We start from the raw sequence: 113,352 nt of genomic DNA, 5'->3' as shown, positions 1-113,352 counted from the left end.
CACGGCCGAGCTCGCCGAGGCGGTGCGCCGCGTGTCGCTCGTGCTGGACCGTTCGGCCCCGCTGCGGTTCACGTTCACGGCCGACAGCGTGTCGATGGATGCCTCGGGCACCGAGCAGGCCCGTGCGACGGAGTCGGTCGACGCCACGCTGCAGGGCGGCGACGACGTGACGCTCGGCCTCAACCCCCAGTACCTGCTGGAGTCGCTCGGCGCGGTCAAGAGCGAGTTCGTCCGCATCACGTTCACGTCGAGCGAGAACGCGAACAAGCTCAGCCCCGTGCTGATCACGCCGCAGACCTCGGTCGACCGGGCAGGCTCGGACTCGTTCCGCTATCTGCTGCAGCCGAACCTGCTCCTGCGGTGACCCGGCGGCCGCCGGGCGGCCGGGGACCGGGCGTCGGCGGCGCTCACTAGGCTTGTCCGGTGATCGTGGAGCACCTGAGTCTGGTCGACTTCCGCAACTATGCGGCAGCCGACGTCGAGCTCGGGCCGGGTCCGAACGTCTTCGTCGGCCGCAACGGCCAGGGCAAGACGAACCTCGCCGAAGCGATCGGGTTCTTCGCGACGCTGGGCTCGCATCGCGTCTCGAACGACGCGCCCATGGTGCGCGACGGCGCGGATGCCGCGATCATCCGCGCCCGGCTGGCTCACGGCGATCGGCGCGTGCAGCTGGAGGCGCAGATCAACCGGCAGGGCTCCAACAAGGCTCGGGTCAACGGCTCGACGGTGAAGCCGGCCGAGCTCCCGCGCTACGCGCAGGTCGTGCTGTTCGCGCCCGAGGATCTGCAGATCGTCCGCGGCGACCCGTCGGCCCGGCGTCGCTTCGCCGACCAGCTCCTCGTGCAGCGCGCGCCGCGCATGGCCGGCGTGATCTCGGACTACGACCGGGTCCTCAAGCAGCGCACGGCGCTGCTCAAGTCCGCCAGAGCGCGCGGAATCCGCGGCGACGCCCTGTCCACGCTCGACGTGTGGGACGACAAGCTCGTCTCCCTCGGCACTCAACTGATCGCCGCGCGGCTGGCGCTGGCCGCCGACCTCGCGACGCCCCTCGCGGCCGCGTACACCGCGATCGCCGGCGCCGACCACAACCCCGAGATCGAATGGGCGCTGTCGGTCGCGGGCGCCGACACGGGTGAGGACGCCGACGGATCGCCCGCACCGGCGTCGGGCGCCTCCGGCGCAGGACCGGCTCCGGATGCCTCGACCGCACGCATCGCCGAGCTCTTCCGGCTGGCGCTCGCGGCCCGGCGAACGTCCGAGCTCGAGCGCGGGCTCACGCTCGTCGGCCCGCATCGTGACGACCTGCTGCTGCGGATCCGCGGCCTGCCGGTGAAGGGCTACGCGTCGCACGGCGAGTCCTGGTCGGTGGCGCTGTCGCTGCGCCTCGCCTCGGCCGAGCTCCTGCGAGCGGACTCGCAGCTCGGCGACCCGGTGCTCATCCTCGACGACGTGTTCGCCGAGCTCGACGCCGATCGCCGCGCGCGTCTGGCCCACCTGGCCGCCGGATACGAGCAGGTCGTCGTCACCGCGGCCGTCGAAGGAGACGTCCCCGAGAACCTCCGCGCCCGGATGGTGCGCGTGGAGGCGGGCCGGATCATCGGGCGCGTGGACGAGGAGCGGGCCGATGCCTGACCCGTCGACGGGCCCGGAATCCGGCGCGGGGGCCGACCGCGCGGCGCTGCCCGAGACCATCGCGACCTACCTGCGCCTGCGCGGCCTCGAGCCGTCGGCGCGTTCGTACCGCAAGCGCCGCCGGCGCACCGAGGACGACGAGAACCTGCCGTTCGCTCCCGGCCGCGACCCGCGCGGAGTGGGCGACGTGCTCTCCGATCTCACGCGCGAAGCGGGGTGGGATGCCCAGCTCGCCCGTGAGGACGTGGTGCGCGCCTGGGCCGAGGTCGCCGGTGAGGACACTGCTCGGCACACCCGCCCGGTCGCATTCTCGGGGGGAACGCTGACGGTCCAGGCGGACTCGACGGCGTGGGCGAAGCAGCTCCAGCTGATGCGCGCGCACATCCTCTCGGAGATCGTCCGGCGGTTCCCCGAGGCCGGGGTCGACGCAGTCCGCTTCATCGGGCCGGACGTCCCCTCCTGGAAATGGGGTCCCAGAACGATTCCAGGGCGGGGTCCGCGCGATACCTACGGCTGAACCACGTCAGGAGCCGTCCGGAAGGATTTCATGCGCTCATACGGGCGTAGAGCGTCGTGATCGAGGCGTTACCCGATAGACTGTCGGGGTCCCCTCCGAAGGATTTGGAGCCATCGCGAAGATGACGTCTGACAACCCCGACAACGTTTCCGAGGAACCCGAAACGCCCGACCGGGCTCCCAGCGAATACGGGGCAGATGCCATCCAGGTCCTGGAGGGCCTCGAAGCCGTCCGCAAGCGACCCGGCATGTACATCGGGTCCACCGGCGAACGCGGTCTGCACCACCTGGTCTACGAGATCGTCGACAACTCGGTCGACGAGGCGCTCGCCGGCTACTGCGACGCGATCAGCGTCACGATCCTCGAGGACGGCGCCGTCCGCGTCATCGACAACGGCCGCGGCATCCCGGTCGGCATGCACCGCACCGAGGGCAAGTCGACCGTCGAGGTGGTCCTCACCGTCCTCCACGCCGGCGGCAAGTTCGGCGGCGGCGGCTACGCGGTCTCGGGCGGCCTCCACGGCGTGGGCTCCTCCGTCGTCAACGCGCTGTCGACCCGCCTCGAGGTCGAGGTCAGGCGCGAGGGCCACGTGTGGCGGCAGTCGTACCGCGACGGCGGGCAGCCGCAGGCGCCGCTGGAGAGAGGCGAGGAGAGCACCGAGACCGGGACGATCATCACGTTCTGGCCCGACCCCGGCATCTTCGACACCGTCGAGTTCGACTACGACACCCTGCGCACGCGCTTCCAGCAGATGGCGTTCCTCAACAAGGGACTGCGGATCAGCCTGCGCGACGAGCGGCCGCAGGCGCTCATGCCCGACGACGACCCGGCCGACGGGATGAGCGAGCCGCAGCCCCGCCACGACGACTTCCTCTACGAGCGGGGTCTCGTGGACTACGTGGAGCACCTCAACAAGGTGCGCCACGCGGACGTCGTCAACGACGAGATCATCGAGGTCGAGTCCGAGGACACCGTGCGCCACATCTCGATCGAGCTGGCCATGCAGTGGACGACGAGCTACACCGAGAACGTGTTCACCTTCGCCAACACGATCAACACGCACGAGGGCGGAACCCACGAGGAGGGGTTCCGCGCCGCCCTCACGACGCTGGTCAACCGATACGCCCGCGGGCAGAACATGCTCAAGGAGAAGGACGAGAACCTCACCGGCGAGGACATCCGCGAGGGGCTCACGGCCGTCATCTCGGTGAAGCTCTCCGAGCCGCAGTTCGAAGGGCAGACCAAGACGAAGCTCGGCAACACCGAGGCGAAGGCGTTCGTCCAGAAGGTCGTCGGCGACAAGCTCGGCGACTGGTTCGACCGCAACCCGACGCAGGCCAAGAACGTCATCCGCAAGGCGATCGACGCGGCCTCCGCCCGCCTCGCCGCACGCAAGGCGCGCGAGACCGCCCGCCGCAAGAGCGTGTTCGAGTCGGCCGCGATGCCCGACAAGCTCAAGGACTGCACCAGCAAGGACCCGTCGATCAGCGAGATCTTCCTCGTCGAGGGAGACTCGGCGGGCGGCTCGGCGGTGCAGGGCCGCGACCCGCACACGCAGGCGATCCTGGCGCTGCGCGGCAAGATCCTCAACGTCGAGCGGGCCCGCCTCGACAAGGCGCTGTCCAACAAAGAGGTCCAGGCGATGATCCAGGCCTTCGGCACGGGCATCGGCGAGGACTTCGACATCGGCAAGGCGCGGTATCACAAGATCGTGCTGATGGCGGATGCCGACGTCGACGGCCAGCACATCACCACGCTGCTGCTCACGCTGCTGTTCCGGTACATGCGCGGACTCATCGAGGCCGGCTTCGTCTACCTCGCCATGCCCCCGCTGTACCGCCTGAAGTGGTCGAACTCCGCGCATGAGTACGTGTACTCCGACAAGGAGCGCGACGCGCTGCTGGAGGACGGACTGGCAGGCGGCAAGCGGATCCCCAAGGATTCCGGCATCCAGCGCTACAAGGGCCTCGGCGAGATGAACGCCAAGGAGCTGTGGGAGACGACGATGGACCACCGCACGCGGACGCTCCGCCAGGTGACCATCGACGACGCGGCGGCCGCCGACGAGATCTTCTCGGTGCTGATGGGCGAGGACGTCGAATCCCGCCGCACGTTCATCCAGCGCAACGCCAAGGACGTCCGCTTCCTCGACATCTGAGCCGCGGACAGGTCCACGCACCGGTTCACGGAGAACACGAAAGACACACATGGCAGACGAAGAGCGTCCCGACCCGAACGCCGAACACGAGCACGGCCGTATCGACCAGGTCGACCTGCAGCTGGAGATGCAGCGCAGCTACCTCGACTACGCGATGGCGGTCATCATCGGCCGCGCGCTGCCCGACGTGCGCGACGGCCTCAAGCCCGTGCACCGGCGCGTCCTGTACGGCATGTACGACGGCGGCTTCCGCCCCGACAAGTCGTTCTCGAAGTGCGCGCGCGTCGTCGGCGAGGTGATGGGCCAGTACCACCCGCACGGCGACACGGCGATCTACGACGCGCTCGTACGCCTCGTGCAGCCATGGTCGATGCGCTACCCGCTGGCCCAGGGCCAGGGCAACTTCGGCTCGCCCGGCAACATGGGCGCCGCGGCCCCGCGGTACACCGAGACGAAGATGGCTCAGCTCGCGCTCGAGATGGTGCGCGACATCGAAGAAGAGACCGTCGACTTCCAGGACAACTACGACGGCCAGACCCAGGAGCCGTCCGTCCTGCCGGCGCGCTTCCCCAACCTGCTGGTCAACGGCTCGGTCGGCATCGCGGTCGGCATGGCGACCAACATCCCGCCGCACAATCTCCGCGAGGTGTCGGCGGGTGCGCTGTGGGCGCTGGACAACCCGGAGGCCAAGCGCGAGGAGCTGCTCGAGGCGCTCATGGAGCGCATCCCCGGCCCCGACTTCCCGACGGGTGCGCAGATCCTCGGCACGAAGGGCATCCGCGAGGCCTACCGCACCGGGCGCGGCTCGATCACCATGCGTGCGGTCGTCTCCATCGAGGAGATCCAGGGTCGCACCTGCCTCGTCATCACCGAGCTGCCGTACCAGGTCAACCCCGACAACCTCGCGGTGAAGATCGGCGATCTGGCCCGCGAGGGCAAGATCACCGGGATCGCCGACATCCGCGATGAGACCAGTGACCGCACCGGGCAGCGCCTCGTGGTGGTGCTCAAGCGGGATGCGGTCGCCAAGGTCGTGCTGAACAACCTGTACAAGCACACGCAGCTGCAGGAGAACTTCGGCGCGAACATGCTCGCGATCGTCGACGGCGTGCCGCGTACTCTCCCGCTCGACGGCTTCGTGTCGTACTGGATCGAGCACCAGATCGACGTCATCGTGCGTCGCACGACCTACCGGCTCCGCGAGGCCGAGAAGCGCATGCACATCCTGCGCGGCTACCTCAAGGCGCTCGACGCCCTCGACGAGGTCATCGCGCTCATCCGCCGGTCGCCGACCGTGGACGACGCGCGCGAGGGACTGAAGTCGCTGCTGGAGATCGACGACATCCAGGCCGACGCGATCCTGCAGATGCAGCTGCGCCGCCTGGCAGCCCTCGAGCGTCAGAAGATCGTCGACGAGGCGACCGACCTCGAGGCGAAGATCGCCGATCTCAACGACATCCTCGTCAAGCCGGCGCGCCAGCGCTCGATCGTGCGCGACGAGCTGACCAGCATCGTGGAGAAGTTCGGCGACGAGCGCCGCACCCACATCCTGCCCGGCTACGACGGCGACATGTCGGTGGAGGACCTCATCCCCGAAGAGGAGATGGTGGTCACCGTCACGCGCGACGGCTACATCAAGCGCACTCGCAGCGACAACTACCGGTCGCAGCACCGCGGCGGCAAGGGCGTCAAGGGCGCCCAGTTGCGCGCCGACGACGTCGTCGAGCACTTCTTCGTCACGACGACCCACCACTGGCTGCTGTTCTTCACGAACAAAGGTCGCGTGTACCGGTCGAAGGCGTACGAGGTGCCGGAGGCCGGTCGCGACGCGAAGGGCCAGCACGTCGCCAACCTCCTCGCGCTGCAGCCCGACGAGGAGATCGCGCAGATCCTCGACATCCGCGACTACTCGGTGGCGACCTACCTCGTGCTCGCGACCCGCAACGGCCTGGTGAAGAAGACGCGCCTCAGCGAGTACGACACCAACCGCCAGGGCGGCATCATCGCGATCAGGCTCCGCGGTCAGGTGCCCGACGAGACCGGCGACGCCGACGCGGGTCCCGACGACGAGGTCGTCAGCGCGCTGCTGGTCGACGAGGGCGACGACATCCTCCTCATCAGCCGGCACGGCATGTCGCTGCGCTTCTCCGCCACCGACTCGGCGCTGCGGCCCATGGGCCGCTCGACCTCGGGCGTGAAGGGCATGGACTTCCGGGCGGGCGACAGCCTGCTGTCGGCATCCGTCGCCAGCGACGAGGGATTCGTCTTCGTGGTCACCGAGGGCGGCTACGCGAAGCGGACCTCGGTGGACCAGTATCGGGTGCAGAACCGGGGCGGACTGGGCATCAAGGTGGCCAAGCTGAGCGAGGATCGCGGCGATCTCGCGGGCGGTCTGATCGTCTCGGAGGACGACGAGGTCTTGGTGGTTCTTGCCAGCGGCAAGGTGGTACGCTCTGCCGTGGCCGAGGTCCCCGCCAAGGGTCGAGACACGATGGGAGTCGTGTTCGCCCGCTCCGACGAAGCCGATCGCATCCTCGCGATCGCACGCAACGGCGAACGGGGCCTGGCCGAAGAACCAGACGACGCAGCCGCCGACGGCGCCGAAGAGGCCCCGTCACCCGAGGTCCCCGCCGGGACGGATGCCTCGCCCGAGACCCCCGAAGAGAGCACCGACTCATGAGCACAGTAGCCGACAAGCTCGCCAAGAAATCCAGCCACAAGACGAGCGCCAAGCAGGTCCGCCTGCGCCTGGTGTACATCGACTTCTGGTCGGCCGTGAAGCTGTCCTTCCTCGCCGCCATCGCGATCGCCGTGGTCACCGTCGTGGCGTTCGTGATGGTGTTCCTGGTGGTGCAGACCACCGGCCTCATCGCGAAGGCGGACGAGTTCTTCTCGAGCTTCTCCGACGGCAGCATCCTGCTGTCGCACTTCGTGAGCTTCCCGCAGGTGCTGGCCTTCTCGGCCGTCGTGGCGATCCTCAACCTCGTCGTCGTCACCGTCCTCGGCGCCGTCATCGCGGGCATCTACAACCTCGCGGTCAAGGTGACCGGCGGCCTGCTGGTCGGGTTCACCTCCAACTGACCGTTACGTCCGAGCGCCGGCATCCGATCCGGGTGCCGGCGCTTCGCGTTCGCGGGTCAGACGACGGCCGTGCCCAGCAGTGTGCCGATGATCCACGTCACCGCGAGCGCCAGCGCGCCGCCGATGACGAGCCGGGCGGCCGCGCGCAGGCGCGGCGCGCCGCCCAGGACCGCCGACAGCGTGCCCGTGGCGGCGAGGGCGAGCAGCACCGCGACGAAGGTCACGGGCACCCGCCATTCCGGCGGCGGAAGCAGGATCGCCAAGAGCGGCAGCAGAGCGCCGAGCGTGAACGCGATCGCCGACGAGATCGCGGCGTGCCACGGGTTGGCGAGGTCCTCCTGGTCGATGTGCAGCTCGACCTCCAGGTGTGCCGACAGCGCGTCGTGCGCGGTGAGCTCCTCGGCGACCTGGCGGGCGGTCGCGTCCGAGAGGCCGCGGGCCCGGTACAGCCCGGTCAGCTCGTCCAGCTCGGCCTCGGGCATGTCGCGCAGTTCACCGCGCTCCTTGGCGATGAGGGCGCGCTCGGAGTCCCGTTGACTGCTGACCGACACGTACTCGCCGAGCGCCATCGAGATCGCGCCGGCGACGAGCCCGGCGATGCCGGCGGTGAAGAGAGCGCCGGTGTCGGTGGTCGCGCCGGCGACGCCGACGACGAGCGCCGCGACCGAGACGATGCCGTCATTGGCGCCGAGGACGCCCGCGCGCAACCAGTTCAGTCGCTGCCCCACTCCTGCGCCGTGGGGCTCGTCCGGGTGCGCGTTCGTGGTCACGGCACCAGTCAACCAGCCCGATTCGTGAAATCGCCATCCGTCGGGTAAAGTCTTGGAGGTTGCGGGGCGCAAGCGCCGCGACGACGGGGCTATAGCTCAGGCGGTTAGAGCGCTTCACTGATAATGAAGAGGTCCCAGGTTCAAGTCCTGGTAGCCCCACCGTAAGCCCCGGGGCCTTAGCTCAGTTGGTAGAGCGCCTGCTTTGCAAGCAGGATGTCAGGAGTTCGAATCTCCTAGGCTCCACAGAAGATGCACCTCCACACGAAGCCGGTCCCGACCAGGGCCGGCTTCTTCGTTCTCACGACCGCCCCGCGGTTAGGGTGAATCATGGACCTCCGCGTCGCTGCCTACGCGGTGATCGTCGATGACGATGACCGGATCCTGCTCGCCCACTGGAACGAAGGACGCCGGTCAGCGTGGACGATGCCGGGCGGCGGGCTGGAGCCCGGCGAGGACCCCGAGCGGGCGGCGCGCCGCGAGGTGCGGGAGGAGACCGGCTACCGGGTCGCGATCGAGCGGCTGCTCGGCATCCACTCCCGCGTCATCCCGCCGGGGCGCCGGCTGACGCCGCAGGCCGAGGCACCGCTGCATACCCTCCGCATCGTCTACCGCGCTCGTGTCACCGGCGGACGCCTGCGCCACGAGCAGGACGGCTCGACCGACCGGGCGGAGTGGTTCCCACTCTCGGATGTCAGAGGCCTCCAACGCGTGAAGCTCGTCGACATCGCGATCGAGATGGCCGGCATCGAACTGCCCCGGAAACGCTGAGGCCCGGCGGGGACGCGGCCGCCCGGTCGAGCGGCGCGGCGCTTCGAGCCGTCAGTCGATCGGCTGCGAGATGTCGGCGACCGTTGCCCCGTACGCGGCGATGAGATCGTCGGCGTCCACGAACATGCTGTAACCATGCGCGCCGGCGCCCATCGCGATGCGCTCACCCACGATCGCGCTGTCGGCGTAGACCGGCCAGTCGTGCGTGCTGCCGAGCGGCACGATGGTGCCGCGCTCGTAGCCGGTCGCGGCCAGGGCGCGCGCCGGGTCGGGCAACTGGAGCTTGTTCACCCCCACGACGGCGCGCAGCTTCGGCCACGAGATCGCGCGGTCCCCCGGGATCAGCGCGAACAGGAACGTGTCGTCGCTGCGCTTGACCACGAGCGTCTTCACGATCCCCGACGGCGGGATGCCGAGGATGGCGGCCGCCTCCGGGAGGCTGGTCGCCGCGGGGCGTTCGCGGATCTCGATCGCCAGACCGCGCGCGGCAGCGGCCGCGCGGACGCGGTCGGTGCCGGTGGAACTCTCGTCGGTCGCGGACTCAGGCATCCGGCGCGCGCAGCGGGTCGTCCGCGACCCACAGCTCGTCGTCGGCACGCAGCGTCTGCCATGCCGCGTACAGCACACCGACAGCCGCGGCGACGCCCAGGACGATGGCGATCCAGCCGCCGGCGCCGATGCCCTTCTTGACGGGCTCGGGAGCCGCCTTGCGGAACGATGCCTTGAGATCGAGGCCGCGCCCGCCCGCCAGACGCTCGCGCGTGTCGTTCGCGGCATCCCACACCGACATCGCAGAGCCCATGACGGCACCGGCGGCGGGGATGATCGTGCTGTTGACGACCTTCTTGCCCTTGTCGACATACGGCGCGGCGTAGCGGTCGTAGTTGGCCTGGACCTGCGGCTTGACCTGCTCGCGACCGTAGTTGCCGAGCTGGCGGCTGGCCTCGCGGGCCATGGATGCCGCCTCTCCGACCAGGACCTGCTGCGTCTCCCACAGGTTGCTGGCCTGCTTCTGCAGCTTCACGAGTTCCTTCTTGCGCTTGCGGCTGAGGCTCACGGTGCCCTCCCTTTGGGGATGTCGGTCTCCTTCATCTTGCCAGACCTCCGCCCGGACGGCAGGGGTTGCAGGGAACTCTGAGACAATGTATGAATGCCGCTTCACACCGCAGTCGCAACGATCCACACCAACCACGGCGACATCGTCGTCAACCTGTTCGGCGACCACGCGCCGCGCACGGTGCAGAACTTCATCGGCCTGTCCGACGGCTCGCAGGCGTGGACGCACCCCGCGACGGGCAAGCCCGGCGAGGGCCCCCTGTACAAGGACGTCATCTTCCACCGCATCATCTCGGGCTTCATGATCCAGGGCGGCGACCCGCTGGGTCAGGGCGTCGGCGGTCCCGGCTACAACTTCAACGACGAGATCAACGGCGAGCTCACCTTCACCGCGCCGTACAAGCTCGCCATGGCCAACGCCGGTCTTCGCCGCAACGCCATCACCGGCCAGCCCGAGGGCACCAACGGCTCGCAGTTCTTCATCACGGTTCCCGGTCAGGGCGGCCGCGGCCCGGAGTGGCTGCAGGGCAAGCACACGATCTTCGGCGAGGTCGCCGACGACGCGTCGAAGGCCGTCGTCGACGCCATCAGCGAGGTCCCGACCGCTGCCGGCGACCGTCCGGTGGAGCCCGTCGTGATCGAGTCGATCGACGTCGCCACGGTCTGACCGCAGCGCGTGACCACCGACGACCTCAGCCGCAACCGCGAGAACTTCTGCTACCGGCACCCCGATCGCCAGAGCTTCGTGCTCTGTCAGCGGTGCCTGCGCACGATCTGTCCGGAGTGCCAGACCACCGCCGCCGTCGGCGTGATCTGCCCGGAGTGCCTGCGCGACCAGCAGAAGGCGCAGTCCCCTGCGCAGCGCAAGGCCGAGCGTCGGTGGTCTCGCCCGCGGGCGCTGTCTGCGTCTGCCGGGCAGCCGGTCGTCACCTACACGATCATCGCGCTGACCGCGTTCGTCTTCCTGCTGTCGCTGATCCCCGGCGGCGTCGGCGACGCGGTGCAGGGCGCGCTCCTCTACTGGGCCCCCGCGCTCTACCCGCAGTTCAACGGTGAATTCCAGCCGTGGCGGCTCGTCACCGTCTCGCTCGTGCACTCCGGGTTCTGGCACGTCGGCCTCAACATGCTGGCGCTGTGGATGATCGGCCGCAGCCTCGAGCCCCTGCTCGGTCGCTGGCGCTTCCTCACCCTCTATGTCCTCAGCACGCTCGGCGGCTCCGTGGCGGTCACGCTGCTGTCGTTCACGACACCGGTGGTCGGGGCATCCGGAGCGATCTTCGGCCTGTTCGGCGCGCTGCTGGTGATCGGCCGCCACATCGGCGCGAACATCGCGGGGATCGCGATCGTGCTGGGCGTCAACCTGGTCATCGGGTTCATCCCCGGCTTCAACGTCTCGTGGCAGGCGCACATCGGCGGCCTTCTGGTGGGCCTGCTCGTGGCGTTCATCTTCACGCGCACGCGTGCGGTGCGTCAGCGCGGCCTGCAGATCGGCCTGCTCGTCGTCGTCGGCGCAGGGCTCGTCGCACTGCTGTTCGTGCCCGTCGTCTTCCCCTCGCTGATCCTCCTGTAGCCTGCACGGCCGGGCGGCCGGGTGGACTTATCCACAGGTTCATCCACAGGTGGGGAGAATCACACCTGTGTAATTCCACACCTGTTAACAGGGTTGTTAACAACCGTCGGATGCCACGGCGGACGGCATCCGCACACGGAAAAGCCCCGGTCGTCAGAGACCGGGGCTGCTGCTGGCTACGCGCTAGCGCCAGCGTGTCGTCATGAGGAAGCCGATGAAGGCGATGCCGAAGCCGATCACCAGGTTCCACGCACCGATGCCGGGAATGGGCCACGCCATTCCGCTCAGGTAGAACACGAGGATCCACACGAGACCGATGAGCATCAGTCCGATCATAATCGGCTTGAACCACACCGGGTTGGGTGCGGCTTCGCCTTCTGCGCGCTCGACGAGCGGGTCGTCGTCTTTGCCGGGTCGTGCCATGCAGAGAAGTCTAGCCTGGCCGTCGGTGTGAACCCGTGCGTGCGAGAATCCCCCTGTGGATGAAGCGGTGGCAGCCTCCGGCCGCGTCGCGGGGTCGAGTGCGCGCCCGGCGCGGCGCCCGTCTGTCGTGGGCGTCATCGGCGAGCTCCTCATCACCGCGGGCGTCATCGTGCTGCTCTACGTCGTGTGGCAGCTGTGGGTCGGCGACATGATCTACGGTGCCGAGCGCAACGCCACGGGCTCCTCGCTGTCGCAGGAGTGGGCGAAGGAGGGGGGCGTGCCCGCACCGCCGGCCCCCGCTGCGACCGATGAGACCGAGGAGCCCGCCTCCGAACCCGCCGTCCCCGTCACGGCCGCTCCCCCGGTCCTCGCCGAACCCGCCGACGCCGAGACCTTCGCGGTCATGCGCATTCCGCGGTTCGGTGACGACTATGCGGTGCCGGTGGCCGGCGGCGTGACGCGGGCGCGCACGCTGGACCCCATCGGGATCGGACACTACCCGGGCACGTCGATGCCCGGCCAGCCGGGGAACTTCGCCGTCGCCGCACACCGGACGACGTGGGGCAAGCCGTTCAACCGCATCGCCGAGCTCCGCCTGGGCGACGCCATCGTCGTCGAGACGCCCGAGGGGTGGTTCACCTACCGGTTCCGCACCCTCCAGTACGTGACGCCGAGCGAGGTGGAGGTGCTGCTGCCGGTGCCGCAGGCGGCGGACGTCCCCGCCGGTACTGCCTACATCACCCTCACCAGCTGCAGCCCCATGTTCGCGATGACCGAGCGCATCGTCGCGTACGGGGTGTTCGAATCGTTCACGCCGCGCACGGCCGGCGAGCCGGCGTCCCTGCAGGCGGTGGCGTGATGTACGCGGCGCTGTGGCATGTGCTTCCCGGCCCCTGGTGGGTGCGGGTGCTGATCCTCGTGGTGCTCGTCGCCGCGGCGCTGTACGGACTCCTCTTCCACGTCTTCCCGTGGGTGAGCCAGTTCGTCAACCCGCAGGAGGTCACCGTCGCCCTCGCCGGCGTCGCGGACGGGCGGAGGTCATGACCTCGGCGATGCCGGCGGCGCCGATCCTGGTCGTCGACAACCACGACAGCTTCGTCCACACCCTCATCGGGTACCTGCACGAGCTCGGTGCCGAGACCGACCTCGTCGAGGCGGACCGCATCGCCGACCCAGCGCGCGACATCGCCGGGCGTCCCGGGGTCCTGGTGTCGCCCGGCCCGGGGACCCCGGCCGACGCGGGGGCGTCGATCGACGTGGTCCGCGCCGCGGCGGAGGCCGGCATTCCTCTCCTCGGCGTGTGCCTGGGACACCAGGCCATCGGCGAGGCCTTCGGGGCGCGGGTCGATCACGCCCCCGAGCTCATGCACGGCATCACGTCGCAGGTCCATCACGACGGCTCCGCGCTCTACGCCGGACTCGCCGATCCCTTCACCGCGACCAGGTACCACTCCCTCGCCATCGTGCCCGAGACGGTCCCGGACGACCTCGTCGTGACCAGCCGCACCGACAGCGGCGTCATCATGGGGATCGCCCACCGGACCGCTCCCCTCCTCGGTGTGCAGTTCCACCCAGAGAGCGTGCTCACCGACGGCGGGTACCGGCTGCTGGGCAACTGGCTCGCCTCCGTCGGATACGCGGATGCCGCGACCCGCGGCGCGGCGCTGAGCCCGCGCAGGGGCGCGCGCGGCCAGGGCGCGTAGGCGCGCGTCCGGCGTCGGGTCTCCCGCTACGACCCCGAGCAGTACGTGAGGGTGATCTCGGATCGCACGGGCACGTCGCCCGGCGGGAGGGACTGGGACTGGACGGTCGCCGGATCGGCGCCCGGGCAGTTCGGGTCCTCCGCCGGGATGACCGTGAGTCCCGCCGATTCCAGCTCGCGCGTCGCCGCATCCAGCGTGTACCCGCGCACATCGTCGATCGCGACGCGTCCTGAGGCGACGACGAGGTTCACCGTGGTGCCCTGCGGAACGCTCGCCGCGTCCGCCGGATCGCTCGAGATGACGGTGCCGGCCGTGAGACCGGCGTCGTTCTGCGTCGTGATCGTGCCGAGCACCAGACCGGCGTCGGTGAGGGCCGCGATCGCGGCATCCTGCGCCAGCCCCGTCAGCGTGGGCACCGTCGCCATCTCCTGGCCGCTGGAGACGTACACCCGCACCTGCTGCTCGGGCTCGACCGACGTGCCGGCCTCGGGATCGGTGCGGATGACGTTGCCCTCGGGGACGGCCGTGTTCTCCTCGTCGACGCGGAACGCCAGCAGATCGCTCTCGGCGAGCTCCTCGTTGGCCCTCTCGTAGGTCATCCCCTCGACGTTCGGCACGACCCGCACGTTCGCGGGCATGTCGTCGCCCGGCTGGATCGAGAGCACCCAGAACAGCAGCGAGATGAGCAGCACCGCGAGCAGCCCGACGCCCGCCCAGATCCACGCGACCGGCGGGCCGGCCTGGGTGCGCTTCATCGTGGTGTCGGTGCTGAGCTGGCGCAGCGACCGGGCGGTCTCGGCCGCCTGACGCGGGTTGGGACCGTACAGCTCGCTGGTGAGCGCGCCGACCTGGCGCTTGGACGGCTCGCGGCCGTCGACCGTCGCGTCCAGCGCCTCCCGGAAGCGAGCGGCGTCCTGGTAGCGCTGGAACGGGTCCTTCGCGAGCGCCCGGAGCGCGACGGTGTCGAGGGCGCGCGGGACGGTCTCGTTGACCTCCGAGGGCGGCACCGGCGCCTCGCTGACGTGCTGATACGCCACGGCGACCGGCGACTCGCCGCGGAACGGCTGGCGGCCGGTGAGCAGCTCGTACAGCACCACGCCGGTGGAGTACACGTCGGCGCGTGCGTCGACGGGCTCCCCCTTGGCCTGTTCCGGCGAGAAGTAGGCGGCGGTCCCGAGGATCTGGGTGGTCTCGGCCACCGTGGACGAGCCGTCCGACACCGCGCGCGCGATGCCGAAGTCCATGACCTTCACCTGGCCGGCGTCGGTCACCATGACATTGCCCGGCTTGATGTCGCGGTGGATGACACCCGCGCGGTGCGAGTACTCGAGAGCCTCGAGGATGCCGTCGACGTAGCGGACGGCATCCGTCACCGGAACCGGGCCGGAGGAGATGATCTCTTTGAGCAGGCGGCCCTTGACGAGCTCCATCACGATGAACGGAACCGGGCGCAGCGTGCCGTCGGGCGTGGTGAGGGAGTCCTCGCCGGCGTCGTAGACGCGCACGATCGTCGGGTGGGCCATGCGGGAGGCCGCCTGCGCCTCGAGGCGGAACCGGGTGCGGAAGGCGTTGTCGTCGGCCAGCTCGCGATCCAGGACCTTGATCGCGACCTCGCGGCCCAGCGTCAGATCGTACCCACGGTAGACACTGGCCATTCCGCCGCGGCCGATGGGCTCGTCGATGCGATAGCGCCCCGAAAGCACACGCGGCTCAGCTGTCACGGTCACTCCCTGCCTGGAACACAAGCCAGACTATCCGAGCGAGAGCGGGTCACGCGGCCGACCGGACCCGCTCCCCGGACTCACTCAGGCTCAGCCGTCGCCCAGCACGTCCGTCGGCTCGGGTGTCGGAGTCGCGGCCTCGATGAGCACCGTCGCCTCGCCGGACTCGCCCGAGGTGCGGTTGCCCGCCGACCCGCCGCTGCACGTCACGTTGTAGGTGACGATGACCGTCTGCCCGGCGGCGTCGCCGGCGGTGACCGTCGCGTTGCGGGCGTTCTGCGGGAAGTTCGGGCCGTTCGCGATGGAGCCGTTCTGCACCGTGAAGGTGTACGCGCTCACCGATCCGGTGCCCGGCGGGCAGCTGTAGCCCTCCCACATGACCGTCAGGTCGCCCCCGGGCTCCACCGTCTGCGGCGAGCCCTGGAACGTGGGCGCGGTGGGCGTGGGCATCGGGGTCTGGCCGGCATACACCGTCAGCTCGACGACCGTGCCCAGCTGGACGTTGCCCGTCGGGCTGACGTCGTAGACCTTGCCCTCGCTCGGCTGATCGGGAGCGGCGTTCCCCTCGGCGCACGTCGCACCCAGGCCCAAGCCGTCCAGCGCGGCGGAGGCCGTGGCGCAGTCCGAGCCGATGTAGTCCGCCGCGACGACGTTCGCCGTGGTCGGCGTCGGGGTCGGCGTGTTCGTCGGGGTCGGGGTGGCCGACGGCGAGCTGCGCGTCGGTTCGGGGGTCGGCGTGTCCTGGTTGGCGATGACCGCCCAGATCGTGCCGGCCAGCACGAGCAGCAGCAGCGCGATGAGCGCGATCAGCGGCCACGTCCACGGGCTGCGCTTCTTCTTCTCGGCCGGCTCGTCGGTCACGACCTCTTCGACCGGGGTCGCCAGGATGCGCGTCGCCGCGCCGGCGTCGGCCCCGGCACCCAGGAGCTGCGTCGTCGCATCGGCCGCGACGGCTCCGCCTGCGATGGCGGGCACGGCCGCGGCCGCGGCGGCCACGTCTCCGCGCCGCAGCGCGGTCGCGGCGCGCGCCACGGCGGCGGCGGACGCGGGCCGGTCCTCCGGCTTCTTGGCGATCATCGCCATGACGAGGTTCTGCACGGGGGCGGCGACCGTGGCCGGAAGCGGCGGCGGCTGCTCGTTGATCTGCGCCATGGCGATCGCCACCTGGGACTCACCGGTGAAGGGACGCTTCCCGGCGAGGCTCTCGTACGCGACGATGCCCAGCGAGTAGATGTCGGTGGCCGGCGAGGCCGGGTGACCGGAGGCCTGCTCGGGCGACAGGTACTGGACGGTGCCCATCACCTGGCCCGTCGCGGTGAGCGGCACCTGGTCGGCGATGCGTGCGATGCCGAAGTCGGTGATCTTGACGCGCCCGTCCGGCGTGATGAGCAGGTTGCCGGGCTTGATGTCGCGGTGCACGAGCCCCGCGGCGTGCGCGGCCTGCAGGGCGGCGGAGGTCTGCGCGACGACATCGAGGGTCTTGTCGGTCGAGAGCGACACGTCGCGCTCGAGGATCGTCGACAGCGCCTCGCCGGGAACGAGCTCCATGACCAGGAACGCGCTGCCGTTCTCCTCGCCGTAGTCGAACACGCTCGCGATGCCCTCGTGGTTGACCAGCGCGGCATGCCGGGCCTCGGCGCGGAAGCGCTCCAGGAACCCGGGATCGCCCATGTACTCGTCTTTGAGGATCTTGATGGCGACCGTGCGTCCGATGACGTGGTCTGTCGCCTCCCAGACCTCGCCCATGCCGCCGATCGCTATGCGCGAGTCGAGTTCGTAGCGGCCGCCGAAGGTCACGCCCTGCGTCGGTCTCATCGTCCCAGCACCGCCTCCATGACCTTCTTCGCGATAGGAGCGGCGATGGTGTTGCCGCTGCCCGATTGCCCTTGCCCGCCGCCGTCTTCCACGACGACCGCGACGGCGACTTCCGGGCTCTGCGCGGGTGCGAACCCGGTGAACCACAGCGTGTATGGTTCGCCGGTTCCGTTCTCCGCGGTACCGGTCTTACCGGCCACGTCGACTCCGTCTATTCTTGCACCCGACGCAGCGCCGTCACTGACATTGGCGACCATCATGGCGACCAGCTCCTCTGCGAGATCGGCGTCGAGAGCCCGCCCGAATTCGGTGTCTTCGAATGTCTGCTGGACCGAGAGATCCGGTCCGATCACGCGGTCGACCATGCGGGGGTTCATGACGATCCCGCCGTTGGCGATGCCCGCCGACACCATCGCGATCTGCAGCGGAGTCGCGGTCACCTGGCCCTGACCGAAGCCGCTCAGCGCCGTCTGGGCGTCGTCCTGGATCGTGCGCGGGTAGCCCGACGGCGTCGAGACGAGCGGGATCTCCACCGGGACGTTGAAGCCGTACTTCTCCGCCTCCTCGCGGATCGCGGTGTCGCCGAGCTCGACGGCGAGCTCCGCGAACGGGATGTTGCAGCTGAGCCGGAGGGCGTCCGCGAGCGACACCGTCTCACCGGGACCGCACGTCCCGCCGCTGGCGTTGTGCACCACGCTGCTGGACTGCGGCAGCTGGTACGTCGCCGGGTTCGGCAGCTGCGAGTCCGGCGTGTACTCGCCGGAGGCCAGCGCGGCCGACGCCGTCACCAGCTTGAAGGTCGAGCCCGGCGGGTTCAGGTCGCCCGCGATGGCGCGATTGGACAGGGGCATGCCGGGGTCGGCGACGAGCTCGTCGTAGGTCGCGTTCACCTGTTCGGTGTCGTGCGAGGCCAGCACGTTGGTGTCGTAGCTCGGGCTCGTCACGAGTGCGAGCACGCGGCCGGTCGACGGCTCGATCGCGATCACGCCGCCCTGCAGGTCGCCGAGCGCCTCGAAGGCCGCGCGCTGCACGTCGGCATCCAGCGACAGCACGACGTTCGACCCGCGGGGCGGCTGTCCGGTGAAGATGCGCTCCAGGCGGGAGAGGAACTGCGAGCCCGCGGTGCCGCTGAGCTGCTGGTTCATCGCCTGCTCGATCCCGGTGGCCGAGTTGAGGGCCGGGTTGATGTAGCCGGTGACCGGCGCCCACATGGCGGCGTCGGTGTACACCCGCTGCCAGCTGTACAGGTCGTCGGAGGCCACGGACGAGGCGATCGCCGAGCCGCTCGCGATGATCGACCCGCGCTGCACCTCGTACGAGTCGTACAGCGCGCGGCGGTTCTCGGGGTTCGCGCCGAGCTCGTCGGACTGGATCACCTGGATCCAGCTCGTGGACGCGAAGAGGGCGAGGAACATGAGCAGCATCAGGATGCTGAGGCGACGGAGTTCTTTCGTCATGTCAGCCGATCACCACCCGCGGACGGCTGCGCACCGCGTCCGAGATGCGCAGCAGCAGCGCGACGATGATCCAGTTCGCCACGAGCGACGACCCGCCCGCCGCGAGGAACGGCGTGGTGAGGCCGGTGAGCGGGATGAGGCGCGTGACCCCGCCGACCATGATGAACACCTGCAGCGCGATGGTGAACGACAGACCGGTCGCCAGCAGCTTGCCGAAGTCGTCCTGGCCGGCCAGTCCGATGCGGATGCCGCGGCTGGTGAACACCATGTAGAGGCACAGGATCGCGAAGACGCCGATGAGGCCGAGCTCCTCGCCGAGCGCCGGGAGGATGTAGTCGCTCTCGGCGACGGGTGTCAGGTACGGCCTTCCCTGGCCGAGTCCCGTGCCGATGAGGCCGCCGTTGGCCATGCCGAACAGGCCGTTCACCAGCTGGTAGCTGGAGTTGTCCATCAGCTCGGGGTTGAACGCGTCCAGCCAGTTGCGGAAGCGCCCCTGCACGTACGGCAGCACCTGCGACGCCAGGGCCGCGCCGGCGGCGGCCAGCAGCACGCCGATGAGCACCCAGCTCGTCTTGCCCGTCGCGACGTAGAGCATCGCGACGAACATCCCGAAGATGAGCAGGCCCGTGCCGAGGTCGCGCTGCATGACGATGATGCCGAGCGAGACGAGCCAGATCACCAGCAGCGGTCCGAGCTCGCGCGCCCGCGGCCACGTGATGCCGAGGAAGCGGGTGCCCGTCGAGGTCAGGCTCTCCCTGGTGCGCACCAGGTATCCGGCGAAGAAGATGCCCAGCGCGATCTTGGCCAGCTCGCCCGGCTGGAACGAGAAGAACCCGAGCGAGACCCACACGTCGGCGTTGGCGTCCGTTCCGAGGCCCGGGATGATCGGCAGGATGAGCAGCAGGATGCCGACGAAGCCGAAGATGTAGGTGTACCGGAACAGCACCCGGTAGTTGCGCAGGAACATCACCACGAGGATCGCCGCCACCAGCGCGATCGCCGCCCACGCCAGCTGCCTCGTGGAGTACGCGTTCCAGCCGTGGCGGTCCCAGTGCAGGTCGAGTCGGTAGATCATCGCGAGTCCGAGACCCGTGAGGATGGTCGCGATCGGCACGACGAAGGGATCCGCGGCGCGGGCGCGCAGGCGCAGCAGGATGTGCAGCGCGATGACCAGCGCGGTCAGCCCGCCGCAGTAGACGAGGAAGGTCCAGTCGATCGCGCCGAGCGCACCGAGCTGGACGAGGGCCACCGCCGAGCCGTTGATGAGGAAGGCGAACACCAGCAGCGCCAGCTCGCGGTTGCGCTGCGTCTGCGGCACGCGAAGGCGGCGCAGCGCGCGGATCACCGCGGTGTCGGCCGCGACCGGATCCGCGGGCGTGCTCGTGGACGCGCTCATCCGGCTCCTCCCGCCAAGTCGCTGATGTCGGCGACGATACGGCGCGCATCTGAGAGGGAGCTCGCCGAGATCGTGCCCTCCACGGTCGCTCGCGCGAAGTCCGAGAGATCGTCCAGCGGGATGCCGGTGTCCTCATACGGCGTCGACAGCGAGACGGGTCCGATGTTCTGCTGAACGCCCTGATAGATGACCACGGTGTCCTCGTCGGCGCCGACGAAGTACCGGGTCTGCGTCCACTGGTAGCCGATCCACGCGGCCCCGGCGAGCAGGGCGAGCACGAGCGCGACGCCCGTGATCCAGCCGATACGGCGGCGGCGGGCACGGCGCCGGTCCTCCTCGATGAGCTCCTCGAGGAACTCGGCCGCCGGCTCGAAGTGCGTCGGCTCGTTGGCCGCCTGGCGGTTCGGGTGCAGCCAGCTCGACCGCCGCGGGGCGGCCGCGGGCACCTCGACGCCGACCGGGTTGGACGCGGAGCCGACGATCGTGGGGGTGCCGGAGAAGAGCGGATGCTGCCCGCCGACGTCGACGAGCACGATCGTGACGTTGTCGGGGGCGCCCCCGTCGAGGGCCTGCTTCAGCAGGGTGTCGGCCGTCCGGCCGGGGGCCAGGCCCAGGCTGAGGGCCTTGGCGGTGTGCGGGTCGTCGACGACGCCCGACAGCCCGTCGGAGCACAGCAGCCAGCGGTCGCCCGGCTGCGTCGGCATGATGAAGGTGTCGAGCTCCGGGTCGGCGTCCATGTCGCCCAGCACCCGCATCAGCACGGAGCGGCGCGGGTGGTAGCGGGCCTCTTCCGGCGTGATGCGTCCGGAATCGACGAGGCGCTGCACGAACGTGTGGTCGGTCGTGATCTGCGTCAGGGCGCCGTCGCGGTAGAGGTAGATGCGCGAGTCGCCGATGTGGGCGATCACGGCGTAGTCGTCCACCATGATGAGCGCGCTCACGGTCGTGCCCATGCCGGCGAGCTCGGGCCGGACGTTCACGGTGTCGATGAGGTCGACGGCGGCGTCGGCGATGGCGTCCCGCAGCGCCCGTTCGGCCTCGGCCGTCGAGTCGTACGGCCGGTCGAGGGCCTCGAGCCGCGCGATCGCGAGGCTGGAGGCGACATCGCCGCCCGCATGCCCGCCCATGCCGTCGGCGACCACGAACAGGTTGGAGCCGGCATAGCCGGAGTCCTGATTGTTGGAGCGCACCTTGCCGGTGTGCGAGATGGCGGCGCTCGAGCCCTGGAAGACCATGTGCGAGGAGTCCGCCCGCTACTTCCGCAGCTCGAACGTCGTCGCACCGACCTTGATCGGAGCGCCGAGGTTCACGGGGACCGGGGCGGTCACGCGCGCGCCGTCGTGCCAGGTGCCGTTCGTCGAGTCGAGGTCCTGGATCATCCACTGGTCGCCCCACAGCACCAGACGCGCGTGGTGGCTGGACGTGTAGTCGTCGCGCACGACGAGCCCCGACTCGCTCGACCGGCCGATCGTGAGCGGCTCGTTGCCCAGGGGCAGCTCGAGCCCCGTCTTCGGCCCGCTCGTGATCACGATGCGCGCCGCGGTCGAGGTGGTCGCCGGTCCGCGCGGCGTCGGCGGGAGCGGTGGGGCGGCCTGCCCGACGGCCGACGTCGCGGCCGAGGCCGGGGCGGCGGGCGCTGCGGCCAGCCCGGCTGCAGCGGCTGCGGCATCCGGCATCCGCCTGACCTTCACGCCGAACAGGTCGGCGCGCAGCGAGTAGACCACGCCGAAGACGAACGCCCACAGCAGGACCAGGAAGCCGATGCGCAGCAGGAGCAGGGTGAGCTCGCTCATGCCAGCGGCCCCCTCTCCCGCGCGTCGTACGGCGGCGCGTCGAAGACGCGGGTGGCGTCCTCGGCGGGCGCGGCGGGGCGTGGGGCGGCGGCCTGCGCGACCACGCGGAAGACGATGTCGGTGCGGCCGATGCGCACCGTCGAGTCCGGCGCGAGCGCGCCCTCGGTCACCTTGCGGCCATCGAGCATCGTGCCGTTGGTCGAGTTCAGGTCGCGGACCATCGCGCGCTCGCCGTCCCACAGGATCTCGACGTGCTTGCGGCTCGTGCCGGAGTCGGCGACGGTGATGTCGGCGTCGCTCCCGCGTCCGATCACCGTCCGCGACTTGGTCAGCGGGATGCGGCGGCCCTCGACGTCGAGCACGCCGCGCCATGCCACCCGTCCGCCCTGCGCGGCGGTCGACTCCACCCGCAGCGTGCCGGTGGCCAGCTGGTCGTCGCGCCGCAGCGAGATGGAGACGGGTCCGGCGAAGGAGTAGCCCTGCGCCTTGGCGTGCTTGTGCACGAGCGTGTCGAGCTCGTGCGTGAGCGCGTCGCCGAGGTTCGACATGCGGTCGTCGTCGGCCGGCGAGAGCAACACCGTGAAGGTGTTCGGCGCGAGGATGCGATCCCGGCTGACCACCGCGGCTTTCTTGTCGAGCTCGCTGCGCAGGGCCGATGCGATCTCGACGGGCTGGATGCCGCTGCGGAAGGTCTTGGCGAACGCGCTGTTCACGGCGCGTTCGAGACCTTTCTCGAAGCTGTCAAGTAGTCCCACGGAGCTCCTCTTGAGGGGGGTGCCGGTTGCTACATGCTAGTTGCACAGCCTGTACCCGTCGTGGATCGCCCACGCGACCAGGCGAGTTCGGACCCGGCGGCGACGCATGATATCCTCGGGAAGTTGAGTTTCGCGGGATCTGGATCCCGCGGCTCGCGCGAGTGGCGGAATAGGCAGACGCGCTGGCTTCAGGTGCCAGTGCCCGAAAGGGCGTGGGGGTTCAACTCCCCCCTCGCGCACAGCAGGCCCGTGAGGTCCCGGAAGGGGCCCCACGGGCCTTTGCGTTTCTCGGCCGCGCCGGGAGGGCCCGCCCGATCGCGGCTCGCCGCCCGCGTCGGTTAGGTTCGGAGGCAACCCACGTCAGCGCCAGACGAACCGCGGAGGACCGAGCCCATGCCCGATCGCCGCGCCGTCTCCTCCGTGCGGCTGCTCGCGGCCCGTGGTCGTGCGCGCGCCGGGCTGCTCGTGAGCGCCGCGGCTGCCGTCGCCGTCGCGGTCGCCACGGTGTGCCTGCTGCCGGCGACGCTCGCCCGCGCGGTCGCCGCGGCGGGAACGCCCGCGCCTCCCGGAGTCGAGCCCGAGGTCGTCGCCGCACAGGTCGCGGAGGGCGCCGCCGCCCTCGCCTCCGCCGTTCCCGCTCTGGTGATCCTGGTCGCGCTCCTCGCCGGCACCGCCGTCGCGCAGCTGGCCCGCCTCGTCGCCACGGCGCGGGAGCAGGAGACGGCGGCCATCCGTGCGCGTGGCCTCTCCGGCGCGCAGGGGTGGACCGCCGACGCTGCCGAGGGCGCGTCGATCGCCGTCGCGGGTGCGCTCATGGGCGTCGTCCTCGCCGCCGCGGCCGCCGCGGTCACCGGTTCCGGTCCGGCGGACGTCTTGCTGCAGTGGCCGTGGGCGACGGCTCTCGCCGTCGCGCTGGTGGCCGTGTTCACGGTCGCCCTGCGCCGAGGCGAGCGGCGCCGCACCACCGCTCGCGCCGCGGGTGCGACGACAGGCGCCTTCGTGGTCGTGGTGCTGCTGGCCGCGGCGCTGGTCGTGTGGCAGCTGCCGCAGGGCCGGGGCGCCGGGTTCGACCCGATCGTCGCCGTCGCTCCCGCTGTCCTGCTGCTGGCGGGAGCGATCCTGGCGCTGGCCGTCTTCGGCGCCGGTGCGGCCGCATGGACCGGAGCCGCCGCGGGGATCCCGTCGCTCGAGCCCGCATACCCGGCCCGGCAGGTCGCCCGCCGCCTTCCGGTGTACGCGGTGGCCGTGCTGCTGGTCGTGCTCGCGGTCTCGCTGACGGTGTTCGCCTCCGCCTACTCCGCGACCTGGCGCGCGATGACGTCGGACTCGTCGGCGCTGCGCGCCGGCGCCGACCTGCGCGTGGACACCTCCCCGCAGTCCGTGTCGCCCGGCGACGTCGCCGCCGCCGCCGAAGTGGAGGGGGTGGATGCCGCGGCCCCCGCGCTGACGGCCCTCCTCGAGGTCGGCGAGACCACCGCCCCGCTGGTGGCGGTGCCCCTTCCCGCGGTCGGACCCGTCGTCGCCGCGGCCGGCGGTCTGGTCGACAAGGCCGCCCTGGCCGCCGCGGCGACGGTGCCCGACGCCGTGGCCGCGCAGCCGCTGCCACTGGGCGAGGCCGCGCGCGGCATCCGGGTCCGCGCGCTGCTCTCGGGCCCCGCGTCCCTCCCCTCGGTCACGGTCTTCGCGGTCTTCATCGACGACACCGGAGCGCCGGCTGCGGTCGCCCTCGACGAGACCAGCCTGCAGCCGGCGACGGACGGCACGGTGGTGCTCACCGCCGAGGCGTCGCTGCCGCCCGGCACCGCGCCGTGGCGCCTGCTCGCACTGGCTGCCGGCACCGGCCCGACGTTCGCCGACCGCACGGTGACGGTCGAGCTCACGCAGGTCGAGGCGCTCGGGGGTTCGGCGCTGGACGCCGCGGGAGAGGTAACGCTCGGTGACGGTTCGCGGGACGCCGTCGTGTGGCTGGCCGACGGTGGCGTGCTGGCGAGCGGCGCCGATGCGCCGCCCCTCGCGGCCGTGGTCACGACGGCGTTCGCGGCCCGGCTCGGCCTGGCCGAGGGTGATGCGTTCGAGTTCCGCTACGACGGCACCGGTCGGCGCGGGGGCGCCGTGGTGTCCGCCATCGTGTCGGCGGTCCCCGGCGCGACGAGCCCGGTCGCCGTGTTCGCCCCGCTCGAGAACCTCCTGGTCTCGCAGCTGCAGCGCGGCACCTCCATCGTGCCGCCGAACTCGGTGTGGGCGTCGGGTGCGCCATCCGTCGACGAGTTCAGCGCCGTCCTGGGCGATCGGCCCGTCGCCACGGCCGCTCCCGGCACCGCCGCCGCCCTCGTGGGCGCGCTCATCCCCGCGTGGTGGATCGCCACGGCGGGGGCCGCAGTGCTCGCGCTGGTCGCGGCGTTCGCGATCGTCCAGACCCTCGCGCTCGCGCGCCGCCGCGAGCTGGGCGTGCTGCGCGCCCTCGGGGTGACGCCGCGACGCCAGGGCGCGATGCGCGGGGCCGAGCTGGGCGGCGTGCTGGGCGCGGCTCTCCTGCTGGGGGTCCCGGCCGGACTGCTCGCCTCGTGGCTGGTCGTTCCGGGGATCGTGCGCGCCGTGACGCCCGGCGTCCTGCCGCTGCCGACCGGCGTCACGCTGGCCTGGCCGCCGCTCCTGCTCGGGCTGGCCCTGCTTCTTCTGGGCCTTGCGGCGATCGTCGCGCTCGCCGCAGCCGGCGCGGTGCGGGATGCGCGCACGGCCACGGTCGGCGAGGAGGCGCGATGAGCCGCCGCGTCTCGACGCGCGCCCTGGTGGCGCACCACCTGCGTTCGCATGCGGGAGGCGGCGCGATCCTCGGCCTGCTCGTGCTGGTGCTGTCGCTGCTCGCGACGGCCGCGCCGCTCGCGCTCGCTCAGCTCGGCGACGCCACTGTGCGCGACCGGATCGACACGCTGTCGCCGACCGTGCGGGACGTCGTCTCCACCACGCCGGGGCTGCCGCAGATCGGCGGGGATGGACTGTCCCTCGAGACCGACGAGGTCTGGGCGCCCTTCCTCGGCGAGCTCGAGCGCGTGCGCTCCACCGCCGATCGGCCGCTGCCGGCCGTGCTCGGCGCTCCCGGCGCGATCGCGCGCACGGCCCCCGCGCCCCTCGCCGAGGATCCGAGGACGCGTCAGCTCTCCGTCGCCTACTCGCCGGGTTTCTCGGAGCGCGTGACCGTCGTGGAGGGTCGACTGCCGGAGCCCTCGGCGGGCGAGGGCGCGAGCGTCGAGATCGTGCTCTCCGTCGACACGGCCGCCGAGATGGAGTGGCCCGTCGGCGAGGCGCGCACGATCGGCGGGCCGGCGCAAGAGCCGATCCGTTTCCACCTGGTCGGAGCCTTCGAGCCGGTCGATGAGGGCGACGACTTCTGGCAGCACGCGACCTCGGTGCGCGAGCCGAACATCTTCGACGACGGCAATGCGCCGCGGGTGGTCACCGGCACCGGATTCGCACACCCGGCGGCGCTCGCCGACGCGTACCGCTTCTCGACGGCCCAGACGACGGACGCCTGGTTCCCGGCCGACGTCGCGGCCATCGCCGCCGACGACGCCGAGCAGGCCGCCGCCGCCCTCCGCAGGCTCACCTCCGTCTCGCAGGTGATCGGCACGACGGCCGGTGGCCCCGGCATCCTGGGGGTGCGTTTCGAAGCGGAGATGACGGCCGAGCTCGAGTCGGCGCTCGCGCAGCAGGACGCCACCGTGGGCGTCATCGCCATGCTGGTCGCGGGACCGGCGGGAGTGGCCGCGGCGGTGCTGGTGCTGGCATGCCGGCTCATCCTCGAGGGCCGGCGGTCCAGCATGCGGCTGCTGTCAGCGCGCGGCGCCTCCACCGCACAGCTGCGGCGCCTCGTGGGCACCGAGGCGGTGCTGTGGGGCACGATCCCAGCGCTGCTGGGCGCAGCGGCGGCGCTCCTCGTCGGCGTGCTGGTGGGCATCACTCCCACTCCGGCTGCGCTCGTGCCCGTCCTCCTCCTCGGCCTCGCGCCGATCGGGATCCTCGCCGTCCTGGCTCCGTCGGCCGCCGAACGACCCCTTCGCGCCGATCTCGGTCGCCGCGGCTCGCGATTGCGCGGCATCACCGAGGGCGCCGTCGTCGTCCTCGCTCTGCTCGCGCTCACCCTCCTGTTCGTGCGCGGCTACTCGGACGGCGTCGACGTGCTCCTCGCGGCGACCCCGCTCCTCCTCGCGCTGGTGGCGTGCCTGGTGACGCTCCGGCTCTACCCGATCCCCCTGCGGGCGGTGTTCCGCCGTGCGCGCGCCGGCGCGGAGCTCGACGGCTTCCTCGGGTCGGCCCGCGCGCTGCGCGAGCCTTCCATCGGGCTCACGCCGGTGCTCGCGCTCGTGGTCGGCGTCTCGGTCGCCGTCTCCAGCGGCATCCTGCTCTCGGCCCTCCAGACCGGCGTGGCCGACGCCTCGCGTGCGCGGATCGGCGCCGACATGCGCGTCGCGGGGTTCGTGTTCACGCAGGAGCAGCGCGAGCGCGTCTCCGGCGTCGACGGGGTCGCCGCCGCGGCGTGGCTCTCCGGCGGGGAGCCGGCGCGGCTCGACATCGACGGTGTGGACGAGAGCACCGTCGTCTTCGTCGCCGACACGGCGACGCTGCGCGAGGTGCAGGGCGACGGACCGGGGATGCTGCCGCCCGGCGTCACGCCGCGCCCCGGCGCGGAGCCCGTGCCGCTCGTCGCCTCGGCGGCGGCCGCGCAGGAGATCGGCAGCCCGGACGACCTGCTCCTGGACGGCGTGGCGGCCGAGGTCGTGGGTGTGACACGCGGGCCCGTCCCCATCGGCGCGCGTGAGGACTGGGTGCTGATCGACTCGACCGCCGCGGAGGCCGTGCTCGGCAGCGTCTCCAGTGCCCGCACCCTGCTCCTCACGCTCGATGCCGAGGCCGACGCCGATGCCGTCGCAGAGGGCGTGCGGACCGTACTGGGGCAGGGGGTCCGCATCGACACCGTCTCTCAGGTCGCCGGCGGCATCGAGTCGGGACCGGCGGTGCAGGGCGTGCGGGCGGCGCTGCTCATCGCGACCGGGACCGCGGCGCTGCTCAGCGCGCTGGCCATCGTCATGACGCTGGCGCTCGCCGCAGCGCCGCGGGCACGACTGCTCGCCCTGCTGCGCACCCTCGGCGCGCGGCCCCGCTCTGCGACATCGCTCGCGCTGTGGGAGATCGGTCCGCCGGCTGTCGCCGCGATCATCGCGGGAACCGTCTTCGGCGCGGTGGTGCCCGTCGTGGTCATGGCCGCCGTCGACCTGCGGCCGTTCACGGGGTCGTCCGTGGCGCCCGCGTATGCTCTGGACCCGGGCATCCTGGCGCTGACCCTCGGGGGCTTCGTCGTCGCCGCGGTTCTGCTCACCGCGCTGGCTCTCGTCGTGGCGCGGCGCGTCGGCGCAGCGGGCGCGCTGCGCACTGTGGAGGAAGGATAGGGCGATGGCGCTTCGAGGTGCAGATCGGCAGCAGCCGGACGGCGGATCCGCGTCGGCGGCGCGCGTCGCCGGTCGACCGGGGGGTGTCCCGGACGCCGACATCCTGTGCGCGGACCTCGTCCGCATCTTCAAGGTGGCGTCGGGCTCCGGGCCGGGTGTCGAGGTGCAGGCGCTGCAGGGACTGAATCTCCGCGTCGACCCGGGCGAGCTCGTCGCGGTGGTGGGCGCGTCGGGGTCGGGCAAGTCGACGCTCCTGGCCATCCTCTCGAGCCTCGATCAGCCGTCCGCGGGGGTCGCGTGGGTGGCCGGGCATGACCTGCTGACGATGAAGGAGAAGGAGCGGGTGGCCTTCCGCCGCCGCAGCGTCGGGTTCGTCTGGCAGCAGACCTCCCGCAACCTCCTGCCGTACCTGTCGGCGAGCGAGAACGTGGCGACGACGCTGGCGATCGCCGGCACCGAGTCGGCCCGCGGCCGGCGTGCGCGCGTCGCGGAACTGCTGGATCTGCTCGAGGTCTCGCACTGCGCCGAGCGTCGTCCCGCCGAGATGTCCGGCGGCGAGCAGCAGCGGGTCGCGATCGCGGTGGGCATCGCCAATCAGCCCCGCGTGCTCCTGGCGGACGAGCCGACGGGCGAGCTCGACGACGCCACGAGCGCCCACGTCCTGGAGGCCATGCGGTCGGTGAACCGCGAGCTCGGGGTGACGACGCTCATCGTCACGCACGACCCGGGCGTCTCGGAGCACGTCGCACGCACCGTTCAGATCCGCGACGGACGCACGTCGACCGAGGTGCTGCGCTCGACGCGGGTGGACGAGCACGGCGCCGAGGAGCACGTCGCGGAGGAGTACGCCGTGCTCGATCGCGTGGGTCGCCTGCAGCTGCCCGACGAGTTCGTCGCCGCCCTGGACCTCCGCGACCGCGTGCGGCTCGCGCTGGAGGCCGACCATGTGGGCGTCTGGCCCGGTCAGGGACGGCGGGACGAGGCATCCGTCGACGAGAGCGAGGATCGGACATGAGCGTGGCGCTGCGCGGAGAGAGGCTGAGCCGCACCTTCCGCTCGCCGGCGGGCGAGGTGCACGCGTGCGTGGATGTCGACATCGAGGTCGCCGAGGGCGAGCTGGTGGTGGTGCGCGGGGCCTCCGGAGCGGGCAAGACCACGCTGCTGAACCTGCTCGGCGGGCTCGACCGCCCGACGTCCGGGCGGGTGTGGATCGGGGATGCCGAGGCCACCGCCCTCGGCGAGGACGAGCTGGCCGCGCTCCGCCGGGAGCGCCTGGGATTCGTCTTCCAGTCCTTCGGTCTGGTGCCGATCCTCTCCGCCGCCGAGAACGTCGAGGTGCCCCTGCGCATCGCGAAGACGCCGCCCGCCGAGCGGGCCGCGCGGGTCGCCGAGGCGCTCGCGCTCGTGGGGCTGGCGGATCAGGCCGCGCAGCGCCCGAGCGAGCTATCGGGAGGGCAGCAGCAGCGCGTCGGCATCGCGCGGGCTATCGCGGTGAGGCCGAGCGTCCTGCTCGCGGACGAGCCGACCGGGCAGCTCGACTCCCGCACCGCCGCCACCGTCATGGACCTCATCGGCGAACTCGTGCACGCGCGGGGCCTGGCCGCCGTCGTCACGACGCACGATCCGCTGCTCGTCCAGCGCGCCGATCGGGTGATCGAGCTGCACGACGGCCGGGTGACGGACACGCGCGTCCCGCGCGCGGCTGAGGTGTGAGCATGCGCGCGATGATCGTGCTCGCGGGGCGGCTGATCGTCGCGCACTGGCCCGCGCTGGTCGCGTGGTATCTCGCGGGGACGCTGGGCCGGTACGCCGGCATCCAGCTCGCCGGGTTCGTCGGCGGCTACTCCGCGATCGGCGGCATCCTGCTGCTTCCTCTCGCCATCCTCGCGAAGCTGGTGAGCGTCGTCGCGATGCTCCTGGTGCTCCGCGACGCGATGCCGCGCCTCGGCGTGATCGCACCCGCCCCGGTGGATCGGCTGACGCGGCGCCGGTCGTTCCGCGACGCGCTGCTGTCGGCGACTCTCCCGTTCATCGCGGTGTACGCCCTGCTCGGCTTCCTGGTGGAGGATGTCGCGGCCTACCTCGACGCGGCGCTCATCGTGAAGACCGGTCGCGAGGCGATGGCGGTCGTGGCCGGGGTGGAGATCGACACGTCGGGCACGGTGGACCACCTGACGTTCGAGCCGTGGACCGTCGGGGTCGTCGTGCTCGCGTTCGCCGGTCGCTGGGCGTGGAAGCGGTGGCAGAAGGCGCTGCCGCGGTGGACGTCGATCGTCGCGACCTACCTGGAGGCGCTCTGGGTCTTCCTCGCGGCGTACTTCATCGGCGAGGCGATCGGGCAGCTCACGGGGTGGATCGAGGCGCGGCAGGCCATGGTGTGGCTCGCGGATGCCCGGGAATGGGTCGGCGGATGGTTCGCCCCGCTCGGCTGGGCGTGGGACGCCGTGGGATGGCTCATCGCACAGGCCGGCGTGGTGCTGATCGTGCCGCTGGCCTGGCTGACGATCGCCGGCGTCGTCTACGGCCAGGCCGTCTCGCCCCAGGGGCTCACCTGGGAGAGTCCGCTCGCGAAGCGCGCGCGGACCCGGTACGGCGCCATCCCGCAGCGGCTCCGCCGACGGATCGGCGACCTCGGCTCGGAGGTCGGGTCGCGATTCCGGCCGCTGTGGAAGGCGGTGGTGCTGATGTGGCGCGGCGGCCCGATCCTCATCGGCGGGTACGTGCTGCTGTACTCGCTCGTCCTGCTGAGCGAGCAGCTCCTGCGCATCGGCCTCACGCGCCTGGTCGGTCCTCAGGACTTCGAGACGTTCTGGCTGGTCGCGGGAACCCCGCTGCTGCTGCTGGTGCCGCTCGTGATCGAGCCCGTGCGCACGGCGGTCGTCGCCAGCGCGTACGACGCCACGGTCGGCGTCCTCATCGGCGAGCCGGTCGTCGCGTCAGGGGACGACGAGTCGGAGGAAGGCCGGCAGCTCGTCGACGACGGTGAGCTCCACGCCGAACGGGCCGGCGGCGTCGTCGGGGATGAGGAACGGCGCGGCGACGGTGTAGGGACCGTCGGCGTCTGAGACGCAGGCCGTCGGCCGGTCGTAGTCCCAGTCCACCGCCGACGCGGCATCGTCCCACTGCCGCTGTGCGCCGTCGAGCTCCCGGAGCACCGGCGTCGAGCACGCCACGGGGTGTCCGCCGGGATCGACGGGGACCTCGACGACGACCACCCTCGCGCCGGGCGGCAACCCCGCCTCCGCGTCGGACGGCAGCTCGCGGAGCGTCGCCGGTCCCCACTTCATCCCCGCCCAGTCGGCGCCGGTGCCCGCCGGCACCGTCGTCGGGACGACAGGGCGCGACTGGTTCACCAGCCACCACTCGCTGCCGCCGATGACCAGGGCCGTGACCGGCAGGAGGACGGCCACCGCTCCAAGCGCCACCGCGTTGCGCCGCCACCAACGTCGGCTCACCGCTGCACCCACCCCTCGGCCAGGAGCTCGACCTCGTCCGCGCGGTCGAGGGTTCCGAGGTCCACGGGCACCTCGACGAGCGAGTCGAGGCGGGTCTCGGCATCGACGGCCAGCTGCAGCGTGCCGGCGCGATCGGCGAGGTCGGCGGGCAATTCGAACGCGAGGCTCCCTTCGCGAGGGATGCCGACGGCCAGGGGCGAGCGGAACATCGACGCGGGCCGCTCGCTCGCCCGGTAGGTGACGCCGTCGATCACGAGCGCGGCATGCGCGAGAAGCGCCCCGCGCTCTTCCCGCAGCGCCTGCGCGCGGAGGTCGACCACGAGCCAGGTGCCGTCCGCGTACCAGCCGCCCGCGACGGCGCGATCGCCGAGCCGGAGGTCGGTGACCGTGACGGCGAGGGCGCGTCCTGTCGCCTCCTCGCCGATCGCCGCCGGCACGGCGAACGACGCCTCGGCGGCCTCGTCGCCGGGGGTGAGCTGCACGACACCCCAGGCCGCCGCGAGCAGCGCGACACCGATCACCCAGCTCAGCCAGAGCCTCATTCCCCGCCCTCCGCCTCGTCGGTCGCCGCATCCGCCTCCGCCGCGTCGGCACCGGCACCGACGTCGGTCAGCCCGAGGCTCATCCGGGCCGCCGTCACCGGCGTGTCCCACCACTGGCCCGACACCACCAGCGCGCCCGTGCGCAGCGAGAGGTCTCTGAGCTCGACGTCGACGTTCTCGGCGGTCTCGAAGCGCTCCGCGTCGACCGCCCAGGCGAGGACGAGCTGCGCCGGCACCCTCGGCTGCAGGTACGGCGAGACGGTGGTGTCGTCGAACCGGGCGACCGAGTCGGCGGGCACGTCGCCGAGCTCGGGGATGCGCACCGCCGCCGTGATCCCCCCGCTGCCGGCCGACGGCTGGGCGCGATCCCACGCGTTCTCCGCGGTGAGCACGAGGGCGAGCACCCGCTCGCCGGCCTCGACGGTCACGCCTGCTTCGGGGAGCTCGTCGATGAGCACGGCCCGTTCCACGGTCAGCGCGAACTGCTCGTTCTCGTGCGTCTCGCCGGCGCGCAGCTCCGGCACGGGCGGCACCGCCGCTTCGGCGAGACCCCCGAACGCGGCCGTCGCGGCGAGGAACGCCGCCGTCAGGATGCCGGCGAACCAGCCGGTCGGCACCCGGTCCCAGGCACGCGACACCCATCGCGCGCGCTCGGCCTCTTCGCCTCCCGGCGCGGAGGACGAAGGGGCGCCGGAGGTCACGCGCACATCCTATGGTGGCGAGAGCCCGAGGAGCCTCAGCCGCCGCCGAGGCCGTCGAGGGCGGGAACGAGGGTGAACACGATCTCCTCGATCTCGCGACCGACGCCCGGGGCGTAGTCGGTGTTGCGGGAGACCTCGGTGAAGCCCGCCTTCTCGAGCACCGCGATCGAGGCGGCGTTGTGGGCGGCGGCGCGGGCGAACAGCGGCCGGATCGGCTCATGGGAGACCAGCAGGCGCAGCGCCGCCGTCGCCACGCCCCGACCCCACGCGTGGCGGGCGATCCAGTAGGTGACCTCGCGGTCGCCGTCGACGGTGAAGGCGGCGATGGTGCCGGCGAAGCCGCCGTTCTCGGTGACGACGAAGGACAGCACGCTCTCATCGGCCCGCTGGCGCTCGATCCACGCGTCGAACGCGGCGCGGTCGTCCGGGTCCTCCGCGGTGAACGCGGCCATCGCGATCGCCTCCCGGTCCCGCATCATCTCGAAGACGGCGTCGAGGTCGTCATCGTCGAGGGCGCGCAGCTCGATGTGGTTCACGCGGACCACGCTATCGACGCGCGATCGCCGCGAGAAGGGCTCGGGCCGGGCTCGCGCTCACGCCAGCCCGTGGATGCGGCGCAGCTGCGCCTCGGCGCGATCCCCGTCACGCGCCGCCAGCGACGCGCGGAACTCCTCGTACGCCGCCTTGCGGCCCAGCGGGCACTCGATGAAGGGGCGCCATCCCCTGAGGTCGCGACGGATCGCGATCTCGTACTCGCGGATGAACTTCAGCAGCGGCAGGTTTCCGCTCGCGTGCGTGATGACGGCGAAGAACTCGTGGCTGGCGGCCGCGATGGCGGCGGCGTCATCGGAGCGCGAGGCCGCGATCACATCGTCCAGCCGCTCCAGCGCGACGGCGAGCGACTCGTCGTCGGCGCGGACGGCGGCCATACGCACCGCGAGCCCCATGTTGTACGCCACGAGCTCGACGGTGTCGCTCTCGTGATTCGGATACGACACCCGCGTGTACCGGTGCGGCGACACCTCGACGAGCCCGGTGCGCTCCAGCCGCTGCAGCGCCTCGCGCACCGGCGTGCGCGACACCCCGAGCCATTCCGCCAGCTCGTGGTCGCGCAGTCGCTCGCCCGGCGCGAGGCGGCCGTCGAGGATGGCTTCGCCCAGGAGCGCGTACACCTCGTCTCCGAGGACGGCGCCGCGCGGCTCGAGCGGAACGAAGGGGGCGGTCATGGCTGGCACCAGTGTACGCCGCAGGAATCCGCGGCAGAGACCCCGATGAGCGGCGGAATCGCGCGACGACCGGGTCTCGCGGCACGCGGCGGATCGTGGCATCCGACCCTCGCCCATCTGCTGATATATCGGTACGATGTCGATGTCCACGCTTCGGCGTGGCCTATCCGGGGGGATCCGTCGACGCCCGGGCTTCGAGCAAGGCTCAGCCCGGGCGTGCGATGGGCCGAGACTGCGTCGCCGTGGTCAGTGCAACATTTCTGTCACCATCCGAAGAGGGTCTCGCCGCGCGCGCGCGTCTTCACTACGTTGGAGGGACTCGCCGCAAAAGCGACGAGATCACAGAAGAACGGCAAGTAATGAGCACGCAGGGCACCGTGAAGTGGTTCAACTCGGAGAAGGGCTTCGGGTTCATCGCTCCCGACGAAGGCGGCGCAGACGTCTTCGCGCACTACAGCGCCATCCAGTCGGGTGGCTACCGCTCCCTCGAGGAGAACCAGCGCGTCGAGTTCGAGATCGCGCAAGGACCCAAGGGCCTCCAGGCCGAGAACATCCGCCCGCTCTGAGTCGAGCGGGCCGATCGCCTCGTGCGATCGGTGAGCCGCGGCGTCCGCGCTTGGCTGCGGATGCCGCGGCTCTCGGGTGCCGTCCGCGTGCTGTCAGCCAAGGTCGCCCCGGACGAGCTCCATCCCCGCGCCGGCGAACTGACGCAGCGTGGCGTCGGGAAGGAACGCACGGGTGAGCGCGCCGCCGATGCGGGTCAGGTCGCTCTCGTCCCGGTACAGCAGGTACATCGTCTCGTACCGCGGGTGGAACTTCTCCTTGAACCGGTGGAGCGACCGGAATCCGTAGACCGGCTCGAGAGCGTCGGCGAGCTTGTCGCTGAGCGCGGCGATCATGCCGGCGTCGGGGGGATAGTCGTGCGCGAGCGGCGCTCCCGACAGCGACATGATCTCGGCGCCCTCTTCCGAGAACAGCTTCGCCGACGACCCGATGAGGAACTCCATCACGGGCGCGAAGCCGCCGTCGCGCCGTCGCATGAGATCCAGCGTCCAGCCGCGCGCCGTGCCCTCGGACCCGTAGACGGGCAGCCACGACAGGAAGCCGTCGACGTCGCCGTTCGGCGCGATCGCGAGCGCGAGCCGCACCTCGGGGTCGTCCGCCTCGGCGAGCGTGCCCAAGGTGAAGCCCATCTCGGGAAGCCCCTTGTCGCCGACCCACATCTCGGAGATGGCCCGCAGCTGCTGCTGCACGCCCCAGGGCTCGTCCTCGAGGCGCGTCATCCGGAAGGTCATCTCCTCGCGGCCGGCGCGGTTGAGCGATGAGCGCACCGAGTTCCACCGCTTGCCGGTGAACTCCAGCCCCGGCAGGTCCACGATGGTGTCATCGGCGACGACGAGGCTGCGCCATGACGACGGCACGGCTGCGCGCGTGCGCTCGTCGGCGCTGAAGAAGCACGGCACCAGTCCCGCGACTTCGGCGGCGTGGATGAATTCGCGGACGGATGCCTCCCGCGAGGCGGCCGGCCCGAGCGGGTCGGCGAGGGCCAGGGCGACGCCGGCCCGGCGCTGGTACGCCACGATCCCGTCGGCGGCGCGGGCGTAGCTGTTGCCGTCCCACGTCGTCATCCACGACAGCGTGCCGCCGCCGCGCGCGTGCAGCATCCGTTTGACCTCGTCGATGTCCGGGGCAGGCTGCTGCCCGATGCTCGACGTCCGCCGTGCGCGGAACGCGCCGCGCACCCAGACCAGGTAGACGAGCATGAGCACCCACAGCAGGCCGCTCGCGAGCGCGAGCTCGGTCTCGCCGTCGATCGTGGCCTCGAGCCGGGCCTCGCTCGCGATGATGATCGCCGCGACCACCGCCAGCCCCGTCAGCACGTTGATGGCCGCCAGCACCACGGCCACGACCCAGGTCCACCGACGGCCGCGCCGCAGGCCGTTGGCGACGACGAGGATCACGACAGCGTCGATCGCGAAGTCGATCAGGCCCCCGGAGACGGGTTCGGTGGGGCCGAAGGGGCCGTCGGTCGGCACGACGATCGTGATGAGCTGGACCGCCCCGAGCACGAGCAGCGCCATGAACGCGATGAGCCGCTGCTCGCGGACGGTGGTGCGGCGGATGCGCAGGGACCGGTCGACGAAGAGGATGAGCAGCACGGCCAGCAGGTGCTCGAGATCGGCGAGGGCTCCCCAGAACAGCATCGCGACGAAGACGAACCCGAGCAGCAAGAGCCAGGCGCGCACCCGCCACGGGGCCCGCAGCAGTCCCGCCGCCGCGGCGAGGCACGCCATCGTCCCGCCCGACGCGCCGACGTCGAGCGCGGCGGCCTGCTGCTGCGCCCATTCCCACGGCAGGGCCGACAGCGTCCACAGCACGAGCGCGGCGGCGAAGATCGCGAAGAGCTGCCCCACCCCGTAGTACGCCAGCGCGACGCGTGATCCGCGATGCAGTTCGAGGTACGCCATGCCCGCGAAGGAGGCGATGGTGAACAGGTAGACCCAGGGCAGGTCGACGAAGAACGTGCCGGTGACGGGCGTCCACCACCGGCCGTCCTGCAGCGCCGGAAGGCCGTACGCGACGACGTCGAACAGGTCGGACTCCTCGAACGGTCGCCACAGCCCCTGCCACACGATGCCCGCGACGAGGACGAGCGCGATCATCGTGAGCGTCGCGGGGATCCTGGCTGCGCCCGCGAGGGCGCGGTTCGGTCGCTGGGGCGCCCCGTCGCTCATGGGTTCACGATAGCGGCGGAGACCGGCAGCCTCAGCGGCCTCAGCTGCGGCGCGACTCGCCGTGGTCGCCCGGCGCGACCGCGGTGCGTGCGAACTCGGCCAGCGATCTGGCGTCCTCGGCGTCGCGCATCGCCCGCCGGGCCGCATCCAGCGCCTCGACCGGGTCTTCGGCCTGACGCGCCTCGGCGAGTTCCCGCTGCGCCGAGATGAGGCGGGCCCGAGCGTCCGCTCCGGCATGGGCGTGGGAGACGGATGCCTCCGCCTGCGCGATCGCGCCGCGCGCGGCAGCGAGGGTGCCGGGCAGGGCGGTGCGCGCGCCCCGCAGGCGCTGCTGCGCGGTCCGGGCGTCGCCCAGCGCGATGTCGAGCCGGCTGCGCAGCCGCGCGATGGCGTGGACCGCACGGGTGGGGCACCGCGCGGCGTCGTCCTCGATGCGGTCCAGCTCGTCCGAGATGGCGTGCAGCTCGGCGCCGAGGCGCTCGGCGTCGGCGATCTCGAGGTGCTCGCGCGTCACGGATGCCTGGCGCAGCGCCGCACGCGCCGCCGACACCTCTTCGGGCACGGCCTGCGCCGCCTGCAGCACCAGCCGGTGGGTCTCCTCCAGGCTGCGGGAGTCGACCTCTGCCTGGCGCAGCGCCCGCTCCGCCGCGGCGAGGTCGGCGAGGGCGCTCAGAGACGGGTCTCCGGCCCGGGCGGCCGCGTCGTCGAGGTGGCGTCCCGCCGCCGCGGACCCTTCCAGCGCGGCACGCGCCGCGCGCGCGGCATCCCGCCACTCCTCCTCGGCGAAGCGCGACGACAGGTCGGCCACCAGGGCGGCCGGGTCTCCCATCGACGCGCGGAGCGCGGCGAGACGGCGACGGGCGGCCTCGACCTGGCCGGCGGCCGAGACGTTCGACCGGACCCACGCGGCGTGCTCGGCGCGCGCAGACGCGACCTTGGCCAGGGCCTCCTGGGCGTGCCGCTCGATCCGCGACGAGGCGCGGCGGATGTCAGCCGGCGTGAGGCCTTCGTCGCTGAGGTCGCGGTACTCCTCGAACGACGCGTCGCGGACGTGCTGCGCGGTCAGCCGCGCCCGCCGCAGCGACGGCGGCGCGTCGCCGCCGTACAGCGCGCCCGACAGCCCGACCTCGAGCTCGAGTTCGGACACCGCGTCGTCGAGGCGCACCAGCGCGGCGCCGGCGCGGCCGCGCTCCTTCTCGGCCGCCGCGCGCGCCCGCGGCGACCGGCGTGCGCGGCGCACCCCCCAGGCGATGGCGGCGATGGCGAGCGCCGTGACGCCGAACACGACCAGGGCGGGCACCACCCACCCCAGGATCGCGGCGACGATCTCAGCCATCGGCGCCCACGACGACGTCCTCGGCGGCCTCCGATGCCTGCTCGCCGACGAGCAGCAGTGTGCGGAGCTGGTCGACGTCGTCGACCACCGCCTGGGCGCCCTCCGACTCGTGCGGCCAGCTGAATCCCCAGCGGACGAAGATCACCGGCACACCCTGCTCGGCGCCCCCGTCCACGTCGTGGTGCCGGTCGCCGACGAGCACCGGGCGGCTGATGTCGGCGCCGGCCGCGGCGAGGCGGCGCAGCGCCTCGGCGACGATGTCGGACTTGGCGCTCAGGGTCCGTTCGTCGGGCGTCGCCCCCACGATCGCGGTGAGCGAGGGCGACAGATCGAAGTGGTCCATCAGCGCGTCCACCTGGACCTCGGGCTTGGAGCTGGCCGTGGCCTGCGGGATGCCGGCGGCTGCGACGTCGGTGATCAGCTCGGCGATGCCGGGGAACAGCTTCGCCCCCGTGGTGTAGCCGTCCTCCTTGCCGAGCCGGCGGTAGAACGCCACGGCCTCGGCGGACTGCTCCGGCGTCATGCCGACGTTGACCTGGAAGGACTCGTACATCGGCGGGCCGATCCAGTGCACGAGCTCGGCGCGGGTCGGCGGGCGCCTGCCGAAGTGCTCGAGGCAGATCGTGAGGCGCCGCAGGATGCCGTCGGACGCATCGACGATCGTCCCGTCCACGTCCCAGAGCACACAGGTCCACGGCGATCGACTCGGCATGAGTCCACCCTATGCGGACGCGCCGCGCCGCCCGCGGGCCAGCCGCGCCATCATCCGCCGCAGCTGGTCCACCTCGGCCGGTGACCAGTCCGCGAGCGCATCGCGCAGGTTCTGCTCGGCGGTCGCCATGATGCGCCCGCCGATGCGGCGGCCCTCGGCGGTGAGGGCCACCAGCACACCCCGGTCGTCATCGGGGGCGGCGACGCGAACGACGAGGCCGGCCTGCACGAGGCGGCCGACGATCTTGCTCATGTTGGTCGCCGTCATCCCCAGGGCCGCCGAGAGCTCGACGGGCCGCATGGCGCCGTTGTACGAGAGCTGGTTCACCACGAGGAACATGCCCATGTCGTCGGAGGGGAAGTCGACCCTCGCCATGACGTCCCTGCGGACGGCCGTGCTGTCGGCCCAGTGGATGACCGTCGCCAGCGACAGGCGGAGATCGAGCGGGTCCTCACCGACGACCGGGCGCAGGTCCGCGGACGCGTCGGTGTCGACGTCACCTCGTGCCATCGCCCCCGGCTCCCTCCCGCATCACCCTTCCCGCAGCAGTCGCACGGGACCCAGCAGTCCGTACTCCCGCACGACCGCGCGCTGGAACCCCTCCCGCCCGCTGTCCCGCGCGATGATGTCGGGGACGCGCTCATAGTAGCCGCGGGCGCGCAGCCTGTTGTTGAGCGAGCTGGCCACGCGCACGGTGATCGCGTTGTCGCCCGCGCGGATGTCGTCGGTGACGTCGACGACGGGGTGCGCGGTGTCGAAGCCGCGCGCGGGACCGTCACCGATGCGCACCGAACCGAGCCCGCCCGCCGTCGAGCCGAGATGGAGGACGTAGCGCGCGCCGGGGGCCGGATCCGGGGCGCGCAGCGTCGCGCGGTACTCGCCGACGCCCGACACCTCCGGCCCGATCGCGTCGAGCTCCGACCACGGGGCGAGCCGCACGCGACCGGCGTCCCGCGGTGTCACGGCGGTCGTCGGGCGCACCTCCGTCGAGACGTAGCCGAGCCCGCGGTCCTCCGTGAGCACTTCGGGCTCGCCGGCGTCCCAGCTCTCGACGACGAGCTCCCACTCGTCGGCGCGCGCGACCTCGGCGACGGGCGGGGCGGCCGAGTCGTCGGCATCCGTCGCCCTGTCCAGCACCACGACGGCGACCTCACCGGGAGCCAGCGTCAGCTCGACGACGGTGCCCTCGCCGTCGCGCCGCGCGCCGAGGTGCGGCCGCAGCCGGCCGCTCCACGCGTCGAGGCGGTGGACCGCGCCGGACCCCTGCAGCCGCACGCGGACCGTCGTCGACTCGGTCGTCTCGTAGAGGAAGTGATACGCGTAGAGCACGGTCAGGTCGCCGTCCTCGCGCAGGTGCGTGAGCACGTGCCGGTCGTCCTCGACGAAGCGCGCGCGGCCGCCGGCCCCGAGCTCGTCGAGAGCGGCCACGACGCCGGAGGGCGAGACCACCCGCACGCCCGGCAACCGTCGCAGCTCCGTCATGACCCCCGCCAGCTCGTCGTCCCGGCCGTCGAGACCGGGGGTGGCGGATGCCGCGCGCTCGTGCGTGCGGAAGCGCTGGTCGCGCAGCGACTCCAGCTCGCGCGCGCCGTCCACGATGACCAGGCGCAGGCCGCGCCGGGCCCACGTCAGCAGGTGCGCGGCCGTGTCGGGGTCGAGCGTGCTCTGGTAGACGATGAGGGCGCGGTAGCCGGGGCCGCCGGGCTGCACCTCGTCGCCGTCGAACGTCACGTCGTCCCGCAGCAGCAGCGATCCGTCGAAGAACTCGTAGGTGATGCCGGCGTCCTGCATCCCCAGGTCCTGCCACCAGTGGTTCTGCCGGTCGCGCATCCACATCGTGCCGTAGGCGACCTCGTCGGGGATCCGCTCGCCATCGACGTCCGCCAAGGCGACGCCGATGAGGTTGTCGGTGAAGTGGTCGGTGCGGAGGATGCCCACGTCGATGCGGGGCCGCCCACGGCGGAGGGCGTACTGGAGGCGGCCGATCGCCGCGGTCCACAGCGGATAGAACTCGCACCCCGGCTGGCGGGTGTCGAACCGCTCCGAGAACATCGGCCACATGCCCTCGTGGCCCGGCCACTCGGTCACGCCCTCGGCGCCGGCGGGGCTGGCCCAGCCGTGCAGGACCGTCTTGGTGATCCCCGCCGCCAGCTGGGTGGCGATGATCTGGTCGTAGAAGCGGTGGTCGAGCATGTGGTTGCGCGTCGTGGCGCCCGTCTCGGACGAGTACTGCTTGCCGAACAGGTGCGCGGGGCCGGCCATGAGCCGATACGCGTCGATCTGGGCGCCGAACTCGAGGGACTCCGTCTCGATGCCGTCGACCTCCGGACCCGGCCGGGTGAGCTCGAACGGCAGGCCGTAGCTGATCTCGGCCCGCAGCGTCATGCCCACGCCGTGCAGGAACTCGGCGAACGGACGGAGCATGTTCTCGATGTACAGGTCGGTGAGCGTGCGCGCGTAGTCGAACCGGACCTTGTCGACCGTCGTGCGGTCGGCGTCGTCGGCGGGCTGGTGGTGGTAGACGGTCGAGACCGCCATGAACGGCACGTCGCGCGTGAGGAAGGGAAGCCACGGCGTGATGTCGTAGCCGCGCCGCGCGCGGAACTCCTCGGCGACGGTGAACCCCCAGAACAGCCCGCCCGCGCCGTAGGTGGACAGCTCCAGCGAGTCCATGTACATCTGCGCGCGCGGGTTGCGGCTCAGCTCGGCGCGCAGCTCGGGCGTCAGCACGACGTCGTCCCAGTACGCGATGACGGCGTCCACCCCGTCGCGGTCGAGGTAGTTCACGGTGTGGTTCACGCCCGCCGACGGCGAGGCGGTCTGACCTGTGCCGTGCATCCAGTACGCGAAGAGGCGCCACCGGCCGTCGGCCGGCGCGGTCCAGTCGAGCTGCTCGCCGTCGACCAGGGCGGTCAGATCCACGACCGAGGCGACGTCGAGGACGCCCTCGCCCGCGAGGCGTGCCGCGACGACCGCCACGAGGTGCTGCCGCGTCACCGTGCCGCGATGGCCGGGGAGGGTCGTCTCGGCGATCGGCGCGTCGAGGTCGATGCGCGGCAGCGCTCCGCTGCGGGACTCGCCGCCGGCGAGCGTCTCGTGGACGACATCGAGCTCCTGCGCGGCGGCGGGCTGGTCGGGGTCGATCGTCGGGAGGTTGGCGTTGGACCAGTTCGTGCCCGAGGTGAAGCTCACCGACATGCCGCGACGGGTCGTCTCCTCGACGACCACCTGCGAGTCGTGCACCCACTCCTCCGACCCCCAGCCGTACCGGGCATGGTCGATCGCACCCTCGTCCATCGCGAGGAACTCCATGCCGCCGAAGCCGAGCCGGTGGGCGTCGTCGATCTCGCGCCGGAGTGTGGCGTCGGTGTGCAGGCCCTCCGCGAGCCACCAGCGCAGCTCGGGGCGGAATTCGATGGCGGGGTCGGCGATCTCACGCCGGAAGTCGTCGAGCGTCATTGCACGGCATCCGTTCTCGGTACTGTCCTCGCGACAGTATGTACCGTCGCACCGACAACACACAAGCCCCCGGCCGGGCGGGCCCGCCTCAGAACAGCCGGGGAGCGCCGGACTCGATGCCCTTCATGCCCTCGTAGTCGAGGGTGACGCAGCGGATGCCGCGATCCGCGGCCAGCACCTTCGCCTGGGGCTTGATCTCCTGGGCCGCGAAGACCCCGGTCACCGGCGCGAGGTGCGGGTCGCGTCCCAGCAGCTCGAGGTAGCGGGTCAGCTGCTCGACACCGTCGATGTCGCCGCGTCGCTTGACCTCGACCGCGATCGTCCCGCCCTCCGGGTCGCGCAGCAGGAGGTCGACGGGACCGATCGCCGTGGGGTACTCGCGGCGCACGAGGGTGAGCCCGTCGCCGATCACGTCCACCTGCTCGGCGAGGAGGCGCTGCAGGTCGGCCTCGACACCGTCCTTCTGCAGGCCGGGGTCGAGGCCCAGCTCGTGCGAGGTGTCGTGCAGCACCTCGTAGATGCGCACGAGCAGCGCGTCGCCGGTCTTGGCGTGTGTGACCCGCCAGTGCTCGAGGACGCCCGCGGCGGCGGATTCGGCATCCGGGATCTCGACGTCCAGGCGGCAGGGCGGGCTCATCCAGTTCAGCGGCTTGTACGAGCCGCCGTCGGAGTGCACGAGCAGGCTGCCGTCGCCCTTGTGCACCAGCAGGCGCGTCGCGAGCGGGAGGTGGGCGTTGAGCCGACCGGTGTAGTCGACCGAGCAGCGGGCGATGACGAGACGCACCCGAAGAGCCTAGTCCGCGCTCGCCGAGGCGGCGTGAGCGGCGAGCGTCGACTACCGTGAACATGCACGCCGAACGCGCGCCCACGCGCGTGCTCGCGCTCCGACGGCCCTCGCCGGCCTCCGCGCCCACCGCCTGCCCCCACCGATCGGCGGCCGCCCCACCGTGCCGCCGGCGCCTGATTCCGCCCTCCCGGAGGAGAACCGATGACTTCGCGTCACCCCGATGCGACCGTGCACATCCTTTCCAGCACCGTCGCCGAACTGCACGTCGGCACCGAGGTCGAAGAGGTCGTCGCCCCCGACCCCCGCGCCCTGCGCGACCGGATCGTCGAGGAGATGCGCCAGCTCGCCGCCTCGTCGGGCGAGCCGGCACAGGCCACGCTCGTCGAGGGCGCGTCCCGCTGGCCGCTCGTGGTGCACCCCGACGGCACCTACGCGGAGTCCCTCGACCCCGCCACGCCCGAGACCGGGCGCATCGCCGTCGGCGACCTCCCCGACTCCGAGGACGCGGCGGAGCCGACGCCCCGCGCGTCGACCGCCCCCCTCCCGGTGTCCGCCGTGCCGGCCCCCGCCACGCCGATCTCGGCCGTGCCTGCCCCCGTCGTGCCGGCCCCCGCGGTGCCGGCGACGTCCGCCGTGCCGGCGACGTCCGCCGTGCCGGCGACCCCCGCAGTGCCGGCGACCCCCGCTGTGCCGGCGACCCCCGCTGTGCCGGCGACCCCCGCCGACTCCCCGGTGCGCGCGGGGAGTGACAGCCGCGGCCCCGCGCGGCCCACCGTCCAGGACCTGCTCGAGTCGCGCGGCGGCAGCAGCACCCGCCCGCGCGCGACCGAGGGATGGCAGGGCGTCATCCGCCGCGCCACCGGCGGCCTGGTCTCGCCGGCGCCGGGCCGCGCCGAGCAGGAGCGGCTCGACCGCGTGAAGCGGGTGCAGCGACGCCTCGACGCCCCGCGCACGATCGTCGTGCTCAACCCGAAGGGCGGGGCCCACAAGACCACGAGCACCCTGCTGCTCGCGGCGACGTTCGGCACGCTCCGCGGCGGCGCGACCCTGGCTTGGGACAACAACGAGACCCGCGGCACGCTGGGCTGGCGCGCGCAGAACGCGCCCCATCACCGGACCGCCGTGGACCTGCTCGCCGATCTCGACGAGTTCTGGAATCCGCAGGGCTCGAGCCTCGCGGCGCTCGACACGTACGTGCGCACGCAGGTCGACGCGCGCTTCGACGTCCTGGCGTCCGACGAGGACGCGGCGGCATCCTCGACGATCGACTCGGCGGCATTCGACCGGCTGCACGCCCTGCTCCGCAGGTACTACCGCCTCATGATCGTCGACACCGGCAACAACATGCGCGCCTCCAACTGGGTGGCCGCCGTCGCCGCGGCCGACCAGCTGGTGATCGTCTCGACGGTGCGCGAGGACACCGCCGCCAGTGCCGCCTGGCTGCTGGACGGGCTGCGCGAGAAGGGGTTCGGCGACAAGATCGACGACGCCGTGACCGTGCTCACCGCGCCGTCCTCACGCCCGGACCGCCGCCTCGAGACGCGCCTCTCGCGTCACTTCGAGCAGGTCACGTCGGCGGTCGTCAGCGCGCCGTTCGACCCGTCCCTGGTGGACGGCGGGCCGATCGACTTCGACGCCCTCGCCCCCGAGACGCGGGATGCGTGGCTGACGGTCGCGGCGACGGTCGCCGACCGCCTCTAGAGACGCCGGGCGACCGCCCGGCCCTGCACCATCACCGGTGCGCGTGGCCGGCGCCGACGTGCGATCCGGCGATCGGCTTCGCCGCGCCCGAGGCGAGTCCCGACATCACGATGAGACCCACGATGATCCAGAGGGTCGGCAGGATGCCGATCTCGTGGCTGATCCAGCCGAGGATCGGCGGCCCGCACAGGAACGCCAGGTAGCCGATCGTGGCGGCGGCCGAGACGGATGCCGCGGCCTTGGCGGGATCGTCTGCCGCCGCGGACATGCCGAGGGGGAAGCCGAGGGAGGCGCCGGCGCCCCACAGCGCCACGCCGATGAACGCGATGGGCAGCGAGGGCGCCAGGATGAACATCACCAGGCCCACGGCCGCGGCGACCGCCAGGATCCGCAGCGTCCACACGCGCCCGATGCGATCGACGAGCGGGCCGCCGAGGATGCGGAAGACCGTCATCGCCACCGAGAAGACGGTGAGGGCGACCGCGCCGACGGCCTCGGTCTGATCGTGGCCGTCGACCATCGCGATCGTGAGCCAGTCGTTGGCGCTGCCCTCTGCGAACGCCATGCCGAGCATGATCGCGCCGATGGCGTACGTGCGCGGATCGCGCCACACGGAGAGCGCTTCGGCGATCCGCTCGCGCCGGGTCGCCTTCGTCGCGGGATCGTCGTGGACGATCTCCCGCGAGGGGACCGCGCGCAGCGAGAACAGCCCAGCGGCGAGGACCAGCACGCCGATCGCCCACAGGTGCCAGCCGACGCCGACCTGCCATGCCGCCATGGCCACCCCGATCCCTGCGCCCACGACCGTGCCGATGCTGAAGAAGGCGTGGAAGAGGGGCATGAGGGTGCGCTCGAAGGCCTGCTCGACCGCCGCGGCCTCGACGTTCATCATCACGTCTGTCGCGCTCATGCCGATGCCCATGAGCCCGAGTCCGACGGCGGTGATCGCGTACGACTCCATCGTCTGCACGCCCACGCCGACGACCGCGACGCCGAGCGAGAAGGTGATGATGGTGGCGATCATCCCGCGGCGGGCTCCCCAGCGCACGACGATGACGTTGGCGAGGGAGAGGCCGACGATGGACGCGGCGCCCGCGACGAAGAGCAGGATGCCGACCTGCAGGTCATTGATGCCGAGATCGTTCTTGACCGCCGGCAGACGCGATGCCCACGAGGCGAAGCCGAGGCCGGTGACGAAGAAGATCGTGAAGATCGCGGTGCGCCAGGCGACGAGCTGCGTCCGGGTGAGCAGGGAGTCCATCAGCACAGGGTACCGAGTCCCTCCGGCATTCCTCGAATCGATTCGACCGCCCGAGCGGCACGGGCTACGATCGTCACGACATGACCCGACACGACTCCGGCACGCGCCGTGCCACCATCTCGGACGTCGCCCGCGAGGCCGGCGTCTCGCCGTCGACGGCGTCGGTGGTCTTCAGCGGCAAGACGCCGGTGTCGGATGCCACGCGCCGGCGCGTGCTCGACGCCGCGGCATCCCTCGGCTACACCGGTCCTGATCCCCGGGCGGCGTCGCTGCGGCGCGGCCGCTCCGGGATCGTCGGCGTCGTCTTCGAGGAGCACCTCGGCACGGCGTTCCAGGACCCGGTCAAGACGCTCATGATGGACGGCCTGGCCGATGCGGTCACGCCGCTCGGAGCAGGGCTCCTGCTGCTGCGCGACCACGAGCCGACGGGCGGCGGGCCGTCCCTGACGACGGCGCCGCTGGACGCCGCCGTGCTCATCGGCTGCAGCGGACTGCTGCGGGAGTCGCTCGAGACCGTCAAGGCGCGCCGCATCCCCGTCGTCGTCATCGAGGGGGATGCCGGAGACGACGTCCCCCGCATCGGCCTGGACAACCGCGAGGCGCAGCGCCAGGCCGCCAGCCACCTGCGCGCGCTCGGCCACCGCAGGGCCGTCGTGGTCGCCCTGCCCGCGCGGGCGGGCTGGCAGCGCGGCTGGCTGCACGACGACACCGGGATCACGGTCGACGTGACCCGCGAGCGGCTCGCCGGGGCGCTGGACGTGTTCCCGGATGCCGCCGCCTACGCCGCCGCCGGCAGCTTCATCGACGAGGGGCTGGCCGCCGGCCGGGAGATCTTCGCCGATCCCGACCGCCGTCCGACCGCCGTCATCGCGCAGAGCGACCTGCTCGCGGCCGGGGTGATCAGGGCCGCCGAGGAGGCGGGGCTCCGCGTGCCGGAGGACGTCAGCGTGACCGGGTTCGACGGCATCGTCGTCGACGGACTGGCTCCCTACGACCTCACGACCCTCGTGCAGCCCGCGAGCGACAAGGGCCGGGCCGCGGGCGCGGCGGTCGCCGCCATGCTGGAGGGCGCGCCCGCGGCGTCGATCCGCTTCACGTGCACGTTCCGCGAGGGGAACACCACGGGGCCGGCACCCACGGAGTAGTGCGCTCGCCGGGCTCCCGGGAGGTCATTCCTCGCACGGCATCCGCCCGGGCGGGCAAGCCGGGCCGGTAGGATGGTCCACGACACCCCGATCGCCTTGACTCGCGCCGTCCCCTGACGTCCAGCGCGGCCGACGACCAGAGGAGGCTTGAATGCTCCTCGTTCTCGGCGCGTTCGCGGTCCTCCCGATCCTGCTGCCATGGCTGGTGGCACGCCTCGGCGCCTCGGCCTTCTACCTCGCCGCGATCCTTCCGATCGCCGGATTCGCGCACGCGGCGGCGATGTCGCCGGCCGTCCTGGCCGGTGACATTCCGTTCGAGTCATACGCCTGGATCCCGCCGCTCGGCATCGACATGTCGCTGCGCATGGACACGCTGTCCTGGCTCATGACCCTCGTGGTCACCGGCGTCGGCGCGCTCGTGATGATCTACTGCCGCTGGTACTTCCGCGACAAGAAGGAGAACCTCGGGCAGTTCGCGGCCGTCCTGCTGGCCTTCGCCGGCGCGATGTACGGCCTGGTGCTCACCAACGACCTCGTCGTGCTCGTGATGTTCTGGGAGGTCACGAGCGTGCTGTCGTACCTGCTCATCGGGTACTACAACCGCCGGGCGGCGAGCCGCCGTGCCGCACTGCAGGCGCTGCTGGTCACGACCCTCGGCGGTCTGGTGATGCTGATCGGCGTCGTCCTGCTCGTCGTCGACGCCAACACCTCGAGCATCTCGGCCATCCTCTCGCAGGCGCCGACGGGGCCCATCGTGGACGCGGCCCTCGTGCTGATCCTGGTCGGCGCGCTGAGCAAGTCCGCGATCTTCCCCTTCCACTTCTGGCTTCCCGGCGCCATGGCGGCGCCCACCCCGGTCAGCGCCTACCTGCATGCGGCGGCCATGGTGAAGGCCGGTGTCTACCTCATCGCCCGGCTCGCGCCGGTGTTCGCGATCGCGCCCACGTGGCGACCGATCGTCATCGCCCTCGGGGTCTTCACGATGCTCCTCGGCGGGTTCCAGGCGCTCCGCGAGACCGACCTCAAGCGCGTGCTCGCCTTCGGCACCGTGAGCCAGCTCGGCATGCTCGCCGTCGTGCTCGGCTACGGGACGCGGGATGCCGCCCTCGCGGGCCTCGCGCTCCTGCTGAGTCACGCGCTGTTCAAGTCGGCACTGTTCCTCGTCGTCGGTGTCCTCGACCGTCAGCTCTCCACCCGCGACCTCACCGAGCTCTCCGGCGTCGGGCGGCAGGCACCCGTGATGGCGACGTTCTCGATCATCGCCGTGGCCTCGATGGTGGGGCTCCCGCCCACCATCGGATTCGTCGCGAAGGAGGGCGTGCTCACGGCGCTGCTGTTCGAGGCGCAGGGCGGCGCCGTCTGGGGCGTCGTCGCGCTGGCGGGTATCGCCCTCGGGTCCGTGCTGACCGCGGCCTACGGCATCCGCTTCCTCTGGGGCGCGTTCTGGACGAAGCGCGAGCCGGGCGGCGACCGTCTGCCCGAGACGGAGTGGCCCGACCCGCCGATCGGCTTCCTGGTGGCGCCGATCCTGCTCGCCGCGCTCACCGTCGTCGCCGGACTCGCCACGCCGTGGCTGGATGAGGCGTTCGCGCCGTACGCGGATCAGGCTCCGCCCGCGACGCCCGGTGTGGCCGCTCCCGAGCACCCTGCCCACCTCGCGCTGTGGCACGGTCTCGAGCCCGCGCTGGGGATCTCGCTGGCCACGATCGTCGTCGGCGTGCTGGTTTTCGTGCTCACGCGCGGCTGGCGCCCGGCGAAGCGCCTGCTCCCCTTCACGGCCGCCGACGCCTACAACGCGACGTTGCGCGGCGTGGCGCGACTGTCGGTGGTGACGACGAGCATGACGCAGCGCGGCTCGCTGCCCGTCTACGTGGGCACGATCTTCGTGGTCTTCGTCGCGGCCGAGGCCACCGCGCTCATCGCGAGCGACGAGTGGCAGGCGCAGCTGGACGCGTACCACACCCCGACCCAGCTGTTCGTGGCGCCGCTCATGATCGCGGCCGGGCTCATCGCCGTCCGCGCGCGCAAGCGCTACACCGGCGTCGTCCTGGTGTCGGTCACGGGCCTGGGCATGGTGCTGCTGTTCGCGACGAGCGGCGCACCCGACCTCGCGCTCACCCAGATCCTCGTCGAGACGGTGACGCTCGTCGCCTTCGCGCTCGTGCTCCGCCGCATCCCGTCCCGCCTCGGCGAGCACAACGCCTCGGTCTGGCCGGTGGCCCGCGCCGTCCTGGGCGCCGCCGTCGGCGTCACGATGGCGCTCGTGGCGATCGTCGCCACCGGAGCCCGCGTCCAGGAGCCGATCTCCGGCGCCTTCCCGGACCTCGCGTACGAGATCGGCCACGGCAGGAACGTCGTGAACGTCGCGCTGGTCGACCTGCGCGGCTGGGACACGATGGGCGAGCTCTCGGTGCTGATCCTCGCGGCGACGGGCGTGGCATCCCTCGTCTTCGTGACCCACCGCGCCGACACGCTCTCGCGCTTCATCCAGCCGCTGCCGAGCGGGGCGACGCGCGCCCGCCGCCCGCTCGTCGAGACCTCCGACGGTCTCAAGCAGCGCGAGGACGCCCGCGGCAGCGGACGGATGGCCTGGCTCGTGGGCGGTCAGCGCGTGCGGCCCGAGAACCGCTCGATCATGCTGGAGGTGATCGTGCGGATCCTCTTCCACACGATCGTCATCGTGTCGCTGTACCTGCTCTTCGCCGGCCACAACCTCCCCGGCGGCGGATTCGCCGCCGGACTCGTCGCGGGCATGGCGCTCGTCATGCGCTACATCGCCGGCGGTCGCTACGAGCTCGGCGCCGCCGCGCCCACCGACGCCGGGCGCCTCCTGGGCGCCGGCATGACGATCGCCGTGGCGTGTGCGATCGTCCCGCTGTTCTTCGGCGAGGCCCCGCTCACCAGCCAGTTCTGGGAGGCCGAGCTCCCGGTGCTCGGGCACGTGGAGTTCGTCACGTCGACGATCTTCGACGTCGGGGTCTACCTCGTCGTCATCGGCCTCGTGCTCGACGTGCTGCGCAGCCTCGGCGCCGAGGTCGACCGCCAGGCGCTGGAGTCGCCCGCCGCGCAGGGGGTGAGCGTCTCGTGAACGTGTCGCTCGTGCTCATCATCGTGATGGCGGTGCTCTTCGCGTGCGGCGTCTACGCGATGCTCGAGCGCAGTCTCACGCGCGTGCTCATCGGGTTCCTGCTGCTGGGCAACGCCGCGAACCTCCTGCTGCTGATCGTCATGGGCGAGCCGGGAGTGGCGCCCTTCTTCGGCTCGGGGAGCGTCGACGAGATGTCGGACCCGCTGCCGCAGGCGCTCACGCTGACCGCCATCGTCATCACGTTCGCCGTCTCTGCCTTCCTGCTGGCCCTCATATACCGCTCGTGGCAGCTCGGCCAGGCCGACACCGTGACCGACGACGCCGCCGACATCGAGGTGCGCGAGCGTGCCGCCGAGACCGAAGACACGATGGACGAAGAGACCGAGATCGAAGACGCCGACGACGACGCCACCACGGACTTCGTGGGCACGGCCACCGCGCCGATCACGATCCTCGGGGCGCGCGACGTCGCCGGCGTCCGCGACGACGCGCCGGTCGACCGCCCGGCGGACCGAGGGCGCGGCGACAGGGGCGGTGACGCATGACCCAGTTCGCCCCGGCCCTGGTCCCGCTCCTGGTGACGCTGCCGCTCCTCGGCGCGGCCGTGGCGCTGATCGCGGGCCGCCACCGCAGGACCCAGGTCGCCGTGTCGGTGGTGACGCTCACCGCGGTGACCGTCGTCGCGGCCGTCCTGCTGTACGTCGTCGACGTCGGCGACCTGCCGATCGCCGTGTCGGTCGGCGGGTGGCCCATCCCGTTCGGGATCGTGCTGTACGTGGACCGGCTGGCGGCGCTGCTCGTGATGGTCTCGAGCGTCGTGCTCCTGGCGGTCCTGCTCTTCTCGGTCGGCCAGGGCGCCGCCGACGGCGACGACGAGACCCCGGTGTCGATCTTCCACCCGTCGTACCTCATCCTGGGCGCCGGCATCTTCAACGCGTTCATCGCCGGCGACCTGTTCAACCTCTACGTCGGTTTCGAGATCCTCCTCGTCGCCTCGTACGTGCTCATCACGCTCGGCTCGACCGAGTCCCGCATCCGCACCGGCGTGGTGTACATCGTCGTCTCGCTGGTCTCGTCCATCCTGTTCCTCGCCGCGATCGCCATGATCTACGGCGCCCTCGGCACGGTGAACATGGTGCAGATCTCCGAGCGCGTGCGCGAGCTGCCGCAGGAGACCCAGACGATCCTGCACCTCATGCTGCTGCTGGCGTTCAGCATCAAGGCCGCCGTCTTCCCGCTGTCGTTCTGGCTGCCGGACTCCTACCCGACGGCGCCGGCGCCGGTGACCGCGGTGTTCGCGGGCCTCCTGACCAAGGTCGGCGTCTACGCGATCATCCGCACCGAGACCGAGCTGTTCCTCGACAACGACGTGAACGATCTGCTGATGTGGGTGGCGCTGGCGACGATGATCGTCGGCGTGCTCGGCGCGGTCGCGCAGGCCGAGCTCAAACGAATCCTCTCGTTCACGCTCGTCAGCCACATCGGCTACATGATCTTCGGGCTCGCGATCGCGACACCGGCGGCGATCGGCGCGACCATCTACTACATGGTCCACCACATCGTGGTCCAGACCACCCTCTTCCTCGCGGTCGGTCTCGTCGAGCGCGATGCCGGCTCGACCTCGATCCTGCGCGTCAAGGGGCTCATGAAGGCGGCGCCGGTGATCGCGGTGCTGTACTTCATCCCGGCCGTCAACCTGGGCGGGCTGCCGCCCTTCTCCGGCTTCATCGGCAAGTTCGCCCTGTTCGACGCCGCCGCGCAGGTCGGCACGCCGATCATGATGGTGCTCATGGTGGGCGGCATCCTCACCAGCCTGCTCACCCTCTACGCCCTCATGCGGGCCTGGAACCTGTCGTTCTGGCGCGAGGACGACGACTCCGCCGAGACCGAGGCGCGCATCTCGTACCTGGGCGCCTCCCCGGCGGCGGGCGTCGAGACCGAGCGCCGGGTCATCCCGAAGATCATGACCGCGGCGACCACCGGCATGGTGGCGGTGACGGTCGCGCTCACGGTCTTCGCCGGCCCGCTGTACGACGTGTGCACACGCATCGGCGAGGCGCTGCTCGAGCCCGTCTCGCTCACGCAGCTGGAGGATGACGTGCAGGTGACGGAGGGGACGCCGTGACCGCCGACCGCACCCGCACCGCACCCCGCAGCGCCTTCCGCCGGAGCCTGGCCACGGCGTGGCGGCAGCTGCCGTTCTTCGCCTGGCTCATCGCGCTGTGGATGCTGCTGTGGGGCCAGTTCACGTGGCTGGCGTTCCTCACCGGACTGGTCGCGGCGCTCATCGTGGCGCGCGTCTTCCGGCTGCCGCCCGTCGAGCTGTCCGGCCGCCTCAACCTGTGGTGGGGGTTCGTGTTCATCCTGGAGTTCCTGCTGGCGGTGCTGCGGGGCTCGCTCACGGTGGCCTGGCAGGTGCTCGACGTCCGCCGGCAGCCCGGCGCCGCGATCATCGCCGTGCAGCTGCGCACCGACGACGACCTCATCATGACCCACACCGGCGTCACGGCATCGCTCATCCCCGGCTCGCTTATCGTCGACGCCGATCGCGACCGCCGCATCCTCTATCTGCACGTGATCGGGGTGCGCGACGCCGCCGCCGTGGAGCGGCAGCGCGAGAGCGTGCTGCGCTGGGAGGCCCGCATCGTGCGCGCGGCCGGGTCGCGCGCCCAGCTGCGGGCGGTGCGGAGGGCCGACGGTGTGCGCACGAAGGTGACCGCGACCGAGAAGCGCACCGAGGGAGGCGCCCGATGAACGTGCTGCTGATCGTCATCTACGTCGTCTTCGCCGCGGCGGCGCTGCTGACCCTGTGGCGCATCGTGATCGGGCCGTCGATCCTCGACCGGGCCGTGGCATCCGACGTCCTCCTCACGCTGGTGCTGTGCGTGCTCGGCGCCGAGATGGCGATCAACCAGCACACCCGCACGCTCCCGGTGCTGCTGATCATCGCGGCGGTCGGCGTGTTCGGCTCGGTGTCGATCGCCCGGTTCGTCGCGAGAAGGGACCCGGATCGCTGATGGAGACCGCGATGGAGCCCACCGTCGTCCTGGATTGGATCGCACTGATCCTGATCCTCGCCGGCGCGCTGCTGTGCCTGACCGCCGCGATCGGCCTGCTGCGGTTCCGCGACGTGCCGACGCGCTTGCACGCGGCCACCAAGCCGCAGGTGCTCGGCCTCATCCTCATCTGCCTGGCCATCGCGCTGTCACTGCGGTCGTGGCCGGTGGTGGCCTTCCTCGTGCCGGTCGTCCTCATCCAGCTGGCGACCGCGCCCCTGTCGGCGCACATGGTGGGCCGGCAGGCGTACCGCAACGGCACCTTCGACGAGGCAGGGCTCCTGGTCGACGAGCTCGCCGACTCCCAGCGCACCCCGCCCGCGGCCGGCGGCTGAGTCCGCAGCCGCGCCGGGGCGTCAGGGCTTCAGCACGAGCGTGTCGGTGGTCGCCGCATCGACCGCGTCCTCGGTGTAGGCCCACGGCGTCAGCTCCGCCTTCTGCCACGACTCCACCTGGTCGGTGTAGTTGGTGTGGAACGCGTGGCCGCTCTGACCGGTCAGCTGGTTCCACCGGGAGTCGTCGAAGTCGCCCAGATCGACGATCATGCGCATCGACGGAACGGTGACGGTCTCGAAGCCCCCGCCGAGGTCCCAGCCCGTGGCGTTGGACACCGACGAGCCGCCGCCCACCGGGAACGGACCGCGGTTGAAGAGCCACTCGATCGGCGCGATGCCCGACGAGCCGAAGGAGTCGCTCACGAGCGGGAGGGCGTGCAGCGCCCCCCAGTTCCAGCGCGTGGGGTTGTCGCCCTGCAGCTCGACCAGGTGCTCGTAGGCGTCGATCGCGGAGCGCTTGAGCATGTCGGTCATGCCGTCCACGCCCAGCTCCTCGTTCGTCCACCACGTCGACGTCTCGTCGTCGAGCATCGTGTCCATGACGAGGAACAGGCGCCCCTGACCGCTCAACGGCGCGGGGCTCTCGCGCCCGGTCACGAAGACGTTCTCGGCGAGCGTGTCCCACAGCACGTTGGCGTACGCGGCGGCCGCCGAGTCGGCGCTGTTCTGCGCGTCCCACTCCTGCAGCAGCGCCAGGGCGGCGTCGGTGTCGTCGTCTCCCGTGGCGACATCGGCGTACGCGGCGGTCAGGCGCATGCCGATGAAGGAGTAGTTGTCGGCCTGGATGTCGCGGAGGTCCGTCGCGGTGATCGGGCCTTGGGCGATCGCGCGCTGGATCAGCTCGTCGATGCGCGCGGCGCGCCACCCGTAGTCCCAGTCCGTCGTCAGCGGATAGGAGTAGTCGTCGGCCACGACGGCGTTGTTCGCCGTCACGATGTAGCCGTCGGTCGGGTTGTAGGACACCGGGAGGTCCTCGAACGGGATGAAGCCCTTCCAGGCGTAGGCCGGGTCCCAGCCGGGCTGGGGCATCGCACCGTCGCCCGCGCCGCGGATCGGGAGCTTTCCGGGCGTCTGGTACCCGATGTTGCCGTCGACGTCGGCGTAGATGAGGTTCTGCGCCGGCACGTCGAAGAGCGCCGCCGCGCCACGGAAGTCGTCGAAGTCCCGCGCCGCGTTGAGGGCGAAGATGGCGGATGCCGTGGTGCCCGGCTGCAGCGCCGTCCACCGCAGGCTCACCGCGTAGTCGCCCTCGGGCGCACCGGCCGGCGCCGTGACGGCGTCAGCGGTGCCGGTGTAGGGCGCGTCGGCGATCGCCGTGAAGTCCTCGGTGAGGCCCGAGACGATCGGTCCGTTGACGGTGGATCGCACCTCGACCTCGACGTCGTCGCCACCGGCCACCTGGAACGTCTCGGTGCGCGTCTCCAGCGGCACGAGCGCGCCGTCGTACCAGTACGAGTCCCCCTGCACCTTCTCGAGGTAGAGGTCGGTGACGTCGGTGGTGAGGTTGGTGAACCCCCATGCGATGCGGTCGTTGTGGCCGATGATCACGCCGGGCAGTCCCGAGAAGCTGAAGCCGGCGACGTCGAAGGGGCACTTGTCGCCGACCGTCTCGCAGCGCAGCTGGATCTGGTGCCACACGCTCGGCAGCGACGCGCCGAGGTGCGGGTCGTTCGCGAGCAGCGGCATCCCGGTGTCGGTGAGGCTTCCCGAGACGACCCACGAGTTCGAGCCGATGCCTTCGCCCGCATCGCCCACGAGTTCGCCCACGGCCTCGAGGACGCTGTCGACCTCGGTCCACTCGATCGCCGAGGTGTCGGCGTCCGCGTCGGCGTCGGCGGCATCCGTCTCACCCTCGGCGACGACGTCGGGCGCCGTCCCGACCTCCGGTACGGCGGAGATCTTCGGCACGATGACGGGATGCCGGTCGTACGGGTAGGCCGGATACAGCTCGTCGATCTGCGCCTCGGCGAGGTCGGGCGCGATCACGGCGCGCTCCGTCTCGCTCTCGATGTTGCTGCGGAGGTCCCAGGCCATCGCCTTCAGCCAGGCCACGGAGTCGGCGGGCGTCCACGGCTCGATCCGGTAGTCGGGGTTCTGCAGTCCCAGGATGGCGTACTCGAACGAGGCGTCGGCGCCGTCGTTCTCGGCGAGGTACGCGTTCACGCCCTCGGCGTAGGCCTCGTAGTACGCGCGCTCGGTGTCATCGAGCGCCTCCACCTCCTGCTCGGCGATCGCCCGCCAGCCGAGCGTGCGCAGGAAGGTGTCGGTGCCGAGCTGCGACTCGCCGAACAGCTCGGACAGTCGGCCGCTCGTCACGTGGCGGCGGAAGTCCATCTCCCAGAAGCGGTCCTGCGCGTGGACGTAGCCCTGGGCGAAGAAGAGGTCGTGCGACGACGACGCCGTGATGGTCGGGATGCCGAGCGCGTCGCGCTGCACCGTCACCTCGTCGTCCAGGCCCGACGCGGTCACCTCCCCGCTCAGTGTGGGGAAGGAGCGCTGCGCGGTGTAGACGACGAAGCCGACGGCGATCAGCGCGATCACCACGATGCCCGCGACGATGCCGTAGAGCGTGATGCCGATGGTCCGCCCGACCGACCGCCGGGGGACGGTGTCGTCGACGGCGTACGGAGAGGGTTCAGGCTTCGACATCGAAAGTCTTTCCGGGCGTTGGCTGCGGGTACGCGGTGTCGGGCATCGCGGAATCGGGTGCCGCACGCGTCGGGTCGCGTGCTCACCGATCGCATGCTAACCCCGAATCACGCCGGTGCCGAATCGCACCCGCCACCACCGGCGCACCGCGTCGCCGCCGCACCGCCGGGGGTGTGCGGGACCGGCCGCGGCCGCCGCGTCAGTCGGTGCCGGAGTCGAAGGCCGCGGCCTCGGACGCGGCATCCGTCGCCTCGGCCAGCTCCTCCTGCTCGGCGCTGTACTGCTCGGCACGCTCGGTGATCTCGCCCGCCTCGCCCTGCGTGAGGTGCCCGACGAGCTCGCCGGTCGCGCCGCCGATGAGGCCCTTCGACGCGTAGTACTCGAGGCGGACGCGCGAGTCGGCGATGTCGAGGTTGCGCATCGTCAGCTGCCCGATGCGGTCGGTCGGCCCGAACGCCGCGTCGCCGACGCGCTCCATCGAGAGCTTCTCGGGGTGGTACGACAGGCGCGGGCCGGTGGTGTCGAGGATCGTGTAGTCCTCGCCGCGGCGCAGCCGCAGCGTGACCGAGCCGGTGACGGTCGAGCCCACCCACTTCTGGATCGACTCGCGCAGCATGAGCGACTGCGGCTCGAGCCAGCGGCCCTCGTACATCAGGCGGCCGAGCCGGCGGCCCTGCTCGTGGTACGTCGCGAGGGTGTCCTCGTTGAGGATGCCGTTGACCAGGCGCTCGTAGGCCGTGAACAGCAGCGCCATGCCCGGGGCCTCGTAGATGCCGCGCGACTTCGCCTCGATGATGCGGTTCTCGATCTGGTCGCTCATGCCGAGGCCGTGGCGGCCGCCGATGCGGTTGGCCTCGAAGACGAGCTCGACGGGGTCGGCGAACTCCTTGCCGTTGAGCGCGACCGGGCGGCCCGCATCGAACGTGACGGTGACGTCCTCGGCCTCGATCTGGACGGCGGGATCCCAGAACCGCACGCCCATGATCGGCTCGACGGTCTCGAGCGAGACGTCCAGGTGCTCGAGCGTCTTCGCCTCGTGGGTGGCGCCCCAGATGTTGGCGTCGGTCGAGTACGCCTTCTCGGCGGCGTCGCGGTAGGGGAAGCCGTGCTCGACGAGCCACTCGCTCATCTCCTTGCGGCCGCCGAGCTCCGTGACGAAGTCGGCGTCGAGCCACGGCTTGTAGATGCGCAGCGCGGGGTTCGCGAGGAGCCCGTAGCGGTAGAACCGCTCGATGTCGTTGCCCTTGTAGGTGGAGCCGTCGCCCCAGATGTCGACGCCGTCCTCCTTCATGGCACGCACGAGCAGCGTTCCGGTGACGGCCCGGCCGATCGGGGTGGTGTTGAAGTAGGTGCGCCCGCCGGAGCGGATGTGGAACGCGCCGCACGCGAGCGCGCCGAAGCCCTCCTCGACGAGGGCCGGCTTGCAGTCCACGAGGCGTGAGATCTCGGCGCCGTACGTGAGGGCGCGGTCGGGGATCGAGCCGATGTCGTCCTCGTCGGGCTGACCGAGGTCGCCGGTGTAGGTGCACGGGATGGCGCCCTTGTCGCGCATCCACGCCACGGCCACGGAGGTGTCAAGTCCTCCCGAGAAGGCGATGCCGACGCGTTCGCCGACGGGCAGGGACTGGAGGACCTTCGACATGGATGACAAGTCTACTGAGCGGCATCCGGATGCCTCGCACGCATGTCCTCACACCACCAGCGGTCCGCGGGTGGCCGGCGCGCGGTGACGGGTGGCCCGTCGCTCCCGGTACCGGCCGATGAGGACGATCGCCGTGCCGATCGCGAGGAATCCCACCAGGATCGCCCCGATGTAGACGAACGCCGACGCGTACCCGCCCGCACCGTGCGGGTCGAGGAACGGATACGGGTACCACCACGGCGTGGTGCCGTCCGGGTTCCCGACGCGCTCGCCGCGGATCATCGTGTAGGTCGTCCACACGAGCGGGTAGCCGACCAGCACGCCCAGCGACCACCAGGGCAGCGCGCGGCGGCGCGGCGCGAGCAGCAGGTCCAGCAGGAAGTAGATCGGCAGCACCACGTGCAGCACCTCGACGGCGTACTTGTCGAGCATCGCGATGCCGACGGAGTCGCCGAGCGCGACGGCCGACGGCAGGCCCCGCAGGAGGATGTTGTAGACGAGGCCGAGCAGCAGGATCGGTCCTGTGACGGCGGCGACGGCGAGCGCGATGCCCAGCGGCTCGCGGCTCGAGCCCGGGTGCCGCATCGCCCATGATGCGGCCACGAGCAGTGCGACGACGCTGAGCGACGTCGACACGATCGTGAACAGGCTGAAGTAGTTCGCCAGCACGTCGCCGAGGCTCTGCCCCTGACGCGCTGCGCGATCCACGTTGACGATGAATCCGGCGACGACCCCGGAGAATCCGGTGATCGCCGCTGCGATTCGGAACCATGCCCAGTGCATTTCCCCAACCCCTTTCGACTCCACGCGGGTGCGTGTCGTCTCCCCGAGCACCGGTGTACTCGCGGTGGAGGCCCGAGGTGGCAAAGATTGGCCCGCGGACAGCGCGGAAAACGCTCATCCGTGTCGACGCTTTGTGTGAAGTCCACAACGCGTCCGCCGTTCGGGGGACAACTCCTACAAGCGCTTACATCCGGCGGTTCGGACCCGTCGAGGGCGGAGCTTCATCGCTCGCGGGCGAGCGCCGCATCGGCGACGGATGCCGCAGGCTGCGGCTCATCCACGGCGCCGGTAGCACAGCGGCCGCCGACATCACAGCCCCTGCCTCCTCTCGCGCGGGCCTGACACCCTGACCCCATGGCCCCTCCCGCGACACCACCGACCCCGCACGGCCGCCCGCACGGCGACGAGCGCGGCAGCGGCCCCCTCCTCGACGACGCGATCGGTCTGCTCACCCGCGGCTACGACCTCGGCGAGCACGTCTGGCAGCGGGTGCGCGAGGGCGCCCGGTCCGCGCCGATGCGGCTGCTCGGCCGTGACGCCCTGCTCGTCCGCGGCGCGGAGGGAGTCGCCCTCTTCTACGACGAGCGGCTCATCAGGCGGCACGGCGCGATGCCCGCCTTCGTGCAGGAGACCCTCTTCGGTCACGCGTCCGTCCACAGCCTCGACGGCGACGAGCATCGGCACCGCAAGGCGACGTTCGTCGCCGTGCTCTACGAGGACGCCGAGGTCCGGCGCATCCTCCCGCTCCTCGAGCGGGAGTGGCAGGCCGAGCTGGCCGCGTGGATCGGAGGCGAGCGCCGCAGCGCGTACGATGCGGCGGTCGGCGCGCTCGGCCGCGCGATCATGCGCTGGGCAGCTATTCCGGGCACCCCGGCCGCGCAGACCCGCTGGGCGCAGCGCCAGGCGCAGATCGTCGACGGCTTCGGCGCGCCGTACTCACCCGGCTACGTGATGGCGAGGATCAACCGGTGGTGGTCCGACCGGCACGCCGCGCAGCTCATCGAGGCGGTGCGGGCCGGTCGACTGGCGGCACCGGACGGCTCGGCCCTGCGCGCGTGGGCGGAGCACCGCGACCGCGACGGGGCGCTCCTGCCCGCGAAGCTCGCCGGCGTCGAGCTGCAGAACAGCTTCCGCCCGATGATCGCGGTGGCGCGCTTCGTCGCGTTCGCCGCGAAGGAGCTGCACGACCGGCCGGAGTGGCGCTCCCGCATCGCGGCGGAGACCGAGGAGCGCGGCACGCTCGTCGGGGGCACGCTGGCGACGGCCTTCGCGCAGGAGATCCGCCGCACGGCCCCGTTCGTGCCGTTCCTGCCGGGCTGGGCGCTGACCGACGTCGAGCTGGACGGTCACCGGGTCGAGGCGGGCGGTCGCGTCCTGCTCGACATCCTGGGCACCGACCTCGACGCGCACTCGTGGGAGCACGCCGGCAGCTTCGACCCCGAGCGCTTCGTGGGGGTCGACGACTACGAGGCCATCGCCGCCTTCGTCCCCCACGGCGGAGCCGCCGTCGCCACCGGCCACCGCTGCCCGGGTGAGAAGCTCGCGATCGCCGGGCTGGCCGCCGCCGTCGCGACGCTCTCCGATCCGCGCGTCACGATCCTCGGCGACGGCCTCGGCGTCGACCGGCGTCGACTGCCGACCAAGCCCGCGTCGGGCGGACGCGTGCGGGCGACGGATGCCACGCCCCGCTGCCCCTTCCACTGACCCCGGCCCGCGGCATCCGGCCCTCCCGGCCCGCGGCATCCGGCCCTCCCGGCCCGCCCCGATAGGATGGGGTGTAACCGTCCGCTAGCGGGGGAGTAGCCCATGCCAGGCATCGTGATCGTCGGAGTCCAGTGGGGAGACGAGGGCAAGGGCAAGGCCACCGACCTCCTCGGTGAGCGCACCGACTGGGTGGTCAAGTTCAACGGCGGCAACAACGCCGGCCACACGGTCGTGATCGGCGACGAGAAGTACGCGCTGCACCTGCTGCCCTCCGGCATCCTCTCGCCCGGCGTGAACGCCGTGATCGGCAACGGCGTCGTGATCGACCTCGAAGTGCTCTTCGCCGAGCTCGAGGCGCTGCACGCGCGCGGGCTCGACACCTCGCGCCTGCGCGTGAGCGCGAACGCGCACATCATCACGCAGTACCACCGCACGCTCGACAAGGTCACCGAGCGGTTCCTCGGCAAGCGCCAGATCGGCACGACCGGTCGCGGGATCGGGCCGGCGTACGCCGACAAGATCAACCGCGTCGGCATCCGCGTGCAGGACCTCTTCGACGAGAACATCCTGCGCCAGAAGGTCGAGGGCGCGCTCGACCAGAAGAACCACCTGCTGGTCAAGGTCTTCAACCGTCGCGCCATCACGTGCGACGAGATCGTCGACGATCTGCTGGGGTACGCCGAGCGGCTGCGGCCGATGGTCGCCGACACCGGCCTCCTGCTGAACGAGGCGCTGGACGAGGGCGACGTCGTCGTGTTCGAGGGCGGTCAGGCCACGATGCTCGACGTCGACCACGGCACCTACCCGTTCGTGACGTCGTCGTCGGCGACGGCGGGCGGCGCCGCGACCGGCTCGGGCGTGGGCCCGAACCGCCTGGACCGCATCGTCGGCATCGTCAAGGCGTACACGACGCGGGTGGGCTCGGGTCCGTTCCCGACCGAGCTGTTCGACGAGAACGGCGACTTCCTGCGCTCGCGCGGCTTCGAGTTCGGCACCACGACCGGCCGCCCGCGCCGCGTCGGCTGGTACGACGCGCCCATCACCCGCTACGCCACCCGCATCAACGGCATCACCGACCTCGTGCTCACCAAGCTCGACATCCTCACCGGCCTCGACCGGATCCCGGTCTGCGTCGCCTACGACGTCGACGGGCAGCGCTTCGACGAGGTGCCGGTCAACCAGTCCGACTTCCACCACGCCAAGCCGATCCTCGAGTACTTCCCGGGTTGGAAGCAGGACATCTCGGGCGCCCGCACCTTCGACGAGCTTCCGATCCAGGCGCAGGAGTACGTGCTCGCCCTCGAGGCGATGAGCGGCACGCGCATCTCGGTCATCGGCGTCGGCGCGGCGCGCGACGCGGTGATCGTCCGTCACGACCTCATCGACTGAGCAGCCGGTGAGGTTCCTGCTGGGCGGGTACACCGCCGACATGGACGGCAGCGCCTCCGGGATCGGGGTGCTGCTCGCCGGTGCGGCCGACGAGGCGTCGGCCGGCGGCGCACCGGCCTTCGCGGGGGAGGCCGCGGCCGTCGACTCGCCGTCGTGGCTCGCGCTGCATCCGGGCTCCGGCAGCATCGAGCGCGGCGACGTGGTGTACGCGGCGCTGGAAGCCCGCGGCGAGGTGCAGGCGTTCCGGCGCACCGGCGAGGCGACGCTGATGCCGCTGGGCGCCCCGGTGCCCGCCGGTGAGGCGGTCTGCCATGTCGCGGTCGCACCCGACGCACGCTTCCTCGTCGCCGCCTGCTGGGGCGACGGACGCGTCGTGCGGATGGAGCTGGATGCCGCCGGCCGGCCCGGGTCGCCGACCCTCGCGGCCGCCGCGGCCGACCCGTACGGCCCGGGCGAATCGTCGGAACCCGCGGCGGGCGACATCGACCTGGCCGCGGCCGCCCGCGCCCTCCGCGCGGCGGCCGGGACGGAGTTCGCCCACCTCGTGCCCGACCACGACGTCGCGGACGACCGGGAGGCGGCAGACGACCGGGAGGCGGCGGACGACGCGGGGGATGAGGCATCCGCTCGCCCGTCCCGAGCCCACCAGACCGTCTTCCTGCCGGACGGACTGATCGCCACGACCGACCTGGGCCTGGATCTGGTGCGGTTCTGGCGCACCGGAGGCGAGGGGCTCCGGCCCCTCCAGCAGGTGGCGCTGCCGAAGGGCAGCGGGCCGCGGCACATGGTGTGGCACCCGAGCGGGCATCTCTACGTCGTCACGGAGCTGTCGTGCGAGCTCTTCGTGCTCGCGCCGTTCCCGCCGGCGACGGGCTCGGGCCCCGCGACGTGGCGCGTCGTGGCCGGCACGCCGCTCGGCGCCGGGATGCTGCCGGGCGACAGCGCGGCCGAGCTCGCACTGTCGCACGACCGGGAGTTCCTCTACGCCGGCGTGCGCGGCAGCAACACCCTCGCGGCGCTGCGGGTCCGCGGCGCGGGCGAGTCCGTCCTGCCGGTCGCGCTCGTCGACGCCGGCGTGGACTGGCCGCGACACCATCTGGTGGTGCGCGACACCCTCCTCGTCGCCGGACAGCGCTCCGACGAGATCGCCTCGCTGAGCCTCGACATCCGCACCGGCGTCCCCGGACGCGTGCGCCACCGGGCGGCGGCGCCCTCGCCGACCTGCATCGTCGCGATCCGCTGACGCGGCGGCGGCGCGGCCGTCGTCAGAGCTTGGCGTCCTGCCGGGGGATGAACACCTGCTTGATGATGAGCAGGATCGACGCGGTCACCGGGATCGCCACGAGCGCGCCCAGCAGTCCCAGCAGGGTGCCGCCGACCATGGCGCCGATCACCACGAGCGCTCCCGGCACCGAGATGGTCCTGTTCATCACGCGCGGCGTGAGCACATACGCCTCGAGCTGCATGTAGACGAGATAGATGACGGCGAAGATGAGCGCCGGCACCCAGCCGGTGAACAGCGCGATCACCGTCGCCGTGATCCAGTACAGCACGGAGCCGATGAGCGGGATGAGCGTGATGCAGAAGGCCAGCACGGCCATCAACGCCGGGAAGGGCAGACCCAGGAACGCGTGCAGGAGGAACGCCACGACCGAGTTGCAGAAGGCGAGGATCACCATCCCCATCAGGTAGCCGCCGATGGAGTCGGTGATCTGCTCGGTGAGGACGCCGGCCTTCGCCCGGTTGCGGGCGGGCGCGAACCGGATGAACGCCACCTTCATGGCCGGGAGCCCGGCGAGGAAGTAGAGGCTGAGTACCAGCACGATGATGAGGCCCGAGATCGTCGTCCCGACGTTGACCGCGAAGTTCAGCACGCCGCCGCCGATCGCGGCGATGTTCGCCGGATTGGTGAGGAACTGCTCGACCTGGTCGGTGATCGCGCCGACCTGCGCGCCGAACGTCGTGGCGAGCCACGCGTAGAAGTCGGACTGCTGGAAGTCGTCGACGGTCGTCGGGAGGTCCTGGAAGAACGCGGTGAGCTGCCCGACGAGCGCCGGGACCACCAGCAGCAGGACCGCCGCGAGCACCAGCGCGAACGCGGTGTAGACGATCACGATCGCCCACGGCCGCGACACCTTGTGCCGGCCGAACCAGCGCACGACCGGGTCGAGGCCCAGGGCGGCGAACAGGGCGAAGACGATGTAGATGATGATCGTCGACAGGTTCCAGAAGGCCAGGCCCAGCGCGAGCGCGGCGAGGCCGCCGAGGGTGATGAGCAGGCCGAGGGTGAACGGGCTGTTGAGATTCGCCCAGAACGTCTTCCCGGCGGGGGCCTCGCCGGTGAACACGGGCTGCTGGTCCTCGGCGGACACGGGGGTGACGGGCCGCCGGGTCGCGTGGCCGTCCGTCTGCGCCGCGGCGGGCGCAGGGGAGGCAGCCGGGGCGTCTGTGGCGCCGAGAGAGGGCGAGGACTCGGTCATGGTCACACTCTAGGCCCGCGCCGACGGCGGGAACGAGCGATCGACGGTGACTTCACGCCGATCGCGTGACGTCATCGGCGGCGGGCGCGCCGGGTGCCCTCGGGTATCGTCGAGGGGCGAGGAGGACCCCTGATGACCGAAGATCCCGCGGCGACGCTGGCCCGGCTGCGCAGCAGCATCGACAACATCGACGCCGCCCTGATGTACATGCTCGCGGAGCGCTTCAAGGCGACGAAGCAGGTCGGTCACCTCAAGGCCGACCACGGCATGCCGGCATCCGACCCCGCGCGCGAGGAGCAGCAGGTGGCGCGCCTGCGCAGCCTCGCCGAACAGGCCGACCTCGACCCCGCCTTCGCCGAGAAGTGGTTCAACTTCGTGGTGGCCGAGGTGATCCGCCACCACACCGAGGTCGCCGACAGCCGCTGACCGCATCGCCGCGAACGACGGACGCCGCCACCCGGCGCGACCACGCCGGGTGGCGGCATCCGCTCTCCCTCCTGCTACGGGACGGTGCGACGCAGAGTGAGGTACGACAGCCCGCCCAGCACGACGGTGAGCAGGAGCCCCCACGCCGCCAGTCCCGTGGCACCGAGCTGCACGAGCGTCGAGACGACGTCTCCCCAGACCTCGAAGCGGGTGATCGCCCACACGGCGAGCAGCAGCACGAGGCCGACGCCGACCCAGATGACCGTCAGGATCAGCGGACCGAACCGCTTGTACACGGTCGCCGACCAGAAGCCCAGCATGAAGATGAGCATCGCCATCACGAAGTAGAAGAACGCCGCGCCCAGCGGGCCGTCCTCGACCACCCAGTCCAGGGCGAAGAAGTACCCGTTCAGGCCCCAGCCGTTCGTCGCCTCCTCGATCATGCCGCCCACGGCGAACACCGAGCCCAGCAGCGCGGCGCAGATCGCCGCGGCCAGCATCGTGCCGAGGAAGAACTCCCTCCTGGTGACGCTCATCGCCTGCGAGAAGGGGAACGTCAGCGTCAGCGACGCGATCCCCACGAACAGCAGCACCCACAGCGGAGCCTGCGAGCCGCCGCCGTAGAACGGGCCCGGAAGGCCCGAGGAGCTGAGGATCGCGTAGATCGCGATCGACATCGCGAACGCCGCGCCGAGCACGATCAACGGGACCCAGACGAAGGTCTGCTTGTTGATCAGCTGCATGCGCACGACATTGACGGTGCGGTTCATCGCAGTGCTCCTTCCTCGGACGCCGCGGCGCCGGACGTCGCGTGCTGTGTGGTGCGGACGATCAGCTGCTGCAGCGACACCGGAGCCACGTCCAGACCCGTCGCGGCGAGCCGCTCGCGGTCGGCGAGCGTGAGTGCGCCGAGGACGGTGACGGATGCCACATTCCCGAGGCTCTCGCGGTGGATCACCTGGCGCCCGGCGACGAACGCGTCGACAGCGCTCGCGTCGCCCACGATGTTCGCGGCGCGGTTGCGGACGGCATCCGTCTCCTCGTCCATCACGATCCGGCCGCGGTCGATCACCAGCACGCGCTCGATGAGGTTCGACACCTCGTCGATCAGGTGGCTCGAGAGGATCACCGTGCGCGGGTGCTCGGTGTAGTCCTCGAGGAGGCGGTCGTAGAAGATCTGGCGGGCGACGGCGTCCAGGCCCAGGTACGGCTCGTCGAAGAACGTGATCTCGGCCCGCGAGGCGAGGCCGATGATCACCCCGACCGCCGAGAGCTGACCGCGCGAGAGCTTCTTGATCCGCGTCTTCACCGGCAGCTGGAAGTCGTCCACCAGCTGTTCCGCCAGCTCCTGGTCCCAGTTCGGGAAGAAGAGGCGTGCGGTCTCGAAGGCGTGCCGCGGCAGCGCGTCGTCGGGATACTTCTGGCTCTCGCGCACGAAGCACATGCGCGAGAGCACCTTGGCGTTCTCGTACGGCTGCATGCCGAACACGCGCACGTCGCCGGACGTCGCGAAGTTCTGCGCCGTGAGGATCGACATGACCGTCGTCTTGCCCGCGCCGTTGCGCCCGAGCAGGCCGTAGATGGTGTCCTTCTCGATCGTGAAGCTCACGTCGTCCACCGCGACGACGTCGCGATAGCGCTTGGTGAGATTCTTCACCTCGATGACGTGCGTCCCGGTCGTCATCGTGCTGTCCCTTCCGTGATGGTGGCGAGCTGCGCGGCGGCGCGCTCGCGGATCAGTCCTGCGAGGTCGTCCGGGCCGAGCCCGAGCCTGCCGGCCTCGGCCAGCAGCGGGTCGACGAACCGGTCGGCGAACGCCGCGCGGCGCTCCCGCAGGAGGAGCTCCCGCGCGCCCGGTGCCACGAACATGCCGATGCCGCGCCGTTTGTAGAGCACTCCCTTGTCGGCGAGCATCGCGATCCCCTTCGCTGCGGTGGCGGGGTTGATGCGGTAGAACGTGGCGAGCCCGTTCGTCGAGGGAGCCTGCGCCTCTTCGGCCAGGCTGCCGTCGATGATCGAGTCCTCCACGCTCTCGGCGATCTGGAGGAAGATCGCCCGTCCGTCTTCAATCACGCCTGCCTCGACTTCATTGGTTACTTACTTGACTAAGTAACCAGCATACAGCGCGGGATGTCAAAACCCGGATGCCGGTGCCCGTGGCGGTGATATCACGCGCGCGCGGCTAGCGAGCACCCGGCGACGATGTCCAATTTGAAGCGACCGGTGAGCCGTGAAACGGTGGATGAGGCCCTTCGCGGGCCGCTACCCGACCAGTCCGCGGTCTCCGGTGATGCCCCAGTGCGCGTCAGACCGGAGGGCGTACGGTCGGCGGCCGTGGGGCGGATCCGACATCCGCCCGCCCGAGCGGCCGCCACCCGGGCGCGACCGATGCAGCTTCCTGCACCGGAGCTGCCGAGGTGCACAGTGACACTTCCGCCTGCCATCGAGGCGAAGAACCTCTACAAGGTCTTCGGACGCAACCCCCGTGACGCGATGCGGAGGCTGCGCGCCGGGGCCACCCGCGCCGATGTGGCCGATGCCGGCTCCGCCGCGGTCATCGACGCGAGCTTCACCGTCCAGCCGGGCGAGATCTTCGTGATCATGGGCCTGTCCGGCTCGGGCAAGTCCACCATCATCCGCATGCTCAACGGCCTGCTCCCGCCCACCGCCGGCGACGTGCTGGTGCAGGGCCAGAGCGTCACGAAGGCCTCTGCGAAGTCGCTGCGCTCCATCCGACAGCGGTCGGTGTCGATGGTGTTCCAGCACTTCGCGCTGCTGCCGCACCTCTCCGTGCTCGACAACGCCGCGTATGCCCTCGAGATCCAGGGCGTCCCCCGCGACGAGCGCCGTGCACGGGCGCGCGAGATCCTCGAGAAGGTCGGGCTCCAGGATCGGGCCGAGGCGATGCCGGACGAGCTGTCGGGCGGCATGCGCCAGCGCGTCGGCCTCGCCCGCGCGCTCACCTCGGGCACCGACATCCTGCTGATGGACGAGGCGTTCTCTGCGCTGGACCCGCTCATCCGCCGCGAGATGCAGGAGCAGCTCGTCGAGCTGCAGCGCGAGCTGGGACGCACCATCGTCTTCATCACCCACGACCTCAACGAGGCCATGTTCCTCGGCGACCGCATCGCCGTCATGAGGGATGGCCGCATCGTCCAGAACGGCACGCCCGAGGAGATCCTCACCGATCCGGCCAACGACTACGTCGCGCAGTTCGTGCAGGACGTCGATCGCGCCCGCGTGCTGACGGCAGGCTCCGTCATGGCGCCGCCGGCCGCCACGATCCCCGTCACCGCCGGCGTCCGCGGCGCGCTGCGCGTCATGCGCGACCTGCAGGTGGGCGCCGTCGCGGTCGTCGAGAACCGGCGCTTCCTCGGCACCGTCACCGACCGCGCGGTCATCCGCGCGGTGAAGGACGGCCGCACCGATCTGCGCGCGCTGGCGACGCGCACGCACCCCGTGGTGCACGTCGACGATGCGCTGACCGGCGTCGTCGAGCGTTCCGTCGAGAGCCCGGTCCCGGTGGCCGTCGTCGACGACGGCGGCCGGCTCGTCGGCACCATCCCGCGCGTGACGCTGCTGGCGGCGCTCGGCAACGTCCCCGCCGTCACGCGCGAGAACCCCGTGATCGAGGCCCCCGCCACCGTGCCGGTGGCCGAGATCACCCACACCCTCGAGGTCATCGACGCGGCATCCGGTGCGGGCGTCGCCGTCCCCGAGGCGATCACGACGGAGGGAGCCCGCTGATGCAGACTCTGCGACTGCCCCTCGGGGCCTGGATCGAGGCCTTCGTGGACTTCCTCGGCGACACGTTCGGCTGGTTCTTCGACGCCGTCGCGGTCGCTCTCGGCACCGTGTACGACGGCTTGGCGTGGCTTCTCGTCACGCCTCCGTTCTGGGTGATCATCGCGGTGTTCGCCGCGCTGGCGTTCTGGGTCAAGGGCGCGAAGCTCGCGATCGGCACCGCGCTGGGACTCCTCCTCATCGTGCTGGTGGATCAGTGGGACAACGCCATGGACACCCTCGCGCTCGTGCTCGTGGCATCCGCCATCGCGACCGCGATCAGCGTGCCGGTGGGCATCTGGGCCGCCGGAAACGAGCACGTCTCGCGCGCGGTGCGGCCGGTCCTGGACTTCCTCCAGACGATGCCGGCCTTCGTCTACCTCATCCCCGCCATCATCTTCTTCGGCGTCGGAGCGGTGCCGGGCATGATCGCGACGATCCTGTTCGCCCTGGCTCCCGGCGTCCGCCTGACGGAGCTGGGGATCCGCGGCGTCGACCAGGAGGTCGTCGAAGCCGGCCACGCCTTCGGCGCAAGCCCCGCGCGCATCCTGCGTCAGATCCAGCTCCCGCTCGCGCGCCCCAGCATCATGGCCGGCGTCAACCAGATCATCATGCTCAGCCTGTCGATGGTCGTCATCGCGGGCATCGTCGGAGCCGGCGGGCTGGGCGGCGAGATCACCCGGGCCATCGGCCGCATCAACGTCGGGCTGGGGTTCGAGGCGGGCATCTCGATCGTGATCATCGCGATGATCCTCGATCGGCTGACCTCCGCCTTCGCCACGCCGACCGGGCCCCGGACGCGCCGCCGTGGTGTCGCCGCGGCATCGCAGGACGGCGCCGGGTCGGACGACGGCGCGACGCGGAGCGCGACGGCGCCGGAGCCCGGCGTCCCCGTCGGCACCGCCTGACCCACCCGGACGGACGTCGTCCGTCCGCCCATCGACCGGGCGGGACCATCAGCCCGCCGGAGGCGCGCGAGATTCGCGCGCCAGACCAAGACCGACTCGTGACACAGCAACCACGAGTGGAGAGGAAGTCGACATGATGATGACGAAGAAGCACCTCGCTGCCGGAGCAGCGCTTCTCGGCGCGAGCACGCTCGTGCTGGCCGGCTGCGCCGGAGACAGCGGAGCCGACGCCGCGGACGGGGGCGGCTCGGGTGAGGCCGCCGACCGCGCGATCGAGCTCGCCGTCTTCAACGGCTGGGACGAGGGCATCGCCGCGTCCTACCTGTGGGAGGCCATCCTCACCGAGAAGGGGTATGACGTCGAGGTCACCTACGCCGACGTCGCGCCGGTCTACGCCGGCCTGGCGCAGGGCGATTTCGACCTCGTGCTCGACACCTGGCTGCCCACCACCCACGCGGACTACATGGAGCAGTACGGCGACGACCTCGTCGACCTCGGCGTCTGGAACGACGAGGCCTCGCTCACCATCGCCGTGAACGAGGACGCGCCCATCGACTCGCTCGAGGAGCTCGCCGCGAACGCCGAGGAGTTCGGCAACGAGATCGTCGGCATCGAGCCGGGTTCCGGCCTCATGCGCATCACCGGCGACGAGGTCGTGCCGGGCTACGGCCTGGAGGACATGACGCTCATCGAGTCGTCGACGCCCGCGATGCTCGCGGAGCTCCAGTCGGCCACCGATGCCGGCGAGAACATCGTCGTGACGCTGTGGCGCCCGCACTGGGCGTACAGCGCGTTCCCCATCAAGGACCTCGAGGACCCGCAGGGCCTTCTCGGCGAGGCCGAGGGCATCCACTCGGTCTCCTCGACCGCCTTCGGCGAGGACTTCCCCGAGGTGAGCGAATGGATCTCGGACTTCGAGATGCCCAGCGACCTGCTGTACTCGCTCGAGGACGCGATGTTCAACGAGTACGACGGCGACGACTACGGTCCCATTGTCGAGCAGTGGATCGCCGACAACCAGGAGTGGGTCGACGGCCTGACCTCCTGACCGGCTGACGCCCGGATTGACCTCCTGACCGGCTGACGCCCGGAGGGCGAACGCCACCGCGCCCCGCACTAGGGTGTGGGCATGACGGTGGCGTTCGTCCTGGGCGGCGGCGGGGTCCGGGGTGCCGTGCAGATCGGCATGCTGCGTGCCCTGCTGGAGTCCGGCATCCGTCCCGACCTCATCGTCGGCACCTCCATCGGCGCGATCAACGGCGCGCTCGTGGCCAGTGACCCGCGGCCCGCCGTGATCGAGCGCCTGCTCGACGCGTGGACGTCGCCCGAGGCGAGCGCCGTGTACGGGGACTCGCTGTTCGCCCAGTTCACGCGCCTCGTGAGGACGAGGACGCATCTGAACTCGCCGACGCCGCTGCGGCGGCTGCTCGAGCGGGCGCTCGGGGCGGACACGAGGTTCGAGGACCTGCCGGTGCGCCTGCGCGTCGTCGCCGCGAGCATCGAGCGCGCCGCCGAGCACGTGTTCGACTCCGGGCCGCTCATCGACGCCGTGCTGGCCTCGGCATCCGTGCCCGGCCTGCTTCCGCCCACCCGCATCGGCGAGGAGCACTTCATCGACGGCGGCATCGTCAACTCCATCCCGATCTCCCACGCCGTGGAAGTGGGCGCCCGCACCGTCTTCGTGCTGCAGGTGGGCCGCGTCGAGGCGCCGCTCGAGGCGCCCCAGTCCGCCGTCGACACGGCCCGGGTGGCCTTCGAGGTCGCGCGCCGGCACCGGTATGCGCGCGACATGGCCACCATCCCCGAGGGCGTCACCCTCCACGTGCTGCCCAGCGGCGGGACGGACGGCGACGACACGCTCCTGTCGTACCGGCGCATGGACACCGTGCGGGGGCGGATCGACCGCGCCTACGAGGCGAGCCGCGAGTTCCTCCGCGTGGGCGGGCTCATCCCCGGCGGTGCGTGATGCGGCTCCCGCCGACGTGGCTGCGACGCATCCTTCTCGCACCGCTGGTGATCGTGGCGGCGGTTCTCATGCTGGCGCTCACCCCGCTGTGGCTGCTCGTGGGGCTGGCGCTGACCTCGCTGGTGCCCGGCCGGTTCCGGCTGCCCCGCATGCTGTGGCTGATCACGGTGTACCTGCTGTGGGACGCCGTGATGGTCGTGGCGCTGTTCGGCTTATGGGTCGGGTCGGGCTTCGGCTATGCGCTGCGACGGCCGGGGTTCGTGACCGCGCACTATCGCCTCGGCGCGTGGGGGCTGCGCGTCCTCTTCCGCATCTTCGGGAGCGTCCTGCGCCTGACCATCTCGACCACCGGCTCCGACGACGCGCTGCCGGATGCCGCCACCGGCGACCCGGCCGCGGGCCCCATCCCCGGGGCGGCCGCCGGTCCCGACGCCTTCGACGCCCTGTTCGCGCCGGGCACGCCGCTCGTCGTCGCGAGCCGGCACGGGGGACCGGGCGACTCCTTCATCCTGATCCACACCCTGTTGAACGAGGCCGGCCGGCGCCCCCGGATCGTCCTGAAGTACACGCTGCAGTGGGATCCCGCGATCGACATCCTGCTGCACCGCGTGCCGTCGCGGTTCATCGTGCCCACCGGCTTCGACCGCGCGCCCCGCGGCGGCGGGATGGAGGTGGAGCGGGCGCTCGCCCAGCTGGCCGAGGATCTCGGGCCGGACGACTCCTTCGTCATCTTCCCCGAGGGCGGCAACGTGACCCCGGGTCGCCGGCTGGCGCGCATCAAGCGGCTGCGCGATGCCGGGCGCGAGAGTCTGGCCGTGCGCGCCGAGGCGCTCCTCCACGTGATGGCGCCGCAGCCGGGCGGCATCCACGCGGCGCTGGACGCGGCGCCGACCGCGGACGTCGTCTTCATCGCCCACACCGGCCTCGACCGCCTGGCGACGCTCCGCGACATCTGGCGGGAGCTGCCGATGGACAAGGGCGTCACGATGTGCGCCTGGCGCGTCCCCCGCGCGGACGTGCCGGAGGGCATCGACGCGCGCGCCGTCTGGCTGTTCGACTGGTTCGCGCGGATCGACGCATGGATCGACGCGCACCCCGAGCTCGGCCGCTGAGCCTCAGCGGTGCGGCTTCGGGTGCACCACGCGTCCGGGGGCGTCGCCGTGGCCGCGCGAGGGCACCGGCCACGTGGCCGGCGGCGTGGTGCTGGGGCGCTGCGGGGTGGGCGCGGGAAGCGGCTCGGCGACCGGCGAGGCCGGGGCGGCCGGTGACGCCGCTGGCGACGCCGTCGGTGTCGTCGTCGGCGGCGAGGCCGGGGCATCGGATGCGGGAGCGGAGGTCGCGGGCGCAGGCGCCGCGGTCGTCGGGCCGAGCTCGAGCATGACCTTGTTCTCGAGCACCTCGATCGCCTCATCCGAGAGCGAGATGAGCCCGTCGAGCTCTTCACGCACACGGCGGTACGCCAGCTGGCGCTCCGCGGGAGTGGCGGCCTCGTCGATCGCCACGGTCAGCAGCTTCTTCGCCGTGTCGAGCCGCTTGCGCTCCATCTCGGTGAAGCTCGAGTCGCGCAGGCGCCGCGCGTCGCGTTCGGCGACGTCGAAGGCGACCTCGAAGTCGGCCACGGCGTTGCGGTACTCGGCGAGCTGGTCTCTCGTCAGCCGCGCCTTCGACGACGCGGGGCGCAGCCCGTCGGCGATGCGCTTGGCGCGCAGGAACGCGGCCGTCAGCGGTTGACGGCCGTCGCTCATCGCCGGGAAGGCGATGATCTTCGCGACGTCGAGCTCGTACTCCAGCCATCGCGAGGTGACCGAGTCGTGGGTCGCGAAGAGCCGCTCGAGCTGGGTTGCCTGGGTCTCGCGGCCGGCCGGGCCCGCTTCGGCGACGGCGGTGGGACCGGTGACGGAGGGGAGGGATGCCGCCGGCACCGCCTTGCCGCGGGCCGCCGCCTGTGCCGCCTTGAGCTCGGCCTTGGCGTGCATCATCTCGAGCCGCCGCTTATGCCGGCGTCTCGCGCTCTGCTCCCACGCGTTTCCGACGGCGGCAAGAAGGCCGAACGCTGGGAAGGCCAGCCACCAGAAGTCGCGCAGGAACTCGAAGAACGGCTCCACCCTGTCATGCTAACGGCCGCCGTCGACCGCCGCTCTCTCCTCAGGGCACCCTGCCAGCGGGCGGCTCGCCCTGCCGGGGCTGCGGGAGCTTCGCCAGCAGCGACGGCAGCCGGTCGGCCAGCTCGGCGATGGCGGTGGCCGCCGCGCTGATGCTCGCGGCCGTGGCCGCGGCGGGCGACGTCGCGCGCGCCGCGCCGGGCACGCCGGCCTGGCGCTCGGCCTCGTCGAACGCGGCCTCCAGGTCGCGCACCGCGACGCGGTACTCGGCGAACTGCTGCGGCGTCACGCGGTCGCGCAGCATCGGCCGCTTCGAGAGCGCCTCGCGCTGTGCGAGGAGGAAGGCGACGGTGGCCGGATGCCGCGTATCGGTCATCTGCGGATGAGCCAGCGCCTTGTCGACGTCGGTCTCGTACGCGAGCCAGCGCGCGTTGACCGCGTCGTGCACGGCGCACAGCCGCTCGATCGGCAGCGGGTCGTGCGCGGCGGCGGCCCGATACTGCGAGTAGCCCGCCTTCACGCGGGACCGGCTCGCCCGCAGCTCGAGCGACGCGTTTCTCTCCGCCTGCTTCGCGGCCTGCAGCGCGCGCCGGGCGTCGTACGCGCGCACCGGGCCGGCGGACTTCGTCGTGAGCGCCTCGGCCTGAGCGGTCCGCACGCGCGCCTTCGCCGCGACGAGCGCCCGGTAGGCCTGCGACTCCTCGTGCCGCGCGGCGTCGAGTTCGAGACGACGCGCGCGACGGGTGCGCGTCGTCAACCCGGCGTATGTCGCCGCTCCGGCGCCTGCGGCTGCCGGGGCGACCCACCACCAGGACGACATGACGAGGAGGATCGTCTCCACGGTGCCATGCTAGTCGCGATATAGCGCGGTCGTCGCCGGGAGTCTGCTGTGCGCGGTCGGGCGCTCCGTCAGCCGAAGAGCAGGGCGAAGACGGTGGCGCCGCCGCCGACGAGGATGAGGGCGACGATCGTCACCCACGCGATGATCTTGACGCGACGCTGCCGCGTGTCGTTGAAACCGCTGTACTCGTCGTCGTCCGCCGCCATGCGACTCATCCTACTTGTGGGTTCAGGGTGAGACGCGTCGCGTTCGGGGCGCATCCCGTCCGTTCGGGGCGCGTCCGGCGCGCCCCGAACGCACGCGGTGCGCCCCAAACCGGGGAGTTGGGGTGGAGTTCAGCCCGGTCAGGCCGTGCGCTCGGTGACGATCGGGCCGAAGGCGTCGGGGAGGGTCGAGGTCGACAGGCCCCGCAGCTCGGCCAGAGGCACCGTGAACAGGCCCTGCACCTCGAGCGCCGGCTCGTCGCCGTCGGCCGCGGAGTCGGTCACGCCGATGCGCAGCACCGGGTAGCCGCGGCCCTCGCAGAGCCCGCGGAACTTCACGTCGTCCTCGCGCGGCACGCTCACGATGACGCGGCCGGTCGACTCCGAGAAGAGCGCGGTCGCGGCATCCACCCCGTCGCGCTCCTGGATCTCGTTCAGCCACACGCGCGCGCCGACGCCGAAGCGCATGACGGCCTCGGCGAGGGCCTGCGCGAGGCCGCCCGACGACAGGTCGTGCGCCGACGAGACGAGCGACTGCTGCCCGGCCGCGTGGAGCAGGTCGGCGAGCTTCTTCTCCTGCGCGAGGTCGACGGCCGGCGGGCGACCGCCGAGGTGGCCGTGGATGGTCCCGGCCCACTGCGAGCCCGAGAGCTCGGTGGCGGTGACGCCGAGCAGGTAGATGTTCTCGCCGGCGTCCTGCCACCCCGACGGGATGCGGCGCGCGACGTCGTCGATGATCCCGAGCACGCCCACGACGGGGGTCGGGAAGATCGGCTGGTCGCCGGTCTGGTTGTAGAACGAGACGTTGCCGCCCGTGACGGGGACGCCGAGTTCGAGGCATCCGTCGGACAAGCCCTCGACCGACTGCGAGAACTGCCACATGACCTCGGGGTTCTCGGGGCTTCCGAAGTTGAGGCAGTCGGTCACCGCGGTGGGCTGCGCGCCCGTGACGGCGACGTTGCGGTACGCCTCGGCGAGGGCGAGCTTCGCGCCCTGGTACGGGTCGAGCTGGCAGTAGCGCCCGTTGCAGTCGGTCGCGATCGCGAAGCCGAGGCCGGAGTGCTCGTCGACGCGGATCATCCCCGCGTCGTCGGGGAACGACAGCGCCGTGTTGCCCATGACGTAGTAGTCGTACTGGTTGGTCACCCACGACGTGTCGGCGAGGTTGGGGCTCGCGACGAGGGTCGTGAACTGCTCGCGCAGCGTGTCGGCGTCGCTCGAGCGCGGCAGCGCGGAGGCGGAGTCGTCGCGGAGCGCATCGATCCAGGTCGGATAGGCCACGGGACGCTCGTACACCGGGCCGTCCACCGCGACGGTCGACGGGTCGACGTCGACGATCTGCTCGCCGTGCCAGAAGATCTGCAGGCGTCCGTCGCCGGTCACCTCGCCGAGCACCGACGTCTCGACGTCCCACTTGGCCGTGACGGCGAGGAACGCGTCGAGCTTCTCCGGCGAGACGATCGCCATCATGCGCTCCTGGCTCTCGCTCATGAGGATCTCCTCGGGCGTGAGCGTGGGGTCGCGCAGCAGCACCTTCTCGAGGTCGACGCGCATGCCCGAGCCGCCGTTGGCGGCGAGCTCCGACGTCGCGCACGAGATGCCGGCGGCGCCGAGGTCCTGGATGGCCTCGACGAGCTCGCCCTGGTACAGCTCGAGGCAGCACTCGATGAGCACCTTCTCGGCGAACGGGTCGCCGACCTGCACCGCGGGGCGCTTGGTGGGACCGCCGTCGGCGAAGGTGTCGGAGGCGAGGATGGATGCCCCGCCGATGCCGTCGCCGCCGGTGCGGGCGCCGAAGAGCACGACCTTGTTGCCGGCGCCGGACGCGTTGGCGAGCTTGAGGTCCTCGTGGCGGAGCACACCCACCGCGAGGGCGTTGACGAGCGGGTTGCCCTGGTAGACCGCGTCGAACACGGTCTCGCCGCCGATGTTGGGCAGACCGAGGCAGTTGCCGTAGAACGAGATGCCGGAGACGACGCCGTGCACCACGCGCGCGGTGTCGGGGTTGTCGATGGCGCCGAAGCGCAGCTGGTCCATCACGGCGACCGGGCGCGCGCCCATCGAGATGATGTCGCGCACGATGCCGCCGACGCCGGTCGCGGCGCCCTGGAAGGGCTCGATGTAGCTCGGGTGGTTGTGCGATTCGACCTTGAAGGTGACCGCCCAGCCCTCGCCGATGTCGACGACGCCGGCGTTCTGGCCCATGCCGACCATGAGCCGTTCCTTCATCTCGTCCGAGACCTTCTGGCCGAACTGGCGCAGGTAGATCTTCGAGGACTTGTAGGAGCAGTGCTCCGACCACATCACGGAGTACATCGCCAGCTCGCCCGACGTGGGGCGGCGGCCGAGGATCTCGCGGATCTGCGCGTACTCGTCGTCCTTGAGGCCGAGCGCCGCGTACGGCTGCTCCTTCTCCGGAGTGGTGGCGGCGTTCTCGACGGTGTCGGCGACAGCGGCCTGGGAGGGGGTGGTCACGCGGCTCAACTCCAGGATTCGGGGGATGCCGGACCGGTCCAGTCTAGTTCGGCGCAACACGGGGTGACGGATGCCGGTCGATCGCGGGGGTCGCGTTCGAGAAAGGGGTTGACGGATGCCGCGCCCCACCGTAACCTACAACCAAATGGTTGTAGGAATTGAGCTCAGCGATGACGAGATCGACCGCGTGTTCCACGCGCTGGCCGCGGCCACGAGGCGCGACATCCTGCGTCGCACGATCGACGGCGAGCACTCCGTCTCGGCGCTGGCACGCGAGTACGACATGTCCTTCGCGGCCGTGCAGAAGCACGTCGGCGTGCTCGAGGCCGCGGGGCTCATCGTCAAGCGGGCCGAGGGGCGCGAGCGCCTCGTCCGGGCGGATCCCACGATGATCGCCCGCGCCCGCGCACTGCTGGCCCGCTACGAGGACCTGTGGCGCGCTCGCATCGACCGGCTCGACGCCCTGCTGGCAGAACCTGCCGGCCCTGTCGGCCCCGCCGGCGCCCCGCGCACCACCGAAGAACGCACGAAGAAGAACGACCCCAGCAACGAAGGAGAATGACGATGCCCGTCACCGATGTCACCACCGACGCCGAAGCGCTCACCATGACGCTGACGGCCGACTTCGCGGCTCCCGTCGACCGGCTGTGGAGCGCCTTCACCGATCCGCGCCAGCTCGAGCGGTTCTGGGGCCCGCCCGGGTACCCCGCCACCTTCACCGAGTTCGACCTCACCGCCGGGGGCCGGGCCCGGTACCACATGACCAGCCCCAAGGGCGAGCAGTTCCACGGGGTGTGGGAGTTCCTCGAGATCGACGGGCCCCGCACGTTCTCGGCGCTCGACTCGTTCGCCGATGAGCAGGGCGAGGTGCTGGCCGAGATGCCGACCTCCCGCATGGTGTTCACGTTCGAGCAGACGCCCACCGGCTCCCGGCTGGTGAACACCACCCACTTCGACTCGGCGCAGGCGCTGGAGCAGGTGGTCGCGATGGGCGCGGTCGAGGGCTCGACGATGGCGATCAACCAGCTCGACAAGGTGCTCGCGGGCCTGCGCGAGTACGCGGCCGGCAAGGGCACGCAGACCGAGATCCTCGACGACACCCACGTGCGCATCACGCGTCTCATCGAGGGCCCGATCGACCTGGTGTGGCGCGCGCACCAGGAGCCCGAGCTGCTCCAGAAGTGGATGCTCGGCCCCGACGGGTGGCGCATGTCGGTGTGCGAGGTCGACCCGTCGGTCGGCGGACGCTACCGCTACGAGTGGGAGCCCGTCGAGGGCGCTCCGGGCGAGCGCTTCGGGTTCGACGGCGAGACCCTCCTGTCGGAGCCGCCGCGCCGCGCGGTCACGACCGAGCACATGACGGGGACGGACTACCCGTCGACGCTCAACGACCTGACCCTCGAGGAGGAGGACGGCGTGACCCTCATCACGGTCCTCATCGAGTATCCGGACTCGCAGACCCGCGACATGGTGCTCGCCACCGGCATGACCGACGGCATGGAGGCCAGCTACGCCCGTCTCGAGGGCGTGCTCGCCGGGGTCTGACCCACCCGCGGACGGGCGGGACGGATGCCGCGGCATCCGTCCCGCTCCGTCGTCCGGCCGAGTTCGGCCGGGATGTCGGTCACCGCCGCCTACGATCGTGACGTGGACTTCTCCTTCGCATTCACGCCCGATCTCATCGCCGTGTTCATCACGCTGTTCGTGCTCGAGATCGTCCTCGGCGTCGACAACGTCATCTTCATCTCGATCCTCGCGTCCAAGCTGCCCAAGGAGCAGCAGGCGAAGGCGCGCAACCTCGGCCTGACCCTGGCGATGGTGATGCGCGTGATCCTGGTGCTGTTCGCCGGGTGGATCATCACGCTGAAGAACGACGTGTTCTTCGTCGGCGAGATGGGCTTCTCGTGGAAGGACCTCATCCTCATCGCCGGTGGCCTCTTCCTCGTCTACAAGGCGGTCACCGAGATCCACCACAAGCTGGAGGGCGCCGAGGAGGAGCACGGCGGCGTCGGACGCAAGACGATCACGTTCGGGTCGGTGCTGCTGCAGATCCTGCTGCTCGACCTCGTCTTCTCGCTGGACTCCGTGATCACCGCGGTCGGCATGACCGAGAACCTCGTCGTGATCATCACCGTCGTCGTGCTGTCGTTCGGCATCATGCTGTTCGCCTCGCGCTTCATCTTCGCGTTCGTCAACAAGCACCCCACGGTGAAGATGCTCGCGCTGTCGTTCCTGCTGCTCATCGGCGTCTTCCTCGTGGCGGAGGGCTTCGAGATCAAGATCGACAAGGCCTTCATCTACGGCCCGATGGCCTTCGCGATCTTCGTCGAGGCCCTCAACCTCGCCTACTCCGCACGCAAGGCCAAGCGCGACAAGCGGGAGCCGCACGCGGTGCAGCTGCGTCCGCAGTACCCCGACGTCGACGAGTCGGTCGCGGTCTCGGCCGCCCTTTCGGGTGGGGCGTCGGGAGGCTCCGTCGGCCTCTCGTCGAAGCCGGTGTCGGGGGATGCCGCGCCCGATGCCCGCGCCGAGCGCCAGGGCCTCGGCTGACCAGGCGCCCCGCCGCTTGACGCGAAGTCTCCGGGGTTTGGGGCGCCGCGCGACCGTTCGGGGCGCGCGCGGCACGCCCCGACCGTCCGCGGTGCGCCCCAAACCCGAATAAGCCGTCGGTCGTCGACGCGAGGGCTCAGGCCGGGTCGGCGAGCAGCCGGTAGCCCATGCCCGACTCGGTGAGCAGGTGCGCGGGGTGGCCGGGGTCGGCCTCGAGCTTCTTGCGCAGCTGCGACATGTACAGGCGCAGATAGCCGGTGTCGGCGACCTGCTCGGTGCCCCAGATGTCCTTGAGGAGCGTCTGCCGCGTCACGAGCGACCCGGGGTTGCGCACGAGGAACTCGAGGATCCGCCACTCCGTGGGGGTGAGGTGCACACGCTCGCCGGAGCGGGTCACCGACTTGGTGGAGAGGTCGACCACGACGTCCCCGAACGTGACGACGGGGGCACCGGATGCCGCGCCCGCGCGTCGCGAGAGCGCCCGCAGTCGCGCCAGCAGCTCGTCGACCTGGAACGGCTTGGTGACGTAGTCGTCGGCTCCGGCATCGAGTGCGTCGACCTTGTCGCCGGAGCCGGTCCGGCCGGACACCACGATGATCGGGGCCGCAGTCCAGCCCCGCAGCGCCTGGATCACCTGCACGCCGTCGAGGCGCGGCATCCCGAGGTCCACCATCACGATGTCGGGATGCTCCTTCGCAGCCAGCGCGATCGCGGCAGCGCCGTCGGGCGCGGCGATGACCTCGTAGCCGTGCGCGGCGAGGGTGATCCGCAGCGCCCTCACCAGCTGGGGGTCGTCGTCGGCGATGAGGACCTTCACGCAGCGGCTCCTTCCGGGACGTGATCGTCGGCCACGGGGAGCGAGATGACCATCGTGAGGCCGCCCCCGGGGGTGTCCTCCGGCGCGAGCGTACCGCCCATGCCCTCCGCGAATCCCTTCGACAGCGCCAGTCCGAGGCCGAGGCCGGCGGTGTTGTCGGTGTCGCCGAGGCGCTGGAACGGCGTGAACATGTCGTCGCGGCGCTCCGGAGGGATGCCGGCGCCGTGGTCGAGGACGCGGATCTCGGCGGTCCGGCCGAAGCGTCGCGACGACACGCGCACGAGCGAGCCGGCGGGCGCATGGCGGGCGGCGTTGGCGAGCACGTTCACCAGCACCCGCTGCAGCAGCACGGGATCAGCCCTCAGGGGCGGCAGGTCCGGGTCCAGGGCGAGGTCGAACCGCTCGGGCCCCCCGTTCAGCTCGTCGAGGGCGGCGAGCACGATCTCGGCGCTGTCCACCTGCTGCAGCGACACGGCGAGCACCCCCGCCTGCACCCGGCTCACGTCGAGGAGGTCGGTGACCAGGGCCGACAGCGTCGCGAGGGATTCGTCGGCCGTCGCGATCAGCTCGTCGCGGTCATCGGCCGACAGGTTCGCCCCCGCCGCGCGGAGTCCGCCGACGGCGGCGACCGCGGCGGAGAGGGGACGCCGCAGGTCGTGGCTCACGGCCGAGAGCAGCGCGCTGCGCACCTGGTCGGTCTCGGCCAGCGCATCGGCCTCCCGCGCCGTGCGGGTGAGGTCGGTGTGCTCGAGGGCGGCCGAGAGCTGCGCCCTGACCGCGTCGATGAGGCGTCGCTCCGAGGCGTCGAGGACGTGGCCGTGCAGCTCGAGCATCGCGGGCGGCCCGCCGTTGCGCCGGCCGACCGTGACCGCGTCGAAGCGGCCGTCGCGCACCGGCTCGCCGTCGGTGGCGAGCACGGTGCCGTCGGCGTCGACGAGGCGCACGCCGGCGAGGCCGAGGGACTCCCGGGTGCGGCTGATGAGCGCGAGCACCCCGGAGTCGCCGCGCAGCACGCTGCCGGCGACGGTCGCGAGCAGCTCCGCCTCCGCTTCCGCGCGGTGCGCCGCCCGCGCCGCGCGAGCGGCCCGGTCGACGACGAAGCTCACGAGCACCGCGATCACGACGTACAGCACGAGCGCCCAGACGTTCCGGGGGTCGGCGATCGAGGCGGTGTAGTACGGCTCGACGAAGAAGTAGTTGAGGGTCAGCGCCGACATCACGGCCGCGAACACCGCCGGCCAGATCCCGCCGACGAGCGAGACCAGCACGACCAGCAGCTGGTATGCCAGCACGTCGCTGGTGATGGTCTCGTCGCTGCGGATGCCCACCAGGAACCACGTCAGCAGCGGCCCGCCCACGAGCGCCAGGCCGAAGCCGAGCAGCCGGCGCCGCCGGCCCAGGACCCCGCCGCTCACGCGGGGCAGCGTGAACCGGTCGCCGCGGGCGTGCGGCTCGCCGACGTCAGGCTCCTCTCGGGACTGCACCCCGTCGCCGCCGCGCTCCATGCCGCCACCCTACGACCCGGCAGCCGTGCCACGACCGGTGTCCTCACGGAATCCGAACGCCACCGCGGGGACCGCGATGCCGCGGGGGTCGCAGGTCCCCAGGTCGCGGCGCGTGGGGCGGTGGCATCCGCCCCACGCCATCGGCCGCCCGGGAGCTACCCCAGCTGGCCGCGGACGGCGCCGGCGGGGAAGCTGGGCAGGCTGTGGACGTTGACGTAGTAGTTGTCGGGATCGCGCATGATGGCGAGGATCAGCTCGCGGTCGGCGGCCACGCAGCCGCTGACGCTGTCGGTGCCGGTGAACGCGCCGGAGAACAGCGAGACGACCACGGGTCCTGCCGCATCCGCCGTGCCCACGTGGATGTGCCCGGCGAAGACGGTGCCGTCGACGTCGGCCCAGTCGATGTCGAGGCAGACCTCTCCCTGCCCCGGGTTGAGCCGCAGCGACGCCGTTCCGCTCGCATCGGGATCACCCGGCCCCGGCACCTCGGCAGCACCCGACAGCGGAACCGTGAACGGCCTCCCGCCGTCCTCCGCCTGCGCGGCGCCCGCGAACACCAGCGTCGCGGCCAGACCCGTCACCAGTCCGATGAAAAGTGGCTTGCGCATGGACTTCCTCCCTCGTCCCGTCCCGCGCCCACCCCTCCGCAGACGCGGCTGTGCGAAGTCTTGCACCACGCGCGCGGCGCCACCAGGGGTCAGGCGCGCGAGACGGCGTCCTCGAACGCGACCCACGCGAGCATCGCGCACTTGACGCGCGCCGTGAACTTCGAGACGCCCGACAGGGCGGCGGCGTCGCCGAAGACCTCCTCGTCGAGCGCGATCTCGCCGCGGGAGCGCAGCGCCTCGCGGAAGCCGTCGATGAGAGCGGATGCCTCGGCCCGCGGCATCCGTCCCTCCTCCTCGACCAGCGCGGCGAGCATCGACGCCGACGCCTGTGAGATGGAGCAGCCGGCGCCGTCCCACGTCACCTCGTCGACCGTGGTGCCGTCGTCGGACAGGCGGACCCGCAGCGTGATCTCATCGCCGCAGATGGGGTTGCGCTGGTACGACGAGGCGACCCGCCCGGTCTCGTCGCCCAGGCCCTTGCCGTGCGGTCGCTTGGAGTGGTCGAGGATCAGCTCCTGGTACAGCGACTCGAGCCCGCTCATGAGCCGGCTCCGAAGAACGAGCGCACGCCCGACAGCGCGTCGAGGAACACGTCGACGTCGTCGGCGGTGTTGTACACGGCGGTGGAGGCGCGCACCGAGGCGGTGAGGCCGAAGCGGCGGTGCAGCGGCTGCGCGCAGTGGTGGCCGACCCGCACGGCGACGCCGCGCGCGTCGAGGAACTGGCCCACGTCGTGCGCGTGCACGCCGTCGACGTCGAACGACCACAGTCCGACCCGCTCCGCGTCCGGTGCGTCGCCGAGGAGCCGCACGCCCGGGATCGAGCGGAGTCCCTCGGCCATGCGGGCCTCGAGGGCCTTCTCGTGCGCGTGGGCGGCGTCCATGCCGATGGCCTGCAGGTAGCGGACGGCGGCGGCGAGGCCGATCGCCTGCGACACCGGCTGCGTGCCGGCCTCGAACCGCTGCGGGGGCGGCAGGTAGTCCGCCTCGTCGAGGGTGACGGTGGTGATCATCGACCCGCCGGTGAGGAAGGGCGGCAGCGCCCCGAGCACCTCGGAGCGCCCGTACAGCCCGCCGACGCCGTAGGGTCCGAGCATCTTGTGGCCCGAGAAGACCGCGAGGTCGACGCCGCGCGCGACCAGGTCCAGCGGCAGGTGGGGTGCGGACTGGCATGCGTCGAGGACGGTGAGCGCGCCGGCCTCCCGCGCGAGGGCGACGAGCTCGTCGACGGGGTTGACGATGCCGAGCACGTTGGAGACGTGCGTGAAGGCGACGACTCGCGTCCGCCCGCCGATGACGGCGGCCGCGGCATCCGTGTCGAGCGTCCCGTCGTCGCGCACGGAGATGTGGCGGAGCACAGCGCCGGTGCGCGCGGCGAGCTCCTGCCACGGGATCAGGTTGGCGTGGTGCTCGGCCTCGGTCACGACGATCTCATCGCCGGGGCGCAACGCGAAGCGGGCGCTCTCGGGCGCCCCGCGGCCGAGCGAGGCGTTGCCGATGGCGTAGGCGGCGAAGTTGAGGCCGGCGGTGGCGCCGCTCGTCCAGACGAGCTGCTCCGGCCGCGCGCCGACGAAGCCGGCGACGGTGGCGCGGGCGTCCTCGAAGAGCTCGGTCGCCTCGGCGGCGAGGGTGTGGGCGCCGCGGTGCACGGCCGAGTTGGACCGCGTGAGGAAGCCGACCTCCGCATCGATGACCGCCTGCGGCTTCTGGCTCGTCGCACCCGAGTCGAGATACACCAGGCGCTGGCCGTTGACGCGCTCGCCGAGGATGGGGAAGTCCGCGCGGACGGCTTCGGCATCCAGGAGCGCAGCCGGCGAGGGTGCAGATGCGGGGATGGTCACCCTTCAAGGCTACGCGCTGCCCCGGCCCGCGCGGTCGTCGCCGGGAAGCGCGCGGGAGCGCCGGCCGTAGATCAGCTCGGACGAGTCCAGCAGCCACGGCACGAGCGTGATCGAGACGCCGTGGACCAGCATGAGCTGCTGGGCGATGCGACGGGCGCGGCGGTTGTGCAACAGCGTCTCCCACCAGTGCCCGACGATGTACTGCGGCAGGTAGACGGTGACCACGGACGACCCGTGCTGCTCGCGGTACTTCTTGACGAACTCGGCGATCGGGCTCGCGTAGGTGCGGTACGGCGACTCGATGATCTTCAGCGGGATCGGCATCCGATGCTCCCGCCACTCCTGCTCGAGTGCCGCCGCGTCCTCCTTCGTCACAGAGACGTGCACCGCGAAGGTCTTGTCGTGCTTGGCGGCCAGCGCGTAGTCGACGGCCTTCACGACCGGCTTCTGCAGCTTGTTGACGAGGATGAGCGCGACGTCGCCCGACGAGCCGAAGTGGATCCGGTCGTCCATGGCGATCTCGTGGTCGACATCGCGGTAGTAGCGGTGCACGCCGATCATGAGGAACGACAGCACGGGGATCGCGAGGAAGACCAGCCACGCCCCGTGGGTGAACTTCGTGATCGTCACGATGATGAGCACGGATGCCGTCATCACGGCGCCCGCCGAGTTGATGACGAGCCCCTTGCGATAGCTGAAGAGGTCGTCGCGGACCGTCCTGTCGTCGCGTCGCTCCGGCGGCAGCGCCCGGATCTCGCGCAGTCCCCGGCGCCAGTGCCGGATCATGCCGATCTGGCCGAGGGTGAACGAGGTGAAGACGCCGATGATGTACAGCTGGATCAGGTTCGTGAGGTTCGCCTGGTAGACGATCAGCACGCCGATCGCGATGAGCCCCAGGACGATCATGCCGTTGGAGTAGACCAGGCGGTCGCCGCGCGTGTTGAGGGCCTTGGGCGCGTAGCCGTCGCGCGCGAGCACCGAGCCCAGCAGCGGGAACCCGTTGAAGGCGGTGTTGGCGGCGAGCAGCAGGACGAGCGCGGTCGCCGCCTGGATGACGAAGAACGGGATCGAGTTCATTCCGAACACGGCCGACGACACCTGGGCCATGACGCTCGGCTGCGGGCCCGCCGTGCAGTCGAAGCCGATGAGGTCGCAGGGGTCCTCGGCGTAGTGGACGCCCGACACCAGGGCCAGGGCGGTGAGTCCCGAGAACAGCAGGATCGCGATCCCGCCCATCAGCGCGAGCGTCGTCTGGGCGTTGCGCACCTTCGGCTTGCGGAACGCCTGCACGCCGTTGGAGACGGCCTCCACGCCGGTCAGCGCCGAGCAGCCGCTCGAGAACGCCCGCAGCACGAGGAGGATGACCGCCGCCTGGGTGACGCTCTGCGTCTCGACGGCGTACTGCGCGCTGGCCGCCAGCGGCGCGTCGCCGGTCAGGGTCCGGAAGAGGCCGACGACGACCATGACGCCCACCGAGGCGATGAACACGTACGTCGGGATGGCGAACGCCGTGGAGGCCTCGCGGACGCCCCGGAGGTTCACGACGACGATGAGGATGACGAAGCCGACCGCCAGCTCCACGCGGAACGGGTCGAGCCCCGGCAGCGCCGAGATGATGTTGTCGACGCCCGACGCGACCGAGACGGACACGGTGAGGACGTAGTCGACCAGGAGCGCCGCGGCCACGACGACACCCGGCACCTCGCCCAGGTTCTTCCGCGCGACCTCGTAGTCGCCGCCGCCGGAGGGGTACGCCTTGATGAGCTGCCGGTAGCTGACGACGACGACGATCAGCAGCAGCACGACCGCGGCGGCGAGCCAGGGGGCGAACGCGAGGAAGGCGAGGCCGCCGGTGAGGAGGATGAGCAGCAGCTCCTGCGGCGCGTACGCCACCGATGACAGCGCGTCGGAGGCGAAGATCGGCAGCGCCCGCTTCTTGGGGAGCAGGTGCTCCTCGGAGTCGCTGGAGGCCAGGGGACCGCCCAGGATGAGGCGCTTCGCCATCGGCGGCTCGTCGACCGCCGGGTCCCTGAGTTCGTTCGTCACAGCGGGAGAAGCTACTCGCGCGGGTGGGGCGGGCCGCCGATCCTCACGGAATCCATACGCCTGCCCGCGAGGCATCCGACGCGCTCTGCGACACTCGATGCGTGGACGAGCAGATCCGCCTCGGCGTGCTCGCGATCACGCTCGGTGTGGTCGTCGGCGTGCTGCTGTTCGTCCCGTTCGTGGCGCTGAGCTACCGGCGGCGCGGCGGGTTCGGCGTCGGCAGGTTCCTGCTGTGGGCGGCCGCACTCGTCTACGTCATGGCGATCTGGACGTACACGCTGCTGCCGCTGCCCGACCCCGACGCGATCCGCTGCGGCGGCGTCAACCTCGACCCCACGACGCTCGCCGGCGAACTGCGCGACGCGATCGCCCGGCGGGGCGGCGGCGCGGCCGCCGACCCGGCCGTGCGGCAGCTGCTGCTCAACGTCGTGCTCTTCGTGCCCCTCGGCGTCATCCTCCGGGTGTTCGGCGGGCGCGGAGTGGGCGCTGCCCTGGTCGCCGGCTTCGCGCTGTCGGCGTTCGTCGAGTTCACGCAGCTCACCGGTGTCTGGGGTCTGTACCCGTGCGCCTACCGCGTGTTCGACGTCGACGACCTGCTGATGAACACGCTCGGCGCAGTGATCGGCTCGCTGCTGGCCCTCGCCGTGCCCCGTCGGTGGCGCGGATCCGCGCGGCTCCCGGACGCCGACGCGCCCCAGCCGGTGACCCGGGGCCGGCGGCTCCTGGGCATGGTCTGCGACGCGGTCGCCGCCTGGGTGCTGAACCTCTCGACGGTGGTCGCCGTGCAGCTGGCGCTCGCGCTCCTCGGCGCGCAGTCGGCCGTGCGCGACGGCGCCGCCGCCGCCGTGGGCAACGCGGCGACGATCGCGGTGTGGCTGGTGGTGACCCTCGCCACCGGCCGCACCGTCGGCGATCACGCCGTGCAGCTGCGCTTCACGGGCGGTGAGCTGCCGGTGGGGCTCGCCCGCTTCCTGCGGTTCCTCGGCGGCATCGGCGGCTACCTCGTGCTCGCGGCGCTCCCGGGGGCGTGGGGGCTCGTCGAAGTGGTGTTCGTCATCGCGTCGGTGCTGCTCGTGTTCACCCGGCTCGGGCCGCGCGGGCTGCCGGGCGTCGTCTCGGGCCAGCGGCTGGTCGATGCCCGCGAGCTGCCGGGGTCTCTGGCCGCCGAGTGACCGCGTCCTCGCCGAGTGACCACGCTGTCGGCGCCGAGGACGTGGTCACTCGACGAGATCGCGGTTACTCGATCAGCGGGCGGGCGACTCCAGGAACTCGCGGGCGGCGACGACGAGCGCCTCCACGCCGCGGCTCAGCGTCGGCTGCAGCACGGGGGCGAAGAACGGCGAGTGGTTCGTCGGGATGTCGCGCTCGATCGTGCCGGCGGCCTGCGCCGCGGCGAACGCGGCCGGGTCGACGCCGCCCCAGAACCAGAACACCAGCGGCACGCCCGCCTCGCGCGCGAACCACGAGACGTCCTCGCTGCCGGTGAACATGCCCGGGTCGATGACCGTGCCCTCGCCGAACGCGGCGTCGAAGGCCAGCACGAGGCGGGCCGTGGCGTGCACGTCGTTGATCGTGGGGGGCAGCGAGTGGTCGACGACGATCGTGGGCGGCTGCTCCGCACCGGATGCCTGCGCCTCGGCGCGCACGACGCGCTCCACCTTCTCGAGCACGCGGGCGCGAGCCTCGTCGTCGGGGTAGCGCAGACTCAGCTCGAGCTTCGCCTCGGCGGGGATGATGTTGTTCTTCAGGCCCGCGTGGATGGATCCCACCGTCACCACCGCGACGTCGCGGGGGTCGACCTCGCGCGACACGATCGTCTGCAGGCGCATCACCGTGGCCGCCGCCATGACGACGGGGTCGATCGTCGAGTGCGGTCGCGATCCGTGCCCGCCGCGCCCGAGGAGCGTCACGGTGAGCCCGTCGGATGCCGCCATCTGGGTGCCGCTGCGCACGCCGATCGTGCCCGCCGGGAGCGGGGTGACGTGCTGGCCGAGCACGATGTCGGGCTTCGGGAATCGGTCGAGTACGCCGTCGGCGATCATGGCCTGTGAGCCGGCGCCGTACTCCTCGGCCGGCTGGAAGACGGCGACGATCGTCCCCGACCACTCGTCCTTCGTGGCGACCAGGCGCTCCAGGGCGCCGAGGAGCGCGGTGACGTGCATGTCGTGGCCGCATGCGTGCATGACGGGAACGTCGTTGCCGGCGGGGTCGGTTCCGCGCGCGGTGCTGGCGTACTCGAGGCCGGTCTGCTCGGGGACGGGGAGGGCGTCCATGTCGGCGCGCAGCCACACGACGGGTCCGTCGCCGTTGACGATCGACGCGACCACGCCGGTCTTGCCGATCCCCTCTTCGAACTCGATGCCGAGGTCCGCGAGGTGCTGGGTGACGACACCGGCCGTCCGCGTCTCCTGGAACGACAGTTCCGGATGCCGGTGCAGGTCGATGTAGAGGGCCTCGAGGTCGATGGTCATGGCGTCGAGCCTATCCGCGCCGCCCCGGGACCGTCGCCCGCGTCAGCCGGCCAAGCGCGCGGTCGAGCCGCGGACGATGAGCTCGTACGGCAGCTCGCCGGGCCGGTGGGCCGGGGTCCCGGTCTCGGTCCGCTCCAGCGCGGCGAGGATCGCGTCGGCGGCGCGCTCACCCTGGCCGAGGGGGAACTGATCGACCGTGGTGAGGCGGAAGAACTCGCCGAGCTCGTGGCCGTCGATGCCGATGACCGACAGGTCCTCGGGCACGCGGTAGCCGAGGTCGCGCGCGGCCAGCAGCGCCCCGATGGCCATCTCGTCGGATGCCGCGAAGATCGCCGTCGGTCGCCCGCCGGGCTTGCCCAGCAGCTGCTTGGCGGCGCGGAAGCCGCCTTCGATCGTGAAGTCCGCGGGCTCGTACAGGGACGGCTTCACCGGGATGCCGGCATCTGCCAGCGCCTGCTCGAAGCCCTGCCGCCGCTGCGTCGGGATGTGGAAGTCGACGTCGAACTCGGGGCTGGCGCCGATGTGCGCGATCTCGCGGTGCCCGAGCGCCAGCAGGTGCTCGGTCGCCAGGCGCGCGACCGCGACGTCGTCGACGGTGAGCGTGGTCAGGAGCGGGTTCGGTCCGCCGATCGCGATGACCGGCAGGTCGAGCTCGACGAGGCGCTCGGTCTCCTCCTTGCCGAGCTCCAGTGAGATCGCGATGACGCCGTCGACGCGCTGGCGGCGCAGGAAGGTCTCGAAGATGTCGTGCCGCTCGTCGCGGTCCGCCGTGAGGCTGTACAGCGTGATGTCGTAGCCGCGTCGCATGAGGGCCGAGGCGATGCCGCTCAGCACCGTGGAGAAGAACCAGCGGTCCAGGAACGGCACCAGGACGCCGATGTTGCGCGTGCGGCCCGAGGCGAGGCTGGACGCCGACGCCGAGACGACGTAGCCGAGACTCTTCGCGGCCGCCTCGACCTTGGCCTTCGCGCCCGCCGAGACGTGGCCGCGCCCGCTGAGGGCGCGCGAGACCGTCGCCGTCGAGACGCCCGCCGCGCGGGCGACCTCGTCGATGCTGACCACGTCGTCCTCCTTGCTGCCGGTCGCCGGGCTCGTGCCGCGCCGGCTTCCGCTCCGCCCGGGCCGTCAGGCGGGGGCTGACCCCGCCCGACGCCCGGGTGCGCGGATCTCAGTCGCCTGTCACCCAGACGGCGGTGTCGGCGGGGATCCGGTCTCCCACGACGGGGCCGCTCGACGCGATCACGATACCCGGCGGCATCGCGATCGGCGTGGAGCCGGTGTTCGCGACGACGGTGACCCCGCCGTTGCGGAACGCCAGCACGTCGTCGCCGTAGCCGTCGATCCACTCGAGCGAGCCGGCGCCGAGCGAGCGCGCGCGGCGCTCGGCGAGGAGCGTCCGGTAGAGCTCGAGGGTCGAGCCCTCGACGCCGGACTGCCGGTCGCGGGCGAGATGTGCCCACTCGGCGGGCTGGGGCAGCCACGACGCGCCCGTGGCGTTGAAACCGTAGGCCGGGGCATCCGCGGTCCACGGGATCGGAACGCGACAGCCGTCACGGCCGTACCGCTCGCCGTTCGTGCGGAACCACGTCGGGTCCTGGCGCGCGTGCCCGGGGATGTCGATGACCTCGGGGAGGCCGAGCTCCTCGCCCTGGTACAGGTAGGCCGAGCCGGGCAGCGCGAGCATGAGCGTCGTCGCGGCGCGGGCGCGGGCGAGGCCGACCTCGGGGATCGGCTGGCCGGGGGACTCGGGGCCGATGCCGTGACCCTGCGGGTTCTCGGCGGTCAGCGCGAGGCGCGACGCGTGGCGCACGACGTCGTGGTTCGACAGCACCCACGTGCTCGGAGCGCCGACGCCCGGGAAGGCCCGCAGCGAGACGTCGATGACCTTGCGCAGGTCCGCGGCGTTCCACTCGGTCGAGAGGTAGGGGAAGTTGAAGGCCTGGTGCATCTCGTCGGGGCGCACCCACTGCGCGGTGCGCTCGGCGGTCGGCAGCCACGCCTCGGCGGCGAGGGCCCGGTCGCCCTGGTACTCCTCGAGGATCTTGCGCCAGTCGCGGTAGACCTCGTGCACGGCGTCCTGGCCCCAGTAGGGCACGTTCTCCTCTTCGCCGCCCATCGAGCCGGCCTCGGGGTCGGGGATGTAGTCCGGGAGACCCTCGGCCTTGACGAGTCCGTGGGCGACGTCCACACGGAAGCCGTCGACGCCCCGGTCGAGCCAGAAGCGCAGGATGCGGCGGAACTCCTCGCGCACCTCCTCGTTCGACCAGTCGAAGTCGGGCTGCGACGAGTCGAAGAGGTGGAGGTACCACTGGCCCGGCTTGCCGTCGGCCTCGATGACGCGCGTCCAGGCGGGGCCGCCGAAGACCGACTCCCAGTTGTTCGGCGGGAGCTCGCCGTTCTCGCCCTGGCCGTCGCGGAACATGTAGCGCGCGCGCTCGGCGCTGTGCGGCGCCGCGTGGAGCGCCTGCTGGAACCATTCGTGCTGGTCGGAGGAGTGATTGGGGACCAGATCGACGATGACACGGATGCCGCGGGCGTGCGCGCCGGCGAGCATGGCGTCGAAGTCCGCCAGCGTGCCGAACAGGGGGTCGACGTCGCAGTAGTCGCTGACGTCGTAGCCGGCGTCCTTCTGCGGAGAGCGCTGGAACGGGCTCAGCCAGATGGCGTCGACGCCGAGGTCCTGCAGATCGTCGAGGTGCGACGTGACACCCGGGAGGTCGCCGATGCCGTCGCCGGACGCGTCGGCGAAGGAGCGGGGGTAGATCTGGTAGATGACGGCGGTGCGCCACCACTCGCCGCCCACGGCGGCGAGGAACGCATCCGTTCGCTCTTCGGTATCTGCGGAAGTCATCGGGCCAGTGTACTGCAAGCGCTTACACAGCCGCCTCCCTCGGCACCCGGGCACGCGGCGTAGGGTGAACGGGTGCCGTCTGAAGCCCTCGTCCGCGCCGAGTCCCTGATCCGGAGCGTCCCCGACTACCCCGAGCCGGGGGTGCTGTTCCGCGACATCACGCCGCTGCTGGCGGATGCCTCGGCCCTGCGCACCGTCATCCACGCGATGATCGCGCCCTTCGAGGGGTCGTTCGACGTGGTCGCGGGCGTCGAGGCGCGAGGGTTCCTGCTGGCGGGTGCCGTCGCGATGGAGGCCGGCGTTGGTCTGGTGCCGATCCGCAAAGCGGGCAAGCTGCCGCTGCCGGCGGCATCCGTCTCCTATGACCTCGAGTACGGCAGCGCCACGATCGAGGCGCACGGCGACATCGCCGACCGTGCGCGCGTCCTGCTGGTGGACGACGTGCTGGCCACCGGAGGGACGCTGGTCGCCGCGCACGAACTCGTGGCCTCGCTCGGCGGCGTCGTCGTCGGCACCGCGGTGCTGATGGAGCTCACCGCGCTCGGCGGACGCGCCGTGGTCGGCGACGTCCACACGGTGTTCACCGCCTGACCTTCGGACGGGTCTTCGCCCGCGCGGTCAGCGGTCCTGGCCCGCGTCGGGGGCGGGCGGGCCGTGGTCGCCCCCCGGGCGCGGCCCGAAGTGCGGGATCGGCTCGGGCCGGTCGCCCCGCACCGATCGCTGGGCATCGGCAGCGGCCGGGAGGGAGGGGTCGCCCTCGAAGGCCAGCAGCCGTCCGCTGCGACCCGCGTGCACGGGGAAGCGCCGACCCGTCACGGCGTTCGCGGTGACCTTGACGACGAAGAACTTGGCGGTCGGGCTCCACGACACGAGCGTGCGCACCCCGCTGTCGCGGATCTGGTCGTCGCGGGTCACCCGCTCCGCGCGCCCCCGGATGACGACGCTCCAGTAGTGCTCGTCGGCCTCGCCGTCGACCTCGAAGGCGACGAGCGGGTGATGGGCGATGTGCAGCAGCTTGGAGTCCCGCGCCGTGCGGAAGTAGATCGCCCCCTCGTGGGCCAGATGGTTCACGGGGAAGATGTCCGGCGAGCCGTCGGCGTTCACGACGGCGAGCCGGCCGAGCTTGGCCCCCTGCACGTACGCCCAGCAGGTGGCGGCGTCCAGACGCTCCACCTTGGCCGCGTGCTTCGATCCCGAGTCGTTCTTCATCCGCCATCACCGTCCCTTCCCTCGGTCATACCCCAATGCCCCGACCGAGAGAAGGGACGTTCGACCCTCGCGTGGGTGGAGACTGCGGGGACCGGCCCTCGCGGCCCGGCCCCCGCGGGGCGACGGTCCGTCAGCGACGGTCGCGGCGACGTGCGCGCGACTGCGCGCCGCCTGCCAGCAGCACGATCCCGAGCGTCGAGACGAAGAGGCCGGCCGGAACGCCACCGCCGGTCTGCGAGAAGAACAGCAGCAGCACCTGCACCAGGGGCAGCGGCAGCACGAGCCACAGGCTCATCTGCCGAGCGCGCACGAGCGAGACGGTGAGGCCGATGACGCCCACGAGCCAGAGGGCGTTGGCCGCCATGGCGACGAGGGGGAACCACTCGAAGTCGATGCCGTTGGCGGCGCTCGTCGCCGTGCCGAGGGTCAGAAGGACGGTGCCGGTGGCGGCGACGAACGCTCCCCAGCTCGACCGGGCGTAGCGGGCCAGCCCCAGGAACAGGACGGCGAGCGCCCACAGGCTCACCGTGAACATGACGAGGATGATTCGCGTGCGCGGGTCGATCGCGGGGTCCTCGTCCTGCGGGAACAGGAACTGCAGCACGCCGATCACGATCGACAGGATGCCGGCGGCCAGCGCGGCGGCGCCGGCCAGGCGGGCGCCGATCCGGCCGATCAGCCGCCCGTCGCGCGGATACGGGTGAGCGGCGGTCGCGGAGGTCGCGGGGGAAGGAAGGGTGACGGATGCCATGACGGCCTTTCTGACGGGTCCAGGTCGCGAGCGGGGATCCGGTGCGACGAGACGAAGCTACGGAGGAGCGACCGGCGGCGACATCGTGCGGAGGTCGAGGACTCGCCTCCCGCACGTTGCTGTTCCGACGCGGCCTCCGGCGGTTCCGCGTGCGACGCGGGTCGACGGAGGAGTCGACTTTCGTCGCTACGGGCGCGCCCGGATCGCCCTCTAGCATCGGACCGTGACCCTGAACGCCGCCCCCGCGCCGGCGCGCACGTCCGGTCGCGGCCGGTCCGGCTGGCGGCAGTGGACGTCGCCGCTCGACCTCGCGATCGCGGGCGGGATCGGGGCGTGGGCGGTGCTCGAGGCGCTCCTGGTCCCCTCGGCTCATCCCCTCGCGCAGCTCGGCTTCGCCCTGGCCATCTCGCTTCCGCTGGCCGTGCGGCGTCGCTTCCCCGCGGCGGTGCTGCTCGTGGTGGCGGCGGCGCTGGTGCTCCACGCCGCGGTCGCCGGCCCGGACGCGACGTTCAACCCGTTCCCGAGCCTCCTCGTGGCCACCTTCACGGTCGCCGAGCGCATCGGCCCGTGGCCCCTCGCGGTCCTGCTCGGTCTCGTGCCCGTCGCGGCGATGCTCGGGGCGCACGCGCTCGGGTACTTCGGTGCGACCGGCATCGAGGCCGCGGGCGCAGTGTTCCTGGTGTTCTTCGTCGGCTCGACGTGGGCGGCGGGCCGCATCGTGCGTCACCGCGCGCTGTCCCTGCAGCACACGCGCGCGAGCTCCGAGCAGCGCGCCGCCGAGGCCGCGGCAGCGGAGCGCCGCCGCATCGCCCGGGAGCTGCACGACATCGTCGCCCACTCGCTGTCGATCGTCGCCCTTCAAGCCGCCGCCGCAGAGCAGTTCGTGGAACGCGATCCTGCCCGGGCGCGCACGCACCTGCAGCTCACCCGTCGGACGGCGCAGGGCGCGCTCGACGAGATGCGCCACCTGCTCGAGGTGCTCCGCGAAGACGAGGCGTCCTACGTGCCGCAGCCCGGGCTGTCGGCCCTTCCCGACCTCATCGCCGAGACGCAGGCGGCCGGACACCGCTGCACCCTGACGACGGATGCCTCAGCCGACGGCATCCCGGACGGCGTGGCGCTGACGGTGTACCGCATCGTGCAGGAGTCGCTGACCAACGTGCGCAAGCACGCCGCGGGCGCCGACATCGCCGTGACGGTGCGCGCGACCGACGGCGAGCTGGAGGTGGCGGTGGAGAACGGTCCTGCCCCCGGCTCCGGGGCGTCGGTCGCCGTCCCCGGCGCCGGCCGGGGACTCCCCGGGATGCAGGAGCGCGTCCGCCTGTACGGCGGCCGCGTCCAGTCCCGCCGCACCCCGGACGGCGGCTGGCTCGTGCAGGCGGCGATCCCCGTGGCGGCCCGGGCATGACGGGGGACGGATCCGTCTTCGGCGATGGCTCGGGCGGCGCCGACCGGGGCGCAGCGCCCCCGCCGATCCGGGTCCTCATCGCGGACGACCACGCCCTCGTGCGCTCCGGGATCAGGGGCCTGCTCGAGGCCGCGGACCTCGCGGTCGTCGGCGAGGCGGCTGACGGCCGTGAGGCGGTGACCGCCGCTCGCGTGCTGGCGCCCGACGTGGTGCTCATGGACATCCGCATGCCCGGGATGGACGGCATCGAGGCCACCGGCCTCATCTCCGCCGAGGCCCGGGCGCCACGGGTGCTCGTGCTCACCACGTTCGATCTGGACGAGTACGTGTACCGGGCGCTGGCGGCCGGGGCATCCGGATTCCTCCTCAAGGACGCCCCGCCGGATCGCCTCGTGGATGCCGTCCGCACCGTCGCCGGCGGAGAGGCGCTGCTCGCGCCCGAAGTCACCCGCCGGCTGATCGAGCGCTACCTGGGCGCGCCGCCGCCCGACGCGCGTCCCCCGGCAGACCTGACGCCGAGGGAGGAGGAGATCTGGCTGCTCATCGCGCGCGGCCGGTCCAACCTCGAGATCGGCCGCGAGCTCCACCTCAGCGAGGCGACCGTCAAGGCCCACGTCACGCGGCTCCTGGCCAAGCTCGGGGTGCGCGACCGCGTCCAGGCCGTCGTCGCCGCCTACGAGACGGGTTTGGTGCGCCCGGGCGCGTGAACGAAGTCAGGCCGTCAGTCCCCCAGTACGACGTTGAGCGGGGGCTCGCCGGCGACGAGGCGCTCGATCTGCGTGCGCACCAGCTTCGCGACGCGGGGGCGCATGGCGCTGGATGCCCCGCCCACGTGGGGGCTGATGAGCACCCCGGGAAGGCCCCACAGCGGGTGATCCGCGGGGAGCGGCTCGGGATCGGTGACGTCCAGCGCGGCGCGGATCCTGCCGCGGCGCACGTGGTCGACGAGGGCGTCGGTGTCGACGAGCGTGCCCCGGCCGACGTTGACGATGAGCGCGCCGTCGGGCAGCGCCGACAGGAACGCGTCGTCCACGAGGCCCTGCGTCGCCTCGCCGCCGGGCAGCGTCAGGACCACGATCTCGGCGCGGGGGAGCAGCGTCGGCAGCTCGTCGATGCCGTGCACCGCGACGCCGTCCTCGTCTCGCGCCCGTGACGCGACGGGGGTCAGCTCGACCTCGAACGGCTCGAGACGTGCCGCGACGGCCTTGCCGACGCCGCCGTAGCCGAGCAGCAGCACGCGGCGGTCGGCGAGACTGTCGGCGAACACCGGCTGCCAGCGCCCGGCGGCCGTGTCGACGGCGAACGCGTCGATGTGCCGCTGGGCGGCGAGGGCGAGGCCGACCGCCAGCTCCGCTGTCGAGGTCTCGTGCACCGAGGCGGCGTTGGCGAACGGCAGCCCGTCCGGAAGGATGTCCGCCACGCCGTCGTAGCCGATCGACTGGCCCTGCACCAGCCCGACGTCGACGCCCTCCAGCCGCTCCAGCACCCGCGCCATCGACATGTACGGGGGGACGACGATGTCGAAGCGGTCTCGCGGGGCGGCGGCGTCCATCGGCCACACGACCAGCTCGACCCCCTCGGGTAGGTCGCCGAGGTCTGCGGCGAGCTGCTCGGTGGGGACGCTGACTATGAGGTTCCGGATGCCACTGGTCACCCTGTCCACGCTACCGGCGAGGTGCGCGCCCGGCGCGGCACGCCGGCGATACGCTCGCGTCGAACAGGCGGAGGAGGCCGACATGGTTCCCGAGATCAACTACTGGGCGGTGCTGATCGCGACGGCGTCGAGCATGGTCGTCGGAACGATCTGGTACACGCCGAAGGTGTTCGGCACACGGTGGTCGAAGCTCGCAGACGTCGACATGGACCGGCCGGGCGCCAGCGCGGTGGTGCCGATCGTCGTGACGGTGATCGTGAGCTTCGTGACCGCGTGGGTGCTGGCGGGCGCGTCGTCGATCGCCTGGCACTTCTACGGCGGCAGCTATCTGTGGGCGGCGCTGGCGACGGGGGTGATCCTGTGGGCGGGATTCACCGCCGCCCGCTTCATCACGCACGACGCCTTCGAGGGGCGGCCGACCAGTCTCACGGTGCTGAACATCGCGCACGAGCTCGTGACGATCGTCGTCATGGCGCTCATCATCGGCGTCTGGCCGCCGGCCGGAACAGTCTGAGAACGGATGCCGCCGCTCAGGCGGCGGCGCCCACCACCGCGGCGATCGCCGAGGTGAAGAACGCCAGGCCGTCCACGCCGGAGCGCATGGCCGCCGAGGTGTCGGGGCCGAACCCCGGCTCGACGGCGTGCTCGGGGTGGGGCATGAGCCCCACGACGTTGCCGTGCTCGTTGGTGAGCCCGGCGATGTCGCGCAGCGACCCGTTCGGGTTCACGCCGAGGTAGCGGAACGCCACCAGGCCCTCGCCCTCGAGGCGGTCGAGCTCGGAGTCGGACGCGATGTAGCCGCCGTCGGCGTTCTTCAGCGGGATGACGATCTCCTGGCCGGTCGCGAAGTCGCTCGTCCAGGCGGTGTCGTTGTTCTCGACACGCAGGCGCTGGTCCCGGCGGATGAACTGCTGGTGCGCGTTGCGGATCAGGCCGCCCGGCAGCAGGTGCGCCTCGACGAGCATCTGGAAGCCGTTGCAGATGCCGAGGATGGGCATTCCCTTGGCCGCGGCATCCTTCACCTCCGACATGATCGGGGCGAGGGCCGCGATGGCCCCGGCGCGCAGGTAGTCGCCGTAGCTGAAGCCGCCGGGGAGCACGAGCGCGTCGACGCCGTCGAGGTCGTGCGAGCCGTGCCACAGCGCGACCGGCTCGGCGCCGGCGACGCGGATGGCGCGCTGCGCGTCGCGGTCGTCGAGCGAGCCGGGGAAGGTGATGACCCCGACGCGGGCGGTCATTCGACCACCTCGACGCCGACGACGTCCTCGATCACCGAGTTCGAGAGGATCTCGTCCGCGACCCGCTTCGCCTCGGCGAGCACCTCGTCGGTGACCTCGCCGTCGACCGTGAGCTCGAAGCGCTTGCCGATGCGCACGGCGCTGAAATCGCTGATCCCGAGTCGCGAGAAGGCGCCCGAGACGGCCTTGCCCTGCGGGTCCAGCAGTTCGGCCTTGGGCATGACGTCGACGACGATCGTGGGCATCGGGATCCTCCTGGCGGCCGGGGGCCGCAGCTATCGGTCGTGGGCGACGAGCGCAGCGAGGAGTCGGAACGCCGGATGTCGCGGGCAGGGGTCGCCTCCAGTCTACGGGCCGCCGCATCGCTCATTTCCCTGCATCTGGAATCCGCCGTGACCGAACCGTGATCCGTCCGTGGGAGCGCTCCCTTGACTTCGTGAGAGCGATCCCATAGCGTTTCCTCTCGATCGGTGGGAACGCTCCCATGACATCACCTCGGCCACGGGACCCGCCCTGGCCGGTCCTGCAACACACCACCTGACAACACAAAGGAGTGACAGTGAACGCACGCGCCTTCCGCAGAAGCGCTGTGGCAATCGCCGCATTCTCGGCCTCGGCCATCGTCCTCGCCGGCTGCGCCGGCGGCAGCAACGACGAGGCCGGCGGCGAGGACGGCGAGGTCACGCTGACCGTGGCCACCTTCAACGACTTCGGCTACACCGATGAACTCCTCCAGGAGTACATGGACGAGAACCCGAACGTGAAGATCGTCCACAACCGCGCCGCCGAGTCCGGCGACGCCCGCGCGAACTACTTCGCCAAGCTCGGCAAGGGCGGCCTGGCCGACATCGAGGCGGTCGAGATCGACTGGTTCGCCGAGGCGATGCAGTACTCCGACCTTCTCGCGGAGGCCCCCGACAGCGTCAAGGGTCGCTGGCTCGACTGGAAGGAGGCCGCCGCTACCGACGCCGACGGCCGTCTGGTCGGCTTCGGCACCGACATCGGCCCGCAGGGCATCTGCTACCGCTCCGACCTGTTCGCCGCGGCGGGACTCCCCAGCGACCGCGAGGGCGTGGCCGGTCTCTTCGACGGCGACTGGGAGCACTTCCTCGACGTCGCCGACCAGTACAAGGCGGCCACCGGCAAGCCGATGATCGACTCGGCCAACTCGGTGCTCCAGGGCATCGTGAACCAGATCGAGTACACCTACACCGAAGAGGACGGCACGGTCATCGCGACCGAGAACCCCGAGGTGCAGGACGCGTACAACCTCGTCGTCGAGCGCGCCGTTCCCAACTCCGCGTACTCGGGCCAGTGGTCCGACGACTGGTTCGCCTCGATGGCCAACGGCGAGTTCGCCGCCATGCTGTGCCCGGGCTGGATGCTCGGCGTGATCGAGGGCAACGCGCCCGACGTCACCGGCTGGGACATCGCGGACGTCTTCCCCAACGGCGGCGGCAACTGGGGCGGGTCGTACCTGACCGTCCCCGCCGACGGCGAGAACGTCGAGGCGGCGCTCGCGCTGGCCGACTGGCTCACCGCTCCCGAGCAGCAGATGAAGGCATTCGCCAACGCGGGCACCTTCCCGAGCCAGCTCGACGCGCTCGAGAGCTCCGAGCTCGCCGACGCCACGAACGCCTTCTTCAACGAGGCGCCCACCGGCGAGATCCTCTCGGCCCGTGCCGAGGCGGTCACGGTCGCCCCGTTCAAGGACGCGGATTACTTCAAGTACCACGACGCGCTCCAGAACGCGGTCAACCGCGTCTTCGACGGCCTCGAGGACCAGGAGACCTCCTGGAACACGTGGGTCGCTGAGGTCGAGGCCTTCTGAGAAGGCCGGTGCGTGCGGGCGTCCCCCCGGGCCCGCACGCACCGACCTCGCCCCCACACCGTCCGCAGAGCCCTGGAGCAACCCGTGACTGCAACCGACACGCGCCCGCACGCGCCGGAGGCGACGCCCCCGCAGCCTCCGAAGGAGAAGCGCGTGCGCCGGCTGACCTTCGGCCAGCGGCTGAGCCGCTGGGACCTGAAGGTCTCGCCCTACCTGTACATCTCGCCGTTCTTCATCCTGTTCGCGATCGTCGGCGCCTTCCCGATCGTCTACACCGCGGTCATCTCGTTCCAGGAGTGGGACCTCGTCCGCAACTCCGGTGAGTTCGTCGGATTCGACCAGTACGTCTGGATCCTCTCCAACCCGCAGTTCTGGACCGCGCTGCGCAACACGTTCAGCATCTTCCTGCTGTCCACGATCCCGCAGCTCGTCCTCGCGGTCTTCATCGCGGCGATGCTCGACCGCAACATCCGCGCCAAGACGTTCTGGCGCATGAGCGTGCTGCTGCCCTACGTCATGGCCCCCGTCGCCGTCGCGCTCATCTTCAGCAACATGTTCGGCGACAACCACGGCCTGGTGAACAACATCCTCACCGACCTCGGCCTCCAGCCGATCATGTGGCACAAGGACCCGTTCTGGAGCCACGTCGCCATCGCGACGATGGTGAACTTCCGTTGGACCGGCTACAACGCGCTGATCCTCCTCGCAGCGATGCAGGCGATCCCGCGCGACTACTACGAGGCCGCCACCGTCGACGGCGCCGGCGCGTTCCGCCAGTTCTGGAGCATCACCGTCCCGTCGCTGCGGGCGACCCTCATCTTCGTGATCATCACCTCGACGATCGGCGGCCTGCAGATCTTCGACGAGCCGCGCATGTACGACAACACCGGCGAGGGCGGCCCGGCGCAGCAGTGGCTGACGATCACGCTGTTCCTCTACAACATCGGCTGGCGCGAGTGGAACTTCGGCCGCGCCGCGGCCCTGGCGTGGATCCTGTTCCTCATCATCCTCGTCATCGGCCTCATCAACCTCCTGGTCACCCGTCGGCTGGTGGCCGACGAGGGCGGCCGCGGGGTCACGCGCAAGAACAAGAAGGGACTGGGCCGGTGAGCACCACTCCTCCCATCGCGCTGGCTGAGCAGCGCATCGCGAGCCCCGACGAGCCCCGCGGCGGCCGCCGCCAGCGCACCACGAAGATCCGCGGCTACCGGCCGGGCTTCTGGGTCTACGCCGGACTGGGCGTCGTCGTGCTCGCCGCCGTGTTCCCCTACTACTGGTCGTTCCTCATCGGATCGGGCGACGCCTCCACCATCAACGACCCGAACATGTCGTGGATCCCCGGCGGCAACTTCCTGGCCAACGCGGCATCCGTCGTCGGCGACCCGGCGGTGAACTTCTGGCCCGCGCTGTGGAACTCGATCTACAGCTCGACGCTGATCGCGGCATCCGTCGTCCTCACCTCGACGCTGGCGGGCTGGGCGTTCGCGAAGCTCCGCTTCCCCGGGAGCAAGGGCCTGCTCATCTTCGTGGTCGCGACGATGGCGGTGCCGATGCAGCTCGGCGTCGTGCCCCTGTACATCCTGTTCGCAGACCTCGGATGGACCGGCCAGATCGGCGCGATCATCATCCCCGCGGTCACGAGCGCCTTCGGCGTCTTCTGGATGACGCAGTACCTGCAGCAGGCGGTCCCCGACGAGCTCATCGAGGCGGCGCGCGTGGACGGCGCGTCGATGATCCGCACGTTCTGGACCGTCGGCGTCACCGCGGCGCGGCCGGCGGCGGCGATGCTGTTCCTGTTCACCTTCGTCGGCGCCTGGAACAACTTCTTCTGGCCGTTCATCGTGCTCGACCGGCAGAACCCCACCCTTCCGGTCGCCCTCTCGCTCCTGCAGTCGAACTACTTCGTCGACTACTCCATCGTGCTCGCCGGTGTGCTGCTGTCGACCATCCCGCTCCTGCTGCTGTTCGCCGTCGCCGGCAAGCAGCTGGTCAGCGGCATCATGGCCGGCGCCGTCAAGGGCTAGGGTTTCCGCCCGCCCACCCGCCCCGACATCCTGTTATCAACGCCCCCAGAGAGGACCTTCCCCTCATGACGACCCCGACCCCGCGCGCCTTCCCCCAGAACTTCCTGTTCGGCGCCGCGACCGCAGCCTTCCAGATCGAGGGCGCCGCCCACGAGGACGGCCGCCGCGACTCGATCTGGGACGCGTTCTGCCGGGTGCCGGGCGCGGTCATCAACGCCGACAACGGCGACGTGGCGTGCGACCACTATCACCGGTACCCCGATGACGTCGCACTGATGAAGCACCTCGGCCTGCAGACGTACCGCTTCTCGACGTCGTGGTCGCGCGTGCGGCCGGACGGCGGCGCGGTCAACGAGAAGGGCGTCGACTTCTACAAGCGCCTGGTGGACGAGCTGCTCGGGGCGGACATCCTCCCGTGGCTGACGCTGTACCACTGGGACCTGCCGCAGGCTCTGCAGGAGAAGGGCGGCTGGGCGAACCGCGACACCGCGGACCGGTTCACCGAGTACGCGCTGGACATGCACGACGCGCTCGGTGACCGGGTCGACGTGTGGACGACGCTCAACGAGCCGTGGTGCTCGTCGTTCCTCAGCTACACGGCGGGCCTGCACGCGCCCGGCCACTACAGCGTCGAGGAGGGTGTGCTCGCCGCGCACCACCTGCTGCTCGGCCACGGACAGGCCGTGCGCGAGCTCCGTGCGCGCGACGAGTCGCTGCAGCTCGGCATCACGCTGAACCTCACGGTGGCAGACCCCGTGGACGCCGGCGACCCCGCCGACCTCGACGCCGCGCGCCGCATCGACGGCCAGTTCAACCGCTGGTTCCTCGACCCGATCTTCCGGGCCCAGTACCCGGCCGACATCGTCGAGGACATCCGGACGGTGGATGCCGCGGCCGTCGCCGCCTGGGAGGCCGCCGTGCGTCCGGGAGACTTGGAGGCGATCGCGACGCCCCTCGACACGCTCGGCGTCAACTACTACCACGGCGAGTACGTGGGAGGTCGCGCGCCCGTGGACCCGCCGATCGGCGGAGACGCGCCGACCGACCGTCCCGGTCGCTCGCCGTTCCCGTCGCACGAGGGCATCTTCTGGCACGAGCGCGGGCTTCCTCGCACGCCGATGCAGTGGGAGGTCCAGCCCGACGGCCTGACCACCCTGCTTCGCCGCGTGTGGGACGAGTACGCCGAGCCGGCCGGCACGGTGCTCTACGTCACCGAGAACGGTGCGGCCTACGACGACGAGCTCGTCGTCGAGGACGGCGAGAAGCGCGTCCACGACGCCGACCGGGTGGAGTTCCTCCGCGCGCACCTGGGTGCGACCCTCGATGCGGCCGAGGCCGGCGTCGATGTGCGGGGATACTTCTACTGGTCGCTCCTGGACAACTTCGAGTGGGCGTGGGGGTACGAGAAGCGCTTCGGCATCGTGCGCGTGGACTACGACACGCAGGAGCGCACGCCGAAGGACAGCGCGCGGGAGTACCGCCGCATCATCGCCGCCCGCGCGCTCGCGCCGGAGTACGCCGAGGCCGCGTCCGTCGCGTCGTAACACTCGGGGGCGCGCGACGTCGCCGCGTCGCCGATGTCCACAGCGTGCCGTAGCATCCGGGAGGAGGGACACGATGGGTACCGAGACCATGCGATCGGCGGTCACGATCGAGGAGGTCGCCGCTGCGGCGGGGGTGTCGCGTTCGACCGTGTCGCGCGTCGTCAACGGCTCGACCGCCGTCAGCCCCGAGGCGCTGGAGTCCGTCCAGCGGGCTATCGCCGAGCTCAACTACGTCCCCAACCGCGCGGCACGCTCCCTCGCCAGCCAGAAGACGCACGCCGTCGCGCTCATCGTCCCCGAAGACACGACCCGCTTCTTCGGCGACCCGTTCTTCGCTGCCATCGTGTCGGGCATCAACTCGCGCCTGAGCCGCTCGGACTACGTGCTCAACCTCTTCATCGCGAGCGACGACCCCGGCGACAAGACGACGAGCTACGTGCGCAGCGGGGCGGTGGACGGCGCCATCGTGGTCTCGCACCACACCAGCGACACCTTCATCGACCGCATCGCCAGCGTCGTCCCGGTCGTCTACGGCGGCCGGCCCGTGCGCGAGCGGGAGCGCGACTACTACGTCGACGTCGACAACGTGCGCGGCGCCTACGACGCGACCGTCTACCTGATCGAGAGCGGGCGCCGTCGGATCGCGACGATCACCGGTCCCCGCGACATGCCGGCCGGCGTCGACCGGCTGCAGGGGTACCGCGAGGCGCTGGCGGCATGGAGTCTCGACGAGGTCGCGGTGGAGGACGGCAACTTCACGGCCGACGGCGGCGCCGATGCGATGCGACGCATCCTCGCCTCGGGCGCCCAGCCCGACGCCGTGTTCGTCGCGAGCGATCTCATGGCCCGAGGCGTCCTCACCGTCCTCGCGCAGGCGGGCATCCGGGTGCCCCAGGACATCGCGATCATGGGCTTCGACGACTCCCCGGTCGCGACATCGGTGAATCCGCAGCTGACCACGGTGCGCCAGCCGTCGTTCCAGCAGGGGGAGCGCATGGCCTCGGTGCTCATCGACCTCCTCGCGGGGAGGCATCCGCGTCACGTCACGATCCTCGAGACGGAGCTCGTCGTCCGGGAGTCCGTGTAGCGGCTCCGCGGTCCGCGGCGTCGCGGGCCGGCGTCGGCGGCGTCAGCCTCGGCCGGGCACCGTCGCGTGGAGCAGGTTGCGCCACGGGTCGTCGAACGACACGGTGCGTCCGTCGTCGCGCACGTCGAGGCCGTGATGCCGCAGGCGCTCGCCGAGCGCGCCGAGGGCGTCGGCGTCGGGCAGAGTCAGGTCCACGCGGCCGAGGCCGAGGGCCGGCATCCGCGGTCCGGCGCCGCGCGAGTTCCACACGTTCATCGCCATGTGATGGTGGTAGCCGCCCGCGCTGACGAACAGCGCCTGGTCGCCCAGACCCGCCGTCTCGTCGAAGCCGAGCGCGTCGACGTAGAACGCCCGGGCGGTCGCGACGTCGCCCACCGAGAGGTGCACATGACCGACGGATGCCGCCTCCTGTGCCGTCGCGCCGCTCGCAGCACGCTCGGTGAGGTGCTCCTGGAGGAACGCGTTCGGGTCGAGGTACAGGGTCGCCATCTCGATCTGACCGTGGGTCCATGACCACTCGGTGCGGGCCCGGTCCCAGTACAGCTCGATTCCGTTGCCCTCCGGGTCGGTGAGATAGAACGCCTGGCTGACGAGGTGATCGGCCGAGCCGGTGAAGGTGCGCGGTGCGTGGCGGGCGACGCTGTAGAGCGCGGCGGCGAGGGCCTCCTGCGTCTCGAAGAGGATCGCGGTGTGGAACAGGCCCGCCGAGCCCGGGGTCGCATGACGGAGGGCCGGCTCGTGCTTCAGCACCACCACCGCCCGGCCCGCGCGTCCGAGCACGACCTCGTCGCCGTCCGCGGCGAGCACCTGCAGGGTGATGACGTCGCGGTAGAACGCGGTCATGCCGTCGAGGTCGCCGACGAGCAGCGTGACGGCCCCCATGGCGGTATCGGCGGCGAGACGTTCGGCCTGTGTATTCACACGAATGAGAACCCCCGGCATCCGGCGTTCATTCCCAGACGTCTCCACGGTTTGGGGCGTCGCGCGACCGTTCGGGGCGTGCGCGACACGCCCCAACCGTCCGCGGTGCGCCCCAAACCGGGACATGGACGACGGATGCCGCCACCCTGCGCCTTCCCGGCTCCGGGGTGGCGGCAGGCAGCGTCAGGCTACTGGGGGTCGCCGCCGAGCTGGCCGACCGCGGGGATCGGGCCGCCGTCGTCGGCACCGGTCTTGCGCCAGCGGGCGATCGCGTTGCCCACGTGGTAGATCAGCAGCGCTGCCGCCGCGCCGATGACGATGGCGCCGAGCTGGAACTCGCCCCACTGCATGGTGAAGCCGGCGATCGCGATCACGAGGGCCACGGCGCCGGTGTACTGGTTCACCGGGCGCGAGAAGTCCACGCGGTTGTCGACCCAGATCTTGATGCCGATGATGCCGATGAGACCGTAGAGCGCGGTCGTGACGCCGCCGAGCACACCCGCCGGGATCGAGTTGAACACCGCTCCGACGACGGGCGAGAGGGACAGCAGGACGGCGAAGATGCCGGCCACCCAGTACGCGGCCGTCGAGTACACGCGCGTCGCGGCCATGACTCCGATGTTCTCGCCGTAGGTCGTGGTGCCAGAGCCGCCGAAGGTGCCCGCGAGCACGGTGGCCGCGCCGTCGGCGATGAGCGCCCGGCCGGTGTACCGGTTGACGGAGGCGTCGGTCATCGTCGCGACGCCGCGCACGTGACCGACGTTCTCGGCGATGAGCACGAGGACGACCGGCAGGAACATCGCGATGACGCTCCAGGTGCCCGGCGAGCCGAACGTGGGGAAGTGGAAGACCGGGAGACCGACCCACTGTCCCTCGGCGACGAGGTCGTTCACGGCCGTGAAGTCGACCTCGCCGCGCACGAGCGCGACGAGATAGCCGACGATCACGCCGAGGAAGATCGAGATGCGACCGAGGAAGCCGCGGAACAGCACGCTGAACAGGATGACGGCGACGAGCGTGATGGTCGCCGTGACGGGGGCCTGCTGGTAGCTGTCCCACGCGACCGGCGCGAGGTTGAAGCCGATGAGGGCGACGATGGCACCGGCGACGACCGGCGGCATGAGCCTCTCGATCCATCGCAGACCCGCGAACTGCACGACGAAGCCGACGGCGGCGAGCAGGACGCCGACCGCGACGATGCCGGCGAGGGCCGATCCCATGCCCTGCGACGCGGTCGCGGCGGTCACCGGCGCGATGAACGCGAACGATGACCCGAGGTAGCTGGGGAGCCGGTTCTTCGTGACGAGGAGGAACAGCAGCGTGCCGAGGCCCGAGAAGAGCAGCGTCGTCGAGACGGGGAAGCCCGTCAGCACCGGCACCAGGAACGTGGCGCCGAACATCGCGATGACGTGCTGCGCGCCGATCGCGACGGTGGCGGGCCAGTTCAGCCTCTCGTCGGGCTTCACGACCGTGCCGGGTTCGACGGTACGGCCGTTGCCGTGCAGGGTCCACAAAGGCATGCGCGCTCCTTGCGCTCGGGGGATGGTGCGAGGATCACGATAGCGGCGGGGATGACCCGCCTCGCGCACGAGCGGCCCGGCGCCGCGAGTTGCCCGGGGGCGCGGCATCCGAGAGGCTGGATCCTGCCCGGCGCGCACCGGGGCCCGCCCTGCCGAACGACGGAGACACGTGAGCGATCCCGCGAATCCCCCCGCGCCCGCCGGCCCGCCCGCCGACACCTCCGCACGCGCGTCCGAGACCCCCGCGGCCGACCGCGTCTCCACCCCGGGTGAGGACACCGCGGCCCTCGAGCTCGTCGGGCTCCACAAGCGCTTCGGGCAGAAGGTCGCGGTCGCCGACCTGAGCCTGCGAGTGCCGACGGGGTCGTTCTACGGGCTGGTCGGGCCCAACGGCGCGGGCAAGACGACGACCCTCTCGATGGCGACCGGCCTCCTCGCGCCCGACGCCGGCCGGGCGATCGTGCACGGCGTGGACGTGTGGCAGCAGCCGGTCGCGGCCAAGCGCATGCTCGGCAACCTCGCCGACGGCGTGAAGCTCTTCGACCGCCTGACCGGCGAGCAGCTCGTCACTTACAACGGGCTCCTGTTCGGCCTGCCGCACGACGAGATCGCGCAGCGCACCGCCGATCTGCTGGCGCTGATGGACATGACGGATGCCGCGGGCACGATGGTCGTCGACTACTCGGCGGGAATGACCAAGAAGATCGCGCTCGCCTGTGCCCTCGTCCACGCTCCGCGCCTCCTGGTGCTGGACGAGCCGTTCGAGTCCGTCGATCCCGTCTCGGCGGCCAACATCCAGGACATCCTCACCGGGTACGTCGCCGGTGGCGGAACGGTCATCATCTCGAGCCACTCCATGGACCTCGTGCAGCGCATGTGCGACCACGTGGCGATCGTCGCCGCCGGCCGCCTCCTCGTGGCCGGAAGCGTCGAGGACGTGCGGGCGGGGCAGTCGCTCCAGGACCGCTTCGTCGAGCTCGTCGGCGGGCGGCGCCACACGGAAGGGCCGGAATGGTTGCGACGCTCCTGAGGCTGCGCTTCCGCGTGCTGGGCAACCAGCTCGCGCGCAGCCCCTGGCAGCTCGTCGGCTTCGTCTTCGGCGCGCTGTACGGACTCGGACTGCTGGTGGCCATCGTCGTCGGACTGGTGCTGCTCGGGTTCGCGGGTCTCGCGCCGGCCTCCGCCGTCATCGTGGGCGCCGGATCGCTCGTGACCCTCGGGTGGGCGCTGATCCCCCTCCTCGCCTTCGGCGTCGACACGACGCTCGACCCCGACCGCCTGGTGGTGTTCCCCATGTCGCTGTCGCGCATGATGGTCGCGCTGGCGGTGGCGGCGGTCACCGGCATCCCGGGCATCATCACCTCGGTGGCAGCGGTTGCGACGGTCGCGACCTGGGCGCACTGGCCGGCGGCCGTCGCCGCGTGGATCGTGAGCACGCCGGTCGCGGTCCTCACGGCCGTCGTCGCGTCGCGCGCGGTCGCGACCCTCGCGGCCGGGCTCGGGAGCGGGCGCCGGTTCCGGGAGGTGTCGGGCACCGTCATCCTCATCCCGCTGATCCTCGCGGGACCCATCATCGCCGGTGTGGCGACCGGGTTCGCGGTGAACGCCGACACGCTCGCCGAGCTGGTGCCGATCCTCGGCTGGACGCCCCTCGGCGCGGCATGGGCCGTGCCGGCCGCCGCCGCGGCGGGCGACCCCGCCGGCGCGGGCGCCCGGCTGCTGATCGCCCTCGCGACGCTCGGCCTGCTGTGGCTGCTGTGGCGCGCAGCTCTCGGACGCTCGCTGGTCCGCCCGCGGCACACGTCGGCCGCCGCGGTGCGCGCGGGGTCGATCGGATGGTTCGGCCGCGTGCCGACCGGCGCCGCGGGTGCCGTCTTCGCGCGGGCGCTGACGTACTGGACGCGCGACCCCCGCTACCTCCGCCAGCTGGTCGGGGCGCCCCTGGTGCCGGTGCTGCTGTGGTTCTACGCCCGTGACGGCGAGCCGCTCGTGGCGCTGTCGTTCTCGGGCCCGATCATCGCGATCGTGATCGGCATCGTCGTGTACGCCGACATCTCGTACGACGGCACCGCGTTCGGGACCGAGCTCGCCACCGGCGCGCCGGGCCGGGCGGACCGGCTGGGGCGCAGCCTCGCCGCTGCGGCGGTCGCCCTGCCGCTCGTGCTGCTCGCCGCGATCATCCCCTTCGTCTTCTCGGGCGAGTGGAGCCGGTTCCCCGGCATCCTGGGCATGTCGGTCGGCATCCTCTTCACCTGCTACGGCGTCTGCGCGCTCACGTCGGCGCAGCTCGTCGTGCCGGTCGCGGCATCCGGCGACAACCCGTTCAAGCGGGTGCCCGGCACCACGTTCCTGCAGGGCATGGCGTTCTTCGGCATCTGGCTGATCGCCGTCGCGCTGTCGGCGCCCGCCGGCATCCTCGGGATCATCGGGTTCTTCACCGACGACGCGGCGCTCAGCTGGATCGCATGCGCGGTCGGCCTCGTGCTGGGGACCGCGGTCCTGATCGGCGGCATCCTCGTCGGCGGATCGATGCTCGATCGGTCCGGTCCGACGCTGCTGGCGCGGCTGAAGGCGATGAAGAACGCGTGACGGGCGGATGCCGCGCCGGCCGTCAGGCCGCGGTGAGGCGCTCGAGAAGCTCGCGGTAGCGGTCGGCGGTGCGCTCGACGATGTCGGCGGGCAGAGCCGGCGGCTCACCGTCGCGCGGCGGCGCCCAGTTCGCGGCGAGCCAGTCGCGCACGATCTGCTTGTCGAAGCTCGCCATGCGCTCCGCGGGGGTGGTGCCCGACGCCCAGGCCTCGGCATCCCAGTACCGCGACGAGTCGCTCGTGAGCACCTCGTCGGCGAGGGTGAGCACGCCGTTCTCGTCGAGGCCGAACTCGAACTTCGTGTCGGCGAGGATCACGCCGTGGGCCTCGGCGGTCGCGGCGGCGCGCGCGTAGATCTCGAGTGACAGGTCGCGCAGCTCGCTCGCGCGCTCGGCGCCGACGAGCTCGACGGTGCGCTCGAACGAGATGTTCTCGTCGTGCTCGCCCAGGGGCGCCTTGTAGGCGGGGGTGTAGATCGGCTCCGGCAGCCGGTCCCCATTGGACAGCCCGTCCGAGAGCGCGATGCCGCACACCGTGCCGCTCTCGCGGTACTCGGCCCAGCCCGACCCGGTGAGGTAGCCCCGCACCACGCACTCGATGGGCAGCATGTCGAGGCTCTTCACGACCATGGCACGGCCGATGACGGCATCCGGGATGAGGTTCTGCAGGTCGTCGCGCGTGTTCGCCTCGCCGTCGCCGCCGAGCGTGAGCGTGTGCGAGGCCGCGAGATGGTTCGGGATGCCGCGCCCGCCGTCCGCTCCCGCGAGGCGGTCGAACCACCACAGGCTGAGCGTGGTCAGCAGCGTCCCCTTGCCGGGGATGCCGGGCGAGAGCACATGGTCGAAGGCGCTGACGCGGTCGCTGGCGACGACGAGCATGCGCCCGGCGGGCGCGCCCTCGGCCGCGTCGTCGGGGACGTACAGGTCCCGCACCTTGCCCGAGTAGACGTGGCGCCAGCCGGGGAGTTCGAGCGGGGTGGGGTTCGTGTCCGTCACCCGCCCATTATCGCGGAGCCCGACCCGGGCTAAACCCGCGAGGGCACGGTTGTCAAGAGGTTGGCCGACGGGCGGCGGCCGCGGAGGATGGCTTGCATGACCGGACTCGCAGTGACCCTGCTCATCGTCGGAATCGTCCTGCTGCTGCTCGGCGTGCTCGTCGAAGCGGTCCAGTTCCTGCTGTGGATCGGCCTCGTCATCATCGTCATCGCGGTGATCGCCTGGCTGATGCGCTTCATACGTCGTCAGACCTGAGTCCCCCAGCTCGGGTTTTCCGGACGCTCGGGCCGAATCCAAACAGAGCCCAGCGTCATCCGGACGCCGGCGTCGCTCGTCTCCCCAGCCAGCGACGCCGGCGTCCGTCCTTTCGTCCGCCGGTGTGCTCGGCATCGTGCCTGTGAAGTGCCCGCAAGCGGCCCCCGCGGGGGGCGCAATGGGCGTAGCCTGTGGCCAGGACGTCCTGGACCCCGACGTCTCCGCCGCATCGGTGCGGCTCGAGGATCGGGGTCGATGACATGACCGGACAACCCACCACCGGCATCCGGACGACTGCTGCCCGGACCGACCGGCCGCCCAACGATTTCACCGGGCTGGCGAAGATCGTGGCCGCGAGCGGGCTGATGCACCGCCGCTACGGCTACTACTGGACGAAGCTCATCGGCGCCGTGGTGGTGCTGGCGGCGGCGGTCGCCGCCTTCGTCCTCATCGGCGACACCTGGTGGCAGCTGTTCACCGCCGCGGCGCTCGCGATCCTGTTCACGCAGATCGCGATGCTCGGCCACGACGCGGCGCACCGGCAGATCTTCGTCTCGGGCCGCTGGAACGACTGGACGTCGCTCATCCTCGGCAACCTCCTCGTCGGGATGAGCTACGGGTGGTGGCAGCACAAGCACACGCGCCACCACGCCAACCCCAACAAGATCGGCTCCGATCCCGACATCGAGCTGCCGGTCGTGTCGGTCACCCCCGACCAGGTCGACCGCCGCGCTCGCCGGTACGGCCCGGTGCTCGGCTGGGTGATGGCGCACCAGGGCGTCTTCTTCTACCCGATCCTCCTGCTCGAAGGGCTGTCGCTGCACGCGTCGAGCGTGCGGCGGGTGCTCTCGCGCGAGCCGTTGCGCCACCGGGCGGTGGAGGGCTCTTTCCTGGCGCTGCGGATCGGGGGATACCTCGCCCTCGTCTTCATCGTGCTCTCGCCGGGGATCGCCGCGGTGTTCCTCGCCGTCCAGCTGGGGATCTTCGGCGTCTACATGGGGCTGTCGTTCGCGCCGAACCACAAGGGCATGCCGTTGGTGCCGGCATCCGTCAAGCTCGACTTCCTGCGCCGGCAGGTGCTGATGAGCCGCAACATCCGCGGGAACCGCCTGCTCGACGTCGCCATGGGCGGGCTCAACTACCAGATCGAGCACCACCTCTTCCCCTCGATGCCCCGGCCGCACCTGCGGAGGGCGTCGGGCACGATCAAGGACTACTGCCAGGCCCACGGCGTGCACTACACCGAGACCGGCCTGCTCGAGTCGTACCGCATCGTCACGCGGTACATCAACCGTGTCGGACTGGGGGAGCGCGATCCCTTCGAGTGCCCGCTGCTGCAGCAGCGGGCGGCGGTGTGATCAGCGGGCGCGGCGGCGCGGCCGGCGCGGGACTGACGCTGGGGCTCAGTCGCGCGACCGGCCGCGTTCGTGCGCCCAGATCGCGAGCTCGACGCGGTTGCGCGCGCCCAGCTTGGCCATGATGCTTCCCAGGTGGGTCTTCACGGTGCTGAGGGAGACGTGCAGCTCGTCGCCGATCTCGCTGTTGCCGAGCCCGCGGGCGACACCGGCGAGCACCGCCTCCTCGCGGTCGGTGAGGGGGCTGGACGGCGGAGGCGGAGGCGTCGGCGCCGCGCCGGCGAACGTCTCGATGAGGCGGACGGTGACGTTCGGATCGATGAGCGCGTCGCCGCGCGCGGCCGCGCGCACGGCCTCGGCGAGCAGGACCGGACCGGCGTCCTTCAGCAGGAAGCCGCGGGCGCCCGCGCGGAGGGCGGCGTAGACGTACTCGTCGAGGTCGAAGGTCGTGATCACGACGACGGGCGTCGGGTCGGCGACGTCCGGACCCGCCACCGTGCGCGTCGCCTCCAGGCCGTCCATCACCGGCATGCGGATGTCGAACAGGCACACGTCGGGGCGCAGGCTCCGCGTGAGCGCGACGGCCTCGCGGCCGTCGGCGGCCTCGCCCACCACCTCGATGCCGGGCTGCACGTCGAGGATCATGCGCAGTCCGGTGCGCACGAGGTCCTGATCGTCGGCGACGAGCACGCGCACGGTCATGATCCCCACCCCCTGCGCGGGAGCGTCGCCGTGACGGCCCACCCGCCGCCCGGCGCCGGGCCGGCCTCGCACGTGCCGCCGAGGAGCGCTGCCCGCTCGCGCATGCCCGTGATCCCGAATCCGGGAGTCGCGGATGCCGCGCTCCCGCCGTCGTCACGGACCGACAGCCGCACCCCCGCCGCGTCGACGTCGACGCCGACCTCGACGCGGGTCGCGTCGCGGGCGTGTCGCCGCGCGTTCGTCACCGCTTCCTGGGCCAGGCGGAACACCGCGGCGCCCACCGCCGGGGGCACCGTGTCGAGGTCGCCGTCGAGGTGCACGGCGACGGCCGGGCCGGCGGCATCCGTCTGCGCCAGGTCCGCGATCCGGGCGAGGCCGGGTGCGGGCGCCACCGGCGCGTCCGCGCGGAGCACACCCACCATGGCGCGCATCTCGCGCAGCGTCTGCGATGCCTCGGCCTCGATCGCCTGGAGCACCTGCGCGGTCGCGCCCGGATCGGTCGCGGCCACGGCGGTGCCGGCCTGCGCCTGGATCGCGATCGCCGAGACATGGTGCGCGACGGTGTCGTGCAGATCGCGCGCGAGCAGCTCGCGCTCGAGCAGCCGCACCTGTTCGAGCTCGCGGCTGCGTGCC

103 protein-coding genes, 3 tRNA genes and 1 pseudogene (2 of these 107 cut by a window edge) are annotated in these 113,352 nt (G+C 71.6%); 55 read left to right on the top strand and 52 right to left on the bottom strand.

The features are described from left to right. The 6 genes from dnaN to ACZBH1_RS06195 all read left to right on the top strand — a co-directional run. A protein-coding gene (gene dnaN, locus ACZBH1_RS06220) for a DNA polymerase III subunit beta (protein WP_463645828.1) crosses the window boundary here: on the top strand, positions 1-364 show its final stretch. It extends 791 nt beyond the left edge of the window; 364 of the gene's 1,155 nt are visible here — the last part of the coding sequence; the start codon falls outside the window, past its left edge; it ends in the stop codon at positions 362-364. Between the two features lie 59 nt (positions 365-423). Next, positions 424-1,632, top strand: a complete 1,209-nt coding sequence (gene recF, locus ACZBH1_RS06215) for a DNA replication/repair protein RecF (RefSeq protein WP_463645827.1) — start codon at positions 424-426, stop codon at positions 1,630-1,632. Further along, positions 1,625-2,149 (top strand): DciA family protein, encoded by a 525-nt coding sequence (locus ACZBH1_RS06210; protein WP_336394006.1) that lies wholly within the window; start codon positions 1,625-1,627, stop codon positions 2,147-2,149. Before recF ends, ACZBH1_RS06210 begins: the two co-directional genes overlap by 8 nt. A 121-nt stretch (positions 2,150-2,270) precedes the next feature. After that, a complete protein-coding gene (gene gyrB / locus ACZBH1_RS06205; RefSeq protein ID WP_336394005.1) occupies positions 2,271-4,307 on the top strand; it encodes a DNA topoisomerase (ATP-hydrolyzing) subunit B in 2,037 nt (678 codons plus the stop codon). Positions 4,308-4,356: 49 nt separating this feature from the next. After that, positions 4,357-6,987: a DNA gyrase subunit A gene (gene gyrA, locus ACZBH1_RS06200; protein ID WP_336394004.1), complete on the top strand. Its 2,631-nt coding sequence runs from the start codon at positions 4,357-4,359 to the stop codon at positions 6,985-6,987. Beyond that, complete coding sequence (locus tag ACZBH1_RS06195; RefSeq protein ID WP_336394003.1) at positions 6,984-7,388, top strand: DUF3566 domain-containing protein; 405 nt, start codon at positions 6,984-6,986, stop codon at positions 7,386-7,388. Before gyrA ends, ACZBH1_RS06195 begins: the two co-directional genes overlap by 4 nt. Before the next feature lie 56 nt (positions 7,389-7,444). On the opposite strand, the gene ACZBH1_RS06190 is transcribed toward ACZBH1_RS06195, so the two are convergent. Next, positions 7,445-8,170, bottom strand: coding sequence for a VIT1/CCC1 transporter family protein (locus tag ACZBH1_RS06190; RefSeq protein ID WP_463645826.1), 726 nt, complete (start codon positions 8,168-8,170; stop codon positions 7,445-7,447). Positions 8,171-8,243: 73 nt separating this feature from the next. Here ACZBH1_RS06190 and ACZBH1_RS06185 point away from each other — a divergent pair. The 3 genes from ACZBH1_RS06185 (at position 8,244) to ACZBH1_RS06175 (ending at position 8,926) form a co-directional block, all read left to right on the top strand. Then, positions 8,244-8,317: transfer RNA gene (locus tag ACZBH1_RS06185), tRNA-Ile, on the top strand. A gap of 11 nt (positions 8,318-8,328) precedes the next feature. Further along, a tRNA-Ala gene (locus ACZBH1_RS06180) sits at positions 8,329-8,401 on the top strand. 84 nt (positions 8,402-8,485) lie between these two features. Beyond that, complete coding sequence (locus ACZBH1_RS06175; RefSeq protein ID WP_452323798.1) at positions 8,486-8,926, top strand: NUDIX hydrolase; 441 nt, start codon at positions 8,486-8,488, stop codon at positions 8,924-8,926. A 51-nt stretch (positions 8,927-8,977) separates the two neighbouring features. On the opposite strand, the gene ACZBH1_RS06170 is transcribed toward ACZBH1_RS06175, so the two are convergent. After that, on the bottom strand, positions 8,978-9,475 hold the full coding sequence (locus ACZBH1_RS06170; protein ID WP_463645825.1) for an aminoacyl-tRNA deacylase: 498 nt from the start codon (positions 9,473-9,475) through the stop codon (positions 8,978-8,980). After that, complete coding sequence (locus ACZBH1_RS06165) at positions 9,468-9,983, bottom strand: DNA helicase (RefSeq protein WP_336393999.1); 516 nt, start codon at positions 9,981-9,983, stop codon at positions 9,468-9,470. The genes ACZBH1_RS06170 and ACZBH1_RS06165 overlap by 8 nt, the downstream gene beginning before the upstream one ends. Positions 9,984-10,076: 93 nt before the next feature. Between ACZBH1_RS06165 and ACZBH1_RS06160 the strand changes: the two genes are divergently transcribed. Continuing rightward, complete coding sequence (locus tag ACZBH1_RS06160; protein WP_336393998.1) at positions 10,077-10,649, top strand: peptidylprolyl isomerase; 573 nt, start codon at positions 10,077-10,079, stop codon at positions 10,647-10,649. Between the two features lie 9 nt (positions 10,650-10,658). Then, positions 10,659-11,552: a rhomboid family intramembrane serine protease gene (locus ACZBH1_RS06155; protein ID WP_336393997.1), complete on the top strand. Its 894-nt coding sequence runs from the start codon at positions 10,659-10,661 to the stop codon at positions 11,550-11,552. Positions 11,553-11,735: 183 nt separating this feature from the next. Here ACZBH1_RS06155 and ACZBH1_RS06150 read toward each other — a convergent pair whose 3' ends face one another. Next, positions 11,736-11,975 (bottom strand): cell division protein CrgA, encoded by a 240-nt coding sequence (locus ACZBH1_RS06150; RefSeq protein WP_336393996.1) that lies wholly within the window; start codon positions 11,973-11,975, stop codon positions 11,736-11,738. Positions 11,976-12,030: 55 nt separating this feature from the next. On the opposite strand from ACZBH1_RS06150, the gene ACZBH1_RS06145 reads away from it, so the two are divergent. The 3 genes from ACZBH1_RS06145 to ACZBH1_RS06135 are packed head-to-tail and all read left to right on the top strand — an operon-like array spanning position 12,031 to position 13,678. After that, positions 12,031-12,834: a class E sortase gene (locus tag ACZBH1_RS06145; RefSeq protein WP_463645823.1), complete on the top strand. Its 804-nt coding sequence runs from the start codon at positions 12,031-12,033 to the stop codon at positions 12,832-12,834. Further along, entirely contained in the window at positions 12,834-13,019 is a 186-nt protein-coding gene (locus tag ACZBH1_RS06140) for a hypothetical protein (RefSeq protein WP_336395025.1), read from the top strand. Before ACZBH1_RS06145 ends, ACZBH1_RS06140 begins: the two co-directional genes overlap by 1 nt. An 8-nt stretch (positions 13,020-13,027) precedes the next feature. Next, positions 13,028-13,678 (top strand): anthranilate synthase component II, encoded by a 651-nt coding sequence (locus tag ACZBH1_RS06135; RefSeq protein ID WP_463646662.1) that lies wholly within the window; start codon positions 13,028-13,030, stop codon positions 13,676-13,678. Positions 13,679-13,704: 26 nt separating this feature from the next. Here the strand turns inward: ACZBH1_RS06135 and pknB are convergent, their stop codons facing one another. From pknB to ACZBH1_RS06100, 7 genes are all read right to left on the bottom strand, one after another. Continuing rightward, positions 13,705-15,399 (bottom strand): Stk1 family PASTA domain-containing Ser/Thr kinase, encoded by a 1,695-nt coding sequence (gene pknB, locus ACZBH1_RS06130; RefSeq protein WP_336393993.1) that lies wholly within the window; start codon positions 15,397-15,399, stop codon positions 13,705-13,707. A gap of 90 nt (positions 15,400-15,489) precedes the next feature. Further along, positions 15,490-17,214, bottom strand: coding sequence for a serine/threonine-protein kinase (locus ACZBH1_RS06125; RefSeq protein WP_452323800.1), 1,725 nt, complete (start codon positions 17,212-17,214; stop codon positions 15,490-15,492). Next, complete coding sequence (locus ACZBH1_RS06120; protein WP_336393991.1) at positions 17,211-18,671, bottom strand: peptidoglycan D,D-transpeptidase FtsI family protein; 1,461 nt, start codon at positions 18,669-18,671, stop codon at positions 17,211-17,213. The genes ACZBH1_RS06125 and ACZBH1_RS06120 overlap by 4 nt, the downstream gene beginning before the upstream one ends. Position 18,672: 1 nt before the next feature. Further along, positions 18,673-20,067 (bottom strand): FtsW/RodA/SpoVE family cell cycle protein, encoded by a 1,395-nt coding sequence (locus ACZBH1_RS06115; RefSeq protein WP_336393990.1) that lies wholly within the window; start codon positions 20,065-20,067, stop codon positions 18,673-18,675. Continuing rightward, entirely contained in the window at positions 20,064-21,302 is a 1,239-nt protein-coding gene (locus tag ACZBH1_RS06110) for a PP2C family protein-serine/threonine phosphatase (RefSeq protein WP_463645822.1), read from the bottom strand. The genes ACZBH1_RS06115 and ACZBH1_RS06110 overlap by 4 nt, the downstream gene beginning before the upstream one ends. A gap of 18 nt (positions 21,303-21,320) precedes the next feature. Next, entirely contained in the window at positions 21,321-21,860 is a 540-nt protein-coding gene (locus tag ACZBH1_RS06105) for an FHA domain-containing protein FhaB/FipA (RefSeq protein ID WP_463645821.1), read from the bottom strand. Continuing rightward, the gene (locus ACZBH1_RS06100) at positions 21,857-22,615 is read right to left on the bottom strand and encodes an FHA domain-containing protein (RefSeq protein WP_463645820.1); all 759 of its coding nucleotides are present in this window, start codon (positions 22,613-22,615) and stop codon (positions 21,857-21,859) included. Before ACZBH1_RS06100 ends, ACZBH1_RS06105 begins: the two co-directional genes overlap by 4 nt. Positions 22,616-22,770: 155 nt before the next feature. Here ACZBH1_RS06100 and ACZBH1_RS06095 point away from each other — a divergent pair. The 6 genes from ACZBH1_RS06095 to ACZBH1_RS06070 all read left to right on the top strand — a co-directional run bounded on the left by ACZBH1_RS06095 (position 22,771) and on the right by ACZBH1_RS06070 (position 31,124). Continuing rightward, positions 22,771-22,854 (top strand) — tRNA-Leu (locus ACZBH1_RS06095). Between the two features lie 154 nt (positions 22,855-23,008). After that, positions 23,009-25,378 (top strand): FtsX-like permease family protein, encoded by a 2,370-nt coding sequence (locus ACZBH1_RS06090; RefSeq protein ID WP_463645819.1) that lies wholly within the window; start codon positions 23,009-23,011, stop codon positions 25,376-25,378. Then, on the top strand, positions 25,375-28,059 hold the full coding sequence (locus ACZBH1_RS06085) for an FtsX-like permease family protein (protein ID WP_463645818.1): 2,685 nt from the start codon (positions 25,375-25,377) through the stop codon (positions 28,057-28,059). Before ACZBH1_RS06090 ends, ACZBH1_RS06085 begins: the two co-directional genes overlap by 4 nt. A gap of 4 nt (positions 28,060-28,063) precedes the next feature. Next, complete coding sequence (locus ACZBH1_RS06080) at positions 28,064-29,074, top strand: ABC transporter ATP-binding protein (protein ID WP_463645817.1); 1,011 nt, start codon at positions 28,064-28,066, stop codon at positions 29,072-29,074. Beyond that, complete coding sequence (locus ACZBH1_RS06075; RefSeq protein ID WP_463645816.1) at positions 29,071-29,772, top strand: ABC transporter ATP-binding protein; 702 nt, start codon at positions 29,071-29,073, stop codon at positions 29,770-29,772. Before ACZBH1_RS06080 ends, ACZBH1_RS06075 begins: the two co-directional genes overlap by 4 nt. 2 nt (positions 29,773-29,774) lie before the next feature. Next, positions 29,775-31,124, top strand: coding sequence for a hypothetical protein (locus tag ACZBH1_RS06070; RefSeq protein ID WP_463645815.1), 1,350 nt, complete (start codon positions 29,775-29,777; stop codon positions 31,122-31,124). 386 nt (positions 31,125-31,510) lie between these two features. Here the strand turns inward: ACZBH1_RS06070 and ACZBH1_RS06065 are convergent, their stop codons facing one another. The 4 genes from ACZBH1_RS06065 to ACZBH1_RS06050 are packed head-to-tail and all read right to left on the bottom strand — an operon-like array spanning position 31,511 to position 33,983. Continuing rightward, positions 31,511-32,056 carry a hypothetical protein gene (locus ACZBH1_RS06065; protein WP_463645814.1) on the bottom strand — a complete coding sequence of 182 codons (546 nt, stop codon included), beginning with the start codon at positions 32,054-32,056 and terminating at the stop codon, positions 31,511-31,513. Beyond that, positions 32,053-32,757 carry a hypothetical protein gene (locus ACZBH1_RS06060; RefSeq protein ID WP_463645813.1) on the bottom strand — a complete coding sequence of 235 codons (705 nt, stop codon included), beginning with the start codon at positions 32,755-32,757 and terminating at the stop codon, positions 32,053-32,055. The genes ACZBH1_RS06065 and ACZBH1_RS06060 overlap by 4 nt, the downstream gene beginning before the upstream one ends. A 35-nt stretch (positions 32,758-32,792) precedes the next feature. Next, positions 32,793-33,293 carry a GNAT family N-acetyltransferase gene (locus tag ACZBH1_RS06055; RefSeq protein ID WP_463645812.1) on the bottom strand — a complete coding sequence of 167 codons (501 nt, stop codon included), beginning with the start codon at positions 33,291-33,293 and terminating at the stop codon, positions 32,793-32,795. Between the two features lie 57 nt (positions 33,294-33,350). Further along, on the bottom strand, positions 33,351-33,983 hold the full coding sequence (locus ACZBH1_RS06050; protein ID WP_463645811.1) for a GntR family transcriptional regulator: 633 nt from the start codon (positions 33,981-33,983) through the stop codon (positions 33,351-33,353). A 359-nt stretch (positions 33,984-34,342) separates the two neighbouring features. Between ACZBH1_RS06050 and ACZBH1_RS06045 the strand changes: the two genes are divergently transcribed. Then, positions 34,343-34,549 carry a cold-shock protein gene (locus ACZBH1_RS06045; protein WP_109208752.1) on the top strand — a complete coding sequence of 69 codons (207 nt, stop codon included), beginning with the start codon at positions 34,343-34,345 and terminating at the stop codon, positions 34,547-34,549. A gap of 93 nt (positions 34,550-34,642) precedes the next feature. Here the strand turns inward: ACZBH1_RS06045 and ACZBH1_RS06040 are convergent, their stop codons facing one another. The 6 genes from ACZBH1_RS06040 to nucS form a co-directional block, all read right to left on the bottom strand. Continuing rightward, complete coding sequence (locus tag ACZBH1_RS06040; RefSeq protein WP_463645810.1) at positions 34,643-36,718, bottom strand: bifunctional lysylphosphatidylglycerol flippase/synthetase MprF; 2,076 nt, start codon at positions 36,716-36,718, stop codon at positions 34,643-34,645. Between the two features lie 40 nt (positions 36,719-36,758). Beyond that, positions 36,759-38,054 carry a hypothetical protein gene (locus tag ACZBH1_RS06035; RefSeq protein ID WP_463645809.1) on the bottom strand — a complete coding sequence of 432 codons (1,296 nt, stop codon included), beginning with the start codon at positions 38,052-38,054 and terminating at the stop codon, positions 36,759-36,761. Then, entirely contained in the window at positions 38,047-38,766 is a 720-nt protein-coding gene (locus ACZBH1_RS06030; RefSeq protein ID WP_378879354.1) for an HAD hydrolase-like protein, read from the bottom strand. The genes ACZBH1_RS06035 and ACZBH1_RS06030 overlap by 8 nt, the downstream gene beginning before the upstream one ends. A 9-nt stretch (positions 38,767-38,775) precedes the next feature. Continuing rightward, the gene (locus tag ACZBH1_RS06025) at positions 38,776-39,276 is read right to left on the bottom strand and encodes a MarR family winged helix-turn-helix transcriptional regulator (RefSeq protein ID WP_336393973.1); all 501 of its coding nucleotides are present in this window, start codon (positions 39,274-39,276) and stop codon (positions 38,776-38,778) included. Positions 39,277-39,297: 21 nt separating this feature from the next. After that, entirely contained in the window at positions 39,298-42,225 is a 2,928-nt protein-coding gene (locus tag ACZBH1_RS06020) for a glycosyl hydrolase (protein WP_463645808.1), read from the bottom strand. Between the two features lie 88 nt (positions 42,226-42,313). Continuing rightward, on the bottom strand, positions 42,314-43,009 hold the full coding sequence (gene nucS / locus ACZBH1_RS06015) for an endonuclease NucS (protein ID WP_336393971.1): 696 nt from the start codon (positions 43,007-43,009) through the stop codon (positions 42,314-42,316). Between the two features lie 204 nt (positions 43,010-43,213). Here nucS and ACZBH1_RS06010 point away from each other — a divergent pair, with 204 nt between their 5' ends. Next, positions 43,214-44,713 carry a MinD/ParA family ATP-binding protein gene (locus ACZBH1_RS06010; protein ID WP_463645807.1) on the top strand — a complete coding sequence of 500 codons (1,500 nt, stop codon included), beginning with the start codon at positions 43,214-43,216 and terminating at the stop codon, positions 44,711-44,713. A 31-nt stretch (positions 44,714-44,744) separates the two neighbouring features. Here ACZBH1_RS06010 and ACZBH1_RS06005 read toward each other — a convergent pair whose 3' ends face one another. Next, a complete protein-coding gene (locus ACZBH1_RS06005) occupies positions 44,745-45,974 on the bottom strand; it encodes an MFS transporter (protein ID WP_378879364.1) in 1,230 nt (409 codons plus the stop codon). 80 nt (positions 45,975-46,054) lie between these two features. On the opposite strand from ACZBH1_RS06005, the gene ACZBH1_RS06000 reads away from it, so the two are divergent. From ACZBH1_RS06000 to mnhG, 7 genes are all read left to right on the top strand, one after another. Further along, entirely contained in the window at positions 46,055-47,119 is a 1,065-nt protein-coding gene (locus ACZBH1_RS06000) for a LacI family DNA-binding transcriptional regulator (protein WP_463645806.1), read from the top strand. A gap of 151 nt (positions 47,120-47,270) precedes the next feature. After that, positions 47,271-50,207, top strand: coding sequence for a Na+/H+ antiporter subunit A (locus ACZBH1_RS05995; protein ID WP_463645805.1), 2,937 nt, complete (start codon positions 47,271-47,273; stop codon positions 50,205-50,207). Further along, a complete protein-coding gene (locus ACZBH1_RS05990; protein ID WP_336393966.1) occupies positions 50,204-50,752 on the top strand; it encodes a Na(+)/H(+) antiporter subunit C in 549 nt (182 codons plus the stop codon). The genes ACZBH1_RS05995 and ACZBH1_RS05990 overlap by 4 nt, the downstream gene beginning before the upstream one ends. Continuing rightward, positions 50,749-52,332: a Na+/H+ antiporter subunit D gene (locus ACZBH1_RS05985; RefSeq protein WP_336393965.1), complete on the top strand. Its 1,584-nt coding sequence runs from the start codon at positions 50,749-50,751 to the stop codon at positions 52,330-52,332. The genes ACZBH1_RS05990 and ACZBH1_RS05985 overlap by 4 nt, the downstream gene beginning before the upstream one ends. Next, the gene (locus tag ACZBH1_RS05980) at positions 52,329-52,961 is read left to right on the top strand and encodes a Na+/H+ antiporter subunit E (RefSeq protein ID WP_378879374.1); all 633 of its coding nucleotides are present in this window, start codon (positions 52,329-52,331) and stop codon (positions 52,959-52,961) included. The genes ACZBH1_RS05985 and ACZBH1_RS05980 overlap by 4 nt, the downstream gene beginning before the upstream one ends. Then, the gene (locus tag ACZBH1_RS05975) at positions 52,958-53,224 is read left to right on the top strand and encodes an MrpF/PhaF family protein (RefSeq protein ID WP_336393964.1); all 267 of its coding nucleotides are present in this window, start codon (positions 52,958-52,960) and stop codon (positions 53,222-53,224) included. The genes ACZBH1_RS05980 and ACZBH1_RS05975 overlap by 4 nt, the downstream gene beginning before the upstream one ends. Beyond that, a complete protein-coding gene (gene mnhG, locus ACZBH1_RS05970; protein ID WP_336393963.1) occupies positions 53,224-53,598 on the top strand; it encodes a monovalent cation/H(+) antiporter subunit G in 375 nt (124 codons plus the stop codon). Before ACZBH1_RS05975 ends, mnhG begins: the two co-directional genes overlap by 1 nt. Positions 53,599-53,619: 21 nt before the next feature. On the opposite strand, the gene ACZBH1_RS05965 is transcribed toward mnhG, so the two are convergent. The 3 genes from ACZBH1_RS05965 to ACZBH1_RS05955 form a co-directional block, all read right to left on the bottom strand. Then, positions 53,620-56,247, bottom strand: a complete 2,628-nt coding sequence (locus tag ACZBH1_RS05965) for a penicillin acylase family protein (RefSeq protein ID WP_463645804.1) — start codon at positions 56,245-56,247, stop codon at positions 53,620-53,622. Positions 56,248-56,446: 199 nt separating this feature from the next. After that, entirely contained in the window at positions 56,447-57,889 is a 1,443-nt protein-coding gene (gene argG, locus ACZBH1_RS05960; RefSeq protein ID WP_336393961.1) for an argininosuccinate synthase, read from the bottom strand. A 48-nt stretch (positions 57,890-57,937) separates the two neighbouring features. Beyond that, the gene (locus tag ACZBH1_RS05955) at positions 57,938-58,672 is read right to left on the bottom strand and encodes a Pr6Pr family membrane protein (RefSeq protein ID WP_336393960.1); all 735 of its coding nucleotides are present in this window, start codon (positions 58,670-58,672) and stop codon (positions 57,938-57,940) included. A 354-nt stretch (positions 58,673-59,026) separates the two neighbouring features. Here ACZBH1_RS05955 and ACZBH1_RS05950 point away from each other — a divergent pair, with 354 nt between their 5' ends. From ACZBH1_RS05950 to ACZBH1_RS05940, 3 genes are all read left to right on the top strand, one after another. After that, positions 59,027-60,376, top strand: a complete 1,350-nt coding sequence (locus ACZBH1_RS05950) for a cytochrome P450 (RefSeq protein ID WP_463645803.1) — start codon at positions 59,027-59,029, stop codon at positions 60,374-60,376. A 102-nt stretch (positions 60,377-60,478) separates the two neighbouring features. Continuing rightward, on the top strand, positions 60,479-61,765 hold the full coding sequence (locus ACZBH1_RS05945) for an adenylosuccinate synthase (protein WP_336393958.1): 1,287 nt from the start codon (positions 60,479-60,481) through the stop codon (positions 61,763-61,765). A 7-nt stretch (positions 61,766-61,772) separates the two neighbouring features. Continuing rightward, the gene (locus ACZBH1_RS05940) at positions 61,773-63,008 is read left to right on the top strand and encodes a lactonase family protein (protein ID WP_463645802.1); all 1,236 of its coding nucleotides are present in this window, start codon (positions 61,773-61,775) and stop codon (positions 63,006-63,008) included. A gap of 22 nt (positions 63,009-63,030) precedes the next feature. On the opposite strand, the gene ACZBH1_RS05935 is transcribed toward ACZBH1_RS05940, so the two are convergent. Continuing rightward, on the bottom strand, positions 63,031-64,245 hold the full coding sequence (locus ACZBH1_RS05935) for an AI-2E family transporter (protein WP_452323817.1): 1,215 nt from the start codon (positions 64,243-64,245) through the stop codon (positions 63,031-63,033). A 132-nt stretch (positions 64,246-64,377) separates the two neighbouring features. Here ACZBH1_RS05935 and ACZBH1_RS05930 point away from each other — a divergent pair, with 132 nt between their 5' ends. After that, positions 64,378-64,671 carry a chorismate mutase gene (locus tag ACZBH1_RS05930; protein WP_336393955.1) on the top strand — a complete coding sequence of 98 codons (294 nt, stop codon included), beginning with the start codon at positions 64,378-64,380 and terminating at the stop codon, positions 64,669-64,671. Between the two features lie 74 nt (positions 64,672-64,745). Here the strand turns inward: ACZBH1_RS05930 and ACZBH1_RS05925 are convergent, their stop codons facing one another. Genes ACZBH1_RS05925 through ACZBH1_RS05915 form a run of 3 tightly spaced genes read right to left on the bottom strand, consistent with a single transcriptional unit; the run spans position 64,746 to position 66,744 of the window. Continuing rightward, on the bottom strand, positions 64,746-65,441 hold the full coding sequence (locus ACZBH1_RS05925; protein WP_336393954.1) for a hypothetical protein: 696 nt from the start codon (positions 65,439-65,441) through the stop codon (positions 64,746-64,748). Continuing rightward, positions 65,438-66,355: an ABC transporter ATP-binding protein gene (locus tag ACZBH1_RS05920; RefSeq protein WP_336393953.1), complete on the bottom strand. Its 918-nt coding sequence runs from the start codon at positions 66,353-66,355 to the stop codon at positions 65,438-65,440. The genes ACZBH1_RS05925 and ACZBH1_RS05920 overlap by 4 nt, the downstream gene beginning before the upstream one ends. After that, complete coding sequence (locus ACZBH1_RS05915; RefSeq protein WP_336393952.1) at positions 66,352-66,744, bottom strand: GntR family transcriptional regulator; 393 nt, start codon at positions 66,742-66,744, stop codon at positions 66,352-66,354. Before ACZBH1_RS05915 ends, ACZBH1_RS05920 begins: the two co-directional genes overlap by 4 nt. A gap of 315 nt (positions 66,745-67,059) precedes the next feature. Here ACZBH1_RS05915 and ACZBH1_RS05910 point away from each other — a divergent pair, with 315 nt between their 5' ends. The 5 genes from ACZBH1_RS05910 to ACZBH1_RS05890 all read left to right on the top strand — a co-directional run bounded on the left by ACZBH1_RS05910 (position 67,060) and on the right by ACZBH1_RS05890 (position 72,440). Further along, complete coding sequence (locus ACZBH1_RS05910; RefSeq protein WP_463645801.1) at positions 67,060-68,418, top strand: quaternary amine ABC transporter ATP-binding protein; 1,359 nt, start codon at positions 67,060-67,062, stop codon at positions 68,416-68,418. Then, positions 68,418-69,362 carry an ABC transporter permease gene (locus ACZBH1_RS05905; RefSeq protein WP_378879400.1) on the top strand — a complete coding sequence of 315 codons (945 nt, stop codon included), beginning with the start codon at positions 68,418-68,420 and terminating at the stop codon, positions 69,360-69,362. Before ACZBH1_RS05910 ends, ACZBH1_RS05905 begins: the two co-directional genes overlap by 1 nt. Positions 69,363-69,495: 133 nt before the next feature. Continuing rightward, positions 69,496-70,410 (top strand): glycine betaine ABC transporter substrate-binding protein, encoded by a 915-nt coding sequence (locus ACZBH1_RS05900; RefSeq protein WP_463645800.1) that lies wholly within the window; start codon positions 69,496-69,498, stop codon positions 70,408-70,410. An 81-nt stretch (positions 70,411-70,491) separates the two neighbouring features. Continuing rightward, positions 70,492-71,328, top strand: coding sequence for a patatin-like phospholipase family protein (locus ACZBH1_RS05895; protein ID WP_452323820.1), 837 nt, complete (start codon positions 70,492-70,494; stop codon positions 71,326-71,328). Further along, a complete protein-coding gene (locus tag ACZBH1_RS05890) occupies positions 71,328-72,440 on the top strand; it encodes a 1-acyl-sn-glycerol-3-phosphate acyltransferase (RefSeq protein WP_463646661.1) in 1,113 nt (370 codons plus the stop codon). The genes ACZBH1_RS05895 and ACZBH1_RS05890 overlap by 1 nt, the downstream gene beginning before the upstream one ends. 3 nt (positions 72,441-72,443) lie before the next feature. On the opposite strand, the gene ACZBH1_RS05885 is transcribed toward ACZBH1_RS05890, so the two are convergent. The 4 genes from ACZBH1_RS05885 to purL all read right to left on the bottom strand — a co-directional run bounded on the left by ACZBH1_RS05885 (position 72,444) and on the right by purL (position 76,949). Then, the gene (locus ACZBH1_RS05885) at positions 72,444-73,433 is read right to left on the bottom strand and encodes a hypothetical protein (RefSeq protein ID WP_452323821.1); all 990 of its coding nucleotides are present in this window, start codon (positions 73,431-73,433) and stop codon (positions 72,444-72,446) included. A gap of 40 nt (positions 73,434-73,473) precedes the next feature. Beyond that, positions 73,474-74,271 (bottom strand): hypothetical protein, encoded by a 798-nt coding sequence (locus ACZBH1_RS05880; protein WP_336393946.1) that lies wholly within the window; start codon positions 74,269-74,271, stop codon positions 73,474-73,476. Between the two features lie 68 nt (positions 74,272-74,339). Continuing rightward, positions 74,340-74,477, bottom strand: a complete 138-nt coding sequence (locus tag ACZBH1_RS05875) for a hypothetical protein (RefSeq protein WP_192633022.1) — start codon at positions 74,475-74,477, stop codon at positions 74,340-74,342. Between the two features lie 138 nt (positions 74,478-74,615). Beyond that, the gene (purL, locus tag ACZBH1_RS05870; RefSeq protein WP_463645799.1) at positions 74,616-76,949 is read right to left on the bottom strand and encodes a phosphoribosylformylglycinamidine synthase subunit PurL; all 2,334 of its coding nucleotides are present in this window, start codon (positions 76,947-76,949) and stop codon (positions 74,616-74,618) included. Positions 76,950-77,094: 145 nt separating this feature from the next. Here purL and ACZBH1_RS05865 point away from each other — a divergent pair, with 145 nt between their 5' ends. The 3 genes from ACZBH1_RS05865 (at position 77,095) to ACZBH1_RS05855 (ending at position 79,499) form a co-directional block, all read left to right on the top strand. Further along, a complete protein-coding gene (locus ACZBH1_RS05865; RefSeq protein WP_463645798.1) occupies positions 77,095-77,511 on the top strand; it encodes an ArsR/SmtB family transcription factor in 417 nt (138 codons plus the stop codon). Between the two features lie 2 nt (positions 77,512-77,513). Beyond that, positions 77,514-78,494 (top strand): SRPBCC family protein, encoded by a 981-nt coding sequence (locus ACZBH1_RS05860; RefSeq protein ID WP_336393943.1) that lies wholly within the window; start codon positions 77,514-77,516, stop codon positions 78,492-78,494. Positions 78,495-78,596: 102 nt separating this feature from the next. Beyond that, entirely contained in the window at positions 78,597-79,499 is a 903-nt protein-coding gene (locus ACZBH1_RS05855) for a TerC family protein (protein WP_463645797.1), read from the top strand. A gap of 136 nt (positions 79,500-79,635) precedes the next feature. On the opposite strand, the gene ACZBH1_RS05850 is transcribed toward ACZBH1_RS05855, so the two are convergent. From ACZBH1_RS05850 to ACZBH1_RS05825, 6 genes and pseudogenes are all read right to left on the bottom strand, one after another. Next, a complete protein-coding gene (locus ACZBH1_RS05850; protein WP_336393941.1) occupies positions 79,636-80,316 on the bottom strand; it encodes a response regulator in 681 nt (226 codons plus the stop codon). Then, positions 80,313-81,761 (bottom strand): annotated as a pseudogene (locus ACZBH1_RS05845) (sensor histidine kinase); the annotation flags it as partial. The gene ACZBH1_RS05850 and the pseudogene ACZBH1_RS05845, both read right to left, overlap by 4 nt. Positions 81,762-81,976: 215 nt before the next feature. Further along, a complete protein-coding gene (locus tag ACZBH1_RS05840) occupies positions 81,977-82,429 on the bottom strand; it encodes a CHRD domain-containing protein (RefSeq protein WP_378879421.1) in 453 nt (150 codons plus the stop codon). An 89-nt stretch (positions 82,430-82,518) separates the two neighbouring features. Further along, entirely contained in the window at positions 82,519-82,971 is a 453-nt protein-coding gene (sufU, locus tag ACZBH1_RS05835) for a Fe-S cluster assembly sulfur transfer protein SufU (protein ID WP_336393938.1), read from the bottom strand. Further along, positions 82,968-84,269 carry a SufS family cysteine desulfurase gene (locus tag ACZBH1_RS05830; protein WP_463645796.1) on the bottom strand — a complete coding sequence of 434 codons (1,302 nt, stop codon included), beginning with the start codon at positions 84,267-84,269 and terminating at the stop codon, positions 82,968-82,970. The genes sufU and ACZBH1_RS05830 overlap by 4 nt, the downstream gene beginning before the upstream one ends. A 9-nt stretch (positions 84,270-84,278) precedes the next feature. Next, positions 84,279-86,273 carry an APC family permease gene (locus ACZBH1_RS05825; RefSeq protein WP_463646660.1) on the bottom strand — a complete coding sequence of 665 codons (1,995 nt, stop codon included), beginning with the start codon at positions 86,271-86,273 and terminating at the stop codon, positions 84,279-84,281. Between the two features lie 143 nt (positions 86,274-86,416). On the opposite strand from ACZBH1_RS05825, the gene ACZBH1_RS05820 reads away from it, so the two are divergent. Next, positions 86,417-87,487, top strand: coding sequence for a VanZ family protein (locus ACZBH1_RS05820; RefSeq protein ID WP_463645795.1), 1,071 nt, complete (start codon positions 86,417-86,419; stop codon positions 87,485-87,487). Between the two features lie 72 nt (positions 87,488-87,559). On the opposite strand, the gene ACZBH1_RS05815 is transcribed toward ACZBH1_RS05820, so the two are convergent. From ACZBH1_RS05815 to ACZBH1_RS05805, 3 genes are all read right to left on the bottom strand, one after another. Next, a complete protein-coding gene (locus tag ACZBH1_RS05815) occupies positions 87,560-88,786 on the bottom strand; it encodes an amidohydrolase (protein WP_336393935.1) in 1,227 nt (408 codons plus the stop codon). Positions 88,787-88,828: 42 nt separating this feature from the next. Continuing rightward, positions 88,829-89,848 carry a LacI family DNA-binding transcriptional regulator gene (locus ACZBH1_RS05810; RefSeq protein WP_463645794.1) on the bottom strand — a complete coding sequence of 340 codons (1,020 nt, stop codon included), beginning with the start codon at positions 89,846-89,848 and terminating at the stop codon, positions 88,829-88,831. 106 nt (positions 89,849-89,954) lie between these two features. Continuing rightward, a complete protein-coding gene (locus tag ACZBH1_RS05805) occupies positions 89,955-91,637 on the bottom strand; it encodes a glycoside hydrolase family 13 protein (protein WP_463645793.1) in 1,683 nt (560 codons plus the stop codon). A gap of 72 nt (positions 91,638-91,709) precedes the next feature. On the opposite strand from ACZBH1_RS05805, the gene ACZBH1_RS05800 reads away from it, so the two are divergent. Further along, the gene (locus tag ACZBH1_RS05800; protein WP_336393932.1) at positions 91,710-92,228 is read left to right on the top strand and encodes an adenine phosphoribosyltransferase; all 519 of its coding nucleotides are present in this window, start codon (positions 91,710-91,712) and stop codon (positions 92,226-92,228) included. Between the two features lie 27 nt (positions 92,229-92,255). Here the strand turns inward: ACZBH1_RS05800 and ACZBH1_RS05795 are convergent, their stop codons facing one another. Then, positions 92,256-92,846, bottom strand: a complete 591-nt coding sequence (locus tag ACZBH1_RS05795) for a pyridoxamine 5'-phosphate oxidase family protein (protein ID WP_463645792.1) — start codon at positions 92,844-92,846, stop codon at positions 92,256-92,258. A gap of 130 nt (positions 92,847-92,976) precedes the next feature. Beyond that, positions 92,977-93,597 carry a hypothetical protein gene (locus ACZBH1_RS05790; RefSeq protein WP_463645791.1) on the bottom strand — a complete coding sequence of 207 codons (621 nt, stop codon included), beginning with the start codon at positions 93,595-93,597 and terminating at the stop codon, positions 92,977-92,979. Between the two features lie 223 nt (positions 93,598-93,820). On the opposite strand from ACZBH1_RS05790, the gene ACZBH1_RS05785 reads away from it, so the two are divergent. Together ACZBH1_RS05785 and ACZBH1_RS05780 are read left to right on the top strand one after the other, a co-directional pair. Beyond that, positions 93,821-95,005, top strand: a complete 1,185-nt coding sequence (locus ACZBH1_RS05785) for a sensor histidine kinase (protein ID WP_463645790.1) — start codon at positions 93,821-93,823, stop codon at positions 95,003-95,005. Then, on the top strand, positions 95,002-95,712 hold the full coding sequence (locus tag ACZBH1_RS05780; protein ID WP_336393928.1) for a response regulator: 711 nt from the start codon (positions 95,002-95,004) through the stop codon (positions 95,710-95,712). Before ACZBH1_RS05785 ends, ACZBH1_RS05780 begins: the two co-directional genes overlap by 4 nt. A gap of 14 nt (positions 95,713-95,726) precedes the next feature. Here ACZBH1_RS05780 and ACZBH1_RS05775 read toward each other — a convergent pair whose 3' ends face one another. Further along, positions 95,727-96,659, bottom strand: coding sequence for a 2-hydroxyacid dehydrogenase (locus ACZBH1_RS05775; RefSeq protein ID WP_463645789.1), 933 nt, complete (start codon positions 96,657-96,659; stop codon positions 95,727-95,729). Positions 96,660-96,741: 82 nt separating this feature from the next. Between ACZBH1_RS05775 and ACZBH1_RS05770 the strand changes: the two genes are divergently transcribed. After that, on the top strand, positions 96,742-97,173 hold the full coding sequence (locus ACZBH1_RS05770; protein WP_378879443.1) for a DUF1761 domain-containing protein: 432 nt from the start codon (positions 96,742-96,744) through the stop codon (positions 97,171-97,173). A 16-nt stretch (positions 97,174-97,189) separates the two neighbouring features. Here ACZBH1_RS05770 and purQ read toward each other — a convergent pair whose 3' ends face one another. Both purQ and purS read right to left on the bottom strand, forming a co-directional pair. Next, a complete protein-coding gene (gene purQ, locus ACZBH1_RS05765; protein ID WP_336393925.1) occupies positions 97,190-97,897 on the bottom strand; it encodes a phosphoribosylformylglycinamidine synthase subunit PurQ in 708 nt (235 codons plus the stop codon). Further along, positions 97,894-98,142 (bottom strand): phosphoribosylformylglycinamidine synthase subunit PurS, encoded by a 249-nt coding sequence (gene purS / locus ACZBH1_RS05760; RefSeq protein WP_336393924.1) that lies wholly within the window; start codon positions 98,140-98,142, stop codon positions 97,894-97,896. The genes purQ and purS overlap by 4 nt, the downstream gene beginning before the upstream one ends. A gap of 314 nt (positions 98,143-98,456) precedes the next feature. Between purS and ACZBH1_RS05755 the strand changes: the two genes are divergently transcribed. From ACZBH1_RS05755 to ACZBH1_RS05735, 5 genes are all read left to right on the top strand, one after another. After that, positions 98,457-99,728 (top strand): ABC transporter substrate-binding protein, encoded by a 1,272-nt coding sequence (locus ACZBH1_RS05755; protein ID WP_336393923.1) that lies wholly within the window; start codon positions 98,457-98,459, stop codon positions 99,726-99,728. A gap of 84 nt (positions 99,729-99,812) precedes the next feature. Continuing rightward, positions 99,813-100,838 (top strand): carbohydrate ABC transporter permease, encoded by a 1,026-nt coding sequence (locus ACZBH1_RS05750; protein ID WP_378879448.1) that lies wholly within the window; start codon positions 99,813-99,815, stop codon positions 100,836-100,838. Next, entirely contained in the window at positions 100,835-101,752 is a 918-nt protein-coding gene (locus ACZBH1_RS05745) for a carbohydrate ABC transporter permease (protein WP_378879451.1), read from the top strand. Before ACZBH1_RS05750 ends, ACZBH1_RS05745 begins: the two co-directional genes overlap by 4 nt. Positions 101,753-101,817: 65 nt before the next feature. Then, positions 101,818-103,296 (top strand): glycoside hydrolase family 1 protein, encoded by a 1,479-nt coding sequence (locus ACZBH1_RS05740; protein ID WP_463645788.1) that lies wholly within the window; start codon positions 101,818-101,820, stop codon positions 103,294-103,296. Between the two features lie 73 nt (positions 103,297-103,369). Further along, positions 103,370-104,383 carry a LacI family DNA-binding transcriptional regulator gene (locus ACZBH1_RS05735; RefSeq protein ID WP_378879457.1) on the top strand — a complete coding sequence of 338 codons (1,014 nt, stop codon included), beginning with the start codon at positions 103,370-103,372 and terminating at the stop codon, positions 104,381-104,383. 42 nt (positions 104,384-104,425) lie between these two features. On the opposite strand, the gene ACZBH1_RS05730 is transcribed toward ACZBH1_RS05735, so the two are convergent. Then, positions 104,426-105,265, bottom strand: coding sequence for a VOC family protein (locus ACZBH1_RS05730; RefSeq protein WP_463645787.1), 840 nt, complete (start codon positions 105,263-105,265; stop codon positions 104,426-104,428). A 227-nt stretch (positions 105,266-105,492) separates the two neighbouring features. Beyond that, positions 105,493-106,824, bottom strand: coding sequence for a uracil-xanthine permease family protein (locus tag ACZBH1_RS05725; RefSeq protein WP_336393919.1), 1,332 nt, complete (start codon positions 106,822-106,824; stop codon positions 105,493-105,495). 169 nt (positions 106,825-106,993) lie between these two features. On the opposite strand from ACZBH1_RS05725, the gene ACZBH1_RS05720 reads away from it, so the two are divergent. Together ACZBH1_RS05720 and ACZBH1_RS05715 are read left to right on the top strand one after the other, a co-directional pair. Then, on the top strand, positions 106,994-107,854 hold the full coding sequence (locus tag ACZBH1_RS05720) for an ABC transporter ATP-binding protein (protein ID WP_378879466.1): 861 nt from the start codon (positions 106,994-106,996) through the stop codon (positions 107,852-107,854). After that, complete coding sequence (locus tag ACZBH1_RS05715) at positions 107,836-109,413, top strand: hypothetical protein (protein WP_463645786.1); 1,578 nt, start codon at positions 107,836-107,838, stop codon at positions 109,411-109,413. The genes ACZBH1_RS05720 and ACZBH1_RS05715 overlap by 19 nt, the downstream gene beginning before the upstream one ends. Positions 109,414-109,435: 22 nt before the next feature. Here ACZBH1_RS05715 and ACZBH1_RS05710 read toward each other — a convergent pair whose 3' ends face one another. Next, a complete protein-coding gene (locus tag ACZBH1_RS05710) occupies positions 109,436-110,407 on the bottom strand; it encodes a phosphoribosylaminoimidazolesuccinocarboxamide synthase (protein ID WP_463645785.1) in 972 nt (323 codons plus the stop codon). Between the two features lie 96 nt (positions 110,408-110,503). Between ACZBH1_RS05710 and ACZBH1_RS05705 the strand changes: the two genes are divergently transcribed. Together ACZBH1_RS05705 and ACZBH1_RS05700 are read left to right on the top strand one after the other, a co-directional pair. Then, positions 110,504-110,662, top strand: coding sequence for a hypothetical protein (locus tag ACZBH1_RS05705; RefSeq protein WP_336393916.1), 159 nt, complete (start codon positions 110,504-110,506; stop codon positions 110,660-110,662). A gap of 260 nt (positions 110,663-110,922) precedes the next feature. Continuing rightward, positions 110,923-112,020, top strand: a complete 1,098-nt coding sequence (locus tag ACZBH1_RS05700; protein WP_463645784.1) for a fatty acid desaturase family protein — start codon at positions 110,923-110,925, stop codon at positions 112,018-112,020. 45 nt (positions 112,021-112,065) lie between these two features. Here the strand turns inward: ACZBH1_RS05700 and ACZBH1_RS05695 are convergent, their stop codons facing one another. Together ACZBH1_RS05695 and ACZBH1_RS05690 are read right to left on the bottom strand one after the other, a co-directional pair. After that, positions 112,066-112,719, bottom strand: coding sequence for a response regulator transcription factor (locus ACZBH1_RS05695; protein WP_378879479.1), 654 nt, complete (start codon positions 112,717-112,719; stop codon positions 112,066-112,068). Continuing rightward, a protein-coding gene (locus ACZBH1_RS05690) for a histidine kinase (RefSeq protein WP_463645783.1) crosses the window boundary here: on the bottom strand, positions 112,716-113,352 show its 3' portion. 488 nt of this gene lie beyond the right edge of the window; 637 of the gene's 1,125 nt are visible here — the last part of the coding sequence; its start codon lies off the right edge, out of view; its stop codon occupies positions 112,716-112,718. Before ACZBH1_RS05690 ends, ACZBH1_RS05695 begins: the two co-directional genes overlap by 4 nt.

The sequence above is a fragment of the Microbacterium sp. ZXT2-5 genome, assembly GCF_055329545.1.
This window is presented reverse-complemented; position numbering and strand designations above follow the sequence as displayed.

Coding starts and splice junctions, on each gene's coding strand:
- ACZBH1_RS06035 (WP_463645809.1), bottom strand. CDS start 38,054: ATGGCTGAGATCGTCGCCGCGATCCTGGGGTGGGTGGTGCCCGCCCTG.
- ACZBH1_RS05975 (WP_336393964.1), top strand. CDS start 52,958: ATGAACGTGCTGCTGATCGTCATCTACGTCGTCTTCGCCGCGGCGGCG.
- ACZBH1_RS05700 (WP_463645784.1), top strand. CDS start 110,923: ATGACCGGACAACCCACCACCGGCATCCGGACGACTGCTGCCCGGACC.
- ACZBH1_RS06175 (WP_452323798.1), top strand. CDS start 8,486: ATGGACCTCCGCGTCGCTGCCTACGCGGTGATCGTCGATGACGATGAC.
- ACZBH1_RS06160 (WP_336393998.1), top strand. CDS start 10,077: ATGCCGCTTCACACCGCAGTCGCAACGATCCACACCAACCACGGCGAC.
- ACZBH1_RS06170 (WP_463645825.1), bottom strand. CDS start 9,475: ATGCCTGAGTCCGCGACCGACGAGAGTTCCACCGGCACCGACCGCGTC.
- ACZBH1_RS05935 (WP_452323817.1), bottom strand. CDS start 64,245: ATGACCGAGTCCTCGCCCTCTCTCGGCGCCACAGACGCCCCGGCTGCC.
- ACZBH1_RS06050 (WP_463645811.1), bottom strand. CDS start 33,983: ATGACCGCCCCCTTCGTTCCGCTCGAGCCGCGCGGCGCCGTCCTCGGA.
- ACZBH1_RS06080 (WP_463645817.1), top strand. CDS start 28,064: ATGGCGCTTCGAGGTGCAGATCGGCAGCAGCCGGACGGCGGATCCGCG.
- ACZBH1_RS05815 (WP_336393935.1), bottom strand. CDS start 88,786: ATGACCATCGACCTCGAGGCCCTCTACATCGACCTGCACCGGCATCCG.
- ACZBH1_RS06085 (WP_463645818.1), top strand. CDS start 25,375: ATGAGCCGCCGCGTCTCGACGCGCGCCCTGGTGGCGCACCACCTGCGT.
- ACZBH1_RS05905 (WP_378879400.1), top strand. CDS start 68,418: ATGCAGACTCTGCGACTGCCCCTCGGGGCCTGGATCGAGGCCTTCGTG.
- ACZBH1_RS06135 (WP_463646662.1), top strand. CDS start 13,028: ATGCCGGCGGCGCCGATCCTGGTCGTCGACAACCACGACAGCTTCGTC.
- ACZBH1_RS06030 (WP_378879354.1), bottom strand. CDS start 38,766: ATGCCGAGTCGATCGCCGTGGACCTGTGTGCTCTGGGACGTGGACGGG.
- ACZBH1_RS05875 (WP_192633022.1), bottom strand. CDS start 74,477: ATGGCGGCGGACGACGACGAGTACAGCGGTTTCAACGACACGCGGCAG.
- ACZBH1_RS05790 (WP_463645791.1), bottom strand. CDS start 93,597: ATGGCATCCGTCACCCTTCCTTCCCCCGCGACCTCCGCGACCGCCGCT.
- ACZBH1_RS06195 (WP_336394003.1), top strand. CDS start 6,984: ATGAGCACAGTAGCCGACAAGCTCGCCAAGAAATCCAGCCACAAGACG.
- ACZBH1_RS06140 (WP_336395025.1), top strand. CDS start 12,834: ATGTACGCGGCGCTGTGGCATGTGCTTCCCGGCCCCTGGTGGGTGCGG.
- ACZBH1_RS05805 (WP_463645793.1), bottom strand. CDS start 91,637: ATGACTTCCGCAGATACCGAAGAGCGAACGGATGCGTTCCTCGCCGCC.
- ACZBH1_RS06125 (WP_452323800.1), bottom strand. CDS start 17,214: ATGAGACCGACGCAGGGCGTGACCTTCGGCGGCCGCTACGAACTCGAC.
- ACZBH1_RS05930 (WP_336393955.1), top strand. CDS start 64,378: ATGACCGAAGATCCCGCGGCGACGCTGGCCCGGCTGCGCAGCAGCATC.
- ACZBH1_RS06105 (WP_463645821.1), bottom strand. CDS start 21,860: ATGAGCGAGCTCACCCTGCTCCTGCTGCGCATCGGCTTCCTGGTCCTG.
- ACZBH1_RS05925 (WP_336393954.1), bottom strand. CDS start 65,441: ATGAACCGCACCGTCAATGTCGTGCGCATGCAGCTGATCAACAAGCAG.
- ACZBH1_RS06110 (WP_463645822.1), bottom strand. CDS start 21,302: ATGGTCTTCCAGGGCTCGAGCGCCGCCATCTCGCACACCGGCAAGGTG.
- purS (WP_336393924.1), bottom strand. CDS start 98,142: ATGCCCACGATCGTCGTCGACGTCATGCCCAAGGCCGAACTGCTGGAC.
- ACZBH1_RS05735 (WP_378879457.1), top strand. CDS start 103,370: ATGGGTACCGAGACCATGCGATCGGCGGTCACGATCGAGGAGGTCGCC.
- ACZBH1_RS05900 (WP_463645800.1), top strand. CDS start 69,496: ATGATGATGACGAAGAAGCACCTCGCTGCCGGAGCAGCGCTTCTCGGC.
- ACZBH1_RS06090 (WP_463645819.1), top strand. CDS start 23,009: ATGCCCGATCGCCGCGCCGTCTCCTCCGTGCGGCTGCTCGCGGCCCGT.
- ACZBH1_RS05995 (WP_463645805.1), top strand. CDS start 47,271: ATGCTCCTCGTTCTCGGCGCGTTCGCGGTCCTCCCGATCCTGCTGCCA.
- ACZBH1_RS05910 (WP_463645801.1), top strand. CDS start 67,060: ATGCAGCTTCCTGCACCGGAGCTGCCGAGGTGCACAGTGACACTTCCG.
- argG (WP_336393961.1), bottom strand. CDS start 57,889: ATGTCGAAGGTCCTCCAGTCCCTGCCCGTCGGCGAACGCGTCGGCATC.
- ACZBH1_RS05890 (WP_463646661.1), top strand. CDS start 71,328: ATGCGGCTCCCGCCGACGTGGCTGCGACGCATCCTTCTCGCACCGCTG.
- purQ (WP_336393925.1), bottom strand. CDS start 97,897: ATGACCGCCCGCGTCGGGGTCATCACCTTCCCCGGCTCGCTCGACGAC.
- ACZBH1_RS05920 (WP_336393953.1), bottom strand. CDS start 66,355: ATGACGACCGGGACGCACGTCATCGAGGTGAAGAATCTCACCAAGCGC.
- ACZBH1_RS06070 (WP_463645815.1), top strand. CDS start 29,775: ATGCGCGCGATGATCGTGCTCGCGGGGCGGCTGATCGTCGCGCACTGG.
- ACZBH1_RS06120 (WP_336393991.1), bottom strand. CDS start 18,671: ATGACGAAAGAACTCCGTCGCCTCAGCATCCTGATGCTGCTCATGTTC.
- sufU (WP_336393938.1), bottom strand. CDS start 82,971: ATGAGCGGGCTCGAGTCGCTGTACCAGGAGCTGATCCTCGACCACTCC.
- ACZBH1_RS05955 (WP_336393960.1), bottom strand. CDS start 58,672: ATGCACTGGGCATGGTTCCGAATCGCAGCGGCGATCACCGGATTCTCC.
- ACZBH1_RS06065 (WP_463645814.1), bottom strand. CDS start 32,056: ATGAGGCTCTGGCTGAGCTGGGTGATCGGTGTCGCGCTGCTCGCGGCG.
- ACZBH1_RS05730 (WP_463645787.1), bottom strand. CDS start 105,265: ATGGGGGCCGTCACGCTGCTCGTCGGCGACCTCGACGGCATGACCGCG.
- ACZBH1_RS06150 (WP_336393996.1), bottom strand. CDS start 11,975: ATGGCACGACCCGGCAAAGACGACGACCCGCTCGTCGAGCGCGCAGAA.
- ACZBH1_RS06115 (WP_336393990.1), bottom strand. CDS start 20,067: ATGAGCGCGTCCACGAGCACGCCCGCGGATCCGGTCGCGGCCGACACC.
- ACZBH1_RS05825 (WP_463646660.1), bottom strand. CDS start 86,273: ATGGCGAAGCGCCTCATCCTGGGCGGTCCCCTGGCCTCCAGCGACTCC.
- ACZBH1_RS06210 (WP_336394006.1), top strand. CDS start 1,625: ATGCCTGACCCGTCGACGGGCCCGGAATCCGGCGCGGGGGCCGACCGC.
- ACZBH1_RS05740 (WP_463645788.1), top strand. CDS start 101,818: ATGACGACCCCGACCCCGCGCGCCTTCCCCCAGAACTTCCTGTTCGGC.
- ACZBH1_RS06025 (WP_336393973.1), bottom strand. CDS start 39,276: ATGGCACGAGGTGACGTCGACACCGACGCGTCCGCGGACCTGCGCCCG.
- ACZBH1_RS06020 (WP_463645808.1), bottom strand. CDS start 42,225: ATGACGCTCGACGACTTCCGGCGTGAGATCGCCGACCCCGCCATCGAA.
- ACZBH1_RS06010 (WP_463645807.1), top strand. CDS start 43,214: ATGACTTCGCGTCACCCCGATGCGACCGTGCACATCCTTTCCAGCACC.
- ACZBH1_RS05715 (WP_463645786.1), top strand. CDS start 107,836: ATGGTTGCGACGCTCCTGAGGCTGCGCTTCCGCGTGCTGGGCAACCAG.
- ACZBH1_RS05695 (WP_378879479.1), bottom strand. CDS start 112,719: ATGACCGTGCGCGTGCTCGTCGCCGACGATCAGGACCTCGTGCGCACC.
- ACZBH1_RS06045 (WP_109208752.1), top strand. CDS start 34,343: ATGAGCACGCAGGGCACCGTGAAGTGGTTCAACTCGGAGAAGGGCTTC.
- ACZBH1_RS05945 (WP_336393958.1), top strand. CDS start 60,479: ATGCCAGGCATCGTGATCGTCGGAGTCCAGTGGGGAGACGAGGGCAAG.
- gyrB (WP_336394005.1), top strand. CDS start 2,271: ATGACGTCTGACAACCCCGACAACGTTTCCGAGGAACCCGAAACGCCC.
- ACZBH1_RS05985 (WP_336393965.1), top strand. CDS start 50,749: ATGACCCAGTTCGCCCCGGCCCTGGTCCCGCTCCTGGTGACGCTGCCG.
- ACZBH1_RS05950 (WP_463645803.1), top strand. CDS start 59,027: ATGGCCCCTCCCGCGACACCACCGACCCCGCACGGCCGCCCGCACGGC.
- gyrA (WP_336394004.1), top strand. CDS start 4,357: ATGGCAGACGAAGAGCGTCCCGACCCGAACGCCGAACACGAGCACGGC.
- ACZBH1_RS05780 (WP_336393928.1), top strand. CDS start 95,002: ATGACGGGGGACGGATCCGTCTTCGGCGATGGCTCGGGCGGCGCCGAC.
- ACZBH1_RS06040 (WP_463645810.1), bottom strand. CDS start 36,718: ATGAGCGACGGGGCGCCCCAGCGACCGAACCGCGCCCTCGCGGGCGCA.
- ACZBH1_RS06000 (WP_463645806.1), top strand. CDS start 46,055: ATGACCCGACACGACTCCGGCACGCGCCGTGCCACCATCTCGGACGTC.
- mnhG (WP_336393963.1), top strand. CDS start 53,224: ATGGAGACCGCGATGGAGCCCACCGTCGTCCTGGATTGGATCGCACTG.
- ACZBH1_RS06005 (WP_378879364.1), bottom strand. CDS start 45,974: ATGGACTCCCTGCTCACCCGGACGCAGCTCGTCGCCTGGCGCACCGCG.
- ACZBH1_RS05705 (WP_336393916.1), top strand. CDS start 110,504: ATGACCGGACTCGCAGTGACCCTGCTCATCGTCGGAATCGTCCTGCTG.
- ACZBH1_RS05965 (WP_463645804.1), bottom strand. CDS start 56,247: ATGTCGAAGCCTGAACCCTCTCCGTACGCCGTCGACGACACCGTCCCC.
- ACZBH1_RS05860 (WP_336393943.1), top strand. CDS start 77,514: ATGCCCGTCACCGATGTCACCACCGACGCCGAAGCGCTCACCATGACG.
- ACZBH1_RS05725 (WP_336393919.1), bottom strand. CDS start 106,824: ATGCCTTTGTGGACCCTGCACGGCAACGGCCGTACCGTCGAACCCGGC.
- ACZBH1_RS05865 (WP_463645798.1), top strand. CDS start 77,095: ATGGTTGTAGGAATTGAGCTCAGCGATGACGAGATCGACCGCGTGTTC.
- ACZBH1_RS05795 (WP_463645792.1), bottom strand. CDS start 92,846: ATGAAGAACGACTCGGGATCGAAGCACGCGGCCAAGGTGGAGCGTCTG.
- ACZBH1_RS05895 (WP_452323820.1), top strand. CDS start 70,492: ATGACGGTGGCGTTCGTCCTGGGCGGCGGCGGGGTCCGGGGTGCCGTG.
- ACZBH1_RS06075 (WP_463645816.1), top strand. CDS start 29,071: ATGAGCGTGGCGCTGCGCGGAGAGAGGCTGAGCCGCACCTTCCGCTCG.
- ACZBH1_RS05840 (WP_378879421.1), bottom strand. CDS start 82,429: ATGCGCAAGCCACTTTTCATCGGACTGGTGACGGGTCTGGCCGCGACG.
- ACZBH1_RS05770 (WP_378879443.1), top strand. CDS start 96,742: ATGGTTCCCGAGATCAACTACTGGGCGGTGCTGATCGCGACGGCGTCG.